Here is a 109734-nt window from a genome sequence, read left to right on the forward strand (position 1 = left end):
GTGATTGATGATCAGAACCGTTGCCACCACGCCCTATGACGACCAGAAGCCCGGCACATCGGGACTGCGCAAGAAAGTGCCCGTCTTCCAGCAGCCCAACTACGCCGAGAACTTCATCCAGTCGGTCTTCGACAGCCTCGAAGGCTTCAAGGGCAAGACGCTCGTGATCGGCGGCGACGGGCGCTACTACAACCGGGAGGTCATCCAGACCGCGATCCGCATGGCCGCCGCGAACGGCTTCGGCCGCGCGATCGTCGGCAAAGGTGGCATCCTGTCCACGCCTGCTGCCTCCAACGTGATCCGCAAGCACGGCGCCTTCGGCGGGCTCGTGCTTTCGGCCAGCCACAATCCGGGCGGCCCGAACGAGGATTTCGGCATCAAGTACAATGTCGGCAATGGCGGCCCGGCGCCGGAGCGCATCACCGAAGCGGTGTTCGCCCGCTCGAAGGAGATCGACCGCTACCTGATCAGCGACGGCGCCGACATCGACATCGACGAGGTCGGCGAGGGTTCCGTGGACGGAATGACGGTCGAGATCATCGATCCCGTCGCCGACTATGCCGCGCTGATGGAGACGCTGTTCGATTTCGCGGCGATCAGGGCCATGTTCCAGGGCGGGTTCCGCATGGCCTTCGACGCCATGCATGCCGTCACCGGACCCTACGCGAAGGACATTCTCGAGCGGCGTCTCGGCGCGCCAGGGGGCAGCGTCCGCAACTTCGTTCCGCTGCCGGATTTCGGCGGGCATCATCCGGACCCGAACCTCGTCCATGCGAAGGAACTCTACGACCTGATGATGTCGGCCGGCGCGCCCGATTTCGGCGCGGCCTCGGATGGCGACGGCGACCGCAACCTGATCATCGGCAAGGGCATCTTCGTCACGCCGTCGGACTCGCTCGCCATGCTCGCCGCCAACGCGCATCTGGCGCCGGGCTATGCAGGCGGCCTGGCCGGCATCGCGCGCTCGATGCCCACGAGTGCCGCCGCTGACCGCGTCGCGGAAAAACTCGGGATCGGCCTCTACGAGACGCCGACCGGCTGGAAGTTCTTCGGCAACCTGCTCGACGCCGGCAAGGTGACGATCTGCGGCGAGGAAAGTGCCGGAACCGGTTCCGACCACGTCCGGGAAAAGGACGGGCTGTGGGCCGTGCTGCTGTGGCTCAACATCCTTGCCGTGCGCCGGCAGAGCGTGAAGGAGATCGCCGCCGCCCACTGGGCGGAGTATGGCCGCAACTACTATGCCCGCCACGACTACGAGGCGGTGGACACGGACGCGGCGAACCGGCTGATGGCCGAACTGCGCGGCAAGCTTGCCGACCTGCCGGGCATGGAGGTGAACGGCCTGACGATCGCCTTCGCCGACGACTTCGAATACCGCGACCCCGTCGACCAGTCGGTCAGCCGGCACCAGGGTGTGCGCATCGGCTTCGAAGGGGGATCGCGCGTGGTCTTCCGGCTTTCGGGGACCGGCACGTCGGGGGCCACGCTGCGCGTCTACCTGGAGCGCTATGAGAGCGGCCCCGGCCGTCTCGACCTCGCCACCTCCGACGCGCTCGCCGAACTCGTCGCCGCGGCTGACGAAATCGCCGGGATCGCGCGCCACACTGGCCGGACCGAACCGGACGTCGTCACCTGAGCGCCATGGCCGACCCGTTGACCGACGGACGCGGAGCGGTAGCCGAGGCAGGCGGCGTACGTTTTTCAACCTGGTCGAGCTGCGCCGAGCGCATGTGGGTCTGCCTCTTCGACGAAAGCGGCGACCGCGAGACGCAACGCATCGAGATGCGGCGCGCCGAACACGGGGTGTTCGAGGCTTTTGTCGACGGCATCGGCCCCGGCGCGCGATACGGCTTGCGGACGGACGGCCGCTATGATCCCGAAAACGGCTTCTGGCACGATCCCGACAAGCTCCTGATGGATCCCTATGCGCTGGAAATCGACCGGCCCTACAGGCTCGATCCGCGCCTTTGTGCGAGAAGGGGGCAGGGCGGCGACACCGCCGGGCTCATGCCCAAGGCCACGGTTCCCGAACCCATGGCTCCCCTGGCCAGGACAGCCCCGCTGTTCCGCAACGGCGGGCTGATCTACGAGGCGTCGGTGCGCGGCCTGACCATGCTCCATCCGGACATCCCGCCGGAAATCCGTGGCACCGTCGCAGCCCTCGGTCATCCGGTGATCGTCGAACACCTGAAGAAGCTCGGCGTCGACGCGATCGAGCTGATGCCGGTCACGGCCTGGATAGACGACCTCCATCTCCCCGCCCTCGGTCTCTCCAACGTCTGGGGCTACAACCCGGTCTCCCTGATGGCGCTCGATCCGAGGCTGGCGCCCGGCGGCGTAGCGGAGCTTCGGCGTTCAGTGAAGACGCTGCGCGAGGCCGGCATCGGCGTCATCCTCGATCTCGTCTTCAACCACACCGGCGAGAGCGACGTGAACGGTCCGACGCTCTGCTTCCGCGGCCTCGACAACCTCGCCTACTACCGGCACCTGCCCGGCGATCCGGTCGTGCTTGCCAACGACACCGGCTGCGGAAACACGATCGCGACGCAGCACCCGGAAGTGCACCGGATGATCCTCGACACGCTGCGGCACTTCGTGACGAACTGCGGCGTCGACGGCTTCCGCTTCGACCTCGCCCCGGTCCTCGGACGCGACCACCGGGGCTTCGATCCCGCGGCCTTGTTCTTCCGCGAGATCGAGCAGGACGCGGTGCTGTCGGACCGGGTGCTGATCGCGGAACCGTGGGACATCGGCCCGGGCGGCTACCACCTCGGCAATTTCCCCTCGCATTTCCTGGAGTGGAACGACCGGTTCCGCGACGACGTCAGGCGCTTCTGGCGCGGCGACGAGGCGACGCTGCCCGCCCTCGCGACCCGACTGGCGGGATCGTCGGACGTCTTCGGGCGCAACGGTCACGGCTACACGCGCAGCGTCAACTTCATCGCCGCGCACGACGGCATGACGCTCGCCGACCTCACTGCCTACGAGCACAAACACAACGAGGCGAATGGCGAACAAAACCGCGACGGGCATGACGAGAACCTGTCGTGGAACAACGGCATGGAAGGCGAGACCCGCGACGAAAAGGTGATCGCGGCGCGGGAGCGCGACGTTCGCGCGCTGCTCGCCACGCTGTTCATGTCGCGCGGGACCATCATGCTCACCGCCGGCGACGAGTTTGGGCGGACCCAGAAGGGCAACAACAACGCCTATGCCCAGGACAACGGCAACACCTGGCTGGACTGGAAGAACTGCAACCGCGACCTGGCGGCCTACGCCGCCGCCCTTGCGGGATTCCGCAAGACGTCGCGGATTTTGCACGAAACCGGCCTTCTTGCCGGCAAGCGCATCGAAGGTGCTTCGCACCCCGACGTGGAATGGCTGGACCCGCGGGGAAGGCCCATGGAGGAGGCAAGCTGGAACGACGCGCGGAACCGTCGCCTGACGATGCTGCTTTCGGCCGGGGAGGCAGGCCGCGTCGCGATACTCGTCAACGGCGACAGGCGCCAGACCGTCTTCAACTTGCCCGCCGCGAACTGGCGGATCGTCGCCGCATCGTCGGGACAGGAACTGCGTCTTGAGGAAGAGACAGTCGCAATCGTGCCCGGCCGTTCCGTAATGGTTCTGGCCGAGCGCTGAACTGCGGAATTCAGGCGCGCGCGCTTTCCAGATGCCGCTGGAGCATCCGAACGTTGCGGTTGTTCGCCTTGTAGAACACGTCGAACACCGAACCGAGGATCGGCACGCTGCCGACGACCGTGTCGAGCGCCACGTTCGCGATCATCCGTCCCACGACGTGCGACGGCGCGCCGATCCGTACCGCGTGGTAGACGATGTGGGCCGATACGAGGCCCGAGGCGACGTCGCCGACGCCGGGGAGGAGCCCGGCGACGGCGTCGAGACCGAAGCGGATGCCGGTGCCCGGTATCCGCCAGCGCGAATCGAGGTTTCGGGCGAGGTCGCCGAGTTCTGCGATGCGCCGGTCGACGTCGGATGCCGGTATGGCCATCAATCGGCGACCAGCGCGATGCGGGATTCCGTCGCCGCGTAGAGGAACATCCGACGCGCGATATGGACGGACGCCTTGCCCTCTCCGGCGGCACGGCACGCCTCGCGCGCCGCGAAATACCACTTGCCCCTCAGGGGCGGCCACCGGTTTTCCAGTGTCTCGGCGGCCTCGATCGCCGTTCGCAGTTCCATGAGGCGCGCGGGCGTTCCGAGGACGATGCGGACGGGTTCGTGGAAATGGTCCATGCTGTTCCTGCCGGGATGCAATGTGGCAGCGCAGCAACGGCCGACGGCCTGAAATGTTCCATGGCGCAGGAAACATCGGCCGGGACGAGGGCCGCCGGGACATAGCGCTTCTGCCGTTCCCGTCAGCGATCCCCGTACTCGGGCTCCCGCTTCGCCTTGAACGCGGTAAGGCCCTCGGCCAGGTCTCGGCCCTCGACATGGCGCGCAAAGTGTTCGATCTCGGCGCGCAGCCGACGCCGGCGCTCGTCGCTCCTTTTCGGCTGCCCAGTGAGTTGCTTGACGTGCCGCAGCACTTCCGGGCTCGCGCGGCAAATTTCGCGCGCGATCTCCTGTGCCCGCTCCATAAGCCGGTCGCCTGCCACGATCTCGGCGACCAGGCCCCATCGAGCCGCCGTCGGAGCGTCGATCAGGGAGGCAGTGTAGAAGAGCTGCGCCGCGCGCGCGCGACCGATCTTCTCTTCCAGCCGCACCGTCGCCCCTCCCGCTGGCACGATGCCGAATCTCGCGTGGCCGTCGCCCATCCTGGCATCGTCGGCGGCGATGACGATATCGCAGGCGAGCAGCAGTTCGAGCCCGCCCGCCACGGCCGTGCCGTTTGCGGCGCCGATGACCGGCACCGGCAGGTCCTCGATCATCTGGATGACGTCCTGATTGTAGCGCAGCACGTCGACGAGCTTCGTGCCGCCGGCTCTAAGCGCCGCCTCGAATTCGATCAGGTCGCCGCCGGCACAGAAGGCCCGTCCGGATCCGGTCAGGATGACCGCCCGCAGCCCCGGCAGGCCTGCCACCCTACGAAGCCGGCGCTCCATGGATTGCATCATCGCTTCGGAGGCGGCGTTCAGGTTCTTCGGGCGGCCGAGCGTCAGCGTAGCGATACCGTTCTCGTAATGGAGCCGCACCGGCTCCTCTGCCGCATCGCGCAACAGATAGGACTGAGGCAGCGGCTTCAGCGCGGCCTCGAGCGCCGCGATCTGCTCCGACGTGGCGTCCGAAAGTTCGATTTCGACCAGCGTGCGCTTCTGCGCGTCCATCGAAACCTCGACGAAGGCCGCGGCGTCGACGCCGCAGATGCGCTCCACCTCCAGCCGCACCTTCTCCTTGATCGCCATGTCGCGCAGGGCCGGTTTGAAAATCTTTCCGACCGCCGTCACCGGCAGGGCATCGATGACGAGCACGCTCTTTGGCCGCGCGGGCGGCTCGTGCACGGTCTTCTCCAGATGGTCCTTCAGGGCCTCGACATCGATGGCGGCGCCAGGCGCTGGCACGACGAACAGCGCCGGAACCTCGCCGGCATATTGGTCCGGCATGCCGACGGCCGCGCTGATCTGCACGCCGGTGAACCGGTTGGCGACGTCCTCGATCGCGGCGGGATCGATGTTGTGGCCGCCGCGTACGATCAGGTCTTTCTCGCGGCCGGTCAGCACCAGCCGCTCCTGCGCCGTCATGTAGCCGACGTCGCCCGTCGTCAGCCAGCCGTCGGCGCCCAGCGTTCCGACGTTGTGTGCCGGGTCGACATAGCCTGGAAAGACCTGCGGACCCTTGACCTGCACCAGACCGCTCTCGCCCGGTCCGCAGGTTTCGTCCTCCTTGCCAAGCCGCACGATGCGCGTCCGCGAGAACGGCGCGCGAAAGCCGACGCTGCCGGCGACCGGTTCGCCGCGGCCGGGGTTGAAGGCGATGGCGGCTGCTGTCTCCGTCATGCCGTAGGTCTCGAACAGGCGGATGCCGGTGGTCGCCTCGAAACGGCTCCCCACCGCCTCCGGCAGCACCGCGCCGCCGGTGACGGCCATGCACACGGTCGAGACGTTTGTCCCCTGCCGAAAACTGTTGGTGAGTGCCGCGATCGAGGTCGGCACCCCGCTGACAACCGTGGCGCCGAAGGCTTCGACCAAACCCCAATAGCTCTCGACGACGGCGGCCGGCCGCAGCGCGTAGGGCGAGGGGACGACGACATGGCCGCCGGCCGCGAGCACCGACATTCCCACTGTCATCGTCCCGCCGACATGGAAGAAGGGGAAGCCGTTGATGACGACGTCGTTCTCGTCGTAGCCGTACACCTGCGCGAAGCCGAAGGCGGCGTGGATCTGGTTGCCATGGGTGAGCTGCACCAGCTTCGGCCGACCCGTCGTGCCGCCGGTGTGGAACAGCGCGCAGACCGTGTCGCGATCATCCGTCGGCTCGAAATCGAGCCGGTCCGCCCGGTGACCGGCCAGCGCCGCGTCCAGGGCCACATGCCCGGCCGGCAGATTGGCGCCGCCACCGATGACGATGACCTGCGTCAGCGTCGGCACGGCGTCGAGCATCCCCTGCGCCTTGTCCCAGCAGGTCGCGTCGCGTTGCTGCGCCGACACGACCAGCAGCGTCGCCTTCTCGGCGTTCAGGAGGTCGACGATCGCCTCTCGGCTGAGCAGGTAGTTCAGCGAACTCGCCACGCCGGCCACCTGCGCGCCCAGCAGCAGCGCCGGCAGTTCGGGCAGGGTGGGGGCGAGGAAGGCGGCGACGCCGCGCCCCGGTGCGAGACCCATTCCGCGAAAGAGGTTCGCCGCGCGGGTCACCTCGCCCAGCAGTTCGGCATGGGTGAGCGCCGCGCCGACGTCCGCCGGATCGGGCGAACGCAGCACGGTCAGCGCCTTCTGTCCGCCGACGTGCTGCGCCGTGGCGAGGAACAGGTCGTACAGGTTGTGCGCGGTGACCAGTTCGTCATAGGGCCGGCTCTCGATGGCGGCCACGTCCTCGATGGTCCGCACCTCCAGGACCGGGCGCGTGGTCTTCAACCGACGGGTCATCAATGCACCGCCGCGTACATGATCGTCTCCTCGTCGGCCGTGCGGCTGTCGAACTCCTCGACGATGCGCCCCTGGCGGCAGACCAGGATGCGGTCGGAGAGCTGGAGGATTTCCGGCAGGTAGGAGGAGATCACCATGACCGCGATGCCGTCGTCGGCGAGGCGGTTGATGAACTGGTGGATCTCGGCGATGGCGCCGACGTCGACGCCGCGCGTCGGTTCGTCGAAAATGACGAGTTTCGGCTTCTGCACCAGAGCCTTGGCCACGACCACCTTCTGTTGGTTGCCGCCCGACAGTTCGATGACGCGCGCATCGGCGTTGATCGCCTTGACGTTGAGCGCGGCGATCCATTCCTTCGCGATCGTCTGCATCTCGTTCATCGATACGGTCGCGGACTTCGTCTGCCCGCCCGCCATGGCGCCCAGATGGATGTTTTCCGCGATCGACATCGTCTCGAAGAAGCCTTCGACCTTTCGGTCCTCGGTGACGTAGATGATGCCGTCGCGCACCGCCGGGCGCGGCACCCGGTAGCGCACCGCCCGACCGCCGAGCCGCACCTGCCCGCCGTGGAAGAGGTCGCGCTTGAGCACGCCGGCGACGACCTTGGCGGCCTCGGTGCGGCCCGAGCCGATCAGGCCGAAGACGCCGGCGATCTGTCCGGCGAAGATCGAGAACGAGGTGTTGCGCACCACGCTGCCCATCGACAGGTTCTGTACGCTCAGCACCTTCTCCCGCGCGGGCCGCGGCTTCCTGTCCTTGTGCGAGCCGTAGAGTTCGCTGGACAGCGTGCGGCCCACCATGGCGCGCACGATCTTCTCGCGGTCGAAGGCCGATGCGGCGTCGGTGACGACGTGCTCGCCGTCGCGCATCACCGTGATGCGGTCGGCGATGGCGAGCGCCTCCTCCAGCGCGTGGCTGATGAAGATGATCGACACGCCGCGCTGCTTCAGCCGCGCCACGAGCGAGAAGAACTGGTGCTTCTCCTCCGGCGTCAGCGTCGCCGTCGGTTCGTCGAAGATGATCACCTGCGCGTTGTGGTGCACGGCGCGGGCGATCTCGACCATCTGCTTCTGGCCGGCGCCCAGCGCCGAGACCATGGCAGTCGGATCGACCTGGAAGTTCAGCGACTGGAGGAACTGCTGGCCGGCGATGTAGATGCCGCGCAGCCGGTGGAACCGCTTGTCGTCGGTCAGGTAGATGTTCTGCGCCACCGTCAGCGACGGCACCAGGCTGGTCTCCTGGTAGACCATCGCGATGCCGCGCTTCAGCGCCTCGGAAGGCGAACCGACCTCGGCCCGCGCGCCGTCGATCCAGATCTCGCCGGACGTCGGCTCGACCACCCCGGCGATCATCTTGGTCAGGGTGGACTTGCCCGCGCCGTTCTCGCCCAGCAGCGCATGCACCTCGCCGCGCTCGAGCGTGAAGGTGACGTCCTTTACCGCCGGTACGCCGCGATACTCCTTGGTGGCGCTGCGCACCTCGACGATCGGGTTCATGCGACGTCTCCCTCGTGCATGCCGACCGCCTCGCGCGGGAGCGTCACGACGACGCCGTCGCCGCGGGCGGCGACAACGATCCGCCCATCGTGCTCGACCACGCTGGTCACGCCGTGCGTGCTGCCGTCGGCGCGGCTCTGCAGGCTGGCGCGCGGCTGGAAGTCCCGATCGAGCCTGACGCACAGGCCGAACGACATGGTCGGGGCCCACGGCTTCAAAAGGCCCAGATGCTTCACCCCGCCGCCCTGCAGCGGCTCGTAGTAGCTGCGCCCGGACTTCAGCTTCGGCGCCACCCAGTAGGGGCGCGGCACCTCGGCGATCATCCTGTGCCTGTAGGCCGGCTCCCGCAGTACGAACTCCACCAGCTGGCTGCGCGGCGCGAACACGGCGAGCCACCAGCCGCCGACGGCTGCCGAGAGCCGTCCCGGATAGCCCGGCAGGTCGGCGTGGAGCACGCGCGTGCCGCCGCCTTTCGCAAGGTCGATGCGCACCAGCCGGTGCTTCCATGCCTCGGAGAAGACGATGCCGCCCGCGTCCACGGCGAGCCCGGCGGGCCAGGCGAGACGGTCGGCGAGGCGCGTCGCCTGGCCGCTCTCGAGATCGATGCGCCAGATGCTGCCAGTCGCGCCGCGTTCGAGCAGGTCGCGCTGCCACGCCTCCGCGCCGTAGGCCGTGGAGCCGTTCGCCAGATAGAGCTGGCCTTCATGGACGGCGATCGCCGTGATGCAGGAAACGCTCGCGTCTGCCCGGTACCGCTTCCCGTCGAAGCGGCCGCCCTCGATGACCACGTAGCCGCTGTCCAGCGCGATCGCGAGACCGTCCGCGCCCACCGGCGCGATGCAGGCGACGGCCGAACCATAGGCCCGCCGCCGCGTCCAGTTCCCGTCGGAATCGAGCATGAAGACGCCGTCCTCGGCCGACGCGACGAGGACACCGTCATGGACGGCGAGGCAGTCGACCTCCGCGAGCGGGGTCCGCGAACCGGCCTCGTCCAGCATGCGGTTTGGCCTCAGCGCCCCGTCCAGCGGCGGCACGGTGACGGCCGCCTCGCCGCGGCCGAAGAGGTTGTCGAAGGCCCGCGAGAAGGCGCCGATCATCTCCGCCCCCAGTAGGAGGCAGGACCGGTCCAGGACGGGTCCGCTTCGTCGAGCTTCAGCCGGCCTATGCGGTTGTTGAGGATGCCGCCGATGTAGAGGTGGCCCCTGTGCTCGCGCATGGAGGTGATCATCGGATGGTTCTCGCCGCCGAAGTCCCACAGCGTCTCGACGATGCGGCCGGCCTCGTCGAAGCGCACGACGCAGCCGGTGTTGATGTTGGGATAGAGCCATTCGTCGGGCGCGATGCGACGCGCCATGCGCTTGCGGAAGCCGGGCATCTTCAGCGCCAGGTCGAGCGATGGAGTGCGGATGCCGACCAGCGCCAGCCAATAGGTTCCGTCGGAGGCGCGGTTGATGTTGTCCGGGTAGCCCGGCAGGTCGGCGATGACCGGCTCGACCTGGCCCTTCTTCGGCCCGTCGAACCAGTAGCGGCTGACACGGCACGCCCAGGTCTCGGCGAACAGGAAGGACTGGCCGTCATGCGTCATGCAGATGCCGTTCGGGAAGACCAGGTTCTTCAGGACGGTTCGTGTCGAGCCCGTCTTCGGGTCGAAGCAGATGATGCGTCCGTTGCCGCGCGATTCCAGGCAGTCCACGGGCCAGTCGTGCATTTCGTATCGCACGGTCGCCTCGCTGAAGAAGACGCGTCCGTCCGGCGCGATGTCGAGGTCGTCGGCGAGCCTCAGGCGCGAATCGTCGATGACGGAGAACCAGGAACGGTTGGTCTCGTCGGTCAGCTTCTCGATGCTGCGGTCGCGGCCGATCCGGTAGAGGCCCATGCCGCCGATGCAGCACAGCAGCGAACCGTCCCTGGCGAAGGCCATGCCGAGCGGCCGCCCGCCGGTATGGGCGAAGATTTCCTGCCGCTCGTAGTCGGGCGCCAGGAAGCGCACGATGTCGCCGGTGCGGTTGCCGACATAGATGTTGTCGTCCTCGTCGAGGATGACGTCCTCCGGCCCGTCGATGCGGCCGAGCCCGATGCGCTCGACCGGGCGCAGCCGGTCGTTGAGCGCGTAGGGCGAGGCGCCGTCGGTGGCCGGCGCCGGCGGCAGTTCCGAATAGGTCGGCGACACGTAGACCTTCGACAGGAATTTGTGCCGGTTCTTCAGCCAGCGCACGTCGATGGCCACGGCCGCCAGCAGCACCATGCCGAGAAGCAGCGAGTTGGCGCCGCTCGTGACCCCGAGGCGGACGAGGCTGTTGACCATGATCATGACGGTGACCGAGCCGATGATGGCCTTCGCCGCCGACCCGCGACCGCCGCCGAGGCTGTTGCCGCCCAGCACCGCCGCCGTCAGCGCGGCGATCTCGAGCCCGATACCGGTGTCGGCGCCCGCGCCGCCCAGACGCGAGGCGAACAGCAGGCCGGCGAGGGCCGCCAGCGTGCCGGAGACGACGTAGGTCAGGCAGATAACCCGGCGCACCGGAATGCCGACATTGTGCGCCGAGCGCCGCGAACCGCCGACCGCCAGCACGTGCCAGCCGGCGCGGCTGCGCGACAGGACGAGATGCAGCACCAGCGCCAGGGCGAGCGTGACGGTCACGCTGAACGGCACGCCCAGCACGTAGCCCTCGCCGAAATAGTACCAGAGGTCGGAATCGGGGAAGGCGGCCGCGATGGCCACCGAATAGTTGAGCAGCAGCATGTCGACCACCGCGCGCACGATGATCAGCGTGACCAGCGTGGTGAGGAAGGCGCGCAGCCGCAGGTAGCCGACCAGGAGGCCGTTGATCAGTCCGACGGCCGCCCCGCAGGCGAGCGTCGCCGCGACGACCGCCGGCACCGGCCATTCGGCGACGCTGAGCAGTCCGAGCGCGACGATGTTGCCGAGCGCGAAGACCGATCCGACGCTGAGATCGATGCCGCCGGCCACCATGACGATCATCAGCGCCAGCGCGACCAAGCCGAACTCGCCCCACTGCCGCATCAGGTTGGACACGCTGGCTGCGCCGAAGAAGTCGGGAATCAGCGAGCCGAAAACCGCCACGACGAGGAACAGGATGAGGAGCGGGATGACGTTGTCGATCCAGCGCTTGCTCAGGATCTCGCCCAAAAGGTGGTCGGGCACGGCACGGTAGCGCCAGCGCGCGATCGTGTCAGACACGGTCATGGCGGTTTGCTCGGTTCAATGAGGCATTGCCGGCGCGGACGACCTTGCGTCGCCCGCGCCGCGTTCGATCAGTTCTGGCCCGGCAGCGACCAGCAGGACGACGGCGTCATGTTTTCCTTCGTCAGGAAGGTGAGCGGCGTGAACAGCGTCGTCTTCGTCGTGCCCGGCGCCTGCTTGAGCTGCAGCATCTGCTTGATCATGGTCGCCATGTCGCGCGCCTGGCCGGGCACGAAGTAGACCACCACTTCCGAGTAGGTGCCGTTGTTCAGCCCGTCGCAGGCCATCTTGTTGCCGCCGCCCTGGGTGAGCAGGTAGACGTCCTTGCCGGATTCCTTGATGGCGGCGGCGGTGCCGACGTCCATCACGTCCCAGAAGCCGGTGATGGCGCACAGGTCCGGGTGCTGCTGGATCACCGTGGCCGCGATGTTCTTGGCCTTCGTGGCGTCCCAGTCGGCCGCCTGGTTCGACACCAGCTGGATTTCCGGATGCTTGGACAGCACGTTGTCGATGCCCTGCATCTGGTAGACGCTGGCGGCCGCGGTCAGCACGCCCTGCGTGATCGCGACCTTGCCGCTGCCGCCGTTGGCCGGCGAGCATTTCTCGACCAGGCGTTCGCCGATCTGTTCGCCCATGCCGACATAGTCGGCGCCGATGAAGGCGTCGGTCGAATAGCTCGAGCGCATGTTGACCTGCACGACGTAGATGCCGGCCTCCTCGGCCTTCTTGAGCAGACGGGCATAGGACTGGACGTCGGGATTGTGCACGACGATCACGTCGGGCTTTTCCGCGATGAGCGAGGTGATCGCCTGCGCGCCCGCATCCGTGCTCCAGTTCGGGTCGCGGATGTCGAAGGTGACGCCGAGCGGTTCCAGCGCCTCCTTGAGGCCGATCGCCCAGCCCTCGGTCAGGTCGAAGCCCATGGCCACGGGCACGTAGGCGACGCGCTTGCCCTGGAACGACGAATAGTACGGCTCGCGCGTCGGGTCATCGATGCCCTGCGCCAGCGCGGAGCCGGCGGTGAGGGCGAGGGTGGCGGCAACGATGCTGGTCTTCAGAAGTCTCATGTCTTTCTCCTCCCTTAGAGAACGTGCCTAGATGTCCCCTTGCTGAGCGGTCTGCTCGTCTCGGGGGTTGAGGATCGTGTCGATCACGATCGCGGTGAGAAGGATGATGCCCTTGATGACGCTCTGGACGGTGTACTGGATGTCCATGATCGTCATGCCGTTGAGCAGCACGCCGATGAGCAGCGTGCCGACAATGACGTTGCGGATGCCGCCCTTGCCGCCCGACAGGCCGATGCCGCCGAGCACCACGACGAGGATGACGTCGTAGACATAGGTCGAGATGGCGACGCGGGTGTTCATGCTGGCGACGGAAGCAGCGGTGACGATGCCGGCCGTGTAGCCGATCAGCGCCGACAGCACGTATTGCAGGACGATGATCGGCCGGGCCGGAATGCCTGTGATGCGCGCGGCATGCAGATTGTCGCCGACGGCGCGAAGGTAGCGGCCAGACTTGGCGTAGCGCAGGAAAAGGTGTGCGCCAAGGCACACCCCCGCGAACATGTAGATCGGCACCGGTATGCCGAAAAGGGTGCCTTGTCCGTACCACAGCAGCGCCTGCGCTGCCTCGGGCATGTAGACGACGTCGAGGCCGAAAAGGAAGTAGCGGCCGAAACCGTAGATGAGCGTGCCCATGGCGAGCGTCGCGAAGATCGCAGGGATCTCGACATAGGCGACCAGCCAGCCGCTGACCGCGCCGGTGACGAGGCTGAAGGCGAGCCCGATCGCCAGTGCCTGGAGGAGCGGCATGCCCCCCGCGACGAGGTGCAGCGTCCAGGCCACCGACACCGCCATCAGCGCCACCAGCGACAGGTCGATGCCGCGGCCGATGACGACGAGCCCCATCGCGACGCCGAGGATGCCCAGGATCGAAACGCTGCGGACGAGGTTCAGGAGGTTGTTGGTCGTCAGGAAGCCAGGCAGGGCGGCGGCGAAGGCGAGGCACAGGAGCATGGCGAGACCGAAGACGATCTGTTCCTGGCTAAGCCGCCCGAATATCTGCATGCCGGCCCTCCCGCCCGTGCCGTCGACGACCGTGGTCATCGATGCCGGGGGACACTACCGAGGCGGACGCGGCCGTTCTTTCGCGGCAATGCAGATTTCTTGCTTGAGAGTGCACAGTCCGGGGGGCTGGCTGGACGCCGCAACGACCCCGGGGTAAGGTTCCTTTGCCGGCGCGGTCGTGTGGAGGATGAACGGCCACAGGGGCCGCGGGACCCGCGAGACGGCATGGCCAGGGGTGGAGGGACCCATGGACCTGATCTTTTCGACCGAGGACTACGAGCAGTCGGCGCGTTATGCCGCCTGGCGGGACGCCATTTGCGACGTCTACGTTCACGTCGACGTCAAGGCCACCGATCCCGAGCGCTATCGCGGCTTCATCCGCGAGGCGAAGTTCGGCGAGATCGCGATGACCGACATCCTGCTTTCCGAGCAGCGCATCCGCCGCAACAAGCAGCACATCTCCCGGCTCGACAAGGACTGCTACTACCTGCAGCTGATCCACCGCGGAAATCTGAGCGTCGTCCAGCAGGATTCCACGCATCGCTCGAACGCGGCGCGCGGAGCGCTGTTCTGCGCCACCGAGCAGTACGAACTCCATTGCCACGGCGAGGTGCGGTCCTTCTACCTCGAGATCCCGCGCGACGAGTTCGCGCAGCGATTTCCGCGCGAACGAATACCGGTCTCGGCTTCGATCAACACGACGCAGGGGCTGGGCCGCATCGCGACGGAATTCTGCGCGACGCTGGCGACCGAAGGCTCGAAGCTGGGGGACAACATCCGCGCCGGGCTGGGCAACCAGCTGATGGACATGCTGGCCTTCACGCTGCTGTCGTCAGAGGGCGACATGCCCGCGGCCGAGGGATCGGTGAAGAAGGCCCGCCTCATGTCGGTGCAGCAGTGGATCGAGGCGCATATCGCCGATCCGACGCTGTCGCTGGACAAGATCGCCGCGGCCAACGGCATGTCGCTGCGCTACCTGCACGTCCTGTTCGAGCCGTGCGAGATGTCGGCCTCGGAATGGATATGGAACCGCCGCCTGCAACTCGCCTACGACTGCCTGGCCAAGGGCGGTGGACGCACGATCACCGCGGTCGCCTACGACCACGGCTTCAACAGCTCCGCCCATTTTTCAACCATGTTCAGGCGCAAGTACGGCATCTCCCCGCGTGATGTCGGCGCCAGGTCCGGCGGCGGGTAGGGCGGCAGGGTCGGCGTCTTCTGGCGCGAACGGTCCGCTCCGATCAACGCGAGGGTTCGCCGGGGCGTTCGAAGCGGAAGACCCCGTTTGGCCTTTCGACGATCCGGCCGCCTTCCCCGAAATCCGCTCCGGGGTATTCGGCCACGAGGCGAAGCCGATCGCGTGGCAGGTGAGCGCGAAAGGGATCGCCGATCAGGATGTCGATCTTCTCGTCGAGGCATCGCTCGAGGAAACTCGTGACGCGCCGCGCGAGATGCGGGTCGTAGAAGAGGTCCCCGACCAGCACGAGGTCGACCGCCGGCGGCGAACCATCCAGCAGGTCGCCGTGCAGCGGCGCGATCGAGACCCCGTTTGCGGCCGCGTTGAGACGGATCGCGGCCATCGCATGGGGATCGGTATCGGCGGCGACGACCTGTCTCGCTCCCGCCAGGGCCGCAGCTATGCCGACGATCCCGGAACCGGCCCCGAGATCGAGTACCCTCAGTCCGGCCACCGTTTCCGGCCGATCGAGGACGTGGCGGGCGAGCGCGAGGCCGCCGCCCCACACATAGGCCCAGTAAGGCGAACCGAACGCGCCGTCGATCCCGGCAAGGCGCCACAAGCCGCTCCTAGGGCCGGCCCTGTGCAGCCGTATTTCGGGCACGGTCGGCACCGGAGCGATCGGCAGGTTTGCCAGGATGAACTTTTCGATTGCGGGCGATGACGGGTCGATGTTCGTACTCGCAGGATCGAGAGCCGATATCGCTTCGCCTTATGCCTGTCCCGCCGTCCGGTTGCGGGGATTTTCGGTGGCCCCGAGACGCGGTGCTCCTGTCGATCACAGGCTGGCGTCTGGCGTTCCGGGAAACGGCAAACCTCTGTAAACAGTGGTTTTTCTGGTCGGAGTGGCAGGATTCGAACCTGCGACCCCATCGTCCCGAACGATGTGCGCTACCAGGCTGCGCTACACTCCGTGACCAGTGGGGCGCTCTATAGCGTCCGCCAAAGCGGACTGCAAGCGCGACATGGGCAGATTCGCGCGCCATCCGATATGCGAAGGAACCCGCCAGGGGAACGGCATGGCGACGGACCCGGTGGTCCGCTCCGTGCTGCCCCGAAAGCCCTGCGGCTTAATCAGGCGGTAAACCGGTGCTGCTAGGCTCGTCCGCAACGAACACGATCAGACGCGACAGGCGCAGCCGGGGGACGGGCGGAACGGCAATGACAGACCGGATCATCAGTTTCGTCATGAGCGGGGGCGTGGGCTCACGCCTGTGGCCGCTCTCGCGCGAGGACAATCCCAAGCAGTTCCACGATTTTTCCGGCGACGGCTCCATGCTCGCCAGGACGCTGCGGCGGCTGAAGGCCGGGGGCTCCGGCGAATGGCCGGTCTACACGATCGCCTCGGAGCGCCATGCCGGCCGCGTGCATGCCGACATCGCCGGGGTCGAACTGTCAGGCGGGCGGGCCGTTTTCGAACCCGTCGGTCGCAACACGGCGGCGGCAGTGGCGCTGGCGACGCTGCTGACGCTGGATGAGCATGGCGACGACCTCGTGCTGGTCGTGCCCTCCGATCACGAGATCTCCACCGACAAGCAGTTCTGGGAGACGATCGCCAAAGGCGCGGACGCCGCGCGCGCCGGCAGCCTCGTCGTCTTCGGCATCCGGCCGAGCCAGCCGGAGACCGGATACGGCTACATCGAAGCCGACGCGCATCTGTCCGGCGGCGTGCGCAAGGTGCGCCGCTTCGTCGAGAAGCCGGACCTCGACAGGGCGAGGCAGTATCTGGCAGCCGGCAATTTCTTCTGGAATGCCGGCATCTTCCTGTTCCGGGCGAGCGCGATGCGCGAGGCCTTCCTCGCCCACCAGCCGGAGATCTGGAGCGGCGTCGAAAGAGCGGTCGCGGCGGCCCGCACCGACCTTCTCGGCACCTTCATCCCGCTGGAGGCCTACCAGGACGTCCCGTCCAATTCCGTCGACTACGCCATCATGGAAAAGGCCGCCGACATCGCCATGGTCGAGGCGAGCTTCCGCTGGAACGATCTCGGCTCCTGGCAGTCGCTGCTCGACGTCGGCGGAGCGGACGAAGACGGCAACGTCGTCATCGGCGACGTGGTCGCCATCGACACCAGGCATTCCTATCTGCGCAGCCAGGGGCGGCTTTTGTCGGTCATCGGCATGAAGGACGTCGCCATCGTGGCGACCGCCGACGCGACCTTCGTGGCGCCGGTCGCAGAGAGCCAAAACGTCAAGAAGATCGTCGAGCAGCTCGAAAAGAGCGGCCGGTTGGAGACGCGGTTCACGCCCAGCCATGATCGCGTTCTTGAAAGCGGGGCGCACCGGCGCCGGGTCGGCCACTGGCTCTTCGAGGAGACGCTGCCGCTCTGGTCGACGGCCGGCGTCGACGAGATCAATGGCGGCTTCTTCGAGGCGCTCGGCTTCGACGGCCGCCCGGTCCTGAAGCCGAAGCGCATGCGCACCATGGCGCGACAGATCTACGCATTCGCCGTGGCGAGCGAGCGCGGCTGGTCCGGACCGGCGGAACGGATCATCGCGCACGGCATCGACTTCATCGCAGAGAAGGGCAGAAGCGATCGAGGCGGCTGGGTGCGGGTGCTCGAGGTCGACGGCTCGGTTGCCGATCCGGTGGAGGACGCCTACGACCATGCCTGCGTGCTCCTGGCGCTCGCGCATGCGAAGAAGTGCGGCAATCCGCGCGCCGGCGATCTCGGCGCCGAGACCTTCGATTTCCTCGACGCGCATCTGGAGGACGAGCGCCTGACGGGCTTCCTGGAAACGGCGTCGGGGGAGGGGCTTCGCCGTTCCAATCCGCACATGCACCTCTTGGAAGCGTTCCTCGCCTGGTACGACGCCACCGGCGAGCGCGTCCATCTGCGCCGCGCCTCGCGCATCATCGATCTCTTCCGCAGCCGCTTCTTCGACGCCGACACCTGGACGCTCGGCGAGTACTTCGCCGACGACTGGTCCGCCGCGCCGGGCCCCGAAGGCCAGCGCACGGAGCCCGGCCACCATTTCGAATGGGCTTCGCTGCTGGTCGATTTCGCCGCCAAGACCGGCCAGGCAGATCTCGTCCAGTTCGCCCGAAAACTCTATGCGTCGGCCGTGGCGAGCGGGCTCAACCGCGCGACGGGGCTGGCCTACGGCGCCGTTTCTCGGCATGGCATTCCGCTCGATCCGGTCTCGCGCTCCTGGCCGCAGGCGGAGGTCATCAAGGCGGCGATCGCGCTGGACTCGGCCACCGGGCCGGATCTGAAGCCCGAGATCGAGGCGCGTGTCGGCCGGCTGTTCCGCTGGCACATCGATCCGGCGCCTACCGGGCTCTGGATCGACCGCATCGACGAGAACGGACGCTCGCTTGCCAACGAGGTCCCGGCCAGCATCTTCTACCACCTCGTCTTCGCGCTGGCGCGGTATCTCGACTGGACGGAAGCTGCGGCTGGCACCAACGCCTGACCGTCCCGGAGCCCGCCGTCAGTACGGGCTGACGACGTCCCCCGTTTCCACGTAGACCGTCTTGAGCTGCGAGTAATGGTGCAGCGCGGCGACGGAATTCTCCCGTCCCATCCCCGACTGCTTGACGCCGCCGAAGGGGATTTCGGCCGGCGACAAATTGTAGTGGTTGATCCAGCAGGTGCCGGCCTGCAGTTCCGCGATGACACGGTGGGCGCGCGGCAGGTCGCGCGTGAAAACGCCCGCCGAGAGGCCGAATTCGGTGTCGTTGGCGCGCTCGATCGCCTCTTCCTCGCTGGAGAATCCGAAGACGCTCATCACCGGCCCGAAGATCTCCTCGCGCGCGATGCGCATGTCGTCCTCGACCTCCGAGAAGATCGTCGGCTCGATGAAGAACCCGCCCTCCAGTCCCTGGAGCCGGGGCACGCCGCCGCCGCAGAGCAGCGTCGCGCCTTCGGTCTTGCCGATCTCCACGTATCCCAGCACCTTCTCGTGCTGCAGCTTGTTGATCAGCGGCCCCATCTGTGTGTCGGGGTCGAGCGGGTCGCCGATGCGGATGGCCTTGGTGCGTTCCACCAGCCGCTCGAGAAAGCGCTGGCGCAGCCCGTCCTGCACGAAGACTCGCGTGCCGTTGGAGCACACCTGGCCGGTCGAATAGAAGTTCGCCAGCATGGCGCCGCCGACGGCGTTCTCGAGGTCGGCATCGTCGAAGACGATCAGCGGCGACTTGCCGCCGAGTTCCATCGTCGCGTGCTTCATGTGCGAGCCGGCGAGCGCCAGCACCTTGCGTCCCGTCGGCACCGAGCCGGTGAGGGACACCTTGGCCACGACCGGATGCGAGGCCAGCGCCGCGCCGACCTCGCCGTAGCCCTGCACGACGTTGAACAGCCCGTCCGGCAGGCCCGCCTCGGTGTATATTTCGGCCAGCGCTAACGCGGAGAGCGGCGTGTTTTCCGACGGCTTGAACACCATGGCGTTGCCCATGGCGAGCGCCGGCGCCGATTTCCATCCTGCCCCCTGGATCGGGTAGTTCCAGGCGCCGATGCCCACGCAGACCCCGAGCGGTTCTCTCCGCGTATAGGCGAACGGCCCGCCGAGATCGAAATACTCGCCGTTGACGGCGGCGATCGCCCCGCCGAAGAACTCCAGCGCGTCGGCCGCCGAGGCCGGGTCGGCCACCAGCGTCTCCTGGATCGCCTTGCCGGTGTCGAGCGTCTCCAGCCGGGCGAGCACTGCGTTGCGTTCGCGCAGGATGTCGGCCGCCCGCCGCAGCACGCGCCCGCGCTCCACCGGCTTCATCCGCGCCCATGCGCCCTGCGCGGCGCGCGCGGCTTCGAGCGCCAGTTCGATGACGTTCGGCGTCGCCGCATGCACCCGCGCGATCGCCTCGCCCGTCGCCGGATAGATCACATCCATCGGCTTCCCGCCCACGTCCTCGACGAAGCGGCCGTTGATGTAGTGGGAGGCTTTTGGCTGAGCGTCCATGTCATTCCCTGGCTGTCGGTTCGCATGCTTGCGAAATCGTACCGTATGTGGTACACATGTATCGATGAAGCGGATCGTTGCCCGATTCTACCGGACCGACACAGGAAGGGAACCGGTCCGGGACTGGCTTTTTTCGCTCGACGCCGAAGATCGCAAGATCGTCGGCAAGGACATCGCGACCGTGGAATTCGGGTGGCCCGTGGGCATGCCCATCTGCCGACCGCTGCATGGCGGAGTATTCGAGGTGCGGTCCACTATCCGCTCCGGCAAGGTCGAGGCGCGAACCTATTTCGCGATCGAGCGGGATACCCTGGTGCTTCTGCACGGGGTCGAGGGAAAGCAGCGGCAGGACGATGCCATCGCGTTGGCGCGCGAACGACTGCGGGATTACCGGCGGCGCATGGCCGCGAGACAGTGAAGTGGATACCTGGACATGACCACGAACACGATCGACAATTCGGCCGATCCCCTCGGCGGCACGCTCGAAGGCCTGCTGGATGAAACGGGGGAACGCGAGGAGGTCTATGGCGAAGCGCTGAAGCGCGTGCTTGCCTGGCAGATCGAAGAGGCGCGCCGGCAGCAGGACGTTTCCAAGAGCGAAGTGGCTTCGCGTATGGGTACGAGCCGATCGCAGCTGGATCGCATTCTCGATCCCGGCAACGTGTCGGTCTCGCTGCAAACGCTCGAGAAGGCCGCGCGCGCCGTCGGAAAACGTCTCCGTGTCGAGATCGTCGATCCCTGAGCCGAGCCCGTTGCGCGCCGCGGCCCGTCTCACCGGTCGCTCGCCCGCCAGCGCGGATTGATCCACGGTTCCTGGTTCGACGGCGGCAGCGGCGCCTTGCCCAGGATGTGGTCGGCGGCCTTCTCCCCCGTCATGATCGAAGGCCCGTTGAGGTTGCCGTTGGTGATGCGCGGGAAGATGGAGGAGTCCGCCACCCGCAGCCCCTCAACGCCGATCACCCGGCACTCGGGGTCGATCACGCTCATCGGGTCGTCGGCCCGCCCCATCCGGCAGGTGCCGCAGGGATGGTAGGCGCTCTCCACGTGCGCGCGGATGAAGTCGTCGAGCTCGGCGTCCGACTGCACCTCGGCCCCCGGCGACAGTTCCCTGCCGCGGAAGGGGTCGAACGCCGCCTGTCCGAAGATCTCGCGCGTCAGCCTTATGCAGTGCCGGAAGTCGCTCCAGTCGTCGGGATGCGACATGTAGTTGAAGCGGATCTCGGGCTTTTCCCGCGGGTCCGCGGAGCGCAGCGTGACCGTCCCGCGTGACTTCGAGCGCATCGGGCCGACATGCGCCTGGAACCCGTGCGACTTCGCCGCCGCCTTGCCGTCGTAGCGGATCGCGGCCGGCAGGAAATGATACTGGATGTCGGGATACTCCACGCCCGCCTTCGAGCGCACGAAGGCGGCGGCCTCGAAATGATTGGTCGCGCCGAGCCCCGACTTGAACAGCAGCCACTGCAGGCCGATCCTCGCCTTGGAGAAAGGATTGAGCACCGAGTAGAGCGTGATCGGCTGGATGGACTCCTGCTGGATGTAGAGCTCCAGATGGTCCTGCAAATTCTGCCCGACGCCCGGACGGTCGGCAACTACGTCGATCCCGTGCTGCTTAAGGTGTGCGGCCGGTCCGATGCCCGACAGCATCAGGAGCTTCGGCGAATTGATCGACGAGGCGGCGAGGATCACTTCGCGCTTTGCCTTAACGACCTGAATCTTTCCGCGAGCTTCCATCTCGACCCCGGTGGCGCGGTGATTCTCGATCACCACCTTTCGCGCCAAGCCACTGACGAGACTGACGTTCTTCCGCTTCAGCGCTGGCCTCAGATAAGCGTTTGCCGCCGACCAGCGCCGGCCCATGTGGATCGTCTGCTCCATCGGCCCGAAGCCTTCCTGCTTGGCGCCGTTGTAGTCCTCCGTCACCTCGAATCCCGCCTCGCGGCCGGCCTCCACGAAGATCTGGTAGAGCGGGTTCTCGCGGGTACCGCGGCGCACGTGCAGCGGGCCGTCGGTGCCGCGCCAGCCTTCCTCGCCTCCGTGCGAATTCTCCATGCGCTTGAAGTAGGGGAGCACGTCGGCGTAGCTCCAGCCGGCAGCACCCGCCTCGGCCCAATGGTCGAAATCGTGGGCGTGGCCGCGCACGTAGACCATGCCGTTGATCGACGAAGAGCCCCCGAGCACCTTGCCGCGCGGGGTGGCGAGCACCCGGCCGCCGAGATGCGGCTCCGGCTCGCTGGAAAAGCCCCAGTCGTAGAGGCTCATGTTCATGGGGAAGGAAAGGGCCGACGGCATTTGGATGAACGGCCCAATGTCCGTCCCGCCATATTCGATCACGATGACGGAGTGCTTGCCGTCTTCCGAGAGGCGGTAGGCCAGCGCGCAGCCGGCCGAGCCGGATCCGACGATGACGTAGTCCGCCTCAAGCATTGCCGACATGCCTCATGAAATCGCCGAGAGAGACGTTGCCCCCGGAGCAGATGACCAGCACGGTCTTGCCCGCGACGTCCATGCGGCCGCAGAGCAGCGCCGCCAGCGAGGCGGCACCCGAAGGCTCCAGCACCAGCTTGAGCTTCTCGAAGGCGAGCTTCATCGCGGCGCGCACCTCGGCGTCGGATACGGACAGTCCCTCGACACCCGACGCGCGGACGGCCTCGAACGGCGCCTCGCCCGGCCGGCGCGCCATCAGCCCGTCGCAGATGGTGCTCGGACCCATCGGCGTCGCCTCGATCGCGCCGCGGGCGAGCGAGCGGCCCATGCCGTCGAACCCTTCCGGCTCGACCGCGACGATGCGGGTCTTCGGCGAGAGATGGTGGAACGCGAGCGCCACGCCGCCGATCAGCCCGCCGCCGCCGACCGGGCAAAGCAGGATGTCCGCGGCCTTGCCCCGGGCGTCCAGCTGCTCCAGCGCCTCCAGTCCCGCACCTGCCTGGCCGGCGACGATCTCGCGATCGTCGAAGGGATGCAGCAGCGTCAGTCCTTCTTCCCCGGCGATCGACCGCGCCTTCTCCGCCGCGACCTCTTCGCGCGCCCGCGCGCCGTGCTCGGTCAGCACGACGCGAGCCCCATAGCCCGCCGTCGCCTCGCGCTTGGCCGCCGGGGCGTCCACCGGCATGACGATGGTGACGGGAATGCCCAGCGCCTCGCCGGCCGCGGCCAGCCCCTGCGCGAAGTTGCCGGACGAGTAGGCGACGACGCCGCGTTTCGCCTCTTCGGGAGAAAGCTGCTTCAGCCGCCAGTAGGCGCCGCGCGCCTTGAAGGAACCGGCCCATTGCAGCGATTCCGGCTTGACGAACACGCGCGCCGCCCCGGACGCTTTCGCGAGCGCGGCGGATTCCAGGAGCGGCGTGACCTGCGTTGCAACCCGCGTGACGGCGTAGGCACGCTGGAGATGCTCGAGCGACGGGATCATTTCGCCCTCAGGCTCTCGTAGGAGACCATGACGCGCTTTGCATAGGCGGGGCGCTGGGTCAGGCGGTCGTAGTAGGCGCGCAAGTGCGGCGTGTCGGCACGGTCGAAGTCGAGCGTGAAGTAGCGGTAGAGGGGCATTCCGACGATCATGTCGGCAAAGCACGGCGTCTCGCCCCCCAGGAAAGGCGTCGTCATCTGCCCCAGCCGCTCGTCCAGCATCCCTGCCAGCCGTTTCACCTTGGCCTGGCTCGCCGCGAAGGCCTCCGCGTCGCGCTCACCCGGCTTCTGCCCGATCAGCGGCCAGAAGATGCCGGGCAGGAAAGCCGGTCCGAACGTGGTCTTGATCCATTCCGCCCAGACGTCGAGCGGCGCCCGCCGCGCCGGGTCGGTCGGCCAGAAGGCTTCCGATCCATAGCGCGCGCCGAGATAGCGCACGATGGCCGCGCTCTCGAACAGGGTCAGGTCGCCGTCCTGCAGGACGGGCACCAGCCCGTTCGGGTTCATGCGGCGGTACTCCTGCGTGTCGGTGCCGCCGAACGCTCCGCCGACATCCACCCGGTCGCAGTCGAGGCCGATTTCCGCCAGCGCCCACATGACCGCCTGGACGTTCGAGGATGTGGCGCGACCCCAGACCTTGATCATCTCATTCTCCTCTCGGAAACCGCTTCGATTCTTCCAGGATGTTGAGGTCCATGTGGTTGCGCATGTACCTCTCGGATGCCTTTTGCAGCGGCTGGAAGTCCCAGGGATAATAGGCCCCGTTGCGCAGCGCGGGATAGACCACCCAGCGCCGTGCCTGGCTCTCGCGCACCTCGGCGTCGAAGCGCGCCATATCCCAGCGCGCCCGCACCTTTTCCATGAACGCCGCCACGGTTCCCGCATGGGCCGGATCGGCCGCGAGGTTCCGCAGCTCCTGCGGGTCGGCCTCCAGGTCGAAGAGCTGCGGTGGGTCGATCTCGCAATGGACGAACTTCCAGCGCCCCTCGCGGATCGCGACCAGCGGCGCGTTGGAGCCTTCCGCGGCATATTCCATCAGCACCGGCGCCCTCCGCGTTTGCCCCGCAAGCATCGGCACCAGCGACTGCCCGTCGGTCCACGGCATGATCGCGCCCATGTCGATGCCGGCCAGCTCGCAGAGCGTCGGGCAGATGTCGAGGTTGGACACCGGCGTGGTGTGCAGCCCCGGCGCGATGCCCTGTCCCGCGATCATCAGCGGCACGCGCGACGACCCCTCGTAGAAGCTCATCTTGAACCACAGGCCTCGCTCGCCCAGCATGTCGCCGTGGTCCGAGCAGAACAGGATCAGCGTGTCGTCCAGCATGCGCGTGCGCTTGAGCACGTCCACGAGCTCGCCCACCTTGTCGTCGAGATAGGAGATGTTGGCGAAGTATCCGCGTCGCGAGCGCCGCACCATCTCCGGCGTGATGTCGTAGGCGGGATAGTCGCTCGCCACGTAGAGCCGCCGCGAATGCGGATCCTGTTCCTCGAAGGGAATGAAGCCCACCTCCGGCTCCAGCGCGGCGCAGTCCTCATAGAGGTCCCAGTACTTGCGCCGCGCCACGTAGGGATCGTGCGGATGCGTGAAGGAGACCGTGAGACACCACGGCCGCCGGTTCGGGTCGGTCGAGCCGCGGGCGAAATCGTAAAGCTTCTGGCCGGCATGGAAGCAGACCTCGTCGTCATATTCCATCTGGTTGGAGATCTCGGCGACCCCCGCGCCGGTCACCGAGCCCAGATTGTGGTACCACCAGTCGATCCGCTCGCCCGGCTTGCGGTAGTCCGGCGTCCAGCCGAAATCGGCCGGATAGATGTCCGTCGTCAGCCGCTCCTCCAGCCCGTGCAGCTGGTCCGGCCCGACGAAATGCATCTTGCCCGAGAGCACGGTGTGGTAGCCCGCCGTGCGCAAATGATGCGCATAGGTGGGGATGGCGGAGGGAAACTCGGCCGCATTGTCGTAGACCCGCGTGCGCGACGGCAACTGCCCGCTCATGAAGGCGGCGCGTCCCGGCGCGCAGAGCGGCGAGGCGGTATAATTGTTGGCAAACCGCGCCGATCGCGCCGCCAGCGCCTTCATATTCGGCGCATGCAGGAAGTCCGCCGGCCCGTCGGGAAACAGCGTCCCGTTCAGCTGGTCCACCATGACGATCAGGATGTTCGGCTTGCTCACGATCTTCTCCCCTGCGCCGGCGCGGCCAACACCCCCCTCTGTCGGCTTCGTCGACATCTCCCCCTCAAGGGGGAAGGAACTCGAATCCGAGAGCCGAAAGCAGTTGGCCTCATCTCCCCCCCAACTGCATCCCGACATAGTCCTCCACCAGCGCCACCGCGCTCCCGGCGTTCGGCGCGCCGTCCTTCAGCGCGCGGCGGATGTAGAGCCCGTCGATCAGCGCAGCGACCCCCTCCGCCACCCGTTCGGCGCGGTAGCGCGGCAGGAGCGGGGAAAGCCCGCTCATCAGGTTCGCGTTGAGCCGCCGCGCATAGACCCGCAATAGCCGCCGCAGCGCCGGCGTGCGCTGCGCCTCGACATAGAAGGCGAGCCACGCCGAGATGATCTCCGGGCGGAACTGCTTCTCGGAAAAATTCACCCCGATCACCGCCGACACCCGTTCGCGAGGCGTCGCGGCGGCCGAAAGGGCCGCCCGGCAGTCCGCCCCGAGTTCGGACAGCAGATGCCGCATGGTCGCCTCGAGCAGGTCGCTCTTGGCCCCGAAGTAATGATGCGCCAGCGCCGAAGACACCCCGGCGAGCCCCGCGATCTCCGACATGGTCACGTCGAGCGAGCCCCGCTCCCCGATCGCGGCAATCGCGGCGTCGATCAGCGCCTGACGGCGCACCGGCTGCATTCCGACCTTGGGCATGCGGGCTCCTGAATGGGAGGGAGCGTAGTTTTGATTGACGCGTCAATCAAGAAAAAACCGCGCTGCTGATGTATGGTTCCCCTGAACGGCGGTTCCGGGGCCGGTTGCCGATAGTCCGTTCATGGGTACGAGGAGCAGCTATCTGCCTTTGGCTGTGAGCCCCGGGCAGTGTTTGACGCCATAGCAGCCGGCAGGAGGGAGAAGCCCATGAGGCGCGGCAGACTTGCCGCCGCTGAACTCCTGTCGTTTGTCCTGCATCAAGCCGTTTCGGCTAGGAAGTTGTAAGCGAACCACCGTGGGCCCGCGCGGCATGGGCATCTAGGATCTCTAGTACTCGCATTCTCAGTCGTCTGTCATAGAGCTGCTTAGAAGGAACAGACATGGCCACAACTCCCGAGAGCGATCTGCCGCTGAACCTCGATCTTGCAGATGGCAATTCGCCCCGCGGGCGCCGATGGTTCCATAAGCGGTATCTGCTCGTCCTGTTGATCCCGGTCTTCATGTTCCTGGGCGGCGTGTTGGGAATGTATTTCCAGCCGGTCCCCATCCAGAAATTCTATGCGCTGACCGGACTACAGCCTGGCGGGGGCTCCGATTCGCCGATCGCGCTCCCTCCAAATGTCGAGCTTCCGGCGCAGATGGCCGAGACGATGCTGCCGTCCGACGTGGTCGGGCTCGCCCGCGTGATGCCGCGTGGCGACGTTTCGGTCGTTGCGGCACCCTATGGGGCCGGCGATGCGCGTCTTTCGGAACTGCTGGTCAGCGTCGGCGACCGGGTCGAACGCGGCGCGCCGGTGGCTCGCCTCGACAATCAGGCTGCTCTCGAAGGCGCCGTCCTCCTGGCAGAAGCGAATCTGGCCGTTCGCCAGGCCACGCTCCTCCAGACCCGAAGCGCGGTCGAGTCCAGTCGCGACGAGGCGCAGGCGACGCTCGACCAGGCGCGCGCCAATCTCCGCGAGGCCAGAGCCAATCTCGAGCGGACCGAAAAGCTCGCCGCCAGTGGCGTGGCGACCGGCGCAACACTCGATACGGCGCGCGCCGCCGCCCAGGACGCTACGCTGAGCGTAACGCGGGCAGAGGCAACGCTTGCTCGGTTCTCCTCGGTCGATCTGGACGCGCAGCCCGACGTGCTTGTCGCCAGCCGCAACGTCGCCGCAGCCGAGGCCGATCTTGCCCGCGTGAAGCTCGATACGCAGCGCGCTCTCGTGGTCGCACCGATAGCCGGGACAATCCTCGATATCAAAGCGACGCCGGGACAGCGTCCCCCGGCTGAAGGCATCATGGAAATGGGCGATACCAGTCAGATGATGGCGGAGGTCGAGATCTACCAGGACCGTATCGGCAGCGTAAAGCCGGGTCAGCCCGTCGAACTGGTTGCCGCCGCGCTGGGGCGGACGCTGCGCGGCACGGTCGAAAGCATCGGGCTGACGGTCGGCCGGCAGGGCCTCATCTCCGACGATGCGGCAGCGAACACGGATGCGAGGGTCATCCGCATTCTGGTGGCGCTTGACACCGCGTCGACAGAGATCGCGTCCGGCTACACGAACCTGGAGGTGATCGCCCGCATCGACACGTCGGCCGAGGCACGGACCGTGCGATGAGCCGTTTGCTGCAATGGCTGTTCGGACGTTTGCCAATCGGCTGGCTGCAACTGACCCATAACCGCACGCGCTTCGCCGCTGCGATCGCCGGCGTCGCCTTCGCCAACGTGCTCGTCTTCGTCCAGCTCGGCATCATGAATTCGATGGCAGTGGCGACGCTCAGGCCCTACGAGTTCTTCCGTGCCGACATCATCATCTCCGCTGCCGACGCCAATGCGCTCGCCGACGGGGGAAACGTCGCCCGCCAGTGGATGCTGCAGGCGCTGGCCGACGCGGACGTCACCGACGGCATGGGTCTCTTCCTCGCCAACGTGCCTTGGGATCGGGGACAGACGGACATCAGCCTGACAACCTTCGGGATCGATCCGTTCAAGCCGGACTTCATCGCCCCCGAGATCGCAGCCGACCTGAACCTTCTCCAGGTGAAGGATGCGGCGATCCTCGACCGGCGCGCACGCGGATTCAGCCGCGAGGAGGCCGTGGCCATCCGACCGCAGACGCCGCTTTCGTTCGAGACGGAGGGTCGCACCGTCACGGCCTACACGACCTTTTCCGGCGGCGGAGGGTTCGGCGGCGATGGCTACATGCTGGTCTCGGACCAGACCTTTCTGTCGCTGTTCCCCGCAAGAAGCTCGGCCGCTCCCGATCACGTCCTGCTACGCATCAGACCCGGAGCGCAGGCGGACCAGGTGTCGGAGCGCCTGCGCGGCCTCATCTCCGATTCCTCGCTGCGCATCCGCAGCTATGCGGACGCCATGGCCGAGGATCTGCGCTACCAGCAGACGCGCCGTCCCACCGGCGTGATCTTCGGCTTCGGCGTCTTCATTGGCGTGCTGGTCGGGCTGATCATCGTCTACCAGGTTCTTTCCACCGATGTTGCGGACCACTTGCGCGAATACGCGACGTTCAAGGCCATGGGCTACGGCCAGGGCTTCTTCCTCGGGATCGTCTTCGAGGAAGCCCTGGTGCTCGGCGTTCTCGGTTTCGTTCCGGGCCTGATCATCGGCACGACGATCCTGACGGTTATGGGCAAGGTGACGACGCTGCCGCTGTCGATGACCTCCATGATGGCGGTGTCCGTCTTCGTCGGCACGATCGTCGTCTCGTCGCTGTCGGGCGCGATCGCGACCCGGCGCGTCGCGGCGGCCGACCCCGCGGACCTGTTTTGATCATGGCCATGGAGGATCGCAACGTCATCGAAGTGCGCGGCCTGAATCACTGGTTCGGCACGGGCGACGCCCGCAAGCAGGCGCTCTACGATCTCGACCTGACGATCGAGGCCGGGAGCTTCACGGTCCTCATGGGACCATCCGGCTCCGGCAAGACGACCGTGCTCACCTTGCTGGGCTGTCTGCGCAGCGTGCAGGATGGCTCCGTTCGCCTGCTCGGGCAGGAGCTGAATGGCGCGAGTGAACCCACCCTGATAGCGCTCAGGCGGCGCCTCGGCTTCATCTTCCAGGCGCACAACCTGCATGAAAGCCTGACCGCGCTGCAGAACGTGATGATGGGCCTGCAGGTCCACGGCGGCATCCCGCATCGCCTCGCAGTCAGGGCGGCGACCCATGCGCTTGGCCTTGTCGGCTTGTCCGACCGTGTCGACTATCTGCCTGCCAACCTCTCGGGGGGCCAAAAGCAGCGGGTGGCGGTGGCACGCGCCCTCATCGGGAACCCTGCGCTCGTGCTGGCCGACGAGCCGACCGCAGCGCTCGACGCCGACAGTGCCGCCGAGGTGGTCGGTCTCCTCAAGCGGCTCGGCAGCGTCCGCGGCACGACCACCCTCCTCGTCACCCACGACAACCGGATACTCGAACGCGCGGATCGTATCCTCGTGCTCGAGGATGGTCGAATTGTCTCGGACACGATCGCATAAGCGCCCAACGTGAAAGCACAAACTGCGGCGAGAATCACCGCCACGCCTGCTGGACAGTGCTGCGATCAGACCGGCCAAGGAAAGACTGGTTTCCGGGTCCGCTCGCGGGTCACTGAAAGACCGGCCTGGGGGCGCGTTGCCACCGTGGTTTGTTGTGGCTCAGACCTTCACGGGTGTGCGAGTGTGCATGGCTTCCAGTCCCACCTCCAGCAAAATCAATCCCTTCCCACAACTCCGATCCCAATCCATCCCCGCCCCGGAAAGCTCGCTGACAATGGCCGCAGGTTACGGAAAGGGCCGGACATGGAATTTGCACGGCAGGACGATCGGACGCTGAGGCGCATTGCGGCGCTGCTCGTCGCGATGGCCGTGCTCGCCGAGCGCGCCGCGGGGCGGTCCTTTCTCGTCCGCTGGGTGGTTCTGTCCCTCCTGCGGCTCGCGGCGTCCGTGGCGGAGACGTTCGTCGTCGAGGTGACGCAGCTGGAGTGGCCGTGCCCCGACTGCGCGTGGGATTTCCGCGGCGACGCGCTCGATGCCGCGTGGCTCGCCCTGCGCTTGCGCGCGCTCGCGTCGGTGATCGAGGCCCTTGCGGGCCTGCCGTACGGGGTCGACGCATGGATTTCCCGCACCGTCCGCGAGTCGCGCGATCCCGCGCCGCGCGCGTATCTGGTTCTCGTGACGAACGCCGGGCGGAGGCTGGCGCCGGACACTTCCTGAGGCGAGGCGCTCTCTGGAAGAAATCGAATGGTCGATCGGGTTGGCCGCGCGGAAAAATCTCCGCGCGGCGCGGCGGGCGTTGCGTCGTTCGCCATCGTGATTGCTGGCGCGGGCGCGGAGCGGACGGCGGGGACCGAGGCCGCGGCGCATGTCACCTCCAAGGGTGATGCCGGATCGTCCAATACATGCTTTCTCCTTCTGAAAGCTGGGAACGATTTGACCGATGCCCTTCCTGGAACCCGTGATCGCGAGGCGGCGTGCCAGGCGCCCGCCTGCCGCGCGCGCGTCGGGGACGGCACCGTTCAAACAGTTCAATCTTGAACTGTTCCTTGTCCGGTGCCACATTTCGGGTAGACTAGGCCCGAACCTTTCCAGGGAGAGAAGTCCATGACTGCTGCCATCGTCGGCTGGGCGCATTCGCGCTTCGGCAAGCTCGAGGACGAGACGCTCGAGAGCATGATCGTCAAGGTCGCGACCGATGCGCTCGACCATGCCGGTATTGGTCCCGACGACGTCGACGAGATCGTGCTCGGCCACTTCAACGCCGGCTTCTCTCCCCAGGACTTTACCGCGAGCCTCGTGCTCCAGGCCGACGACCGTTTCCGCTTCAAGCCGGCGACGCGCGTGGAAAACGCCTGCGCCACGGGATCGGCCGCCGTCCGCCAGGGCATCCGCGCCATCGAGGCGGACGCCGCCCGCATCGTGCTGGTCGTCGGCGCCGAACAGATGACGAAGACCCCCGGCCCGGAGATTGGCAAGAACCTGCTCAAGGCCTCCTACCTGCCGGAGGACGGCGACACGCCGGCCGGCTTTGCCGGCGTCTTCGGCAAGATCGCCGCTGCCTATTTCCAGCGCCACGGCGACCAGTCCGACGCGCTGGCGAAGATCGCCGCCAAGAACCACAAGAACGGTGTCGACAATCCCTACGCCCAGATGCGCAAGGATTTCGGTTACGATTTCTGCCGCGCCGAGAGCGAGAAGAACCCCTATGTCGCCGGCCCGCTGAAGCGCACCGACTGCTCGCTCGTCTCCGACGGCGCGGCGGCGATCGTGCTCGCCGACATCCCCACCGCGCTCTCCATGCGCCGCGCGGTCGCATTCCGGGCCAACGAGCACGTCCAGGACTTTTTGCCGATGTCCAAGCGCGACATCCTCCTGTTCGAAGGCGGGGCGGAGGCCTGGAAGCGGGCGCTCGACAGGGCTCGGCTGACACTCGACGACCTCTCCTTCGTCGAGACGCACGACTGCTTCACCATCGCCGAGTTGATCGAATACGAAGCGATGGGGCTGGCGAAGCCGGGGCAGGGTGCCCGCGTGGTGGAAGAAGGTCTCACGGAGAAGAACGGCAAGCTTCCGGTCAACCCGTCCGGCGGCCTCAAGGCGAAGGGCCACCCGATCGGCGCCACCGGCGTTTCCATGCACGCCCTGACGGCCGCCCAGCTCACCGGCGAGGCGGGCGGCATCCAGGTGAAGAACGCCAAGCTCGGCGGCATCTTCAACATGGGCGGTGCAGCGGTTGCGAACTACGTGTCGATCCTCGAACGCATCAAATGAGGCCGGCCGCCGTCGTCACCGGCGGCGCCTCCGGTATCGGCCGCGCCGTGGTCGAGCGCCTGCTCGAAGACGGCTGGCCGGTAGCGGTACTTGATTCCGACCGCGCCGCCCTTGCAAACGCCGAGGGCGAACTCGACGGCGAGGAGGCCGTCTTCCTCAAGGCTGACATCACCGACGAGGAGGATGTCGCCGATGCCTTCGACGCCGTCGTCGACCGGATCGGGCCGGTCGGCGGGCTAGTCAACTCGGCCGGCATCGCTCGCGACCTGCCGCTGCGCGACACCAGTGCCGAACTCTTCCGCCGCATCCTCGACGTCAACCTCGTCGGCTCCTTCATCTGCGCCAGGGCGGCCTTGGAGCGGCGGGCCGACACGCTCTCGATCGTCAACATCGCATCGGTGTCGGGCCTGCGGGCCAATGCCGGCCGCGTCGCCTACGGCGCCTCGAAGGCGGGCGTGAAGCTGATGAGCGAAGTTATGGCGGTCGAACTCGGCGGCGAGGGCGTCCGCGTCAACTGCGTCGCCCCTGGTCCGATCGACACGCCCATGGTGGCGCAACTGCATCGCGCCGAGGACCGGGCCGACTGGCTTGCCCGCGTCCCGCAGGCGCGTTACGGCGAACCGGAGGAAGTCGCCGCCGCCATCGCCTTCCTGCTGTCGGCGGAGGCGAGCTACGTCAACGGCCAGACGCTGGCCGTCGATGGCGGCTTCCTGGCAGCCGGCATCATCCGCCGCGACCGCTGAACACCAATCGGAGAGACTTTTCATGCGCTTGATCGCCGCCACCTTCGGGATTGCCCTGCTGACGCAGGGGACCGCATTCGCCCAGGACGACGTCACCGTGCCCTACGTGCAGGCGTTTTGCAGCCTCGGCACCGTCGATGGCGGATCCGGCAGGGCCTATCTGGCGACGCCGGAACTGGGCGAGGCCATCAGGACGGCAATGGCCGAGAACGCAAGGCTTCAGGAGGCCGACCCGCAAGAGAAGCCCCCGCTCGGCGACGGGGTTCCCTGGCAGAGCTTCCAGGACGTGGCGCCCGCCTGCGAACCCGGCGCCGTCACGACCGAAGGCGAAAGGCTCGTCGCGGAAGTGAAGTATGGCTTCCCCGACTCCCCCGGCTCCGGCTGGGTCGACCGGCTCGTGCTCGTGAAGGCGCCCGACGGCGTGCTTTATGTCGACGATGTCCTTTACGGCGATACCGGCGAAGACCAGACGCTGCGCAAGACCCTCGCGGAAGCGTTCTCGCAGTAGGGCGGATCAGTTGTTCGGCAGGAGCTCCACCCGCCCGTAGGCCGGTATCTTCAGCGCCGGCCGCGAAAGGTCCAGACCCGCGACCAGGCCGAGGAAATGGATCTCCAACCCGCTGCGGACGCCCGCGGCGAAGCCGACAAGGCCGCCGAGGGTCGCGTGCACGTCGCGCCCGTCCGGCGCGATGTCGAACGAGGCGAAGCCGGGGGCGAAGTCGCGCCCCGTCGCGTTGGGTGGCAGGACCGCGCCGAGTTCCGGTGTCTCGCGCAGCACGTGGGCGACGAAGCTGTTCGAGTTCGGTCCCGGCCAGAGTCGGTAGTCGCCGTGCTGCGAGTAGGGATAGCCGGCGATCGCCCGCTCAACCTTCGGGATCAGCCTTTCGGCCTCCTCGCCGCTGACCGAGCGGACGACCCACGGAACGTTGGAATACCACCGCGCGTCGGCCGCATAGGCGTTGCGGCGGATCGGCGAGCCCCAGCCCACCTTGTCGTAACGCTCGTAGACGGCCGTGCCCGGCCGCTTGACGACCAGCCAGCTGTGCACGGCTAGCGCTCCCTTGAGGCCCCCGGTACGCGCCGCCATCACGTAGATTGCGGCCCCGTCACGGGCGGGCGGCGGCAGAACCCCGCTGGACGACCAGTCGGCCGATCGCCACGATCCGGGGCGGTCGAGCATCGACCACCATCCGGCCGTGGCGAAGGTCGGCGCGACGAACACGGCGAGCACGAACACGATCATCAGTCTGATCCGGCGCATCCGGAAAGCCTTTGCGTCTCGATCCCGAAAGGAATAGGTGCGGTTCTCCTCGTGGAACACTGACATCTTGGTGATGCTATGGCCAATCCCGTCCTGGTCGAAGTCCTGCGCGGCGCGGCCGTCGAAAGTTTCCATCGCGGATCGGTCGCCGTGGTCGACGCCGACGGCGCGACGGTCATCTCGCTCGGCGACATCGAACGGCCGGTCTTCCCGCGCTCGGCGGTGAAGGCGATCCAGGCGCTGCCGCTCCTCGAGAGCGGCGCGGCCGACGCCTATGGCTTCGGCGACCGCGAGATCGCGCTTGCCTGCGCCTCTCATTCGGGTGAACCCGAACATGCGAAACTTGCCGCCGGAATGCTAGATCGGGCCGGGCTCGACCGCGATGCGCTCGAATGCGGCACGCACTGGCCGCTCGGCGAGGCAGCCACGATCGACCTCGCCCGCAGCGGCGCCGAGCCCTTGCAGCTCCACAACAACTGTTCCGGCAAGCATTCCGGCTTCCTGTGCACCTGCCGGCACGCCGGCATCGATCATCGCGGTTATGTCGACTATGGCCACCGCATGCAGGCGATGCTGCGCGCTACGATGGAAGAGGTCACCGGCGCCATCCACGGCGAGGCCAACGTCGCGACAGACGGCTGCTCGATCCCCACATACGCCGTGCCGCTTCGCTCGCTGGCGCTCGGCTTCGCCCGCATGGCCACCGGCGTCGGCATGGGGTTGGAGCGGATCAAGGCGGCGAAGCGCATCTTCGCCGCCTGCATGGCCGAGCCGTTCTACGTGTCCGGCACCGGGCGGATGGACATGCTCTTGATGCAAGCGGGGCAGGGGCGCATCTTCGCCAAGACCGGGGCGGAAGCGGTCTACTGCGCGGCGCTCCCCGAACAAGGGCTGGGCATCGCGGTGAAGTGCGACGACGGCGCGACGCGGGCGGCCGAGACGATCGTAGCCTCCGTGCTCGCCGGGCTTCTTGCCTCGGATGACGGCCTGCGGACACGGCTGTCGGAACTGGCCGCTCCCGCCATCCGCAGCCGGCGCGGGGCCGTGGTGGGTCAGGTGCGGCCGGCAGAAGCGCTCACCGCGGCGCCAGACTGACAGCCGTGCCGAATGCTTTCGCTCAGCCGACGTGATTGCGCTCGACGGTGAGGTGGGCGTGGCCGTCATTGCCGATCCGCGCGAGGTCGCCTGTGGTCGCGTCCGCCCAGCGATAGCCGACGATCGCGCCGCGCCTCGCTTCCGATATGACGTTGTCCGAAATCACCACGGCGCCGGCGCCCTCGACCACCGAGACCGCGATGCCCGTACCGGCTTTGCGGATGACGTTTCCGGTCGCCGTCACGTTGCGCAGGTACGGCCCCCAGCCGAGATGCATGCCGTAGAGCGGCGCGTTCTCGATGATGTTGCCGGTGATTGCCGTATCCGCCTCCGCCGTGATGCCGACGCCGAAGCCCGGGGAGTCGGCGGGGTAGGGGCCCTCTTCGGAGAGGTTACGCACGACATTGCCGGAGCAGACGCCCAGGCGACCGCCTTCGTTGAAATTGACCATCGAAATGCCGTTCGCCGCGCCGTCGACGATGTTGTTCGAGATCACCGCGCCCTCGAACGCGAACTCCGAATAGATCGCCGTCTCTCCCGAGCGCAGGCAGGTGTTGCCCGATACCTGGATGTTGCCGCCACTGTTGGATCGGATGGCCGAGAAGGCACAGTCCGAGATGGAATTGCCCGAGACGATGACGCCGGCGCCGCGGAAGACGTTGATGCCGTTGCCGAACTGGCCGGTGCCGCCGTTGCGGGCGGCGATGCGCCGGATGCGGTTGCCGGTCACGATCGTGCCGTCGTCGCCGGTCTGCCACCGATGGACGAGGATGCCGCCATTGCCGCAGTCGTCGATCTCGTTGCCGGAGATCGTCATGCCCTGGGCCTCGACGCTGTAGATCCCGCTGTCGGCGGCGCCCGAAATGGCCGAGCGCTCGACGCGGCCGCCGACCCGCTCCAGCGCGACGGCGTTCTTGCTGCTGCCGATGAAACTGCAATTGTCGATGACGAGATGGCGCAAACGGCGCGCGTCGACCGTGCCCTGGACGTGGTCGCCGAGCCAGCGGTTGGCACCGTCGATCACGAGGCCGGAGAGCTCGATATGGTCGGCGCCCTCGGCGGCAAAGAGATGGCCGTCGCCGCCGTAGACAATGCGCGTCGCGCCCGGCGTGCCGCTGAGGACGACGCGGCGGGGCAGGGTGACGTTGGAGACGACGTAGTCGCCCGCGGGCAAGGCGATGGGGATGTCGCGGTCGGCTGCGGCCTGGAGCATGCGGCCGAAGGCCTTGCTCTGGTCGTCGTAGGTGCCGGGATAGACGCCGAGTTCGGTGGCGTCGATGGAGCCGCGGATCGACGCCGTCTCGAAGCCGGCCACACCGGCGGCCCGGCCCGCGACGGGGCCGACGAACAGGGCGCCTGCCGTGCCGGCCAAGCCGGCGAGAATGCGGCGCCTGTTCAGGATCGGTACGGTTCCGGTCTTCATGGACCGGCCCGTGCAGGAAGCGTGCCATCTCACCGCGCGGGTTGTATGCGGGTCCCGGAAGGTCTAGCCTTCGTTGATGAGCAGGGCATTCACCAGCAACGACGACAGTCTATCGGGCCTGAACGACATCGGCGAGCGGCCGGTCAGTACGCATCGCAACCTCGTCACGGCGCAGGGACTGGCCCATATCGACGCGCAGCTCGCAGAACTGCACGAGCTTTTCGCCCGGGCCGAGGCGGAAGGCGACCGCGAAAAGATTGCGCTCGTCTCGCGCGACTTGCGCTACTGGACGGCGCGCCGCGAGAGCGCGGAACTCTCGGTGCCGGAGCCCGGCAGCGACACCGTCCGGTTCGGGATGACGGTGACGATAGAGGACGAGGACGGCACAAGCCGCGTCTGGACGATCGTCGGCGAGGACGAGTCCGACGCCTCGCATGGCAAGATCAGCCATGCGTCGCCGATGGCGCAGGCGCTGTTCGGCAAGAAGGTCGGAGACGTGGCGACGGTGAGTGGCAAGGACTGGGAGATCGTGGCGCTCGCCTGACGGCGCCGGGACCCCAGGCAACGCGATCCGGCAGACGGCAAAGGACCGAGCGCCCGCGCGCTCGGCAAGGCCCACCATTCCCTATGCTGGAATGTCTCCCTCGGGTAGAAGGTGCCGTCGAACGAGACTTCCGGCGGCACCGGAAGACCCATCAGTCGGCTTCGGCCGGTGCGACGTCAACTTTCGGGGCTTCGATATTGGGCGTCTCGATGGTGACCTTTTCCGGTACATTGACGTCGATGCTGGCGGTACCCGTGCCGTCCAGCATTCCGCCTCCGAAGAGCCAGACGCCAAGAAGCAGGAGGACGACGAGTCCCCCGACGATAAACCATCCTGCGCCACTGCCGCCGCCGGTATGAACGACGGTTGTCCGTTCTTCCGGCACGATCGTAGTCCGTTCAATCCGTTCACCGGGTGTTGTGGTGGTAGTGTGTTCCTCTGTCTCGCGTATCATCTGCGGATCCTTCCTAGCCAGCCGTTCGCCGGCGTTTCGCCCTGACGCATCAACAACTTCGTCAACATCGTTCGGTTCCGGCTTATCCTTTTCGGGCTGAACTGAACCTATCCAAGAGGGAGTGGATCGATGGGGCGGAACCGAAGGAGACACACACTGTTGTAGTGGCCAGACTGTTGTAGTGGCCAGACCGGTTTGAAGGGCTCCGTTCTGATCAAGCAGTAGGGGCAGACCGAGATGCAAGCCACCCTTCCCCCCAAGCCATTGGGCAGCAGAAGTTTCGCGGGCAAGCGAAAAGCTCCATGGCGTAGAACGCGGTTCCCATTTGCGAGGAGACAGAAGCGCTCATCTCCCGTGCGAGATCTTCGCGACCGCTGGAACGAACAGTCATTAGCCCGGCAGTTCTTTTTTACAGGCGGCGTCGTTGCGATCACGGCCATGATCACGGTGGGAACAATCGTGACGGGCCTCATCGAAGAGGCAGTGACGAGAAACTCCGCGGCTTCCACCGCCCTCTACGTCGACAGCGTCATAGCACCCCTCCTGCCTGATATGCGTTCGACCGAAGGTCTTGGGGAGATGGAGAGCCGGGCACTCGATGAGACACTCGGCCAAGGCGCATTGGGTACCCGGCTGATGGCCTTCAGGTTGTGGCGTCCCGACGGCACGATCCTTTATTCGAAAGACAAGGAACTCATCGGCAAGACCCTTGATACGGACGAGACCCTCCGAGCCGCCTTCGCCGGCCGCATGGCCGCTCAGTTTGATCATCCGGGAGAAAGCGGAGGCATCGGCGGCGGCCACGGTGGCCTGCCTCTTCTGAAGATTTACAATCCTGTGCTGCAACCCTGGTCTGGCGAAGTCGTCGCGGTCCTCGAATTTCATGAACTTGCGACCGATTTCGCGCACGGACTTAGGCGGGCCCGGATCTACAGCTGGATTTCCGTGGCCACTGTGACGCTTGGCTTCTTCCTGACCCTGTCACTGGTCGTCTATCGCGGGAGTGTCACCATCGACCGGCAACGCCTGGCACTGCGCCGACGTGTCGGGGAACTGTCGCGGTTGTTGAACCAGAACAAGACATTGCACGAAAGGGTTCAGGGAGCCTCAAGGCGGGCAACCGCGCTGAATGAGACGCACCTGCGGCGGATAGGCTCCGATCTGCACGACGGCCCGGCGCAGCTTATCGCATTGGCGGCCTTGAGGCTCGACAGCGAAACGGTGCTTCGCGAAGACTTGCCCGCGGATGAACGGATGAGAGAGACGCATGCGGTCAAGTCCTATCTCGACGAGGCAATGAGGGAAATCCGCTCCATCTGCACCGGCCTCGTGCTCCCGCACATCGAGACGGCTGACCTCTCGAGCATTCTGAAGCGGGCCGTCCACAGCCATGAGAACCGCACGGGCACAAAGGTAGACCTTTGCATGTCCGGGCATGCGGTTGCTCTCGCCCCCTCGGAGAAGATCTGCATCTATCGCTTCGTCCAAGAGACGCTGAACAACAGCTACAAGCATGCTGGCGGCCTCAAACAGGAGGTGAGGCAAACATTGGAGGGGTCAAGTCTCAAGGTGGAGGTTGGGGATGCGGGGAGGGGGTTTGATCCCGCTACCGTTCTGCCCGAGAGCCTCGGGCTGGCCGGTCTGCGCGATCGTGTGGAAAGCCTTGGCGGCACGTTCCAGATCGCATCGTCGAGTGAAGGGACATGCGTAAAGATGGTTCTCAGTATCCAGGCAATGGAGCCGGAATGATGGCCGCCAACATCCGGGTTGCAGTGGTCGATGATCACCCGCTCCTCAGGGAGGGAGTCACCCGCAGTCTAAGGGAGATGAACGGCTTCGAGATTGTGGCAGAGGGTGCCAGCGGAGCAGACGCACGTCGTATCGTGGCGGAAGTCCAGCCGGATATCCTGATAATGGACATCTCGATGCCAGAGGGAGGGCTCGTCACCCTCCCGGTCGTTCTGGAAATCCGGCCATCGCAGAAAATCGTCATCCTCACGGTTTCTGAAGACAGCGATGACGTCTCGGCTGCGCTAAACAGCGGGGCGAATGGGTATGTGCTCAAGGGTGTCGGTACTCGGGGATTGGCCGAGGTCCTGCAGGCTGTATCGAGGGGCGAGACCTATGTTTCCCCCACGCTGTCGGCACGCCTGTTGTCTGATTTGAAATCGCGCCGAAGTGATGATCGAGAAACAACAGTATTGGCAGACTTGACTGAGCGCGAGCGCGAAGTCCTTGACCTAGTAGCCGCAGGCCTGAGCAACAAACGCGTGGCGCTCCGTCTCGATTTGCACGAGAAGACGGTAAAGCATCATATGACGCGCATTCTTTCGAAGCTGAATGTCAGCAACCGCACTGAAGCGGCGCTCTGGGTACATCGCAGAAGCGTGGAAGGATGAGTTTGGGTTATTCTCCGGCAAGGGATCGAAGCCTTTCCCGATCAGCGGTTTGGGCCGCCCGGTTTATTATCGTTCGCCCCCGGGCATCACGCATCTCATAGCGCCCACCAGAGAGCCGCTCCTGCATCCCGCTCGGATGTTGCACCTCGATCGACGTAGCGCTGACGCTGACGGTGGCGCCGGTCGAAATGCTGAAAGACCGAGGGCCGACATCCTTGGAGCTTGACGAGCCGGTCGAGGACTGACCACCTCCCTTGCCGTTGCCACCGCCCTTGCCTCCACCGCCCCCGCCGCCACCACTACCACCGCCGCCCCCGCCGCCGCCGCCTCCGCCGCCGCCGCCCCCGCCTCCGCCGCCGCCGCCGCCGCCGCCTTTTGCGTGCGCTGCCATACCCGACGCATCAAGGGAACCGGTGAACGCAAGTCTCTCGATCGGAGCAGCTATGAGCAAAGATATGGTGACGAGCGGCAGAAGCTTTCTTCTCACGGCCATATGCAACCTCCTCACGCACTGATTGATCCGCCCGGCATTCCGGCGACCGCTGCACGGTGGAAAAGCTATGAGGCGACGTAAGGTTCAATGTCTTCGAAGCGTGGCCGCACCGAAGGGCAGATCAGTCTGCATTTCCCGAGCGTTGAGGGCCCCGACAACAGAATGAGCCCACCGGTTCGCACAGCGAAAAGTTCCGGTGGGCTCGCTTGCGCGGGACAGGGCGGGGACGCGCAAGAAATCGTGTACTCGTGCAAAAGCCGTAGAGACGGCGGCGATGGCTAGCTGACCAGCATTCCCAGAACCATGAAGCCAAAGCTAATTCCAAACATCGGGAACAGCAGCCATCTGGCTTGGTAGACGCTCTTTTCCATGGGAACCTCCTGAAATCAGTTTGGCCGTAAAGAACGCTCCGGGAACATGGTTCCGGCACCGGCGCCCCATCGGACCTTTGAGTTTGATGCATAGGACCAAAGCCCTATGCATGTTTTCCAATGGTCCCAGTTCCCCATGGCCTGAGGTCTGAGTCCGGAACTGCCCATTCATCTCCCCGTTCTCGACCAGCTTCTGGCGCTTGCATCGAGCTCCCGAAGCACAAGCGCACGCATCATCCTGAGCAGCCCATGTCGAGCCGACGGATTCGCAATTCACGCCGCGACCTCGCCTACGGGCGGGCAAGTTCGAAGCTCTCTGTTCAATGAAGTGCAGCCGGTGAACCGGGGCCAGAACGTACGCCCTTCCAACCCAAGGAGAACCAATATGAAGACTCTCGTGCTCAAAAACATCGCCGTGGCATTGATGGCAGGCTCGGCACTCGTTGCCCTGCCGGCTTTCGCAGGGGACAAGGCCGGCGCTGACGCAGGCGCCAAGCTCATGCAGGAGGGCAAGGTTTTTAACGACGGCGCCGCCAAAACGAACGCGACCGCGAAGGCCCCCCGGATCAACGGCGCCGATGCGGATGCCCCTGCCGATGCAGATTCGACAGCTGGTGCGGCCTCGACGGACGAAGTGCTCAAGCCGAACGAACAATCGGCAAGCGAATATGCGCCCGGTCAGAAGCAGAAGGCCGGCGCGGCAGACAGCGCCTTTGATGCGGCACCCGGTCAGATGGAGAAGGACGGTGACGTCGACACGGCCTCTGAGGCCGCTCCCGGCCAGATGAAGAAGGAGGAAGGAGTATCTTCCGAAACCACGGCCAGCATCGATGTCTCCACCGAGCAAAAGACGGAGATCCGAGAGATCATCGTTGAAAGCGACATCGAGCCCGTCGAGGCCGACTTCCAGGTCGAACTCGGTGTATCGATCCCGTCCACCATCACCTTGCATACTTTGCCGCCACGGGTCGTGGAGATCGTCCCCGTTTATGAGGACTACCGGTACTTCGTCCTGGCAGATGGCCGCATCGTGATTGTCGAGCCCGCGACGCTCGAGATCGTCTACGTCCTCGCTGTGTGAGGACCTGAACCCGAGCCGGTGCGGTTTCTCCGGCACAATCGACAGAGACATGAGTAGGAAAGAATTATGGAACGTTTCAGAGCAAGCGTGGCACTTGGAGGACTACTCGCCTTTGCGGGGCCGGCACTCGCCCAGTTCGATGCTACGGCAACGACGGACCTGAATATCCGCAGTGGACCCGGGCCTCAGTACGAGGTTGTTGGTGCCATTGGCGCGTCCGAGGCGGCCACGGTGAACGGCTGCCTGCAGGGAAGCAAATGGTGTCAGGTCACGCACAATGGCATCATCGGCTGGGCGTACTCGGAGTACCTGGCCGGCGATTTCGGCGGCGAACGGGTCGTGATCTCGGCGGCGCCCGCGACGGCGCAAGTTCCTGTGGTCGATTATGATCAGACGGCGAGCACCAATGCCACGGTCGGTGCCGCCGGCGGTGCGATCGCCGGTGCGCTCATCGGTGGACCGGTCGGAGCTGCAATCGGTGGTGTCGCCGGTGCTGCCACGGGTGCCGCTGTAACCCCGCCCGACACCGTGCGCACCTACGTGGTCGAGAATCGGCCCGATCCAGTTTATCTCGAAGGCGAAGTGGTCGTCGGCGCTGGTCTGCCGGATACGGTGGAACTGCGTGAGATCCCCGACTACGAGTATCGCTATCACTATGTGAACAGTCAGCCGGTACTGGTCGATCCCCGGACCCGTCGGATCGTCTACGTGTATCGCTGACGAGGCCGGTTTCGTGGCGCCCGGAAACTCCCGGGCGGCACGAAGCTTTCGCACCTATGCGAAGCCTCTGCAAAGCCGGGCTCCGCCATACTGGGGCGCGTTGCCTCCGAATTAGGCATTGCCACAAACGGGCAGTTTCGCGGCGTAGCGCCCGAAACCCGCCGGTCCGTTCCCTTCCCCGTCCCGGACGTTCGGAACTGAAACGGATTAGGGGTACTCCGCTCACCCTTCCGCCCCCGTCGCACAATCCCCGGAGAATGCAGGCGCGCCCGGTCTGGCCTTCTCGACAACCGATGGCGAAAATGGTTTTGTGCCGGTGCTCCGGGACTGCCCGAGCGACCCGCCCCGATTCTTGCCGCAATCTTCCGCAGATGCAGAGCATGACCGAGTTCCGACCAGAGATTCAAGGGCTGCGGGCGGTCGCCGTCGTTCTCGTGGTGCTGTTCCACGTCAAGGCGGTTTTCGTCGCAGGCGGTTTCGTCGGAGTCGACGTATTCTTCGTGATCAGCGGTTTCCTGATCACGCGCAAGCTCGTCGGCGAGATAGACGCGCGTGGGTCGATCGACATCCCGCTCTTCCTCGCCGGGCGGATGCGCAGGCTGTTCCCCGCCCTCTTCGCCACGCTTGCGGCAACCTTCGCCGCCTCCTACTACCTTCTCTCTCCCGACGGTTTGCAGAGGTATGCCGCCGGCGCCTTTCACGCCCTTCTCTATGTCTCGAACGTCTTCTACTGGAACGAGAGCGGATATTTCGACGCGGCGGCCTATTCGAAGCCGGATCTGCACACATGGTCGCTGAGCGTCGAGGAGCAGTTCTACTGGTTCTGGCCGCTGCTGCTCCTGCTCGTCAGGAAGCGAAGCCGGCTCGGTCTGCTCGTCCTGGTCTCTCTCGTGTTCTGGGCGAGCCTGCTCCTGAACTACGTCTTCTCCTGGGTGCCTCCCCGGTTGATCGGAACCTGGACGCCCCTTCTCTGGCCGCTCGTGGTGAAGGGGGATACCGCGATCTTCTTCCTCATGCCGTTCCGCATGTTCGAATTCGCGATCGGGGCCCTGTGCTTCCTCGCGAGCGAGCGGTACGCGCCGAGACCCGGCGCAGCGACGGCGCTGCAGGCGGCCGGGCTCGTCATGATCGGCGCGGCCGCGGTGTTCCTGACGGAGGAGACCCGGTTCCCGGGCGCCGCCGCGTTGCTGCCCTGCGTGGGAACGGCGCTGGTCATTCTGGGCGGTGAGAAGAGCCGCGCGAGCTTCCTGTTGACCAATCGGGTGACCGACTGGATCGGCCGGTCGAGCTACTCGATCTATCTCGTCCACTGGCCGGTCATCGTTCTCTATCTCGCGTTCAGACTCAAGACGGGGATCGACGTGCTCGAGGCGACATTGCTTTTCGTCGCGTCGCTTCTCCTCGGCTACGTCCTTTACGCCGCGGTCGAGTTTCCGTTCTGGAAACGCCGCTATCTGCGCGACATGGCACCGGCGCCGTTTACGATGCTCTCCCTGCTCTGCGCCCTGGTCCTGGTGCTTCCACTCGCGCATGCGTGGGCGAACGGCGGCTGGGGATGGCGCTTCGGGCCTTATGGAGACCGCTTCAACCTGGAGGCCTTGCAGCAGGAAACCGTCCGCTACGAGCAGATGCACGTCTCGTACGGCCGGTTCGACCGGGGCCGGAAGGTCCTGGTCATTGGCGACAGCCACGGGCGGGATGTCGCCAACGGTCTGCACCAGGTGCTTCCCGAGGACAGGTACGACGTGAAGTGGCTCCCTTTGCTCGCAATTTGTATTCAGCCCACGGCACTCGATCGGCCGCTCACCGAAACCTGCCCCCAGCGTTGGAAAGCGGTTCGCACCTCGCATCTGGTAGCTCAGGCAGACGTAATAGTGTTTTCGTTCCGATGGTGGGTCGAGGGAGCGAAGCAGGCCCACACCATGCTACTGGAACTTAAGCGGCTTTCCAAAGTGCCGACGGTTCGGCTGCTGGTTACCGGCCGCGTAATCGAGCCGGCGGGTTTCCCGGAAAGCGCTGTCTGGAAGATCAAAGCGGGTTTGTCCCCCAGCGCCATCAACAACCAGTTTTCCGTTTCGTTCTCGTACGTGGATCTCGTGGACAAGACACTCATGGACGCTGTCAGTAGGGCGAACATCCCTGGCGCCATGTTCTGGCGCAAGCTACCGAGCCAGTGCCCCAACCAAAAGTGCCGCTTCATCGATGAGGGAAGAAACCTTCTGATGTGGGACAATCAACATTTCACACTGACGGGCGCGCGGGATCTGGCGCAGGATCTCGTCCGCACGTTTCCCGGGATGTTTCCGCAGTGACGCGGGCCGAGCGAAAACGGAGCTACCCGTATCCGATCATTGAAGACGAGAAGCAGATCTGCGGCGGCCGGTGCCGTCTGATATTTTCCGTCAACGAATGGCTGGTCCTTCGCAGAGGTCTACCCCTCCAGTAGCCTGTCCATCAGCTTCTCCGCCGCTTCCGGGATCACCGTGCCGGGCGGGAAGATGGCCGTTGCGCCGGCTTCGAGCACGGCGTCGAAATCGTCGGGCGGGATGACGCCGCCGGCGACGATCATGATGTCTTGTCGGCCGAGGCGGGCGAGGGCCTCCTTCAGTTCGGGTATGAGCGTCAGGTGGCCGGCGGCGAGCGAGGAGGCGCCGACGATGTGGACGTCGTGTTCGGCTGCGAGTTTCGCGATCTCCTCCGGCGTCTGGAACATGGCACCGACGGTGACGTCGAAGCCGAGATCGGCAAACGCGGTAGCGATGACCTTCTGGCCGCGGTCGTGGCCGTCCTGGCCCATCTTGGCCACCAGGATGCGCGGCGCGGCCCCGGTCTTCTTGCGGAACTCCTCGACCTTTTCCTGGACGCGCGGGATCGCCGGGATCTCGCCTGCTTCCTTCCGGTAGACGCCGCTGATGGTCTGCACCTTGGCGACGTGGCGACCGAACACCTTTTCCAACGCCAGCGAAATCTCGCCGACCGTCGCCTTGGCGCGCGCCGCCTTGATGGCGAATTCGAGCAGGTTGCCACCCCCGCCCGCCGCTTGGGTCAGCGCCGCGAGCGCTGTCTCGACGGCGGCCACGTCGCGCGTGCCTTTCAATTCCTGAAGCTTGGAAAGCTGTCGGGCCCTTACCTGCGCATTGTCGACCTTGAGAACGTCGACCTCGATCTCCTCCGATGGCTGGAAGGCGTTGACGCCGATCAGGCTCTGCCGGCCGGAATCGATGCGCGCCTGGGTCCGCGCCGCGGCCTCCTCGATGCGCATCTTTGGAATGCCCTTCTCGATCGCTGACGCCATCCCGCCGAGGCTCTCGACCTCCTCGATGTGGGCGAGCGCGCGGGCAGCGAGATCGTGCGTCAGCTTCTCCATGAAGGCGGAGCCGCCCCATGGATCGATGATGCGCGTGGTGCCGGTCTCCTTCTGCAGGATCAGCTGCGTGTTGCGGGCGATGCGGGCGGAATGGTCGGTCGGCAACGCCAGCGCCTCGTCGAACGCATTGGTGTGGAGCGACTGCGTGCCGCCTTGCGTGGCGGCCATCGCCTCGATCATGGTGCGCACGATGTTGTTGTAGGGGTCTTGCGCCGTCAGCGACCAGCCGGACGTCTGCGTGTGCGCGCGAAGCGCGAGGGACTTCTCGCTTTTCGGCGAAAAGTTCTTCTGCATCAGCGTCGCCCAGATGAGGCGGCCGGCGCGCTGCTTGGCGACCTCCATGAAGAAGTTCATGCCGGCGTTCCAGAAGAACGACAGGCGCGGGGCGAAGTCGTCGACGTCGAGCCCGGCGGCGACGCCGGCGCGGACGTATTCGATCCCGTCGGCGATTGTGTAGGCGAGTTCGAGGTCGAGCGTCGCGCCCGCCTCCTGGATGTGATAGCCGGAGATCGAGATCGAGTTGAACTTCGGCATCTCCCTCGATGTATATGAAAAGATGTCGGAGATGATCCGCATCGAGGGCTTCGGCGGATAGATGTAGGTGTTGCGGACCATGAACTCCTTGAGGATGTCGTTCTGGATGGTCCCGGCGAGATCCTTGTGGGCGACACCCTGTTCCTCGGCCGCCACGACGTAGAGCGCCATGATCGGCAGCACCGCGCCGTTCATGGTCATCGACACCGTCATCTGGTCGAGCGGGATGCCGTCGAACAATTGCCGCATGTCGAGGATCGAATCGATCGCCACGCCCGCCATGCCGACGTCGCCCGCAACGCGCGGGTGGTCAGAATCGTAGCCGCGGTGGGTGGCGAGGTCGAAGGCGACCGAGAGGCCCTTCTGCCCGCCCGCGAGGTTGCGGCGGTAGAAGGCATTGGATTCTTCCGCCGTCGAAAAGCCCGCATACTGCCGAATCGTCCATGGCTGCTGGACGTACATGGTCGGATAGGGGCCGCGCAGGTAGGGCGCCATCCCGGGCCAGGTGTCGAGGAACGGCAGTCCCGCGAGATCCTCCTCGCCGTAGATCCGCTTGATCGGAATGCCTTCCGGCGTGTTCCAGACGTCGTCCTGCGACGCCGCGCCGCGGGCCGGCTTTTCCCAGTCGATGGTGGAGAAATCGGGGATCATGCGCCTGCTCCCAGCGTCTCGTCGATGCGGATCGGCGCCAGCCTCTCGCAATGGACGACGCCATCCTCGACCGGCGTGGGCGCCTCCGAGGGGAGGGTGCGGACCGGACGGTCCCTGTCCGGCGGAAACAGCGTCGTTCCGACGATGGCGCGGCTGCCATCCTCGTATCGGCGCGTCTGCGCCTCGCGAGCAGCGGCGACGCGCGACTGGAATTTTCCGGCGGCGAGGCTGTCGAGGATGCCGCCCTCCTCCTCGATCCTGCGGAACTCGTTCCAGGCCTCCTCGCAGAGTGCCTCTGTCAGATGGGCGATCCCGCCCGACCCGGAGGCCGGATCATTGACGAATCCGACATTCGACTCTTCCGCCAGGACGAGTTGCGTGTTCCGCGCCACACGGCGCGCGAACCTGTCGGGCAGACCGTGGGCGAGGGTGTGCGGCAGGACGCTAATCGAATCCGCCCCGCCGACGGCGGCGGAAAACACCGCGATCGTGGAACGCAGGATGTTGGTCTCGGGATCCTTGCGCGTCAGCATGCGCCAGGACGTCTCGGCATGGATCGTGCCGGCGGAGGGCTCGATCGAGCAGACTTCCTGGATGCGCGACCACAAGCGCCGCGCGGCGCGCAGCTTGGCGATCGTGAGGTACTGGTCCTGGTTTGCCGCAACCGCAAACCCGACATGCGGGGCCGCGTAGACGAGCGGCTGGCGTGCCGCCTCGAACATGCGCATGTGCGAGACCGCCGAAGCGATGACGAAGCCCAGTTCTTGGGCTTCGGTGGCCCCGGCATTGTGGCAGACCCGGCCGTCGGCTTCGAGAAGCACGCTGGGGATGCCGAGCGCGAAGAAGTGCGAGAGTGACTGGGGCATGGAGGCCTTGAGTGCCTCGACCGACATGCGCAGCCTGCCGGTTCCGGCAAAACTCGCCGCCGGATCGATGCCGAAGCAGAGGTTGATCCTGGCGGGATCGGCGTGACGCTTGCCGAGATAGGCGACGAGCCATTCGGCCGAGACCCTGCTGAGGGAATGGGTATCGATCCTGAGGTCGAGCCGGTTCAAAGGGACGTTGTCGAGCGCGCGTGCCAGTGCGTCCGCAGAGGCGGGGAGCCCGTGGCCGAAGGCATTCGGCGCGCCCTCGAAGACGATGGACAGGCCCGTTGCGCCGCCGGCGAGGTCCTCGAGCGCCTGACGGTTGGCACGCGCGGGATCGGTGTCGTCGACGCGCTGGACGATCTTCCAGGTTCCGGCCTTGTCGTGGCGCGAGATCGGCATCGGCTGCGGCGAGCGGGCATAGATCGGCTCGATCCGGATGCCGTCGCCGGTCCGAGAGACCAGCGTGCGGTCGTAGTCGGCGCCCTTCAGCGCCTTGGCGGCCAGCGCGCGCCATTTCGTCTCGTCGCCCGGCGGGAACGCCGCCTCACGGAGCAAATCGGGGATCATCTGTCTTCCGTATCAATTCTGGCCGCCGCACGTCGTCCGGGCGCCAGAGTAAGGCGCATGAGGGATGGCTGCAACAAAGGTTGCGGCGCAAATCGCATGTTAGGCATCCCCCCGGATCGGCCGACGCCGGTCAGTATCCATCGACCGCGTGCCGGATGCAGCGCGGTCTTCTCCGATTACAATCGGCGGCACATGATGCGCAACAGGACTCTGGCGAGAGAAGCGCAATGCCGTTGTGAGGCCGGCGGCGCGTGTCTATACCTTGGGCAGGGCCGCCTGCCGCGGCACGCATGGAGGGGATTGCCGGATGGCGGAAGAAGAGAGCCTCTTTCTGGGGGCGAGCAGAAGGCCGGACGATTCCTACCAGAGGCCGGAAACGCTGCTCCTGCGCTATGCCAACAGGCACGGGCTCGTCACCGGCGCGACGGGAACGGGCAAGACGGTCACACTGCAGATCCTGGCCGAAAGTTTCTCGAATGCCGGGGTTCCCGTCTTCTGCGCCGACATCAAGGGAGATCTCTCCGGCATCGCCGCCATCGGCGAGGCAAAGGATTTCCTCGTCAAGCGGGCAGGGCAGGTGAAGCTCGACCCCTATGAGTTCCAGGAATTCCCGGTGATCTTCTGGGACCTCTTCGGGGAGAAGGGGCATCCGATCCGGGCCACCATCTCCGAGATGGGGCCGCTGCTTCTGTCGCGCCTGATGAACCTTTCCGACGCGCAGGAGGGCGTGATGAACATCGCCTTCCGCATCGCCGACGAGGAGGGGCTCCTGCTCCTCGACCTGAAGGACCTCCAGGCGATGCTCGCCCATATCGCCGATCGCGCCGACGAGATCGGCCGCAAGTACGGCAACGTCTCGAAGGCCTCGGTGGGCGCTATCCAGCGGTCGCTCCTGGTGCTGGAACAGCAGGGCGGGGAAAATTTCTTCGGCGAGCCGGCGCTGCGCATCGAGGACCTGATGCGCACGACCCGCGACGGGCGCGGCGCGATCAACGTGCTCGCCGCCGACAAGCTGATGATGAACCCGCGGCTCTACGCGACCTTTCTTCTCTGGCTGATGTCGGAACTCTTCGAAGCGCTTCCCGAGATCGGCGATCCCGACCGTCCGCGCCTGGTTTTCTTCTTCGACGAAGCGCACCTCCTCTTCGACGAGGCGCCGAAGATCCTCATCGACAGGGTGGAGCAGGTGGTGCGGTTGATCCGCTCGAAAGGCGTGGGCGTCTATTTCGTTACTCAGAACCCGCTGGACGTGCCCGAGACGGTGCTGGCGCAGCTCGGAAACCGCATCCAGCACGCGCTGCGGGCCTATACGCCGCGTGAACAGAAGGCGGTGCGGGCTTCGGCGGAGACGTTCCGGCCCAACCCGGATTTCGACTGCGCGGAAGCGATCACCCAGCTCGGCGTCGGCGAGGCGCTGGTCTCGACGCTGGAAGCCAAAGGCATTCCCTCGATGGTGCAGCGGACACTGATACGGCCGCCGTCGTCGCGGCTGGGACCGCTGACCGACCCGGAGCGCGAGAAGCTACAGGCGCTGAGCCCGGTGGCGGGGCAGTATGACAAGCCCGTCGACCGCGAATCGGCTTTCGAGATGCTGGAGAAGAAGGCGGCCGAGGCGGCGCGCGCGGAACAGGAAGCGCAGGAGAGCGAGGAGGCAGCCCCGGCCGATTCCGGACGGGGGAGAACGCGCTGGACCCTGCCCGATTTCGAAGGCGGAGGTGGGTCAAGAGACCGCGACGACGACGATTTCGAGGAGGATTATCGCCGCCGCCGGTCGTCCCGGACGCGGTCGGCGCCCAAGCCGCGGACGTCGAACCGGCAGACGGTGGCGGAGGCGGCGATCAAGTCGGTGGTGCGATCGGTGGGAAGCTCGCTGGGGCGGGCGCTGGTGCGCGGCGTGCTGGGGAGCTTGAAGAGAGGTCGGTGAGCCGAGGGCCGGACAAGCTCCGGCGTAGAGTGGGTATGCGGATTGAAGCCACCGGGTGGCGCTCATGCAGAGCGTGAGCCCGGAGCCGATGGTCGGCGCACCGCCCCCGGTCGCGCTCTGACGGCTACCTCCGTGAGCACCGGGAGTTTGCCCGTTTTCGCGACCGCGCGGGCCCACTGAACTTTTACCCGTGGTCGCGTCGACGGCCGGCGCAACCGAATTGCCATCCTGGGGTTCTATGGATGGCATGGGGACGACAATGGCGCCGCGTACAACTTCTCTTCTGGTACTGTTCGGCGGGCTTGCGGCTCTGTTGCTGCTGGCACCCGACGTCCTGTTGATCGTCTTCGCAGGCGTTCTCCTGGCAGTCCTGCTCCGCGGCGGCGGTCACTGGATCGCGCAGAAGCTCGGGATTGCAGACGGTGTGGGAATAGGTCTGTTCCTGCTCGGCGTGATCGCAGCTTTCGCGGTATTCGGTCTGGCCGTCGCGCCCTCGATCGCCGATCAGATCGATGAACTGTCACATCGGCTTCCCGAAGCTTTCGACACCGTCAGGCAGAGGATCGAGGAATACTCCTGGGGGCCAGGCCTGCTCGACCACCTGATACCGGAGAGCTTGGCATCATCCGAGGGGCGGACGGCAGCCGTGTCGGCCGTTTCCTCGACATTCGGCGCGCTCGGCAATGCAGTCGTCATCCTGTTCATCGGTCTCTATGGGGCATTGGACCCCGGGGTCTATCGACGCGGTTTCGTCAAGCTGATCGCTCCCTCGATCCGGGACCGGGGCGACGAGGTGTTGTCCAAAGTCGCCGCAACCCTGCGCAACTGGCTCACGGCCCAACTAATGGCCATGGCGGTAGTAGGAGTACTGACCGGAACCGGCCTGTGGATCGCCGGCGTGCCGCTCGCCTTCGCGCTTGGGTTGATCGCCGGACTTCTTGCCTTCATTCCGAATATCGGGCCGGTGTTAGCCATCGCGCCGGCGCTGCTGCTCGCCTTGCCCGAAGGCCAGAAAACGGTGCTAATCGTGCTGGGTATCTACATCGGGGTTCAGGCTCTGGAAAGTTATGTCGTGACCCCACTCCTCCAGCAGGAGAAGGTATCCCTGCCGCCGGCGCTCGTCATCGCCGTGCAGCTTCTGTTCGGCGTGCTCTTCGGCATTCTGGGCCTCGCCCTGGCCACGCCGATCACGGCCGCCGCCATGACGATCATCGGTCTTGTCTATGTGAGCGCCTATCTCGACCGGGAAAATGACCCGCAGCAGGGGGGCGGGGACCGATGAGCCGGCGGATCGTCGGAGTGGCTGGCGAGCTACGCGTGCCAGGACAATCAAAACGCCTCCGCGTCGCCGCGACTCGTCGAAGAATCGATCCCTGACGTCATCGCCCCTGCTCCGGGAAACCGATCAGGTGCTGGAGCGTTCGTAGAAGTGACAAAGGAGATTTTCATGCTCAAATTCATCGGTGGAACAATCGGCTTTATCTTTCTGATCGGCCTGCTGGTCGTGATCGGCATTCTGATGTTAATCTTTTGATCCCGACATCCCGACGTTCAAAGGCCCGGTCGGAGACTTCAAGCAACCAAGAACCCGCCGGACAGGTTTCGGCTTAATCCAGGCGGACATTCAGGTGCACCGAAGCGTCGGCTTTGGGCACCTTTAGAGGGTGAGCTCAATTCCCGCTGCGGCACCACACTGAGATGGTGCCGCGGGGATAGGGATGGCGGGACTGGCTACACCGTTCCGACACCGCTCGTGACCAGGATCGGCGAACCGTCGGCCACGCGGCTGTAGAGATCGATGACGTCCTGGTTGATCATCCTGACGCAGCCGGACGAGACGGACTTGCCGATCGACCACCATTCCGGGGAGCCGTGGACGCGGTAGAGCGTGTCAGCGCCATCCTGGAAGATATAGAGCGCACGCGCGCCGAGCGGGTTGTCGAGGCCGGGCGGCATGCCGCCATTGTCGGCGCTGTATTTCGCCAATTCCGGCTGGCGCGCGATCATCTCCTCTGGCGGCGTCCAGGTGGGCCATGCCTGCTTCCACTGGATGACGGCGCGGCCGGACCATGCGAATCCGTCGCGTCCCAGGCCGACGCCGTAGCGCAGCGCCCGGCCGCCGGGCTCCACAAGATAGAGATAGTGCTGCGAGGTATCGACCACGATGGTGCCGGGGGCCTCGCCCGTCGGGTCGGCCACGTACTGGCGCAGCAGGCGGGAATCGATCTCGCGGTACGGTACGGCGGGAATCTCGTACCCCGCGTCGACCCGCGCGGCGTAAATCTGCGGATAGTCGAAGTCGGAAGCGTATTCGGGTTCGGGGCGGATCGAACTGACGACGCGGGGGCTGCGGGGGCCCATGCTCGTACACGCCGAAAGCGCGACCTGCGATGCCGCGAGTGCACCGGCGGAAAGGAGGAAGCGCCTCGACATCAGGGGCGGGGTGATAGTTTTTACGGTCATGGGTGCGAACGATCCTGGTTGACGCACGACAACGCCGCACAGGGCGAAGGGTTTCCTGACCGGATGCAGCTGGTGCCGGAAAGGGTTTCAGCCGATCTGCCGCAGGCTTTCCAGCGAGGGCAAGATGATCGCCGGCGGATGGTCGAGGTACTCGTCTGGTTGATTACTACGGTTGATCCAGACCGTGCGGAAGCCGAAGCGCGTGGCGCCGGCGATGTCCCACCGGTTCGAGGACTGAAAGGACACGGCGTCGGGGTAGAGGCGCCACGCCGTGGTGACCATGTCGTAGACGCCTGGATCGGTCTTGAAGCGCTTGACGTCGTCAACCGAGAACACATCGTCGAGCACCAGGTCGAGGCCGGCCGATCTGACAGCCGCGTCGAGCATAGCGCGCGAGCCGTTTGAAAGGATGGCGAGACGGGCGCCGTCTTCCTTCAATCCCTTCAGCACGGCGGGCACTTCCGGATAACAGTCGAGTTTCCAGTAGGCATCGAGGAGGTTCTGTCGCTGTGCGGTGTCGGCAGACGGGACCTTCGCATAGGCGAAGTCGAGCGCCTGCTCGGTCAGTTGCCAGAAATCCGCAAAGTCGCCCATCAGGGTGCGGACCCAGGAATATTCGAGCTGCTTGGCGCGCCAGATCTCCGACAGAAGCTGCGCGTCCGGCCCGACCGCATCGGCATGGCGCCGCACCGCGGCGTGGACGTCGAAAAGCGTGCCATAGGCATCGAAGACGAAGGCTGTGTGTCGCATGAGGAGGAGCCGTTCCGGTTCGGTCGACTTGACCCGATGGGCCCGTGCCGGTCAAGACCCCGCTGGTGCAAGAGAATTGAGGAGAAGGGCGATTGACGCCCGAAGCGCAGCCGCTATCCATAGGCCGCAAAACCGGAAGGTGGAAACACATGGCGGTCGATACCAAAGCACAGAGCCTCACCTGGACCTTCGTCGACGGCGACTGGCACGAAGGCAACGTGGCTCTGATCGGGCCACGCAGCCACGCGATGTGGCTCGGCACCAGCGTCTTCGACGGCGCCCGCTGGTTCGAGGACGTGGCGCCGGACCTCGACCGGCATGCCGCTCGCGTGAACGCATCGGCGCTGGCGCTCGGGCTCAAGCCGACCATGACCGCCGACGCGATCGTCGAGCTCACCTGGGAAGGCCTGAAGAAGTTCGACGGCAAGACCGCCGTCTACATCCGCCCGATGTACTGGGCCGAGCATGGCGGCTACATGGGCGTTCCGGCCGATCCCCAGTCGACCCGGTTCTGCCTCTGCCTCTACGAGGCGCCGATGATTTCGCCGTCCGGCTTTTCCGTCACCGTGTCGCCCTTCCGGCGCCCGACGATCGAGACGATGCCGACTAACGCCAAGGCCGGCTGCCTCTATCCCAACAACGGCCGCGCCATCGTGGAAGCGAAGTCGCGCGGTTTCGACAATGCGCTGGTGCTCGACATGCTGGGCAACGTGGCCGAGACGGGCACGTCGAACATCTTCATGGTCCGCGACGGCGTCGTGTTCACGCCGGTCGAGAACGGCACGTTCCTGTCGGGCATCACCCGCGCGCGCGCCATCGAACTGCTTTCCGATGCGGGAACGCGCGTGGTGGAAAAGACCCTGAAGCTAGCCGACTTCCTGAACGCCGACGAGATATTCTCGACCGGCAACCACTCGAAGGTGGTCCCGATCATCCGAATCGAGGACCGCCAGTTGCAGCCTGGGCCGGTGGCCAAGAAGGCGCGCGACCTCTATTGGGAGTGGGCGCACTCGGTTTGAGACGGAAAGGCCCCTTCCCGAGGGGGCAGCACGGTTGTCTGGCGCCGGCGAAAACCTATTCTTATGTCCGGCACGTCATTTCATTCATAGAGGAGATCGATCATGGCTTTTGAACTTCCCGCACTGCCTTACGACTACGAGGCACTCCAGCCCTACATGTCGCGCGAGACCCTCGAGTATCATCACGACAAGCACCACAAGGCGTATGTCGACAAGGGCAACGAACTCGCCGCGGCGGCCGGCATGGAGAACCTGTCGCTGGAGGAGATCGTCAAGCAGTCCTTCGGCAAGAACCAGCCGCTCTTCAACAATGCCGGCCAGCACTACAACCACATCCATTTCTGGAAGTGGATGAAGAAGGGCGGCGGCGGCAAGAGCCTGCCCGGAGCGCTCCAGAAGGCCTTCGACAGCGACCTCGGAGGTTACGACAAGTTCAAGTCCGACTTCGTGGCGGCGGGCGTGGGGCAGTTCGGTTCGGGCTGGGCCTGGGTGGCGGTCAAGAACGGCAAGCTCGAGATCATGAAGACGCCGAACGGCGAGAACCCGCTCGTCCACGGCGCCACGCCGATCCTGGGCGTCGATGTCTGGGAGCATTCCTATTACATCGACTACCGCAACGCGCGGCCGAAGTATCTCGAGGCCTTTGTCGACAACCTCATCAACTGGGACCACGTTCTGGACTGCTACGAAAAGGCCAGCTGAACCCGAGAACGAACCGAACGCCCCGGATCATGTCCGGGGCGATTTCGTTGACAGTCTGTCGACCAAGCCGATACCACCGCTCACGCGAGCGTGAACGCGCGTGAACGCAAAACCGGACATTATCCCCTTGGGATACCTCACGTTTCCCCAGCAAGGCTGAGCTCAGCAAGGTACCGGAGGATTTCGCATGAAGACGTTTCTACTCGCCGTCACCACCTTCACCCTCGTATCGGGCGCATCGTTCGCCGATCCGCACGAGGATCGGGTGGCGCTGATGAAGTCCTTCGGCCAGCAACTCGGGCAACTGGCTCCCATGGCAAAGGGTGAGAAGCCGTTCGATGCGGCCGCGACGGCCGCCGCGCTCACGGAGCTACAGGCGCGAACCGAGAAGTTCGATGCGGCTGTGCTCTTCCCGGAAGGAAGCACGGGCGGAGACAAAAACCGTGCCCTGCCGGTCATCTGGACGGCCTGGGACGACTTCACCGCGCGGGCAGACAAGCTGAAGGCGGACGTGGCGGAGGTCGCAGCGACCCCGCCGGCCGACCAGGCGGCCCTTGGAGCCGCGCTCGGAAAGATCGGCAGCAATTGCGGCGGCTGCCACGAGGTGTATCGCGCACCGGAAGGCTGATCGGCAGCCGTCTACCCATGAATCTCCTGGGCAAGCTCGCCGTCGCGGCGGCCATTGTGGCTGCAGCGGGCGGGCTTGTCTTCTGGTTTGCGACCGCGCCGGAGCCGCTCTCGGAACAGTCCCTTGCGGCATTGCCGCAAGGCGACGCCGCGCGCGGCGAGCGCATCTTCTGGGCGGGCGGGTGCACGTCGTGCCATGCGCGTCCCGGGTCCCAGGGCGATGCGGTGCTCGAACTGTCCGGCGGGCTGGAACTGAGGACGCCGTTCGGCACTTTTGTTGCCCCGAATATTTCCCAGCATCCGGACGACGGCATCGGCAGCTGGACGGCAGGTGACCTCGCCAACGCCATGCTGCGGGGCGTGTCGCCGAGGGGTAGCCACTACTATCCGGCGTTCCCGTATGGTTCCTATGCGCGCATGGACCCAGCAGACGTGGCAGACCTTTATGCATTCATGAAGACCTTGCCTGTTGTCGAGGGGCGTGCCGCGGCGAACGCGCTGAAGTTCCCGTTCAGCATCCGGCGCGGCATCGGGGTTTGGAAGTTCGTTCACCTGAGCCCCGATCCGGTGCTTGAGATCCCGGACGCGTCAGAACAGGTGGCGCGCGGGCAGTATCTGGTCGAGGGCCCCGGCCATTGCGGCGAGTGCCACACGCCGCGCGACGTCTCGGGCGGACTGAAGAAGGACGAATGGCTGGCCGGCGCTGTCGCCGCCGAAGGCGAAGGGGTCGTCCCCAACATCACACCCGGCGGTCTCGACTGGTCGGCGGGCGAGATCGCCTATTTCCTCGAATCGGGCTTCACGCCGGATTTCGATTCCGTCGGCGGATCGATGGTCGCAGTCCAGAAGAACATGGCCCGCCTGCCTACCGAGGACCGTGAGGCTGTTGCCGCCTATCTCAAGGCGGTGCCGGCGCGGGAGAACGGGTACCCGGCAAGGCAGTGAGGGGGACATGCCTTGACCGTTGACGTCGTCATCGTCGGGGCCGGCGCCGCCGGTATTGGCGCGGGCCTCGAACTCCGCGATCGTGGCATCTCCTGTGTCATCCTGGAGGCCGCGGAGCGGGTAGGGGGCAGGGCCTTCACAGACAAGACCTCCCTGCCGTACCTCTGGGATCAGGGCTGCCACTGGCTGCATTGCGCCGACGTCAATCCGCTCGTCGCCTGGGCCGACCGGCTCGGCGCTTCGTATCGCAACGAAATCCGCACCAATCATTTTGCCATCTGGTCGGGCGAGGGGTGGCTGGACGACGAAACAGCGACGCTGGCTCGGTCGCACACCGTGGCGGCTTTTGCGGCGGTGGAGGCGTTCGGGGCGAGCGAGGTCGATCGCCCGATATCCGGGGTGATACCGGACGCCGGGCGATGGTCGGCGCCCGTGCGCCACATCCTGACGCTGATGGCCAGCGAAGATCCCGAGCGCGTGTCGGCAAAAGGCTATGCCGACTACGAGGACACGGGCGTCAACTGGCCGGTCGTGTCCGGATACGGCGATCTCGTCGCTCGAATGGCGGCCGGTCTGCCGGTCCGGCTCGGCGTCGCAGTGACCGGCATCGATCAGATGGCCGGACGCGTCCGCGTCGAGACTCCTCAGGGAACGTTGGAAGCCCGCGCGGCGATCGTGACCGCCTCCACGAACGTGCTGCTCTCCGGCGCGATCCGCTTCGGCCCGGGGCCGGCGCGGCAAGTCCTAATGGACTTCGTCAGCGACGTGCCGTGCGGTGCCTACGAAAAGGTGGCGATTGCCTTGCGGCGCAAGATCGTGGCCGACGAGCGCAAGCTCTTCTGCATGATCGACCCCGGCGACGGCTCCTCGCCGGTCGATTTCCAGATCATGTCTTCCGGCGAGCCGGTGATGATCGCGCACATGGCCGGCGATCTGGCTCGCGGCGTGTCCGCGGAGGGGGAAGCCGCGATGACCGCCTTCGCGGTCGAACGGCTGGCGCTGGCGTTCGGACACGATGTCCGCAAGGAAATCGTCGCGTGCGGCGTGTCCGGCTGGGACGCCAACCCGTTCGTGCGCGGCGGTTACTCCTACGCCAGGCCTGGCACCGCCCGCAGGCGGCACGACCTCATCGCGGCCGACACCGGCAACGTCGCCTTCGCGGGCGAGGCGCTGTCGCGGCAATGGCAGGCGACCGCCCATGGCGCCTACCAGAGCGGGCGCGACGTGGCTGCACGGCTGGCCGCGCAGGTCCTTCAACCGGTCTGACCCGAGCAGATCCGCGCCGGCGCCGAAAGCCGGTCGTGCGGATCAGGCGTCGGCCTTGCCCGTCACTTTCAACGCGAAGGCATAGGTCAGGGCGATCTCCTCCAGGCGGGAGAACCGGCCGGATGCGCCGGCGTGGCCGGCTTCCATGTTGATGCGGAAGAGAACGGGGTTGTCGGACGTCTTGCGGTCGCGCAGCCGCGCCACCCATTTCGCCGGCTCCCAGTAGGTAACGCGCGGGTCGGTGAGGCCGGCGACCGCGAGGATCGGCGGGTAGGCGCGCGAGCCGACATTGTCGTAGGGCGAGTAGGCGGCGATCGTGCGGTAGTCCGTCTCCGATTCGATCGGATTGCCCCATTCGGGCCATTCCGGGGGGGTGAGCGGGAGGGATGCGTCGAGCATCGTCGTGAGCACGTCCACGAACGGCACTTCGGCCACGATGGCGCCGAATGCCTCGGGCGCCATGTTGGCGACCGCGCCCATGAGCAGCCCGCCGGCCGAGCCGCCCTGCGCCACGATGCGGTCGTGCCTGGTGAAGCGTTCGGCGACGAGGTGGCGGGCGACCGCGATATAGTCGAGGAAGGTGTTCATCTTCCTGTCGCGCTTTCCGTCCTCGTACCAAGAGAAGCCCTTGTCCTTGCCGCCACGGACATGCGCGATGGCGTAGACGAATCCGCGGTCGACGAGCGACAGGCAGTTGGTGTTGAAGGCCGCGGGGATGGCGATGCCGTAGGAGCCGTAGCCGTAGAGCAGGCAGGGCGCGCTGCCGTCGAGGGGCGTGTCGCGGTGGTAGAGGATCGAGACCGGGACGAGTTCGCCGTCGTGCGACGGCGCCATGAGGCGGCGCGTGACATAGTGGTCCGCGTCGTGGCCGGAGGGAACCTCCTGCGTCTTCAGGAGCACGCGTTCGCGGGTCCGCATGTCATAGTCGAAGACCTGCGAAGGCGTCGTCATCGAAGAATAGGAGAAGCGGAAGACGTCGGTGTCGTATTCGAGAGACCCGACGAGGCCGAGCGAATAGGCTTCTTCCTCGAAGAAGATGGAATGTTCCTCGCCGGAGGTCCGCTCCCGCACGACGATGCGCGGCAGGCCATCCTTGCGCTCCAGCCGGATCAGGAAATCCCTGAAGGCCATGACGCCGAGGATCAGGCGGCCGGGCTCGTGCGGGACGATTTCGGTCCAGTTCTCCTGGCGCGGGTCGGCGGCGGGCGCCGACATGACCTTGAAATCCTTGGCGCCGTCGATATTCGTCAGAATGAAGAAGACGTCGCCGCCTTCCTCCATGTCGTACTGGACGCCGGCTTCGCGCGGCCGGACGAGCTTCGGCTCCGCCGTCGGGTCGCTCGCGGCGATGATGCGGTATTCCGACGTCTCGTGATCGTTGATCGCCACGAAGATCCAGTCGTTCGTGCGGGTGCCGCCGACATTCATGAAGAAGCCGGGGTCCTGTTCCTCGTAGACCAGCCGGTCCTGCTTCGGATCGGTCCCGAGCACGTGGTGCAATATCTTCGAGGGGCGATGGTTGCTGTCGAGGCGCGTGTAGAGGAAGCCGTCGTTGGCCGCGGTCCATACGCCGCCGCCCCCCGTGTCGGGCACGGTCTCGGCCATGTCCGCGCCGGACACGAGATCGCGGACCTTGAGGCTGTAGAACTCGGAACCCTTGTCGTCGTAGGCCCAGAGCAGCCTGGCATGGTCGGCCGAATGGTCGGTGCCGCCGAGCCGGAAATAGGCCTTTCCTTCCGCCTCGACGTCGCCGTCGAGCAGCATCTCCTCGGCTCCGCCATCGCGCGGAACGCGGAAGTAGCGCGGCTGCTCTCCACCCGTCCTGAAGGAGGATCCGTAGGCGAAGGGTCCGTCCTTCATCGGCACGGAGGAATCGTCCTCCTTGATGCGGCCCTTCATCTCCGCAAACAGCCTCTTCCGCAATTCCTCGGTGTCGGCCAGCATCCTTGACTGGTAGTCGTTTTCCGCCTCCAGGTGCGCGCGGATCGCCGGATCGAGCAGGGAGGGATCGCGGAACATCTCCTGCCAATTCTCCGCCCGCAGCCAGGCATAGTCGTCCGTCCGCGTGACGCCGTGGTGCGTGTCGGAGACGGGCTTCCTGGCCGCGGCGGGAGGATCGATCTCGGGGAAGGGGAACGGTTTCGTCATGCGCAGGGAATCGTCTCGCTGAACGGAAATGGGATGGAAGTCCGGGCGGCCCACCGGAGCTATGCCATTCGTGGCACGACTTCAAACGATTCGACGTGGAACATCAGCAAAAAAAGTTGCGTACGCACGCGGGTTGACCCACTCCGTGCCGCTTCCTGCCGGGCGGCTTCGGAATGCTGAGTATAAATGCCACACAGGGCCGCATCTGCTTGCCGGGCGGAGGCCGACCCGCTATGTGTCCCGCGGCAAAACGAAGAAGAACACAAAGAACGGCGGGGAGCTCGGGCAACTGAATGGCGGACGGATTGCAGTCGCTGACCTTTCTGGCGCTGATCTTGCCGTTTCTGGCCGCCGCCGTTGCACCATGGCTGACGAAGGCGCTGAAGCACAACGCCGCCTGGGTTCTGGCGCTGGCGCCGGCCTTCATGTTCGTCCATTTCCTGGGCTACCTCGGGGATGTCGCGGGCGGACAGACGATCACCGGCGGCTATGCCTGGATACCGAGCCTCGGGGTCGATTTCTCGTGGTACCTGGACGGCTTGTCCCTCGTCTTCGCGCTGCTCATATCCGGCATCGGCACGCTGATCGTTCTCTATTCGGGCGGATACCTGAAGGGGCACGAACATCAGGGGCGGTTCTTCTCGTTCATACTGATGTTCATGGGCGCCATGCAGGGACTGGTGGTGTCGGACTCGTTCCTGACGCTGTTCGTCTTCTGGGAGCTGACCTCGATCACGTCGTTCCTGCTGATCGGCTTCGACCATGCCCGCGGCGCCTCGCGCCGCGCCGCGCTCCAGGCGCTTGTGGTGACGGGGCTCGGCGGATTGTCCATGCTGGCAGGTCTGATCGTCATCCAGGTCGCAACCGGCGCCGGCAGCATGTCGGAACTTCTCGGGTCCGGCGACCTGCTGCGCCAGAGCCCGTTCTACCTGATTGCGCTGGTCCTGATCCTCGGCGGCGCCTTCACCAAGTCGGCGCAGTTCCCGTTCCACTTCTGGCTTCCGAACGCGATGGAGGCTCCGACGCCCGTCTCGGCCTACCTGCACTCCGCGACCATGGTGAAGGCTGGTGTCTACCTCCTCATGCGGCTGAACCCGGCGCTCGGCGACACGGTGTACTGGGAGACGATCCTGCCCGTCTTCGGCGGGACGACGCTGCTGGTCGGAACCCTGCTCGCCGTCCGCCAGACCGACCTGAAGCTGATGCTGGCCTATACCACCGTCGCATCGCTCGGCCTGCTCGTCATGCTGACCGGCTTCGGCTCCGAGATCGCGGTGGAAGCGGCGGTGCTCTACCTGATCGCGCACTCCATGTTCAAGGGCGCGCTGTTCATGGTCGCGGGCCTGATCGACCACGAGAGCGGCACCCGCGACGTCACCCGGCTCGGCGGGCTTCGCGGGGCGATGCCGATCACCTTTGCCGCCGCCATGCTGGCGGCCCTCTCGATGGGCGGGCTGCCGCCCTTCTTCGGCTTCCTGGCCAAGGAGGAGATCTACGCGGCGCTGAACTTTTCCGGCGGTTGGAATTCCGTGTTCACGCTGGTCGCCATCGCCGGCAACGCGCTGATGTTCGTCATCGGCTTCGCAGTCGCCATCAAGCCCTTCTTCGGAGAGTTGCGCGAGACGCCGAAGCACCCGCACGAGGGGCCGGTCCTGCTCTGGCTGGGGCCCCTGACGCTGGCGGTCGTAGGCCTCGCTACCGCGATCTTCTCCGGCGTATCGCACCAGTATCTCTCGAGCCCCATGGCGTCCGCCGTCGCTGGTGCGCCGGTGGAGGTCTACATCTCCGTGGTTCCGCATGTCGGACTGCCGCTCGTTCTCTCCGTGGTGACGGTGCTTCTCGGGGTGGCGATCTACCTCTTCCTCGACCGCGCGAGGGCCGCGATGGCCGGCATCCTGCGGGCGATCGGCTGGGGACCGGATCGCGGTTTCGACCAGTTCATGCGCGGGCTCGTGCGGTTTTCGGCCGGGGTCACGGCCATCGTCCAGAACGGCCGGCTCGAGGTCTACATGACCGTGACCTTCATCATGATCGCGCTGGCGCTCTGGGTGCCGATGATCGCGTCCGGCGAATTGCCGGCCTGGCCAGCGTTCCCGGATCTCGCTTTCTACGAATGGACCATCATCCTGATCGCGGTGATCGGGCTCGGCGCCGTCGCCTACGCCGCGGACCGGCTGACGGCGATTGTCTCGCTCGGCATACAGGGTTTCGCCGTGGCGCTGCTTTTCATGCTGTTCGGAGCGCCCGACCTCTCCTTCACGCAGTTCATGGTGGAAACCCTGTCGGTCGTCATCCTGGCTCTCGTCATGACGCGACTGCGCCTGCACCCGAGCGATCACCGTCCGACGCCGGAGAAACTTCTGGACGTGGCCGTATCTGGCGCTTGCGGGGCGGGGTTCGCGATGCTGCTGCTCAAGGTGACCCAAGTCCCGTTCGACGCCACGCTTACGGAATTCTTCAACACCTACTCCTACGTGGTCGCCCATGGGCGTAACGTCGTGAACGTCATCATCGTCGATTTCCGCGGCCTCGACACGCTGGGCGAGATCGCCGTGGTCATGATCGCCGGGCTGGCGATCCTGGCGCTGATCCGCATCCGCGTGCCGCGGTCCGAACCCGCCGCGGAGGCGAAGGGCTGACATGCGCACGGTGATCTTCCGCACGACGGCGCCCTATCTCACCAGCCTTATGGTGCTGTTTTCCGTGTTCGTGCTCCTGCGCGGCCACAACGAACCGGGCGGCGGCTTCATCGGCGGCCTGATCGCCGCGTCCGCCTTCGCCATCTACGGCATCGCCTGCGGCGTGGCGCCGGTGCGCCGGGCGCTCTACTTCCATCCAATGGGCCTGGCCGGCTTCGGGCTGTTCCTCTCGGCGATGTCGGGGTTCGTTTCGCTCGCCAAGGGCGTCCCCTTCCTCACGGGGATCTGGACGTCGGTGAACCTGTTCGGTGTATCGCTCGACCTCTCCACCATCCTTTTCTTCGACATCGGGGTCTATTTCGTCGTGGTAGGATCGATCACCTCGATCGCTTTGGCGCTCGAGGAAAGGGAGCGGGACTGATGGAAACCGCGCTCGCCGGCCTCGTCGGACTGTTCTACGCCGTCGCGATCTACCTGATGCTGTCGAAGCACATCATCCGGGTTCTGCTCGGCATCGTCATCTTCGGCAATGCCGTCAACATGACGATCTTCACCGCGGGCCGCATTGTGCGTGAAGTGCCGCCGATCATTCCTGCCGGTGCGGAGCGCATCGAGAGCGTCGTCGCGAACCCGCTGCCGCAGGCCCTGATCCTGACCGCGATCGTGATCTCCTTCTCGTTCTTCGCCTTCCTGCTGGTCCTGGCCTATCGCGCCTACCAGGAACTCGGCACGGACGACACGGACGAGATGCGCGTCGCCGAACCCGAAGGCGAGAGCCTTCCTCCTCTGGGCTACTGAGACAGACATGGCGGCTCCAGGAGCGACGTCCATCGATACGGCTGCGGCGCACATCGCCGGCGCGACGGCGCTCGCCGACTGGCTGGTGATCGCGCCCGTCGCCCTGCCGATACTCGGCGGGGCGCTGCTCCTGATGGTCCGCCACCGGACGCGGGTTCACGCCGTCCTGGCGTTCCTCTTTCTCTTTGCGAGCTTCCTGTCCTCGGCTTTCCTGCTGGCGCGCGTGGTCTCAGAAGGGCCGCTCGTGATGACCATGGGACGATGGCTGCCGCCGTTCGGCATCACCTTCAACGCCGACGTGCTGGGTGCCACGTTTGCCACAGCCGCAACCTTCGTGGCGACCGTCGCCGCCGTCTTCGCCCTGCGCGACATCAACGTGACCGGCCGGCGCTACGGCTTCTACTCGTTCCTCCTCCTAATGGTGGCGGGCGTCGACGGCGCCTTCCTGACGGGGGACATCTTCAACCTCTACGTCTGGTTCGAGGTCTTCGTCATCTCGTCCTTTGGGCTCCTGGTCCTCGGGTCGGAGCGGCGGCAGATCGACGGCGCGACCAAGTACGCGGTGCTCAACCTCGTCGCCACGACCGTCTTCCTGATCACGACCGGCATGCTCTACGGGACCTTCGGGACCCTCAATATGGCCGACATCGCGCGCAAGGCGGAGGGATTGCGCGAGACGGGTCCGCTGATGACGATCGCGACGCTCTACCTGCTGGCGTTCGGGATGAAGGCCGCCGCGTTTCCCCTTAACTACTGGCTGCCCGCCTCCTACCACACGCCGCGCATCGTGACGTCCGCGCTCTTCGGCGGACTGCTGACCAAGGTCGGGATCTATGCGCTGCTGCGCACGATGATGACCCTGTTCCCGGTCGAGCGGGAAGTCCTTTCCGGCCTGATCGGCTGGATCGCGGTCGCCACCATGCTGCTTGGCATCCTCGGCGCGCTCGCCCAGTCCGACGTGCGCAGGATCATCGGCTTCGTCGTCATTTCCGGTATCGGAGTGATGCTTTCCGGCCTGGCGCTGGGGACGCCGCTTGGCGTGACCGGCACCATTCTCTACGCAGTCCATTCGATCCTCGTGATGACCGCGCTCTATCTCCTTGCCGGGCTCATGCACGAGGCCGGCGGAAGCTACTCCCTGCACGAGACCGCGGGGCTCTATCGCAGCCATCCGCTGCTGGCCGCCATGGCGCTGCTTCTTGTGCTGGCCGCTGCCGGCCTTCCGCCGCTTTCCGGGCTCTGGCCGAAGGTCATGCTCGTCAAGGCCTCGATCGAGAGCGGGGCCTGGTGGCTGGCTTCCGCCATCCTCGTGAGCAGCATCCTGACGGTCATCGCGCTCGGACGCGTCTTTGCACTTTCGTTCTGGCGGATGGATGCCGGCGAGACGGTCGAGCGCACCGATGCCGAGCGGGCGATCAGCCCCGGGGCGGGATACGGCGTCCTTGCCGCGCTGATCGTTCCCGCAATCGCGATCGGCGTCTATCCCGAGCCGTTCCTCCGGCTCGCCGCCGCCGCGGCCGCCGGCCTTGCCGATCCCGCTTCCTATCTCGATGCGGTGTTCCCGCCCGGAGGAGGATCATGACGATCTATCTGATCAACATCCTGCTTGCGCTCGCATGGGTGGCCGTCACTGGTTCGGCAACCATCTCGAACTTCCTCTTCGGGTTCGTTCTCGGCGCCGGCGCGCTCTATCTGATCCGCGAGCAGGCCGGCTCTCTCGGCTACTTCCGGCGGACGCGCCGCGTCGTGTCGCTTTTCGCCCTGTTCCTCTACGAACTGGTCCTGTCCTCCTGGCGCGTCGCCGTGCTGGTCGTGCAGCCGCGGATGGACCTGAAGCCCGGCATCTTCGCCTATCCGTTGAAGGTCGACCGCGAGTTCGAGATCACGCTGCTGGCGAACCTCATCACACTGACCCCGGGAACGCTCTCGGTGGACGTTTCGGAAGATCGGCGCTTCCTTTACGTGCATGCGCTGGACTGCTCGGACCCGGACCAGACGCGGCTCGACATCGCGAACGGTTTCGAGCGCAAGATCATGGAGGCGTTTCGATGAACGCCAGCGAAGCGTTCCTGACCGGCGCGGTATACTTGGCGCTGGCGCTGCTCAGCCTATCGTTTCTCGTGACGGTGTTGCGCGTCGTGCGCGGGCCGACCTTGCCGGATCGCATCGTCGGGCTCGACATGCTCGTGGCGGTCGCGATCGGCTTCATCGCCGTCATCGGCATCAAGACGGGGGTGACTCTCTACGTCGATGTTGCGATCGCGCTGGGTCTCGTCGGGTTCCTGGCTACCGTCGCCTTCGCGCGCTTCGTGATGAACCGTGGGCGCGATCGCGAGGTCGACGGGGAGCTGCAATCCGGGAGCGAACCGCTGGAACACCGACGGCCGGAGGCGAGTTCATGATCGACATCATCCAGAACTATCTGGCCGGCATCCTGATCATCGTGGGATCGGGGTTCGCGCTGGTTGCCTCGATCGGCCTGCTCAGGTTGCCGGAATTCTACACCCGGATGCATGCCGCGTCGAAGGCGGGAACGCTTGGTTCGGGCGTGATGCTGATCGCCCTGGCTGTCTATACGGACGAAACCACGATCGCCACGCGCGCGCTGGCCGGCTTCGTCTTCTTTCTGCTGACGGCCCCGATTTCGGCGCATCTCCTGGCAAAGGCGGCCTATGCGGCCGGCTATCCTCTCTGGGAAGGATCCGTCCACGACGAGATGCCGCAACAATCCAGGGACCCCGATGCCTGAGAATTGGTCAATGTTACAACTTTGTAATGTATCCCTATCACCGATCTTACCAAGCGCCCCGGAAAACGCGCAGAGGTTGTATTCCGCAGGGTCAATCTCGAACAATACACTAGTAACCAGACAGATTTTTTTCTTAACTGCTGTATTGAATTGACTTGAAACTTTGATTGCTTCAATTATCTAGCCGATATGCGAATCGTAGAATTCCTATTTCGCACATCGCCGTTGATCGGCGCGTAAGAACGCCGAACGCAATCGACCATCCTCGAACTGGGGCCTGAAAACCATGGAACTACCCGAATCCAGTGCTATGAGCGGTAACATGCTCATCGAACTTACTGCCGACGTCGTCGCCGCCTACGTGAGCAACAATCCAGTTCCTGCCGGGGAACTCCCGAACCTGATCGCCGACATCCACAGCGCGCTCGGCCGCGTCGGCTCTGGCACGGAACAGGTGCCCACCGAGAAGCCCAAGCCGGCGGTGAACCCGAAAAAGTCGATACACGACGACTACATCGTCTGCCTCGAAGACGGGAAGAAGTTCAAGTCGCTGAAGCGTCATCTCATGACCCACTACGGACTTACGCCCGACCAGTACCGCGAGAAGTGGGGCCTCGATGCCAACTATCCGATGGTCGCACCGAACTATGCGGCTGCCCGTTCGCAGCTCGCCAAGAAGATGGGTCTCGGCCGCAAGCGCAAGACGCGCTGATCAAGCGGTCATCGTGCCAAGTGTCAAGACGGCGTCTTCGGGCGCCGTTTTTGCTTTCGTGCATTCGCCGGCGGGCAAACCAAGATCGATGAATGCGAGCGCCTGCTTCAGGGCGATGTGACGGTTGAGGTCGTAGCTCCAGTGCCGGGCTCCGCCGCGGAGCCTTTCGCGTTCGAGCAGGCGCTGAACCCTTCTCCGGATCGCCGCCTTGTGTTCCCCCTCCGCGCCCATCGCGGTTGCAAGGTCGATGCCCGTGGCGAGGAAGAACGCCGCCGATGCCCGAGCGAACGCGATCTCGCGCGCCCGGGCGGCTTCGAACAACTGAGCTTCTCTGGCGATTGCCGGCATCCGCCTGCTCCATTCCGGTTGAATATGGTTGCAAGCATGCCCGCCGCCGGCGGAGCGGGGAGAGATTCCGCCGCGTTGCCGAAAGTCTTTTCGAAAACACACAGGAAGATCAACGAGTTCGCGGCAAGGCGGGCCTTTTTCCGTTGCTATTTTGTTCACACCATCCTTCCGTCTCGATATAAGAGGAACATATTCCTATAACGAGGGGGAAGCGCCGTGCCGTCCAGTACCGCCTGCCAGATCGTCAGAGAGCAACGGCAACCGTCATCTGCCGACAGCGACCGGGACCGGACCGGGTGCGGTTCCACGAAGGGCGTATCGGAATGTTCATCCTCCGCGCTCGAACGCAATGTCGGCATCTGCGACTGCATGATCGATATTGCGGCCGCTCTCTTCAACGTCAGCGGGCGCGAACTCCGGCAGCCCGGCAGGACATGCACCAGCGTCGCGCGGGTTCGGCAGATCGCCATGTACGTCACCCACGTCGTCATGGGCTTGACGATGAGCGAGGTGGGCCGCGGTTTCGGCCGCGACCGGACGACCGTCCTGCACGCGTGCCATCTCATCGAAGACATGCGCGACGATGCCGATTTCGACGCGCTCGTCCTGATGACGGAAAGGGTGGCGCGCGCGGCGCTCAGGGGAATGGAGCGCATCTGAATGACCGGCCAGAGCGAAAAGGAGGATCTCCGCATCCTCCGGCTTCTTTCATTCGGCCCGGCCTGCGTGGAAGACTGCGCCCGCGCCGACCGGATCAGGCTCACGTCGCAGCGGCTCGGAACGATTTCGGCCAGCCGGATTTCGTTCGACGGGCTTTTGCGCCGGTCGCTCGTGACGGTCTCGGACCGTGTCGCGTGCCTAACTCCGACGGGCGTGTCGGCGTTTGCCCGCATGCGTGACGAAAACTGCCTGGGGCAACACGTGGAGATCGGCTCCGCTTCGGTCGAGCTTCCGGAGGGGCGCCGGAACGCACTTGCGAACCTGTCGGAATCGCCGCTCGGTCAGCTCGCCCGGCGCAAGGCGAAGGACGGCAAGCCTTTCCTGGAGGCCAGGGAGTTCCGGGCGGGCGAACGCCTGCGCGCGGACTACACGCGGGGGCAGCTTCTTCCCCGGCTGGGCGCCAACTGGAGCGCGGCCGGAACCTCCGGCCGGCCGATGGGCACGCCGGGCGCGAGCGCGGAACTGACGGACGGCGCGGTCGCCGCCCGGCAACGCGTCAACGCCGCGCTGACGGGCGTTGGGCCCGAACTCGCCGGTCTCCTCGTGGATGTCTGCTGCTTTCTGAAAGGGCTGGAGACGGTGGAGATCGAGCGGGCCTGGCCGGCACGGTCGGCAAAGGTGGTTCTCAAGACCGCGCTCGCCGCGCTTGCGCGCCACTACGAGCCGGAGCGGAAAAAGGTATCCGGAGGAAGCATCCTTCATTGGGGCGCGGAGGACTACCGCCCCGAAATGAGCGAGCGCTGACCGTCAGGCGCTTTCGCTGAGGGCCGCCTGTGCATCGCGGCGGATGCGCTTGACCATCGAACGCAGGCCGTTCGAGCGCTGGGGAGTGAGATGCTCGTCCAGCCCGAGCTTCGCCAGGACCGCATCGGCATCCGTGGCCACGATCTCGCTCGCCGGCCGTCCCGAATAGAGCGCAAGCATCAGGGCCACGAGACCGCGGACGATGTGCGCGTCCGAATCGCCGGCGAACTGGATGACCGGATCGTCGCCGGGGCCGATCTTCGTGGTCAGCCAGACCTGGCTGACGCAACCGGGCACGCGATTGACGTCGTTCTTGTCGGCCTCGGCGAAAGGCGGCAGGTCGCGGCCGAGGTCGATGACATAGCGGTACCGATCTTCCCAATCGTCGAGGAAAGAAAAGTCGTCGATGATGGAATCGATGTCGGCAGTCATTCGATGGCGCCTCTCTGGAGTCCCATATAGGGGCTGGATGCGCCAGAGTCACCGCCTGGGGCCCGTCACGTCGCGGGGCGGGCTCGCGGTATCGAACGGGACGGCGATGACCGCCCCGGAGTCTCCGTCACTCGACCGGGACGCCGCCGGTCGTGATCGTCCCGTCAGGCTCTTCAACCTGGGTGTCGAGGAATTCGTAGGCGATGCGGGCGCCTTCGCGGGCGCGGACGCCGATTGTGTGGAACGCCGCCCGCCCGGTCTCGCAGATTTCCGGCCTGCGCTCGCACATTCCGCTCAGATCCCCGACCGCTTCGCGCGCGGCGTTGATCGCCTCGAAGGCGCCGACGGGGTCGGCGGCGCCGCTGGAGTCCTCTGGCGACAGCGGCAGGACCAGCAGCACCAGCGAGAACCAGAAGATTGTCCGGATCAGAAATCCCATGTCGATGCCCTGTCGTCCGATCTCCGATGAGATGGCGGATTAGCCATTGCGCTCTTCTCGCACAGCCGGCCCAACACCGGATTGCGGCCGGCGGTCAAGATTTCATAAAATTGGAAATGGTTTTGAATGGCTCGGGTTCGAATCGAATTCGAGACGACTTCTAGCTAAGCAGGACATTTCCGGGTAACCACCTATATCGCTGATCCGTAACGGTTTGTCGCCGCGCGGGCCGGAGATCGTGCCGTGGAAGCGGCCGGAGCGGACATGATTTCCGCTAATCGCGCATTAACCATCCCTTGAAGCTACCCCCCTCCCAACCCCCGCTGAAGGTCATTTCGGCTCCCCGGGCGCTCCCTGACGCTCCCGCCTTATTCATTCATTAAACCGGCAATGAGAGTTTCGGCGAGAATAAAGATCCGCTGAACGGACGTCAGTGAGTGCGTGATTTGAGTAGGCTCCCAACAGCAGCAAGCGAAGGATTTTCCGGTCTCGCCGACGCCTGCGGGAGACTGGTCCATCCTTCCGTGACGGACGAGATCGAGCGCGGCAGGCAACGCCGCCTGCTCGGCGTGGCGCTTGCCGGCCCCTTCCTGGTCTCGGCAGCCCTGGCCCAGGCTCTGGCGCCTGTCGGGGGTGTTTCCGTCGCGCTCGCCGCGATCTGCATGTGTTTCGTCATCGGATGGACGGCCGCGGTCGCGGTCGCCCATAGCGGGTCGCGCAGCGTGGCAGGGCCCGCCTTGCTCGCCGGCGCGGTCCCGCCCCTGGCGTTGCTCGTCCCCCTGGCCGGCGGACCTTCCTCGCCCTTCTTCCTGTCCTTCGTGCCGTTGCTCCTGGAACCGATTTTCGTCGCGCGCACCCGGTACGCACTCGTCGGCGGGGCGGTCGCCGCGGTCACCGCGATCGTGCTGGGATCATCGATCTCGTGGACCTACGGCATGGCCGTCGATGCGCCCGCGGCCTGGTTCTGGCTCGTTCCCCTGGTCTACGCCGCTACGCTGTGGCTGAGGCGCGAGGCGCTCTTCCCCGCGGCCGAGGTACCCTTGCCCAGAAGCGGCCCATTCCTCGCGGAGTGCTATCCGGCGGTAACGATGCGCCTGTCGGCGAACGCGGACGTCGTGGAATGCTCGCCGCAAGCGCATTCCATGCTGAAGCTCGATCCGCAGTTCCTGCTCGGTACCGGTCTCCTGGACCGGGTCCATGTCGCGGACCGCATCGCCTACCTAGCGGCGGTCGCCGACATTCGCGAGGGCGGGATGTACCGGATGGTCGAACTCCGCCTGCGGCTGCCGACGGACGCCACGAGCCAGCCGGGGCACATCTATCGGCCGTTCGTGCTCGAGTTCGTTCGCGAGCAGACCGACGGGGGCGATTTCGTCGCGATCCTGCGGGAAAACTCCGCGGTCGCGCGCCTTCGCGAGGAACTCGATGCGGCACGCGGCTGCGCGGAGACGGAAAAGATTCGATTCCTGGCGACGGTCAGCCACGAACTCCGCACGCCGCTGAACACGATCATCGGCTTTTCCGACATGCTCCTGTGCGGGATGGCGGGTCCGTTCGGCAACGAACGCCAGCGCGAGTACACCGCCCTTGTCCGCGAATCGGGCGAGCACCTGCTGACGGTCGTGAATGCCATCCTCGACGCCGCCAAGCTCGAATCGGGGACCTATCCGATCGTGCGCGAAAATTTCCGCATGCAGGACGCTGTCGAGACCAGCAAGGCGATCATGAGCTACCAGGCGGCGGCAAAGGGGGTCGAACTGGAATCCCGGGTCGACGAGACCGTCGGCGAGGTCCATGCCGACAAGCGGGCGCTGCAGCAGATCCTGATCAACCTTCTTTCGAACGCGGTGAAGTTTACGCCGGCGGGAGGGAACGTGACTGTTCAGGCAGAACGGCATGCCGACGGCATAAAGCTGTCGGTGAGCGATACCGGCATCGGCATCGCCGAGGAAGATCTGCCGAGGATCGGCAAGCCGTTCGTACAGGTTCTCAATGACTATACGAGGCAGTATGAGGGGACGGGGCTCGGGCTGTCGCTCGTGCGGGGCCTAGTGGAACTCCACGGCGGCTCGATGGCCGTCGAGAGCGCGCCGGGACTGGGGACGTCCGTAGAGATCACCATACCTTTCGAAGACTGCACAGGGTCCAAAGACAGACACGATGCCGAAATCCTCACCATCTCGCCGTCCGGCAAAACGCGGAGGAAAGCAAATGAAGCATTCCGTCAGTCGGCCTGAAATCGACCGCCGCCCGCCCGGCCTGATCGGGACGGTGGCGGCCGCGTCGGGAACCGCCATCGTCGAGAATCCGGTCCTCGTCGGAAGTTCGACGGCGTTCCTGGTGGTGTTGTTCTACGTTTCCGCGAACGCTCTCTGGTACCAGCCGTTCCCGCATCCGGAGCCGCTCCTCCAGACCCGGATCCTCGTGGAGCACCGGGTCGCGGAGCCGGTTCGGGAGGCCGCGGTCGCACGTCCCGTGCCGCGTCCGGACGTGACCAACTCGGTTCAGCCGCAACCGGTAGAAACCATCGCCGTCCAACCTCCCACCGCGCCGACCGCAGATGAAAAAACGCTCGCCCGGGTCCAGTCGGCGTTGAAGGAGCTTGGACTCTATTCCGGCGAAGTCGACGGGCTTTCGGGCCCGAAGACGCGACAGGCGATCTCCAACTATCAGAAGACGATCGGTATTGCCGTGACCGGCGAGGTCAGTGCCGAGCTTCTGGACGCGCTGGATCCGGGCGTGAAACGCTCCGCCGAGGCGGTGCCGATCCCGGACGGCGTTCCCGTTCCCGCGCCGCGCCAGGACGTGGTCGCCTCGATCGGCTCGAACGAACCGGGCGCTGCCCTCGATCAGACGCAGATCGTCAAGATCCAGGCCGGCCTGCGAGCGTTCGGCAACGAGGGCATAGAGATCGATGGCGTCATGGGAGAAAGGACCCGAAGCGCCGTGCGCGAATTCCAGACGCTGTTCGGGCTGCCCGTCACGGGACAGCCGGACGCCAGGCTCCTGGAGAAGATGACGGAAATCGGATTGACGAACTGAGGTCCGGCATGAGGGTCACCTCGGACTTCTTCGTCTCCGCTCTCATGCGGCGCGTCTTCGGCGATGGCGGGTTCGCCGCCGTGATGCGCAAGGGCGCCGCGGAAGCGGGGGCGGTCTTCATCGTCATCCGGGGGAGGGAAGGGGATTCGACCCTGCTCGGCCCGGCACCGCAGAGCGGCTACGACGAGGAGCGGCCCGGCGGGCGGCAATTCGTTGTGATCGCGGAGAAACTCGAGGAAGATGGTCTGGCGGCCCGGATTGCACGCGAGGCGCGGTTCGACCCGGATGTCTGGTTCGTGGAACTCGACACGCCGCGGCCACCCGAAGACCTCCTGGACGTCATGACGCCTTGAGGTCGCGGTCGCCGCCGGCAACGCGGACGAAGGGTACAACCTCGCCTTCGGATGACGCACGGCCGTCGGCTGCTGCCGGCTTCCACTCGCCGACCTTCCGGTCCGCCGCCCGGATGCGTAGCGACCGGTAGCGGTCGGCGAAGGCACGGATCTCCTCGACGCTCTGGAACCGGTCCGGACAGGCCGCGCACACGAGGAGGAAGGCTTCCTCCTCGGATAGGCCGATGTGCCGGAACGCCGCGATCAGGTCGTCGTAGTCCCGGGATGCCACGATCGCCTGCGCGGTCGCATAGTCGATGCCGAGCGTATCGGCCAAGGCGCTCTGGAAGAATGCGCGGTTGCCCGAGAGCACGTTGGCTTTCAGTCGCTCATAGTCGCGGTTGGCCATGGCGAACCCCCGGTTGACGGGGCTGAGCTTCGATGCGCTTCCACCTGCGGATGATCCGGCCATGATCTGGCGAAGACGCTTGCGGACTTCCTCTTCGGCGTCTTCCCGGAAGGACGTGCGACGTTCGGGTTCGACGACGGCCGATGACGGTTCCTCGGCCGGCGGTTTGCCTTGCGTCTGGATTGCCGTCGAGGGTCGTTCCACTTCGGCATCGCCCAGCTTCGTTGCCAGAGCCGCGATTGCCGGGTGGAGGCGCTGCCGGCGCAACATGGCGGCCGCATGGTGCGGGCCCATTCTTCCGATGATGCGCACGAGATCGCCATTGCCGAGGAGAGGCGAACGGATGAGCAGCGGCGCGCAGATGTCGACGGGCTCCTCGCAGAGGCGCAGGACGAGTTCGTGAGGCGCGTAGCGGGAATCGGACAGGGCGGCAGAGACGAACCGTCTTGAATCGACAGGCACGCGGTTGAGGAGGGGCAGGACGAGCTGGGCGAGCTGATTGATCTCGCGCCGGGTCGGTCGGGTCAGGGAACAGAAGGCCGATACGGCCGCCCGGACGAGACGTTCTGACTTGCCGCTTCCGTTGCGGTTCGCAACATGTCGGAATTCCGCTGACATACTCTGCGCACGCTCGACTCGTTACCTGGGCGCACCGCGATCACGCACGAAATTCCCGGATCGCGCGGGAGTTTGCCTGGCGCCCTTCCAACTGGGGACGCTAACAGCAATTCGTTGACGAGCTGTTAACCTTAAGCCGTGCAGAGTTCACATCAGAGCGTTTACGCAAGCGTGCTCGAGTGCATCGACGGAGATTGCCGGAGCCATGACCCACGTAGTGCCATTCATACAGCGCAGCATCACAGCGCCCGTCCGGCGACCGGCCGCGGGCCCTGCCACGATCATCATCTTTCCCGGCGTTCGCTACGAACGGGAGGAGCCGGGCGACCGGCCGGAAGACAATTCGCCCCGCAAGGGCGGCTCGCCCGCCGAAACGTCGAGCCAAACCGCCACCTGACCGGAGGAGAGCCGCCGTCCGGCGTATCTCAGACGAAAAGGCCGCCTTTACTCTTCGTGCTCATCGCGGTTGCCCTTCAAGGAGGAGAGCTTGGCGAAGACCTTGCTCGCGTCGAGTTCCTTGTCGTGGTCCGCCTCTTCCCGCTCGACGGACCTGGTTTCCGTCATCGAGGCCGGCAGCAAGGTATCCCCGGTCGGAGCCTGGGGCTGAGTGCCGCGCGAGGCGCGCTGGACTTCAAGGTCCAGGTCGATCTGCGAACACAGGCCGAGCGTGACGGGATCCATCGGCTGGAGATTCGTCGCGTTCCAGTGAGTTCGGTTGCGGATCTGCTCGATGGTCGACTTGGTCGTGCCCACGAGCCGTGAGATCTGTGCATCCTTCAATTCCGGGTGGTTGCGCACCAGCCACAGAATGGCGTTCGGACGGTCCTGGCGCTTGGACAGCGGCGTGTAGCGGGGTCCCTTGCGCTTCGTCTCCGGGATGCGGACCTTCGGCTCGGAGAGCTTCGGGCGGTAGTTCGGGTCGGCTTCCGACTTCGCTATCTCCTCGCGCGTCAGCTGCCCGGTCATGACCGGGTCCATGCCCTTGATGCCCTGGGCCGATTCGCCATCGGCGATCGCGCGCACTTCCAACGGGTGCAGATGGCAGAAGAAGGCGATCTGGTCGAAGGACATAGCCGTGTTGTCGACCAGCCAGACGGCGGTCGCCTTTGGCATCAGGAGTTGATTGGCCATCGTAGAGTAAACTCCTCTCGTTCGCCCGCGTCCCTTGCGCGGGCGGTGGTACTAGCCACCAAGTTGGGAAATCACGGGCTCTATAACGCTTCCGGCTCCCTTCCGCAACGATTAACCGGCTTCCCGGAAAGGGAGCGCGCGAGGGCTCGACGGCAGGACCGGTCGCGTCAGAGGTCAGCTCGCGCGGCAGGAAGCGGAGGTGAAAAAGCCCTCGACCGCCGGTTCGAACGTCTCGTCCGGAACGAAGGCGCGGATGACCACGATCCCGGCGGGCTGGGCGAATTCCACGAAAAGGGATTTCGCAAACTCGTCGGGGAGGCTCTTTCGCAGTTCCAGCATCTGTGTCGGCGAAACGATGGCCAGATCCAGCGCCTTGGCCGTGGCCGTGCGGTCGTTGAAGCTGTACACGTTGTGACCGCGTCGGTCGTAGATCGACACCGACCAGAACGGAACGTCGGACTGCGCGGTTATCCGGGCAATCCCCTGCGTCAGGTCGAAGCGGCAGGCGCTCGCCCGGATGAAGGGATCCGTCATGGTGACGACGGGGGCCGGCGCCGCCTTGCTGGACAACGATACCATCTCGAAAGTCTCGCCTTCGGCGGCCAGCCGGGACCAGGCATCCTTGTCGGTGATGAAAGGGAGAAGCAGAAGGATCACGATGTGGACGATCGCGGCTCCCAGCAGACCGAGGAGAAGGGCGTAGAGGACCCTAAGCATCGCAGCCCGCCCGGTAGATGCGGGGCAGTTCCAGTTCGATCGAGCCCGCATCGTTCAGAGCCGAAGCGTCGTAGAGCGTGAGGACGAGCGACATGGGACCTTCACCCGTTAGCGGGAGCCAGTTGCCGGGAGCGGGATGCGGCCCGGCGGCGATCTCGAACGAATTGTCCGGTTGCCTCAGGATCTGCAGCGACTGGAGGCCAGGGCGGCGGTTTTCGTGCCGGATCGGGGAAAGACCGTTCGCGGCGGCATAGAGCGTCCAGAAGCGGGAAACGGGTACGGTTCCTTCGATGCGGTAGGTGCAGCGACGGCGAAGCTCCAGGCCGGAGGAATCCTTCGCAGCGACGAAGGAAATGCCTTCCGCCCGCCCGAGCGGCAATTCGGCATCGCGCGCGAAACGCGCTTTCGAATAGGGGTCCGCGTCCGGCGTCCCGCGCTCGGGATAGGCCGTCCAGCTGCCCACATGAAGCGCGCCGAACCCGCCGATCTCGTTGACGGCGTACCACACCGAGGCCGCTCCCCCACCGATCGAGAGGGCGAGCACCAGCGCGACAGAAAGGAGGACCCGCGTCATGGGGCTACCGTGGCCATGCGGATCACCACGGCGTCCGTCATGCGAAGGCACGGCGCGAAAGGCGCGGGAAATCGCTGTTCGCGAGAAGCCACGGATCAGACATTTCGGCTACAGCGCGGAAAGGGTTTCGATGTCGCCGTCAGGGCGCAGGCGGGGGGCGTCGCGGAAGCGGTCTGCCATGGCGCGCAGGAGAACGGTCGTGGCCGCCGACATGACCGGCGGCCGGTCGGGCGTGGGCTCCTCCCCGTTCTCACCGGCGTCGTCCGCAGCGGCGACCTTCTCTTCTTCCGGAGCCTCGATGAACGGATTGTCGATGCCGGGAATGGGTTTCAGTTCGACGTTCTGGTGGGCGTAGGTCATCAGCCGCTGCCATGTCATGGCGGGCAGCGAACCCCCGGTCATGTTGCGCGTCGAGGTCGACTCGTCGTTGCCGAACCAGACCGCCGCCGTGTAGTTGCCCGTGTAGCCGACGTACCACGCATCCTTGTAGGCCTGGGTGGTTCCGGTCTTTCCCGCGCTTCGGATCCCCTCAAGAGCGGCCCGGCGGCCGGTGCCGATCTCCGGAATCTGGACCATGATCGAGTTCATGGAGCGAACCGCCTGTTCGGAGAGCACCCGCTTCGGCTCGGGCTTGTCGCGGCGCCAGTCGTAGACGACCTCTCCCGAATGGGTTGCAAGCTGGGTGATGCCGTGGCGCGTGCCGGCGAAGCCGCCATTGGCGAAGACGTTGTAGCCCGTCGCCTGGTCGAGGACCGTCAGACCGGAGGTGCCGAGAACCATGGTCTTGTCGGAAAACACCGGTGATTCGACGCCGAAAGATTCGGTCAGCGCCTTGATGGGCGGAATCGACAGATGTTCCTTGGCCAGACGCACCGGAACCGTGTTGATAGACTTGATGAGGGCGGTCGAAAGAGTCATCCGGCCCGAAAATCCACGCGTGTAGTTCTTCGGCGTCCAGCGGTTCCAGGTGATCGGCGCGTCCGAGATGATCGAATCTGGCGTGAAGCCGTGCTCCATCGCGGTTGCATAGACGTAGGGCTTGAACGACGACCCGACCTGGCGCTGCGCGCTGGTGGCGCGGTTGAACTGCGACGTTCCATAGTCTCGCCCACCCACGATGGCGCGTACCGAGCCGTCATTGTCGAGCACCACGATGGCGCCCTGCTTCACGCCGTAGTCCTCGCCGAATTGGCGCAGGTGGAACTCGAGGGACTCCTCCGCCGCCTGCTGGATGTTGAGGTCGATCGTGGTGCGCGCGACCAGCGAGTGGGAGGGCATGGTCGCGGCGAGGCGCTTCACCTCCTCGAAGGCCCAGTCGAGGAAGTAGTCCGGATGTTTCTGGTTGTCGCGGTCCACCACGTCGGCCGGGGCGCGGCGCGCCGCTATCACCTGGCCTTCGGTCATGAAGCCGGCCTGAACCATGTTGGTGAGCACTTCGTTGGCGCGCGCGCGCGCGGCCGGCAGGTCGACATGCGGGGCGTATCGGGCCGGCGCCTTGAACAGTCCGGCGAGCATCGCCGCTTCGGCAAGAGTGACGTCCTTGATGTTCTTGCCGAAATAGAAATCGGTCGCCGCCGTGATGCCGAACGTGCCGCCGCCCATGTAGGCGCGGTCGAGGTAGAGCTGCAGGATCTCCTTCTTGGAGAGGTTCATCTCCAGCCACAGCGCCAGGAAGGCTTCCTTGACCTTGCGCTCGATGGTGCGTTCGTTGGACAGGAACAGGTTCTTCGCAAGCTGCTGGGTGATCGTGGAGCCGCCCTGAACGACCGAATTGGCGCGGACGTTCTCCGACAATGCGCGCGCGAGCCCCAGGAAATCGATGCCGTAGTGTTCGAAAAAGCGCCGGTCCTCGGTTGCCAGCACCGCCTTGACGACCTGGTCCGGCATCTCGTCGATGGGCACGCTGTCGCGCTGGATGATGCCGCGCTGGCCGATCTCGTTGCCGTACCGGTCCAGGAAGGTCACGGCGAAGTCCGCCTGCGCGCGCCAGTTGCCGGCCGTCTCCTCGAATGCCGGCATGGCGAGGGCGAGCAGGAGGACGCAGCCCGCGGCCCCGAGCGTCATGCCCTCGCCGAGGAGCTCGAAGATCGCGCGCTTCCAACCGTAGACGCGGAAGCGCCGGAAGAAGATGGTGATGCGCTCCCAGCGCTCGCCGGCCGAGAAGCCCGCTTCATAGAGGGTGGAATCGATCCAGGCATCGAGTTCGAGAAGCTTCGACGCCCGTGGTGCCTTCGATTTCCGGGATTCGAACGGGTTTTCCATTGGCTGACGGGCTTCGAAATCCTCGCGGACCGATACTGTTCCCCCATATGGGCAACTTCGTGGCGCTTGGCATCAGTCTTTGCACCGGAAGTGGCGGACGGGACAAGGAAAATCGGGAAGGGCGGCGGCGGTTTCAGGCAACAGGGTGAAGACCGCGGCATCTCCTTCGCCTGCCGCGCCGCGACTCCTGGCGCGTCAGGGAGGCGTCTTTAAAAGAGGCGCGGCGGCGGGGGAGTGACGTTCGGGGACAGGTGGAGGATGCAACCTGGACAAGATTCGTCGTCGAAAAACCCACAGCGCGATGGCGGCGGGATTGTCACGTCGAAAGAGCCGTGCAAATACCGATTCCGCAAGGGAAGGGGCATTTTCTTCGGGGCAGGTTTCGCCTGAAAGCGCGCCGCGAGCGCAACACCGCCGCCCGGTGGTGTCGGGGATCCGCCGCGAAGTTCAACGGGGGTTACCATGTCGACAAGAAAGCTTCTCGCCGCGGGCATTTTCCTTTTGTCCGCGGCATCGGCCGCGTGTGCGCAAACCTATCCGGACGAACGGGAATACGCCGATCTCGGCCGCTGGCGCGTCATCTCGGTGACGACGAACGGCGCTTTCCATTATTGCGCCGCCGATTCGGATAACGGGCGCGCGCAACTGCGCCTCGCCACCGACGGCAACCGGTGGCAGATGGGGAACCCCTATTATGGTGCCAACGGTCCAGTGCGGGGCCATATCGGCTTCGGGCAGTATCTGCAGCCGGTAACCTTCATGGCCGACGGCGACGGATGGGCGAGCCTGGACGCGGACGCGTTCGCCGACGATCTGCGCAACGGCAGCCAGGTTCGCATGGTGCTCGACCGCGGCGAGCAGGCGTTCAGCCTCTCCGGCTCTTCCGCCGCCATGGCGAAGGCGCGGGAATGCGCCGTGAACCAGGGCCGGCCGCCGGCGCGGCGGCAGACCCCGGTCGTGCGCGAGGTTCCGCCGCCCTCGGCGGGCGGCACCAACGCCTATGGCGGCTATGACATCGCTGGCATGCCGGGCGCCTCGGAGCGGTTCTACGGCGAGACGCGCGGCTGGACCGTGCTCAGCGGCACAGTCAACGGTCGCTTCGGATACTGCGTCGCGGAGCGCAGCGACAATGGCGGCGTCTGGCGTCTGGGGCGGGACCTGACCGTGGATGGCTCCACGCAGTGGCAGCTCGCCGTGCCTTACCAGGCTATGCCCGACTGGAGCGGGCAGATCGAGGTCGACGGCGATGTCCGCCCCACGGGTGGTTCGGCCGCAGGTCCGTGGACCTTCGTCTGGCTGCAGATGTCAGACCTGGACCGGATCCGCAATGGCAATACGATGATCCTGGACATCCACCGGGCGTCCCTCGATTTCCAGCTGCGCGGCACCGCGGCCGCCATCACCAAGATCGAGGAATGCGTGACGCAGGGCAGGCGCGGCGGCATGTACGCCACGAACCGGCCTGCGCCGATGCCTCCACTGCCGGGAGGCAAGCAAAGCAGCCGCGCGGGCTTGCCCGTGCCGAACTGCCCGGACGGCGGACCGACGTTGCCCGTCACCGGCATCTGCCAGGGACAGGCGTCGGACTATCTGCTGAACACCAGCAATCCGAACGACTATCTCCTGCCGGACCCGAGTTGCGACTGGGTCGTCAACGAAGCGCAGATGATCGACGGCGTGCTGCTCTACAAGGCGTTGCGCTGCAAGGGCATCACCACGCAGCTCGAATATGGCGGGGGCGCGCATTATGCCACGCTCGACATCACGCGCTCGGCGCTCTGGGCCGACAATGGCGGGACGCCGCAGGGCGAGACGCGGGTGGTGTGGATCACGCATGTCGATCCGTCCAATCCCATACCCAACCTGCTGCGGGCCTCGCGGGACGGCATGGACCAACCGATGCCGGGCGTGAAATGCGTCCTGAAGCGGAAGGATAATGGCGATGGATGGGTCTACGCACCCGATGCTGCGACGATGGCGGCCCAGGACGGCCCTACGCCGCCGATGTGCGGCTCCTTCAGCGAGGGCGATGGGGTCGACCGTTGGTGGCGGGTGGTGGCCGATTTCGGGATGCTGATCGACCTGCCGGGAGAGGCGTACCAGGACTTCGATCCGTCGTCCCTGACGCTGTTGCGCAAGTCGCCCGCGGGCGACTGGCAGGTGGCGTACTGAAGGGGGAAGTCTTTGCGTGTCAGGTAGCAGCCTCTCCCCCAGGCAGGGGAGAGGCCGGGCGCCGTTGCGGCGCCGGCAGAAAGGTCAGCCCGCGTTGGCGGCCTTGACCTGTGCGCAGAGGCTGAGCGTGCCGCGCGAGAACGTCGAGTCGTTCATGTCCGGAGACTCGCAAGCGGCCTGCAGACGGGTGCGGTCTTCATCCGACATGCCGTCCCACGCAGCCTTGAACTCGTCTTCGCCGCGCAGTTCGCTCATGGTGTCGTCGGTGAAGAACGAGGCCATGCCGGGGTTCTCGTCCATCATCGACTGTTCCATGTCGCTCATGATGTTGGGGCCGGAGCCGTTCTGACCGGAAGCGGTCGAGCCGGTGCTCTGCGCGAGGGCCGAGCCGGCGAACATGGAAGCGGCGGCGAAGGCGGCGATGATTGCGGTTTTCATTGGGTGTTTCCTTCTTTTGTTGTGGTCCCCCGGCAAAACGACGACGGCGCGAGGCGGTTCCCTCACCAGGTCGTGATGAGGCGGGAGCCGGGATCGACGCCGTCCCCGCTCCCGCCGGTGCGGCCTCAGTTGTTGGCCGGATCGGTTTCGGCCTCGTACGCGAGGCGTGCGATGACCGCGACGCCCCAGAGCGTGAGCCCTGCGAAGATCACGCCGATGACCGTGGCGATGCCGTCCGGGATATGGAACAGCACGACCAGCGAGTAGAGGAAGGCGGCGGTGACGGTGGCCAGCTGGCTGCCGATGAGCGCCGTGACGACGGCAATGCCGATGAGGCTGCCGGGCGTGACGACGCGGTCTGCGCGCGTGACGCCTAACATGGTGGTGTCGAGGGTAGACATCGAAGATTTTCCTGGTTGGGTGGCGAGCGGGAGCCGGCGGACGGGCCGCCGGAATGCGCGCGAAGGTTCAAAAGGAAAGCGGGTTCAGACCGGTGCGACGCCGGCACCGATGCCCAGCGCCCAGAAGACGACGAGCAGGATGCCGAGGCCGGCGAACACTGTGAACAGGAGGGCGGCGGCGGTGGCCACGCCCCAGAGCTGCATGATCGACGGCGCGATGCCTTCGGCATCGGGTTTGGCGTAGCGCATCAGAAGGAAGCACAGTCCAAGCAGGGCGAGGCCCATGGCGGCTTGCATGAGGATTTCTCCAGACCGGATAGGTGGACAATCGGCACACATCGCCGGCCGCCGTTTCGCGGTCGCGGGCCGATGCTGCCGGGCTATGTCAGGTGGTGCGGAGGAGGACGGGGGGCGCGCGCTGGCCGGGCGAAAAGATCGCCGCGCGCACGAAGCCGGCTTCGGCCGGCGCGGGATCGAGGGCCGGTCTGCCGGCGCGGGAGAGGAACGTGGCGTCCGAGGGGACGCTCGCGCCGGACGGCTCGGCATCGGCGAAGCGCTTCGGCTCGTGAAGGCGCATGCGCGCCTCCGCCTGGGGCGCTTTGCTGGTCAGCGCGGGGGCATGGAGTTCGCCATTGGCGAGCGAGAGCTGGCCGGCGCGGACCGGGAGCGGCGCCGCTGTTGCGAACGCGGCCAGATGCGCCATGGCCGCGAGCGCGACCAGAAGGCCGAGGAAGGGGCGGTGCGAAAAAATCCGGAACAAGCGGATCGGGTCCATCAACGGCGGCGGCGCCGCGCGAGGAGGGGAGTATTAGCAGGTTTGAAGGGAGGGGGGTAGAGGGTGGGAGGGGAGTTCGCGGGACGGCGCCCTCTCTGCTCTGTCGGACATCTCCGCTATAAGGGGGGAGATCGGCCGTCATCGACATCTCGCCTGTCTGGTCAAGCGCGGCGGGGATCTGTTGTAGTGATCGCCTGCAGATAATAGGAAAAAAATCCTTGACACCGTGACGGTGGTTTGGTAGGTTTTGGTCATCGTCGAAACTGTGCCGATGAGAGCGGGCGGGCTTTCTGGGCTCCTCCGGATCGCGCGTCTGACTCAACGCCGCTGTGCGTGCGGCGGGACGGATAAATTCCAAGTTATTCTTCGTATCCAGGCAGCCAGGTCTCGGGCCAGCGCGAGCCGCTGGTTTGTCCGGGCCACCTCGCCTGCTGAAATGGCGGGGAGGGGCGCCAGACGCCTGAGATCGTCAACAGCCGGAAGGAAAGCAGCCGATGGGCAAGCCTACACTGGCCCGGACGACGGCGCTCGCGATCGGGGAAGGCGGCCTGGGCGGTGAGCCGTTCGCGGCGGCGGAGACGGGCGGCGAGGGCGGTGTCCCGGCTTCGATCGGGTCTGCGCAAAACGTCGCCGGCGAGGATGCTTCGGCGCGTCCGATTCTGGCACAGCCGGCGCCGGACGAGTATCCCGTCGCGCTATTGGCGCGGGGGACGCGGTTCGTGTCGCGGCAGATTGCGCGGCTGATGGAGGCAGCCGAACGCGGCGTGACGCTCGACAAGAAGGAGATCGACGGGCTCGCCGCGCTGGCAAGCATGATGGAACGCTGGGAAACGCTCGCACGAGAACGGGCGAAGGAAGAAGAAGCAAGGAGCGATGAAGAACTCGCCGAAGCATTCCGCATCATCGACGAACGCATCATCGAACTCGCCCGAGCGGAAGCAGCCCGGCTCGTGGCGGAAGGTGCTGGCACCGGAACTGGCTGACAGAACGATTCGGGAATGGTTCGCCCGCGCGCGGCACGAACAATATCCGCTGTGGCGGCACTATGATGGCGCGCCCGACAACTGGATGGTGGTGGGCGGGCGCGGGGCAGGCAAGACGCGGCTGGGCTCGGAATGGGTCAACGCGCTGGTGCGCGGGTTCCCTCCGTTCTCGCTGACGGGCCGATACCATCAGATCGCGCTGGTGGGCGAGACGTTTTCGGACGTGCGCGAGGTGATGATCGAGGGACCGTCCGGCATCCGCACGATCGCGCGCGGGGAACCGCCGCGCTTCGAGGCGAGCCGGCGCAGGCTGGTGTGGGACGCTTCGGGCGCCGTGGCGTATGCGTTCTCGGCCGAAGATCCCGAGAGCCTGCGCGGGCCGCAATTCGAAGCCGCGTGGTGCGACGAACTCGCCAAGTGGAAGCACATGGAGGCGACCTTCGACATGCTGCAGTTCGGCCTGCGGCTGGGAGAGCGGCCGCTGCAGCTGATCACCACGACGCCGAGGCCGGCGCCGCTGGTGCGCCGTCTGATGGCCGATCCGCGCTTCTGGCAGACGCGCATGACGACGCGCGACAATGCGGAGAATCTTGCCGCCGGCTTCATCGCAGCGGTCGAGGCGCGGTATGCCGGCACGCGGCTCGGGCGCCAGGAACTGGAGGGCGAGCTGATCGCCGACCGCGAGGACGCGCTGTGGTCGCGGCGCATGGTCGAGGCGGCGTTCGCGCCGGAGTTTTCCGGCGAACCGCAGCGGGTGGTGGTGGCGGTCGACCCGCCGGCGGGCTCGCGCCGGACGTCGGACGCCTGCGGCATCGTGGTCGCCGGGTCGCTGGGCGACGGACGAGCCGTCGTCCTTTTCGACGGGACGGTGCGCCAGGCAAAGCCCGCCGAATGGGCGGGGCAGGCGGTGCGGCTGTTCCACGAATTCGAGGCGGACACGATCGTGGCGGAGGTCAACCAGGGCGGCGAGATGGTCGCCGCGGTGATCCGCTCGGTGGACGCTTCCGTGCCGGTCAAGAGCGTGCGGGCGAGCCGGGGAAAATGGCTGCGCGCCGAGCCGGTGGCGGCACTCTACGAACAGGGCCGCGTGCGGCACGCTGCGCGGTTTGCCACGCTGGAGGACGAGATGTGCGATTTCGGCCCGGATGGGCTGTCGGATGGACGCTCGCCCGACCGCATGGATGCGCTGGTCTGGGCCCTGACGGAGCTCCTGCTGCGCGGGACGGCTGAGCCGCGGGTGCGGGGCGTCTAGGCAAAGAACCCACCCGGACCTGCGGTCCGACCTTCCCGCGAGGGGGAGGTGAAAGACCCGCCGCCACGACATCAATCGAGGATGGACGAGATGACATGGAATTGGCCGTGGGCGAGGAGCCCGGAGGCAATGGCGGCGCATGGCCGCGCGGCGGAGCGCAAGGATGCCGGCGGCATGGGCTTCGTCGCCCTGCACCTGCAGGCGGAAGCGAACTGGACGCGGCGGGATTTTTCGGGGCTGGCGCGTGAGGGTTACATGCGCAATCCGGTCGCGCACCGCTGCGTGCGGCTGATCACGGAGGCCGCGGCCGTGGTGCCGCTGCTCGCCTTCGAGGGCGGGGAAGAGCGCGCCGGCCATCCGGCCCTGGCGCTGCTCGACCGGCCGAACCCGCGCCAGGCCGGCGGGGCCTTCCTGGAGGCGCTCTACGGGCACCTCATGCTGTCGGGCAACGCCTATGTCGAACTGGTGACGACCGCGGGGGGCGGGCGGGAACTGCATCTCCTGCGGCCCGACAGGGTGAGCGTCGCCTGCGACGGGCAGGGCTGGCCGGTCGCGCTGGAGTATCGCGGGGGCACTGGCAAGCGGCGGGTCGCCCTCGGGGCGGGCGGGAGCGCGCTGCACCTTTCGCTGTTCCACCCGCTCGACGACCACTACGGTTTCGCGCCGCTGGAGGCGGCCCTCATGGCGCTCGACACGCACAATGCCGCCGGGCGCTGGAACAAGGCACTGCTCGACAATTCGGCCCGGCCTTCCGGCGCGCTGGTCTATGCGCCCAAGGACGGCGCCAACCTGACGGAGGAACAGTTCGACCGGCTCAAGGCCGAGCTGGAGCAGGGTTACACCGGCGTGACGCGGGCCGGGCGACCGCTGCTGCTGGAAGGCGGGCTCGATTGGAAGGCGATGGGCCTGACGCCCAAGGACATGGATTTTGTCGAGGCGCGCAACGGGGCGGCGCGCGACATCGCGCTCGCCTTCGGCGTGCCGCCGATGCTGCTCGGCATCCCGGGCGACAACACCTATGCCAACTACGCCGAGGCGAACCGCGCCTTCTACAGGCTGACCGTACTGCCGATGATCGGCCGCACCGCGGGCGAACTCTCCGGCTTCCTCGGCGATGCCTTCGGCGCGCCGCTGCGGCTCTGGTACGACGCGGATTCCATCGAGGGCCTGTCGGTCGAGCGCGAGGCGCTGTGGCGGCGGGTCAACGCGGCGGGATTTTTGAGCGAGGACGAGAAGCGGGGAGCGGTGGGGTATGGCAGGAGGGAGTAGGGAGTTTGATGGCCTGGGGCCTTGAGCAACGTTGAGACCCTTGAGGCCAATGCCTCAGCGAGCGCGAGCACAGCGGCACTGTCCGAGAACAACGCAGAGAGCGCGAAGGAGGATGCCGAGCAGGGATTCGCGGACTTCCACGCAGGACTTGACGGCGTTCCAAGCCTCAGTGGCGAGAACACTCGGCCGGAAGTGCACGCCTCCGGTTCATTCCCTGTGACACCTGAGGCTACCCCCACGGAAGATTACCAAACAAGCAACAAGAAATACGTAGAAGAGGAGATTTGGCTTCAATGGCATACACTGACGAAGAAGCACAAGATGCCGTAGGCACCATTCTGACCGATACCGCCAATATCAAGTTCACTTACGACGATGCTACCCCCGAGATTTCGGCGGACTTGAGCACGTCCGCTCAGGCATCGCTCGCGTCGGCTGACAGCGCTCTACAGAACGGAGACCACTGGACACTTTCTGGTGGCGACCTGTCCTACGAAGTTGGAGACATCTATGTAGGGGACAGTGGTAATACCAGCGGTACCTCCCGGGCCGGGTTCAACGGGTCGAGGGCTGCTGTTGGATATAACGGAAGTGGAGCGTACAAGTATGGATACTTGGCCGGCGGTCCCGGCAAGAGTGCTCGTCTCATCACAGATGGAGACCAAACGAGGCTCGATATCCTAAGCAATGGTGAGATGGTATTTAGCACCGGAGCGGGGAATGACGAGCGTATGCGGATTGCGGCCTCAGATGGGGCGGTATCTATCGCGGAGTCCCTGTCGGTCGGAGGTCAGGCTCTTGGTTCTGCGGCGTTCGCTGACGTGGGGACCGCTCAGGACGACCTCAAGGCACTGAACAGCACAGGTGCTTTCTTGTTCGACCTCACGGCTAATCCCGCTGAAACCATCCCAAATCCTTGGGAAGGGGGAGCAGGAGGCGCGTACTCGAACTGGAGCATCAAGAAATACTCGAATGGAAACCATGTCGGTAACTCTTGGTGGGCCGCTGCAATCTCAAACGAGGTTGTCGGCTCTGGCGGTACGTCCACGAGTAGCCTTGATGGCGCTCTGTGGCTCAACTGCTGGAAGGATGGATGGCGTGACGGCCATACTCCCGGTAACGGTGTTAAGGGTCCGATCACCACTCTCATGGTTGTCGCCAACAACAACGAGTGGGATGACACCGGTGCTATCGTCACAAGCGCGGCGCGGACCTACGGCACGGAAGCCCTTACGAACACGAACGGCTCTCTTATGCAATACGAGGGTGGAAGTGTCGTCTGGAACTCTGCGGGAGACACTGTGCTGCGGGAACTCCACGTTCTCATCGGGTGGGATCACAACCCGCAACATGCGACGTTTCAAGCACTCCACCCCGGCGAGAACAGCGGCATCACTGTTGAGCCTAACACGGGGTCATCCTTTGCTGCCTATGTGGCTCAGGACGGAGGAGTTTTCGGTACTGGACGAGGTTTCAAGTACCTTCTCGTCCACGCCACGCACCGCAATGCTTCCACCATTCAGGTCCACCTGACTGGCACAGAACACGCGGATGGAAACGGGCTTCTTAGAGCCGGGGCGGGCACTGCCGCGCACCCCTCACTGTCCACTTACACTGACCCCGAGACGGGTTTCTATAGTGGCGGTAACGGTGTCATGAACTTCGCCACGAATGGTACGAGGACCATGGTCCTAGGCAACGGTCTCCGTCTAGGAAACCCGGCTGGCGGCGACATGGGCGTCGGCACCCTCAATGCTGCTGCGGCGATCTACGTCTGGGGAAGCAAGGTCGTTGACGACCGGCGAACCGGCTGGACTACGGCAACCGGCACGGCGACGAGGACTAGCTTTGCCACCAACACCGTGACGCTACCCCAACTGGCAGAACGTGTGAAGGCTCTCATTGACGACCTCCACGCTGACGCTGGTCACGGCCTTATCGGAAGCTGATAGGGCCACACTCTTGCTCCTCTCGCAATTCGGCGGGAGGGGCATCCCTTCGAACTAAACACACACAGGAAAGGAACACACATATGAAGATCAATTTCTCTCAGACTGTCATGGCCCCTAACGGCGAGGAACTCGACGTGAACCTTGGCCAGATTTCGGTGATGGCACTCAACGCACCCGAGAAGGAACCTCTTGGGCTGGACGAAAGCATTCGACGCGGCTCCCTTGCTCTCAAGGTAAAGGACGGCGGCGAGATTGAGATTAAGCCTGAGGATGCGGCGATGATCCGCAAGAACCTCCCCAAGGCATGGGCACCGTTCATCGTCGCTCAGGCAGCACAGATGCTGGACGGATAATCCCCATTGATAGACGACAAGAGCCTGACACAGGAACTCTTGGTCACGCTGGGCAGGATCGACGGTCAGAACAATCTGATCCTCTACCGCCTAGACAGACAGGTAGAATGGCAGGACGAGATTACCAAAGAGGTATCTGAGACCAAGGAGCGCGTGACGAAAGTCGAACGCCGCCTTAACTGGTACCCTGCCTACGCGGCTGGGGCTGCGGCTACAGTCGGCGCGGCTGTCTACGCCCTCAAGGGCTGGATCGCGGGGTTCCTCCCCAATGGCTAAGAGAACCACTGAACAAACTCTCGATGGGCTGTTTGATGCCTTCGTCGAGCATTTCGGGAGTGTCCGATTGATTGGGTGCGGGGCGGCCGTGGCGGGTCATCAGCGGATCACGGCCGGCAAGCGTTCCGGGAAGAGTACAGCGAACTGAGGGTAGTCTGCACGCCATTCGATGGCCGGCTTCCAGTGGACGCCGACATTGCGCAAGGCGAGGAAGATCAGCTTGAGAGTGGAGCAGAGGCGCCGCGACGCAACCAGGAAATATCGAGATGAGTGACCTCTCCCAGGCCGCGTGGCTGTGGGCGGCGAAGGGCGTGGGCGCGGTGGCGGGATCGGCGATCTCGCTGGTCTACGTCCTGCCGCGCGACCGCCGCGAGGCGGCGATCCGCTTCGCCGTCGGCACCGCCTGCGGCCTCGTCTTCGGCGGCGTGGCCGGGCTGAAGATCGCGACCGAACTCGGCATCGACGAGGAGATCGGCGCGGCCGAGACCATGCTGATGGGATCGGCGGCCGCGAGCCTCTGCGCCTGGTGGGCGCTGGGCTACGCGATGCGGGCGTTCCGGAAGGATGGGCGGGGCACCTCCGCCGATGACGAACGCGTGACGAAATAGCGGCGTCCGGTAGGGTGCCGGGATCGACGCCGGTGCTGGAACGCGCCTGCCGATGGCGGATCCTCGGGATAGGCCAAGGATGACGCCGCGCGGCGAATATGACGCCTCGTCAGGGTTCTAGTTCGGGTCCACGGACGGCGGGCTGCTGGAAGCACCCCCTTACCGTCTCGCCTCGCGAGCCACCGTTCCGGGGCGAGCCGCTTGTCTCGCGCGTCCTTCGGACACCCCCGATGGGGGGCGAGGAAGGGCGGTGCCGACCGCTCGGCGGCTTGGCCCACGCACAACTATCGCAACCGGAGCAAGATCATGACGAACGGGACCACTGGTTCCTGGGCGCGGAAGCGCGCGCCTGGGGGGCTGCGGCGAATGGCGTATGCCGGGGACGACCGGGTGGCGGGGAATCGCGGCGCCGGCGGGCTGCCGGTGGGGAGTGCCCGGCTCGCGGCCGGGGAGGGACGCTTTTCCGGTTATGCGAGCCTCTTCGGCGTCGCCGATCTCAGCCGCGACCGGGTGGAGCGCGGCGCTTTCGCGCGGTCGCTGCGGGACAAGGGATCCGCCGGCATCCGCATGCTGTTCCAGCACGATCCGGCGGAGCCGATCGGGCGCTGGACGGCGATCCGGGAGGACGGGCGCGGCCTCTTCGTGGAAGGGATCCTGGCGCCCGGCGTGCAGAAGGCGCGCGAGGTGCTCGAACTGATGCGGGCCGGCGCCATCGACGGACTGTCGATCGGATTTCGGACGATACGCGCCGCGCCAGAGGCGCGAAGCCGCGTGCGGCGGATCCTCGAGGCAGACCTGTGGGAAATATCCGTCGTGACATTCCCGATGCTGCCGGGCGCGCGCATCGGCGAGGTAAAACGCGCGGCACAGGAGGTCGCGACGGACGGAATGGCCCGCCAGCTGCGCGCCGCGACGAACATGATCAACCGCCAAACGATCCAGCGAAAGGACAAGGCATGACCGACCCCATGGCAGCACCCGAACACAAGGCCGGGATGAAGCCGCCGGAGGACGCCAGCGGCGCCTTCGGCGAATTCATGAACGCCTTCGAGGCTTTCAGGGAAGCCAACGACCAGCGGCTCGCCGAGATCGAGGCGAAGGCGACGTCCGACGTCGTCACCGTCGAGAAGGTCGACCGCATCAGCCAGGCGCTTGACGCGCAGAAGAAGGCGCTGGACGGCATCCTGCTGCGCCAGGCGCGGCCGGCGCTCGGCCGGCCCGAGGCGCTGACGGTGAAATCCGAACATGCCTCGGCCTTCGAGGCCTATGTCCGGTCCGGCGACGACCGCATGCTGCGCTCGATGGAGCAGAAGGCGATGTCCTACGGCTCCGGCCAGGACGGCGGCTACCTCGTTCCGGAGGAACTGGAGACGGAGATCGGCAAGCGGCTCGCCGCGATCTCGCCGATCCGCTCCATCGCCTCGGTGCGGCAGGTCTCCAGCGCGGTGCTGAAGAAGCCCTTCGCGGTGAGCGGTCCGGCCGTCGGCTGGGTCGGCGAGACGGCGGCGCGTCCCGAGACGGCGAGTTCGACGCTGGCGGAACTGCAGTTCCCGACGGCGGAACTCTACGCCATGCCGGCGGCGACCGCGTCGCTGCTCGAGGATTCGGCCGTCGATCTCGACCGCTGGATCTCGGCGGAGATCGAGACCGCCTTCGCCGAACAGGAGGGCACCGCCTTCGTCACCGGCAACGGGACGAACAAGCCCAAGGGCTTCCTCGACTACACGCTCGTGGCGGAGGCGAGCTGGGAGTGGGCCAAGATCGGCTACATCGCCACCGGCGTGGACGGAGCGTTGCCGGCGGCCGACCCGTCGGACATCCTGATCGACCTCGTCTACGCGCTGAAATCCGGCTACCGGCAGAATGCCAACTGGGTGATGAACCGCAAGACCCAGGCGGCGATCCGCAAGCTGAAGGACGACGACGGCAACTATCTCTGGCAGCCGCCGGCAATGCCCGGCGCGCGCGCCATGCTGATGGGTTTCCCGCTGGTCGAGGCGGAGGACATGCCCGACATCGCCAGCGACGAGACGCCGATCGCCTTCGGCGACTTCGCCCGCGGCTATCTGGTCGTCGACCGGACCGGGGTGCGCGTGCTGCGCGATCCCTATTCCGCCAAGCCCTACGTGCTCTTCTACACGACCAAGCGCGTGGGCGGCGGCGTGCAGGACTTCGACGCCATCAAGCTCCTGAAGTTCGGCGTGAGCTGATCGCCGAAGAAACTCTGGCGGCGCCCCTTCCGCCGGAGCGCGCGGCGGCAACGCCGCGCAAGGACGGCCCCGGTTTCCTCCCGCCGGGGCCGTTTTCGTTTCCGTAAAACCCCGAGCCGAAGAAGACACCCATGGCGCTTTTCCGAACCAGCGGGCCCGACGCGGAACCGCTGACGACAACCGAATGCAAGGCTCATCTGCGCGTGAGCCATTCGAGCGACGACGACCTCATCGCCGGGCTGATCCGCGCGGCGCGCGAGGAGGTGGAGCGGCACACGGGGCTCGCGCTGATCGACCAGGACTGGCGGCTGGCGCTGGATTGCTGGCCGCGGAGCGATCACGTGACGATCCCGCGCCATCCGGTGAAGCAGATTCTCTCGGTGACCACCTACGGGTCGGAGGGCGAAGCCTCGGAGCTCGACCCGGCAAGCTACCAGCTGGATCCGCTGTCGCGGCCGGCGCGGCTGCATTTCGAAACCCGGCCGTCGCCCGGCATCGCCATGAACGGCATCGAGATCGATTTCCGCGCCGGTTTCGGCGAGGCCGGGACGGACGTGCCGGACCTCCTGAAGCAGGCGATGATGCTTCTGGTCGCGCACTGGTACGAGTTCCGCGCCGAATATGGCGCCGCAGACCAGCCGGTCTCGCTGCCCGAGGGATACCAGCGCCTGGTCGCGGGGTTCCGGGCGAGGAGGCTGCTGTGAGGAGGCGCGGGATCGACCCAGGCGCGTTGCGCACGCTGTTCTCCCTCCGGGAGGCGGCGCCGGTGCCCGACGGCGCGGGCGGTCATACGCTGGAGTGGAGCGAAGTCGCAACCGTCTTCGGCCGGCTCGAGCCGGTTTCGGCGCAAAGCCGATTCGGCGCCGACCAGGCGATCGAGACCGTCTCGCACGACGTGACGATGCGCCGCCGGGACGACGTCCGGAGCGGCATGCGGCTCGTTTTTGGTGCGCGCGTGCTTACCATCGTGATGGTGCACGACCCCGACGGGACGGGCCGCTATACGCTCTGCCGGACACGTGAGGAGGGGCAATGAAGATCGCGATGAAGCTGACGCTGGACGGACTGGTGCGAGCGCTGAGGACGCGCGCGCACGATATCGCCGACGGACATGAAATCGGCCATAGTGCGCGGGTCGCCGGCCCGAATCGCGAGGTTACGAAACGGATGCGACGTCCCCGAAAGGGGCCAGCGACAGGAGGGGGAGATGAGCGCACCCGCGCTTGATCTGCAGAAGGCGGTGCTCGCCGCCCTGGCGGACGACGAAGACCTGACATCGGCCCTCGGCGGGTCGCGCATCTACGATCACGTGCCCGCCGACACGCCGTTTCCGTACCTGACCTTCGGCAGGACGAGCGTCTTCGACTGGAGCACGTCGACCGAGGCCGGCTTCGAGCAGCTTCTTACCCTGCATGCGTGGTCGAAGGCGCAGGGCAAGACCGAGGCGCTTGAGATCATGGACCTGGTTGCCGCGCGCCTGAACGACCAGCCGCTTACCCTCGAGAGCCACAGGCTGGTGTCGATCCGGCAGGAATTTTCGGAAGTGCGCTACGATGAAGACCTCGCCGTCTATCACGGGCTCCTGCGCTTCCGGGTGCTGATCGAGGAAAACGCGTAGGCGCACGGCGGCTCTTCGAGCGCAAATCTCTTTCGTGGATCCCGAGGTGTCGGCCAAGCACCCCCTCACCGTCTTGGGCTTCGCCCGATCCACCTCTCCCCCTGCCCGGGGGAGAGGAAACGCAGCTTCGGCTTCGCGCCAATACTATGGTGCACGAGCGAGATCGGCCGGGCTGTCCTTTCCTCCCCCCCGGGCAGGGGGAGAGGTGGCTTGCGAAGCAAGTCGGTGAGGGGGTGCTTCCTCCAGGCTGCCGGCTGGCGGCTATTCCCATTTACGATCAATCTTTGACAAAGGAGTTCGCGCATGAGCGCGCAGAAGGGCAAGGACCTGCTGTTGAAGCTGGACAGCGGCGGCGGCAGCTTCGTCACCGTGGCGGGGCTGCGATCGAAGCGGCTTTCCTTCAACAGCGAGACCGTCGACATCACCGATTCCGATTCGGCGGGACGCTGGCGCGAACTGCTGGCCGGGAGCGGCGTGCAGCGGGCGAGCATCAGCGGCGCCGGCATCTTCAGGGATGCCCAGTCCGACGCCGAGATCCGCTCGCGCTTCTTCGCCGGCACGATTTCGGACTGGCAGTTCGCCGTGCCGGACTTCGGGACGGTGGAGGGGCCGTTCCAGATCACGGCGCTCGAACTCTCCGGTTCGCATGACGGCGAGGTGACGTTCGACATCGCGCTGGAATCGGCGGGCGCCGTTAGCTTCGCGGCCGCCGCATGAACGCGAATGCGAGACGCGGCGAGATCGTCGCCGAACTCTCGGGCAAGCGTCACCGGCTGTGCCTGACGCTGGGCGCGCTCGCGGAGCTCGAATCGGCCTTCGCGGTCGACGATCTGTCGGCGCTGGTCGCGCGGTTCTCCTCCGGAAAGCTTTCGGCGCGCGACATGGCCCGCGTCATCGGCGCAGGTCTCCGAGGCGCGGGGGCCGCGATCTCGGACGAGGAGGTCATGGCGCTGGAGACGCCGGGCGGGGCGGCCGGCTACGCGCGCATCGTCGCCGGGCTTCTGACCGCAACCTTCGGAGCAACCGGCAGCGGGACGGAGACTTCCGAAAACCCTTGAGTGCCGCATCCGGCCCGACCGCGCCGGCCGCGTTCCCCTGGGACGCGGTGATGGCGCTCGGCCTGGGTTCGATGCGGCTCCACCCTGAAGCATTCTGGGCGATGACGCCGCGCGAGTTCGCCTTTGCGGCGGGGCTGGCCGGCATGGCCTCGCCGTATCCGGATCGCGCGAGCCTGGCCGAACTGATGCGGCGCTATCCCGACGGCGGGAAGAGCCCGGCGCGGGCCTAGCGCGGATCGTAGTGGAGAGAGAACGATGGACGAGCCGCAGCAGGTGAGTTTCGAATTCGATACGGGCGGAATGGAAAAGGCGCTCGCCAACCTCGGCGAACTCGCCGACGATTTCGGACGGCAGATGACCCGCGCATTCGCGAGCGCGGTGATCCACGGCCGCTCGTTCGAGGACGTATTGCGCCGGCTGGGGCTGAGCCTCGCCGGATTGGCGTTGCAGCAGGGTCTCCAGCCGCTGCAGCAGCTTGCCGGGTCGTGGACCTCCGGCCTGTTCCAACTGCTGCGCGGCATCCTGCAGTTCGAGAAGGGCGGCGTGCCGGGCAGCGTCGTTCCCTTCGCGGAAGGAGGCGTGGTGTCGAGCCCGACCTTCTTTCCAGCGGGGCGAAACATCGGCCTGATGGGCGAGGCGGGCGCGGAGGCGATCATGCCGCTGGCGCGCGGACCCGACGGGCGGCTGGGCGTCAGCGCTTCCGGCGCCGCCGCTCCCGTCAGCGTCGTCTTCAACGTCACAACCCCCGACGCCGCCTCCTTCCGCAAGTCGGAAGCGCAGGTCACCGGCATGATCGCCCGCGCCGCGGCGCGTGGCGCAAGAACCCTGTGAGGGAGACATGACCGACCTGCAGTCATTCCATGAGGTTCGATTTCCCGTGGCGGTGTCCTTCGGCGCGACGGGCGGACCGGTGCGCCGCAACGAGATCGTGCTCCTGACCTCGGGCCACGAGCGGCGCAACGCGCGTTTCGCCGATTCCCGCCGCACCTACGACGCCGGCACCGGGCTGCGCTCGCTGGAGGACGCGTACGAGGTGCTCGATTTCTTCGAGGCACGGCGCGGATCCCTGCACGGGTTCCGCTTCCGCGATCCGTTCGACATGAAATCCTGCCGGCCCGACCTCGCCCCGCAGCCGGACGACCAGGGGATCGGGACCGGCGACGGCGCGATGGAAGAATTCCAGCTGACCAAGGCATATGGCTCGGGCGCGGACGCCTATGCACGGCAGATCGCAAAGCCGGTCGAGGGAACCGTGCGCGTTGCGGTGGACGGGACGGAATTGGAGGAGGGGACCGGGTTCTCGGTCGATCCGACCAGCGGCATGGTGACGTTTCTGGCCGGGCACATACCGGCGGCGGATGCCGTGGTGACGGCCGGTTTCGAGTTCGACGTGCCGGTGCGCTTCGACACGGACCAGCTGAGCCTGAGCCTCGCCGGTTTCCGGGCGGGACAGATCCCGACAATCCCGCTGACGGAGATCCGGCCATGAGCGGCTTTCCCGAGGCGTTCCTGGCGCATCTGGGTAACGGGGCGACGACCGTCTGCCATTGCTGGCGCCTGACGCGCAAGGACGGCGACGTCATCGGCTTCACCGACCATGACCGTCCGGTCGCGGCCGACGGGACCGCGTTCCTGCCGCAGACCGGATTCACGGCGAGCGAGGCGCGCGACACGCTGGGGCTCGCCTCGGACGCGGTGGACGTGGAGGGGGCGATTTCGTCCGACGTGCTGCGCAGCGAGGACATCGCGTTCGGCCGGTATGACGGCGCGCGCGTGGAGACGCTGCTGGTCAACTGGCGCGAGCCGGATCAGTTCGCGATCATCCGCACCGGGCGGATCGGCAGGATCAGGCTCGAGGACGGCCGCTTCATCGCCGAACTGGAAAGCCCCAAGCTCGACCTCGACAAGCCGCGCGGGCGCTACTTCAGGCGCGGCTGCGACGCGGAACTCGGCGACGCGCGCTGCGGGGTGGACCTTTCGGCAGGGGGATTCAACGGATCGGGGACCGTCTCGGCCAAGGTCACGGAAGACACGATCCGGGTGAGCGGCCTGGGCAGCTTCGAAGCCGGCTGGTTCTCGCATGGCCTCCTGGCCTGCACGACGGGCGTTTCGGCGGGCATCATTTTTCGCATCATCGTTCACCGGCTGGCCGGTGGCGAAGCGGAGCTGACCTTGTGGTGCGACACCGCGCCGGCGCCGGCGGCCGGCGACGCGTTCACCGTGAAGGCGGGCTGCGACAAGGCGTTCTCCACCTGCAAGGCGAAGTTCGCCAACGACCTCAACTTCCAGGGCTTCCCACACCTGCCCGGCAACGACGCGGCCTACGGGTACGCGACCGAGGAGCAGATCTTCGACGGAAGCCCGCTGGTTCCCTGAGGAGCATGACGATGACGTCCCCGATCAACAAGCGGATCGTCGCCGAGGCGACGGACTGGCTCGGCACGCCTTTCCGGCATCAGGGCTCGCGAAAAGGTGTCGGTTGCGATTGCCTGGGGCTGGTACGGGGTGTCTGGCGCGCGGTCTACGGCTGCGAGCCGGAACTGCCCGGGGCCTATGCGATGGACTGGAACGAGACCGCCGCGGGCGATCCGCTGATCGAGGCGGCGCGGCGCCATTGCGCGGAGAAGCCGGCGACCGACATGCGGCCCGGCGACTTGCTGCTCTTTCGGTGGAAACCGCGATACGCGGCCAAGCACGCCGGCATCCTCGTCTCGGCGGACCGCTTCATCCACGCCTATGACGGCAATTCCGTCGTGGTGTCGCCGCTGGTGCGGCAATGGCGCGCGCGCATCGCGGGCGTCTTCGAATTTCCTGAAACCTTGCAGGGCTGACCGGACGTGGCGACCATCATCCTCCAGGCCGCGGGCGCCTATCTCGGCGGGCTCATCGGCGCGACCGCGGCCACCATCGGCACCGCGGCGGGCGCGGTCGCCGGCTATCTGCTCGATCAGGCGCTCCTCAACAGCGCGACCCGGATCGAGGGGCCGCGCCTCGCCTCGGCGCCGCCGCTCACGGCGGAGGACGGCTCGCCGGTTCCGCGGCTCTACGGTACCGCGCGCCTCGGCGCTACGCTGATCTGGGCGACGCGCTTCGAGGAGGTGCGGACCACCGAGAGGCGCGGCGCCAAGGGCGGTCCGAAGGTGACCACCTATGCCTACTACGCCAACGCCGCCTTCGCGCTCTGCGAGGGCGAGATCGCCGGGATCAGGCGCGTGTGGGCCGACGGACGCGAACTCGATCTCGACGGGATCGACATGCGTGTCCATCGCGGAACCGCCGACCAGTTGCCGGATCCGCTGATCGAGGCGAAGCAGGGGGAGGGTAACACGCCGGCCTACCGGGGCATCGCCTATGTCGTGTTCGAGCGTCTTGCCCTCGACGATTACGGCAACCGCCTTCCGCAATTGCAGTTCGAGGTGATCCGGCCGGTCGGAGGCCTGACCCGTGCCGTGAAGGCCGTGGCGCTCATCCCCGGCTCGACCGAGTTCGGCTACGCGCCGCTTGGAGCCACGCAGGCGATCGCCGAGGGGCAGGCGGGGGCGCTGAACCGGCACGTGCTGTTCGGCGCGTCCGATTTCGCCGCCTCGGTCGACGAATTGCAGGCGGTCTGCCCCAACTTGAAGCACGTTGCGCTGGTGGTGGCCTGGTTCGGCGACGATCTGCGCGCCGGGACCTGCACGGTGCGTCCGAAGGTGGTGGGCGGTGGCGCGGCCGCCACCGGCACCGCCTGGCGGGTGTCCGATCTCGAGGGGGCAGACGCGGACACGGTCTCGGAGGACGGCGGGAGGGCAGCCTTCGGCGGGACACCGTCCGACGCCAGCGTCATCGACGCGATCCAAGACCTGAAGGCGCGCGGTCTCTCGGTGACGCTTTACCCCTTCGTCATGATGGACGTCCCGGCCGACAACGCGCTCCCGGATCCCTATGGCGGCGCCGGTCAGGCCGCCTATCCCTGGCGCGGTCGGATCACCTGCCATCCGGCCGCGGGCCAGACGGACAGCGCCGACGGGACGGCCGCGGCGCGGACACAGGCGGCCGCCTTCTTCGGCGAGGCGTTGGCGGCGGATTTCTCGTCGGGTGGCGGTCAGGTGCATTTTTCCGGTCCGGCGGACGAATGGGGATATCGCCGGATGATCCTGCATTACGCGCGGCTCGCACAGGAGGCCGGCGGCGTCGACGCCTTTCTGATCGGCTCGGAACTGCGGGGTCTGACGACGATCCGCGACGAGGCCGACGCCTTTCCGGCGGTGGAGGCGCTCTGCGCACTCGCCGCCGACGTGCGCGCGATGCTCGGAACCGGGCCGAAACTTACCTACGCAGCCGACTGGTCGGAGTATTTCGGACATCAACCCGGTGATGGATCGGGTGACGTCTTCTTCCACCTCGACGCGCTATGGGCGCATTCGGCGATCGACGCGGTGGGCATCGACAACTACATGCCGCTTTCCGACTGGCGCGACGGCGACTACGCGGGGGACGGCCCCGACGGGGCGGCGGGACCATACGATCTCTCCGCGCTGCGGGCCGCGATCGCGGGCGGAGAGGGCTACGACTGGTTCTATGCCGATGAAGAGGCCCGCAACGACCGCATGCGCAGCCCGATCGCGGACAGCGCGCACGGCAAGCCCTGGGTGTTCCGCTACAAGGACCTGGTGAACTGGTGGTCGAACGCGCATTTCAACCGTCCCGGCGGCGTAGAATCATCGACCCCTACAGCCTGGGAGCCGAGGTCGAAGCCCATCTGGTTCACGGAACTGGGCTGCCCGGCCTGCGACAAGGGGCCGAACCAGCCCAACGCCTTCCATGACCCGAAATCGGCCGAGAGCGCACTGCCGCGCTTTTCCAACGGCGGGCGGTCCGACATCGCGCAGCACCGGTTTATCGAGGCGCACCTCGGCTACTGGGAGGAGGATGCGGACGGGTTCGAGGATGCGTCGAACCCCGTCTCGGGCGAGTACGAGGGGCGGATGCTCGATGCGGAGCGGTGTTATCTCTGGGCATGGGACGCGCGGCCGTTTCCCGCCTTTCCGCTCGCGACCGACGTCTGGGGCGACGGCGAGAACTGGCCGCTCGGGCACTGGCTGAACGGGCGGCTGGCCAGTCCCGCGGTCGGCGACCTGATCAACGCAATCATCGCGGACCACGGGCTGGAGCGCGCCGACGTGGAGGCCGCCGACGGCAAGGTGACGGGTTACGTCGTTTCCGAACCCTCGACCGCGCGCGCGGCGCTGGAGCAGATCGCGGAGGTCTTCGGCCTCGTCGCCTGCGTTGACGGCGACCGGCTGATCTTCCGGTCGCAAAGCGCGGTGGCGGGGGCGGCGCTCGAAATCGGCGAACTCGCAGCAATCGACGCGAGGCCGGTCATCACTTCGGCTCGCGAGGCTGTGCATCTTTTGCCCGACGAGGCGCTGCTGTCCTTCCGCGACCCGCTGCGCGATTACCAGGCCGGCTCGACCCGGCACGTGCATCCGAATTCGCTCGCCGGCCGGCAGCAGTCCCTCGCCCTGTCCGGCTGCCTGGAAGAGCCGGTCGCGCAGTCCCTCGTCGCCGACTGGCTGAAACGCCGCTGGCGGGCGCGCGAGCAGATCAGCTTCGCGATCCCCGCCGCCGACCGCCGCGTCGTGCCCGGATCGATCGTGCGCCTGCCAGACAAGCTTGCGGGGCAGGACTATCTCGTTACCGGGATCGAGGAAGGCCTCGTGCGGGAGACCAGCGCGCTTCGAATCGATCGGCTGCCGCCGACGCCGGCCGCCGCGACGCTCGGCGGTGCCTCGGCGAAGAAGGTGGAGCCGCCGGCAAAGCCTCTCGTCCACTTCCTCGACCTGCCGTCGGCCGGCGGCACCGACCAGCCCTGGAACGAGCTGAGGATCGCGGCTTGGTGCCGCCCCTGGCGCAACCAGATCGTCTATGCGTCGCCGGAAGCCGCGGGGTTCGAGCAGCGCTCCGCGCTGGTCGAGGCGAGCAAGATCGGGAAGCTCGAGGAAGCGGCGGTAGCCGGAAATGCCGGACGCATCGACGCGGGGCGGTCCCTGCTGGTCCGGATGTTCGGTGGCGCCCTTTCGAGCGTCTCCACGATCCAGATGATGAACGGGGCCAACGCGGCAGCACTTCGATCCGCCAGCGGCGCCTGGGAAGTGCTCCAGTTCATGGTGGCGGAGGAGATCGCCTCGGGGCTGTGGCGGCTGTCGAAGCTCCTGCGCGGCCAGCTCGGCACGGAGGACGCGATGCTGGCCGGTGCGCCGCTGGGATCGGCCTTCGTCATGCTCGACCAGGCGGTTCCTTCCGCAGGTCTCAGGCCTTCGGAAGCGGGACTTCCGCTGACATGGCGGGTCGGTCCCGCGAAGGGCGACCTCGCGAGCGCGCTGTTCGACGTCCAGACGGTGACGGGCGGGGTCCGCGCGGCGCTGCCGCTCTCGCCCGTCCACATCCGCGCGAGCAAGGCCGCAAGCGGCGACGTCTCGCTGCGCTGGATACGGCGCGGTCGCATCGCCGCCGACGGATGGGACGCGGGCGACATACCGCTTGGCGAGGAAACGGAAGCGTACGCCATCGAGGTCCGCACAGAAGACGACGTGCTCCTGCGCGGCGCGGAAACGACGAGCCCCGAATGGACGTACGGCGCGGGCGACATCGCAGAGGATTTCGACGGCGACCCGGGGCCGGCGGTCTTCCACGTCTTTCAGAAGAAGGGCGCCGCCGGAACCGCCGGGCTGCCGGGCCGGCTCAGTTTCAACCTGGCCTGAGGGAACTGCCCCTCAGGCTGTTCATAGAAGGAGACGATTCAATGACCGAAAGCAAACCTTGGTACCTGTCGCGCACCATCTGGGCCTCGATCATCACCATCGCCACCGCGTCCGGCAGCCTGTTCGGGCTCCCCGGCTCCGGGATCGACGATGCGGCGCTCACCGATGCCGTCCTGCAACTGGTCACGGCGGTCTCCGGCGTGGTGGCGATCTTGGGGAGGGTGTCGGCGACGACCAGGATCGGGGGCTAGAGGGGACACGGTTGTTTACCGCCGCGGTCGGAGTGTGATGGCGGATGAAGCAGCCCCGGCTTGCAGGCACCCGGCCGCTTCCTAGGTCTAGCAAAGGCGATCCTCGTTCCCTCCCAGGGATCGCCTGACATGGAACCGGCGGCGCGAATTGCCCCCAGGCCCAGGCGCCGCCGGCTTCCTTTTGCCACAGCGATGTCTGCCGGAGGCAGCCGTCGATGCGAAGGCGAGGAATGAATTTCTTCGCGCTGTCAAAATCGGAAATCCAAGCTACATTGACCGGTGCGCCTTGGCACGCAAATCGCCAAGGGCTTCGCAGTGAATCCGAAACGGCGTTCATGTCGCGTTCAGCGGCGGCGGGGTATCAGTAGCGCATGAAAGTTCGTAACCCCATGATCCGTCTCCTGACGCTCCTGCTCGTCGCAGGCTCCTTGGCCGCGCCGGCGCGTGCCGCGGACTGCAACACCCTCGGCCAGGCAATTGCCGCCCAGGACGGCGGTACCCTGCAGGTTGCGACCGAGCAGAGCCGCGGCGGCCAGACGATCTGCGTCGTGGTCTACACCGTACCGGGCAGCAACGGTCAGCCGCCGCGCCGGGTCGAGAGACAGGTACCCGCCAACTAGCCTTCCTGTCCTGCGTGGCGCAGCGGTCGAGGGCCGGGCGAAGCGAGAGCCCGTCAATCCGAGGAAAACATGAGAATATTGGTCGTAGAGGATGACAAGAACCTCAACCGTCAGATCGCCGATGCGCTGACGGAAGCGGGTTACGTGGTGGACCAGGCCTATGACGGCGAGGAAGGACATTTCCTGGGGGACACCGAGCCCTACGATGCCGTCGTTCTGGACATAGGCCTGCCCGAAATGGATGGGATCAGCGTGCTGGAGAGATGGCGCGCGGACGGCAAGAAGATGCCCGTGCTGATGCTGACGGCGCGCGACCGCTGGAGCGACAAGGTGGCCGGCATCGACGCCGGTGCCGACGACTACGTAGCCAAACCCTTCCACATCGAGGAAGTGCTGGCGCGCGTGCGCGCGCTGATCCGCCGGGCGGCGGGGCACGCCTCGTCCGAACTGGTCTGCGGGCCGCTGCGGGTCGACACCAAGGCATCCAAGGCCGATGTTGGCGGGATGCCGCTGAAGCTGACCTCGCACGAGTTCCGTCTGCTCGCCTATCTCATGCACCATATGGGAGAGGTCGTGTCGCGAACGGAACTGGTGGAACACCTTTACGACCAGGATTTCGACCGCGATTCCAACACGGTCGAGGTGTTCGTCGGGCGCTTGCGCAAGAAGATGGGCATGGACCTGATCGAGACGGTGCGCGGCATGGGCTACCGGATCCGAGAGCCGCAGGAGTGAGCACGCAGGTGCCGCAACAAGCGCGGCCCGCAAGGCGAAACGCCCTGAGGATCGGGCTTCGCTCGCTGTCCTTCCGCGTCGTCACCTTTTCCACCGTCTGGGCCGTCGTCGCCCTGGTGGTGATCGCCACCCTGATTTCCGCACTCTACCGCGTCTCGGCCGAACGCAGCTTCCGCAGCCTGCTCGTGGCACATCTCTACAGCCTGGTCGCCGCCGTGAGCGTTTCCGACGAGGGAGAACTGCAGGGGACGCCGGCCCTCTACGACGTCAAGTTCTCGCAGCCCGGCTCCGGCTGGTACTGGGCCGTGGAGCCGGTCTCTCCCGGCCTCGACGGTGGCATCCGCTCCGCCTCCATGACCAATCCGATCCCGGCGCCGGCGATCGCGGAAGTGCCCTTCGACAGCCAGTTCCAGCGCGTCTACGAGACCGTCGGGCTGTCCGGCGAACGCATCGACGTGGTCGAGAACGACTTCATCCTGGACGCCGACAACCGGATCGCGCGCTTCCGCGTGATGGGCAACAGAAGCGAACTGGAACTGGACATCGCCGATTTCTCGCGGCAGCTCTATACCTATCTGGCGTTGTTCGGCGTCGGCATGATCGCCATCAACGCCATCGTCATTCTTCTGGGTCTGCGTCCTTTGGACCAGGTGCGCAACGCGCTTGCCCAGGTGCGGGAAGGCACCGCCAAGAAACTCGACGGCAGGTTTCCCTCCGAGATCGAACCGCTTGCCAGCGAGACGAACGCGCTGATCGAGAACAACCGACGAATCGTCGAACGGTCGCGCACGCAGGTCGGCAATCTCGCCCATTCCCTGAAGACGCCCGTGGCCGTTCTCCTCAACGAAGGCCGTGCGATGGGCGGCGAGAAGGGCAGGCTGATCGTCGAACAGGCGGCCGCGCTCCAACAGCAGGTGGAGCACTACCTGCAGCGCGCGCGCATCGCCGCCCAGCGCGACAGCGTCGTCTTCCGCACGCCCATGAAGGAGCCGCTGGAACGGCTCATGCGTGTTTTTCGTAAGCTCGACCGGAAGGTCGATATCGTCTTCGAGGCCCCGGAGCGCGAACTCGTCTTCGCCGGAGAGCGGGAGGATCTCGAGGAAATCGCCGGCAATCTCCTAGAAAACGCCGTCAAATGGGCGCGGCGCACGGTACGTGTGCGGCTTTCGGCGGAGGTGGGAGCCGTCCTGCTCACGATCGAGGACGACGGGCCGGGGATCCCCGAGGAACAGGCGCGCGAGGCGCTGAAGCGGGGGACCCGACTCGACGAGACGAAGCCCGGCACCGGGCTCGGACTGGCTATCGTGCACGACCTCGTGCGCGAATATGGCGGCGAACTGGCGCTCGAGCGGTCGGAGCTCGGGGGGCTGAAAGCGGTCATCCGCCTGCCGTCTGTGGGCTGATGTTCGACGGAACGGTCCCGGCGGGGCAATGGCGGTTCCGGTAGGAAAAACGGCGGGCGCGGGTTTCAGGCAAGCCCAATTTCGGTCATACATCGTCGCTACCGCCGGGTGCTTCGGTCGCAGTCACGCAAGGGAACAATCGAGCGATGCCCACAGCCGCGAAAGCTATAACGCTTTTGGCAGCCTGCCTTTCGCTCGGCGCGTGCACGACCACGTCGCTGACGAGCGGAGTGGCCGCCCCGACGACGAAGGATACCATCATCGCCCAGATGAACGGCGGCCTGATCGGCGGCGACCTGGGCAAGAAACTGCCCGAGCGCGAGCGGCGCAAGGCGCTGGAAGCGGAATACCGGGCGCTCGAATACACCCCCGCGCGGATGCCGGTCACCTGGAAGGCAGATAACGGTCGAATGGGTGGTGAGGTGGTGGCGGCCCAGCCCTATCGCGTCGGCTCCCAGGACTGCCGCCAGTACAGCCACAAGCTCAGCGACGGCGTGCGCGAATCGGAGGCGCGCGGTACGGCCTGCCGCAATCCCGACGGCAGCTGGACGCCTCTGACCTGAATGGCAGGTCCGCCACCCGGTCTGCTGCCGCCAAATAGCCGCATGTCCGGCCGATTGGAATGCACTCCAACCATCGCTATTTGAGGTCGCATGGTTTTCTGGATCGTGCTCGGACTGCTGACGGTGATCGCCAGCCTCGCCGTGATCCTGCCTCTTGCGGGCAGGCGCGAGGAGGCCGCGTCTGCGTCCGTGCATGACATCGAGGTGTACCGGGACCAGCTGGCCGAGGTGGAACGCGACGCCGAGCGCGGACTGATCGGCAAGCAGGAAGCCGAACAGGCGCGGGCCGAGATCGGCCGGCGGATCCTGAAACTCGACGGCGCCGACAAGAATTCAAGCGAACAACGCCGGGGCGAGTCCGCCTTCGCGCGCGGGCTCGCGATGGCGGGCGTGCTGGCCGTGCCGCTGCTGAGCTGGGGCATCTACAATTCCATCGGATCACCGGAGCTTCCCGGCCAGCCTCTCGCCGAGAGGTTGGCGAAGAATCCCGGCGAGAGCAGCATCGACGAACTGGTCGCTCGGGCGGAGGCGCACCTTCGGGCCAATCCCGAGGACGGGCGCGGCTGGGACGTCCTGGCGCCGATCTATGCGCGGCTGGAAAGACCGGCCGAAGCGGCGACCGCCTACCGCAACGCCATCCGCCTGCTCGGGCCGAGCGCGGCGCGCGAGACAGGCCTCGGCGAGGCTCTGATGATGTCGGCCGGCGGTGTGGTGCCCGCCGACGCCGTCGATGCCTTCCAGCGCGCGCTGGACATCGATGGAAAGGATCCGAAGGCGCGGTTCTATCTCGCTACCGCCCTGGCGCAGGAGGGAAGGATCGCGGAAGCAGCCGACGCTCTTCGCGCGATGCTCGCCGACCTGCCGGAGACCTCTCCCTGGCGCGGCGTCGTCGAGCAGACGATCGCCCGGGCCGAGGAAGAGGCGAGCCGCAGCAGCACGGCTCAGGCCGGACCGACCCGCGAAGACGTCGAGGCCGCGAGCGGGATGAGCGCCGAGGATCGCAGCGCAATGATCGAGATCATGGTTGCCCAGCTCGACGAGAGGCTAAGGGAGAACCCGGACGATCCGGAAGGATGGCAACGCCTGGTGCGCTCCTACATGGTGCTCGGCAAGGCGGAGGAGGCGCGCGACGCCCTCACTCGCGGCGTCGCTGCACTTGGCGAGGACAGTGGCGCTGCGCGCGAACTGGTGGCCTTCGCGGCGGAGCAGGGCGTGAAGGGCATGGAAGAACGATGACGCGGAAGCAGAAAAGACTGTCGATCATATTGGGTGCGCTGGCGTTTCTCGGCACAGCGACCGGTCTCACCTTCTATGCGCTCGGGCAGAAGACCTCCTACTTCTACATGCCGGCGGACCTCACCACCGCCAGCATCGCGCCGGGACAGCGCATACGGCTGGGCGGACTGGTCGAGGACGGATCGATCGTTCGAGACCAGGGCACGCGCGTCTCGTTCGGCGTCTCCGATGGTGGCGGCCACGTCGAAGTCGTCTATGATGGCATCCTGCCCGACCTGTTCCGCGAGGGGCAGGGCGTGGTGACGGAAGGCACGTTCGATCCGAGCGGAACCTTCGTCGCCGACAGCGTGCTCGCCAAGCACGACGAGAACTACATGCCCAAGGAAGTCGCCGACAGCCTTAAGGCGCAGGGCGTCTGGCAGGAAGACTGAGGGAGGCCGCAGGCATTGGTCGAAACCGGACATTTCGCGCTCGTTCTGGCGTTTGCGCTGTCACTGGTCCAGTTCGTCCTGCCGCTGGTCGGCTCGCGCACGGGCGACGCACGCCTGATGGCGACCGCCGGGCCGGTTGCGGCCACCGGATTTGCGATGACCGCCATCTCGTTCGCGGCGCTGACCGCCGCCTACGTGCTGTCGGATTTCTCGGTCCTCAACGTCTTCGAGAATTCGCACTCGCAGAAGCCGCTGCTTTACAAGTTCTCGGGCACCTGGGGAAACCACGAGGGCTCGATGCTGCTCTGGGTGCTGATCCTCACCTTCTTCGGCGCCCTGGTGGCGGCGTTCGGCCGCAATCTGCCCGCAACGCTGCGCGCCAACGTGCTCTCGATCCAGGGATTGATCGGCTCGGCCTTCTTCCTTTTCATCCTCGCCACCTCCAACCCCTTCGCCCGGCTCAACCCGGCGCCGATCGAAGGGCAGGACCTGAACCCGGTGCTCCAGGACGTCGGCCTCGCCATCCATCCGCCGCTCCTCTATCTCGGCTACGTCGGATTCTCCGTCTGCTTCTCCTTCGCGGTGGCCGCGCTGATCGAGGGGCGAATCGACGCCGCCTGGGCGCGCTGGGTGCGGCCGTGGACGCTGGCCGCCTGGGTGTTCCTCACCGGCGGTATCGCGATGGGCTCGTTCTGGGCCTATTACGAGCTCGGCTGGGGCGGTTTCTGGTTCTGGGACCCGGTGGAGAACGCCTCCTTCATGCCGTGGCTTGCCGGAACCGCACTGCTGCATTCCGCGATCGTCATGGAGAAGCGCTCGGCGCTGAAGATCTGGACGATCCTTCTGGCCATCCTCACCTTTTCTCTGTCGCTGCTCGGAACGTTCCTCGTCCGGTCCGGCGTGCTCACATCCGTACATGCCTTCGCGACCGATCCCGCCCGCGGCGTTTTCATCCTCGCCATCCTCACGCTCTTCATCGGCGGCGCGCTGGCGCTATTTGCCTGGCGGGCGCAATCGCTCGCGCCGGGCGGCATCTTCCATCCGATCTCGCGCGAGGGCGCGCTGGTGCTCAACAACCTGTTCCTGAGCACCGCGGTCGCCACCGTGCTCGTCGGCACGCTCTACCCGTTGGCGCTCGAAGCCGTGACGGGGGAGAAGATCTCCGTCGGCGCGCCCTTCTTTGACCTGACCTTCGGGCCGCTGATGGTGCCGTTGCTCATCGCCGTGCCCTTCGGCCCACTGCTCGCTTGGAAGCGCGCCGATCTCTGGGCCGCATCGCAGCGCCTGGCCCTTGCGGCGGGCGGGGCGCTCGTGGTCATTCTCTTCGTCGCGCTCTTCATCGACCGCGCCTCGGTCTTCGCCGCGCTCGGCATCGGGCTCGCAGTCTGGCTGATCCTCGGCGCGCTGACGGATCTCGCACTCAAATCCGGCATCGGCAGCGTCTCGACCTCCGTGGCGCTACGGCGCTTCGCAGGGCTGCCGCGCTCGGCCTATGGCACCTCGCTGGCGCATCTCGGGCTCGGGCTGACGACGCTCGGTATCGTCTCGGTCACGACGCTCCAGACGGAACACATCCTGACAATGAAGCCCGGCGATACCGTCGAGGTCGCCGGCTACCAGTTGCGGTTCGACGGCCTGCAGCCGTTCCAGGGCCAGAATTTCACCGAGGATCGCGGCTTGTTTCCGCTCCTCGACTCGGATGGCGACGTCCTGACGACCATCATGTCTGCGAAGCGGTTCTATCCGGCGCGCCAGATGCCGACCACGGAAGCCGGCATCTCCACCCGCGGCCTCAGCCAGATGTACGTCTCGCTCGGCGATCCCGTCGATGGCGGCGGCATCGTCGTGCGCATCTGGTGGAAGCCGTTCGTGACGCTGATCTGGCTGGGAGCGGTCGTCATGATGGGTGGCGGCATCCTGTCGCTCCTCGACCGGCGCCTGAGGGTCGGCGCGCCGGCACGGCGCGCGAGAAAGACCGGTGAAGCGACCGGAGCGGCGCACTGACCGCCATGGCGCTGCTGCGCACCCTCCTGATGGTCCTCGCCATCGCATTCTCAGCCACGGTCACGCGCGCCGTGCTTCCGGACGAAGTGCTGGAGGATCCGGTTCTGGAGTCTCGCGCCCGCGCTCTGTCGGCGGAACTGCGCTGCCTCGTGTGCCAGAACCAGTCGATCGACGATTCCAACGCCGAACTCGCGCGCGACCTGCGCATCCTCGTGCGCGAGCGGCTCGTGGCCGGCGACACGAACGAGGAAGTGATGGCCTTCATCGTCTCGCGCTACGGCGAGTTCGTGCTTTTGAAGCCAAAATTCAGCATCCAGAACCTGGCGCTCTGGGGAACGCCTCTGGTCGTGATTCTTGCGGGCGCAGGCTTCCTCCTCCTGCGCGGGCGCGGCGCTCGCACGCAGCCCGGCCGTCTTTCCGCCGATGAGGAGGAGAGGCTCGGTGAGATTCTGCGGGAGCGGGATCGCCCGAACTGATAGGCTACTCCGACAATTACCGAGGGGAGGCTGTCGCCCGTGGATCCGATCATCCGTCGCTTGGAATTTCCCGGACATTCCGGCGCGCAGCTTGCCGCACGCCTCGACATGCCGAATGGGCCCATCCGGGCCTATGCGCTGTTCGCGCACTGCTTCACCTGCTCCAAGGACCTTCTGGCCGTAAGGCGGATCGCGGCGGAGCTGGCGCGCGCCGGCATCGCCGTACTTCGCTTCGATTTCACCGGGCTCGGATCGAGCGAGGGTGAATTCGCCTCGACCGACTTTTCCTCGAACGTGGGCGACCTAGTCGCCGCCGCGGAATTCCTTAGCGATAATTTCGAAGCCCCCGCGCTGCTGATCGGCCATTCGCTCGGCGGTGCCGCGGTCCTGGCCGCGGCCCGGGATATTCCGGAAGCACGTGCGGTCGTCACGATCGGCGCTCCGGCCGATACGGGCCACGTGCTGAAGAATTTCGGTGCGAGCCTTCCCGAGATCGAGCGCGATGGAGAGGCCGCGGTGAAGCTCGGCGGGCGAAGCTTCCGGATCGGCCGCCAGTTCGTCGACGACGTGCGCGCCACCAGGCTCGCCGAGTGTATCGCTGCCATGCGCAAGCCGCTGCTCATCCTGCATTCGCCGATCGACCGGATCGTCGGCATCGAGAACGCGACCACGATCTTCACGGCGGCCAAACACCCGAAGAGCTTCGTGTCGCTGGACAAGGCCGACCATCTGCTCTCCGACCCTGACAATGCCGCGTTCGTCGCCTCGGTGATCACCGGCTGGTCGTCGCGCTATCTCAAGGGCGACAGGCCGCAGGGAGAGGAGGCGGTCGAGCACGTCCGGGTCATGGAGACAGGCGAGGGCAGGTTCCAGAACG

The 109734-nt window shown here is 66.1% G+C and carries 111 protein-coding genes and 1 tRNA gene (2 of these 112 running past the window's edge); 75 read left to right on the forward strand and 37 right to left on the reverse strand.

Annotated features, from left to right (window positions below):
• The 3 genes in view from glgA to glgX are tightly spaced (at most 5 nt apart) and all read left to right on the forward strand, a layout consistent with a single transcriptional unit that may run on beyond the window.
• Positions 1-4: the final stretch of a glycogen synthase GlgA gene (gene glgA, locus ABGN05_RS20690; RefSeq protein ID WP_367955952.1), read on the forward strand. The gene continues 1430 nt to the left of window position 1, outside the view; only the last 4 of its 1434 coding nucleotides appear in the window; its start codon lies beyond the left edge, outside the window; the stop codon is at positions 2-4.
• A gap of 3 nt (positions 5-7) precedes the next feature.
• Positions 8-1636 (forward strand): alpha-D-glucose phosphate-specific phosphoglucomutase, encoded by a 1629-nt coding sequence (locus ABGN05_RS20695; protein WP_373695965.1) that lies wholly within the window; start codon positions 8-10, stop codon positions 1634-1636.
• A 5-nt stretch (positions 1637-1641) separates the two neighbouring features.
• Positions 1642-3639, forward strand: coding sequence for a glycogen debranching protein GlgX (glgX, locus tag ABGN05_RS20700; RefSeq protein WP_367955954.1), 1998 nt, complete (start codon positions 1642-1644; stop codon positions 3637-3639).
• 10 nt (positions 3640-3649) lie between these two features.
• Here the strand turns inward: glgX and ABGN05_RS20705 are convergent, their stop codons facing one another.
• From ABGN05_RS20705 to ABGN05_RS20740, 8 genes are all read right to left on the reverse strand, one after another.
• Complete coding sequence (locus ABGN05_RS20705) at positions 3650-4009, reverse strand: DUF4112 domain-containing protein (RefSeq protein WP_367955955.1); 360 nt, start codon at positions 4007-4009, stop codon at positions 3650-3652.
• On the reverse strand, positions 4009-4254 hold the full coding sequence (locus tag ABGN05_RS20710) for a DUF982 domain-containing protein (protein WP_367955956.1): 246 nt from the start codon (positions 4252-4254) through the stop codon (positions 4009-4011). Before ABGN05_RS20710 ends, ABGN05_RS20705 begins: the two co-directional genes overlap by 1 nt.
• A 122-nt stretch (positions 4255-4376) precedes the next feature.
• Complete coding sequence (locus tag ABGN05_RS20715; RefSeq protein WP_367955957.1) at positions 4377-7040, reverse strand: AMP-binding protein; 2664 nt, start codon at positions 7038-7040, stop codon at positions 4377-4379.
• Positions 7040-8536 (reverse strand): sugar ABC transporter ATP-binding protein, encoded by a 1497-nt coding sequence (locus ABGN05_RS20720; protein WP_367955958.1) that lies wholly within the window; start codon positions 8534-8536, stop codon positions 7040-7042. Before ABGN05_RS20720 ends, ABGN05_RS20715 begins: the two co-directional genes overlap by 1 nt.
• Positions 8533-9633: a hypothetical protein gene (locus ABGN05_RS20725; RefSeq protein ID WP_367955959.1), complete on the reverse strand. Its 1101-nt coding sequence runs from the start codon at positions 9631-9633 to the stop codon at positions 8533-8535. The genes ABGN05_RS20720 and ABGN05_RS20725 overlap by 4 nt, the downstream gene beginning before the upstream one ends.
• A complete protein-coding gene (locus tag ABGN05_RS20730) occupies positions 9630-11744 on the reverse strand; it encodes an ABC transporter permease (RefSeq protein WP_367955960.1) in 2115 nt (704 codons plus the stop codon). Before ABGN05_RS20730 ends, ABGN05_RS20725 begins: the two co-directional genes overlap by 4 nt.
• A gap of 68 nt (positions 11745-11812) precedes the next feature.
• The gene (locus tag ABGN05_RS20735) at positions 11813-12808 is read right to left on the reverse strand and encodes a sugar ABC transporter substrate-binding protein (protein WP_367955961.1); all 996 of its coding nucleotides are present in this window, start codon (positions 12806-12808) and stop codon (positions 11813-11815) included.
• A gap of 27 nt (positions 12809-12835) precedes the next feature.
• Complete coding sequence (locus ABGN05_RS20740; RefSeq protein ID WP_373695966.1) at positions 12836-13849, reverse strand: ABC transporter permease; 1014 nt, start codon at positions 13847-13849, stop codon at positions 12836-12838.
• Positions 13850-14057: 208 nt separating this feature from the next.
• On the opposite strand from ABGN05_RS20740, the gene ABGN05_RS20745 reads away from it, so the two are divergent.
• A complete protein-coding gene (locus tag ABGN05_RS20745) occupies positions 14058-15008 on the forward strand; it encodes an AraC-like ligand-binding domain-containing protein (RefSeq protein ID WP_367955962.1) in 951 nt (316 codons plus the stop codon).
• Positions 15009-15051: 43 nt separating this feature from the next.
• Here the strand turns inward: ABGN05_RS20745 and ABGN05_RS20750 are convergent, their stop codons facing one another.
• Both ABGN05_RS20750 and ABGN05_RS20755 read right to left on the reverse strand, forming a co-directional pair.
• Positions 15052-15720: a class I SAM-dependent methyltransferase gene (locus tag ABGN05_RS20750; protein WP_367956448.1), complete on the reverse strand. Its 669-nt coding sequence runs from the start codon at positions 15718-15720 to the stop codon at positions 15052-15054.
• Between the two features lie 164 nt (positions 15721-15884).
• Positions 15885-15961: transfer RNA gene (locus ABGN05_RS20755), tRNA-Pro, on the reverse strand.
• Between the two features lie 247 nt (positions 15962-16208).
• Between ABGN05_RS20755 and ABGN05_RS20760 the strand changes: the two genes are divergently transcribed.
• Complete coding sequence (locus ABGN05_RS20760) at positions 16209-18461, forward strand: mannose-1-phosphate guanylyltransferase/mannose-6-phosphate isomerase (RefSeq protein WP_367955963.1); 2253 nt, start codon at positions 16209-16211, stop codon at positions 18459-18461.
• Between the two features lie 18 nt (positions 18462-18479).
• Here ABGN05_RS20760 and betB read toward each other — a convergent pair whose 3' ends face one another.
• Positions 18480-19943 carry a betaine-aldehyde dehydrogenase gene (gene betB / locus ABGN05_RS20765; protein WP_367955964.1) on the reverse strand — a complete coding sequence of 488 codons (1464 nt, stop codon included), beginning with the start codon at positions 19941-19943 and terminating at the stop codon, positions 18480-18482.
• 64 nt (positions 19944-20007) lie between these two features.
• Between betB and ABGN05_RS20770 the strand changes: the two genes are divergently transcribed.
• Positions 20008-20361: a type II toxin-antitoxin system RelE/ParE family toxin gene (locus ABGN05_RS20770; RefSeq protein ID WP_367955965.1), complete on the forward strand. Its 354-nt coding sequence runs from the start codon at positions 20008-20010 to the stop codon at positions 20359-20361.
• A gap of 15 nt (positions 20362-20376) precedes the next feature.
• The gene (locus ABGN05_RS20775; protein WP_367955966.1) at positions 20377-20685 is read left to right on the forward strand and encodes a helix-turn-helix domain-containing protein; all 309 of its coding nucleotides are present in this window, start codon (positions 20377-20379) and stop codon (positions 20683-20685) included.
• A 29-nt stretch (positions 20686-20714) separates the two neighbouring features.
• On the opposite strand, the gene betA is transcribed toward ABGN05_RS20775, so the two are convergent.
• Genes betA through betI form a run of 5 tightly spaced genes read right to left on the reverse strand, consistent with a single transcriptional unit; the run spans position 20715 to position 26206 of the window.
• The gene (betA, locus tag ABGN05_RS20780; protein WP_367956449.1) at positions 20715-22367 is read right to left on the reverse strand and encodes a choline dehydrogenase; all 1653 of its coding nucleotides are present in this window, start codon (positions 22365-22367) and stop codon (positions 20715-20717) included.
• Entirely contained in the window at positions 22360-23349 is a 990-nt protein-coding gene (locus ABGN05_RS20785) for a threonine/serine dehydratase family protein (RefSeq protein ID WP_367955967.1), read from the reverse strand. The genes betA and ABGN05_RS20785 overlap by 8 nt, the downstream gene beginning before the upstream one ends.
• Positions 23346-23990 (reverse strand): glutathione S-transferase family protein, encoded by a 645-nt coding sequence (locus ABGN05_RS20790; RefSeq protein WP_367955968.1) that lies wholly within the window; start codon positions 23988-23990, stop codon positions 23346-23348. The genes ABGN05_RS20785 and ABGN05_RS20790 overlap by 4 nt, the downstream gene beginning before the upstream one ends.
• A 1-nt stretch (position 23991) precedes the next feature.
• The gene (gene betC / locus ABGN05_RS20795; protein ID WP_373695967.1) at positions 23992-25572 is read right to left on the reverse strand and encodes a choline-sulfatase; all 1581 of its coding nucleotides are present in this window, start codon (positions 25570-25572) and stop codon (positions 23992-23994) included.
• A gap of 52 nt (positions 25573-25624) precedes the next feature.
• Positions 25625-26206, reverse strand: coding sequence for a transcriptional regulator BetI (gene betI, locus ABGN05_RS20800; RefSeq protein ID WP_367955970.1), 582 nt, complete (start codon positions 26204-26206; stop codon positions 25625-25627).
• Between the two features lie 380 nt (positions 26207-26586).
• Between betI and ABGN05_RS20805 the strand changes: the two genes are divergently transcribed.
• The 8 genes from ABGN05_RS20805 to ABGN05_RS20840 all read left to right on the forward strand — a co-directional run bounded on the left by ABGN05_RS20805 (position 26587) and on the right by ABGN05_RS20840 (position 33199).
• Positions 26587-27807 carry an HlyD family efflux transporter periplasmic adaptor subunit gene (locus ABGN05_RS20805; RefSeq protein WP_367955971.1) on the forward strand — a complete coding sequence of 407 codons (1221 nt, stop codon included), beginning with the start codon at positions 26587-26589 and terminating at the stop codon, positions 27805-27807.
• Positions 27804-28976: an FtsX-like permease family protein gene (locus ABGN05_RS20810; RefSeq protein ID WP_367955972.1), complete on the forward strand. Its 1173-nt coding sequence runs from the start codon at positions 27804-27806 to the stop codon at positions 28974-28976. Before ABGN05_RS20805 ends, ABGN05_RS20810 begins: the two co-directional genes overlap by 4 nt.
• A gap of 2 nt (positions 28977-28978) precedes the next feature.
• Complete coding sequence (locus tag ABGN05_RS20815; protein WP_367955973.1) at positions 28979-29677, forward strand: ATP-binding cassette domain-containing protein; 699 nt, start codon at positions 28979-28981, stop codon at positions 29675-29677.
• Between the two features lie 303 nt (positions 29678-29980).
• The gene (locus ABGN05_RS20820; protein ID WP_367955974.1) at positions 29981-30394 is read left to right on the forward strand and encodes a hypothetical protein; all 414 of its coding nucleotides are present in this window, start codon (positions 29981-29983) and stop codon (positions 30392-30394) included.
• Positions 30395-30421: 27 nt separating this feature from the next.
• On the forward strand, positions 30422-30715 hold the full coding sequence (locus ABGN05_RS20825; RefSeq protein WP_367955975.1) for a hypothetical protein: 294 nt from the start codon (positions 30422-30424) through the stop codon (positions 30713-30715).
• Between the two features lie 66 nt (positions 30716-30781).
• On the forward strand, positions 30782-31948 hold the full coding sequence (locus ABGN05_RS20830; RefSeq protein ID WP_367955976.1) for an acetyl-CoA acetyltransferase: 1167 nt from the start codon (positions 30782-30784) through the stop codon (positions 31946-31948).
• Positions 31945-32691, forward strand: coding sequence for an SDR family NAD(P)-dependent oxidoreductase (locus ABGN05_RS20835; protein ID WP_367955977.1), 747 nt, complete (start codon positions 31945-31947; stop codon positions 32689-32691). The genes ABGN05_RS20830 and ABGN05_RS20835 overlap by 4 nt, the downstream gene beginning before the upstream one ends.
• Positions 32692-32713: 22 nt before the next feature.
• Positions 32714-33199 carry a hypothetical protein gene (locus ABGN05_RS20840; RefSeq protein ID WP_367955978.1) on the forward strand — a complete coding sequence of 162 codons (486 nt, stop codon included), beginning with the start codon at positions 32714-32716 and terminating at the stop codon, positions 33197-33199.
• 6 nt (positions 33200-33205) lie between these two features.
• On the opposite strand, the gene ABGN05_RS20845 is transcribed toward ABGN05_RS20840, so the two are convergent.
• On the reverse strand, positions 33206-33952 hold the full coding sequence (locus tag ABGN05_RS20845) for a DUF3750 domain-containing protein (RefSeq protein WP_367956450.1): 747 nt from the start codon (positions 33950-33952) through the stop codon (positions 33206-33208).
• Positions 33953-34030: 78 nt separating this feature from the next.
• On the opposite strand from ABGN05_RS20845, the gene ABGN05_RS20850 reads away from it, so the two are divergent.
• A complete protein-coding gene (locus tag ABGN05_RS20850) occupies positions 34031-35047 on the forward strand; it encodes an asparaginase (RefSeq protein ID WP_367955979.1) in 1017 nt (338 codons plus the stop codon).
• 22 nt (positions 35048-35069) lie between these two features.
• Here the strand turns inward: ABGN05_RS20850 and ABGN05_RS20855 are convergent, their stop codons facing one another.
• Positions 35070-36449: a TIGR03808 family TAT-translocated repetitive protein gene (locus ABGN05_RS20855; RefSeq protein ID WP_367956451.1), complete on the reverse strand. Its 1380-nt coding sequence runs from the start codon at positions 36447-36449 to the stop codon at positions 35070-35072.
• Positions 36450-36546: 97 nt separating this feature from the next.
• Here ABGN05_RS20855 and ABGN05_RS20860 point away from each other — a divergent pair, with 97 nt between their 5' ends.
• Entirely contained in the window at positions 36547-37014 is a 468-nt protein-coding gene (locus tag ABGN05_RS20860) for a GreA/GreB family elongation factor (protein WP_367955980.1), read from the forward strand.
• A 151-nt stretch (positions 37015-37165) separates the two neighbouring features.
• Here the strand turns inward: ABGN05_RS20860 and ABGN05_RS20865 are convergent, their stop codons facing one another.
• Positions 37166-37468 (reverse strand): hypothetical protein, encoded by a 303-nt coding sequence (locus ABGN05_RS20865; protein WP_367955981.1) that lies wholly within the window; start codon positions 37466-37468, stop codon positions 37166-37168.
• A gap of 354 nt (positions 37469-37822) precedes the next feature.
• On the opposite strand from ABGN05_RS20865, the gene ABGN05_RS20870 reads away from it, so the two are divergent.
• Positions 37823-39217 carry a sensor histidine kinase gene (locus ABGN05_RS20870; protein ID WP_367955982.1) on the forward strand — a complete coding sequence of 465 codons (1395 nt, stop codon included), beginning with the start codon at positions 37823-37825 and terminating at the stop codon, positions 39215-39217.
• Positions 39217-39867: a response regulator gene (locus ABGN05_RS20875; protein ID WP_367956452.1), complete on the forward strand. Its 651-nt coding sequence runs from the start codon at positions 39217-39219 to the stop codon at positions 39865-39867. Before ABGN05_RS20870 ends, ABGN05_RS20875 begins: the two co-directional genes overlap by 1 nt.
• A 7-nt stretch (positions 39868-39874) precedes the next feature.
• On the opposite strand, the gene ABGN05_RS20880 is transcribed toward ABGN05_RS20875, so the two are convergent.
• Positions 39875-40360 carry a hypothetical protein gene (locus ABGN05_RS20880; protein ID WP_367955983.1) on the reverse strand — a complete coding sequence of 162 codons (486 nt, stop codon included), beginning with the start codon at positions 40358-40360 and terminating at the stop codon, positions 39875-39877.
• 756 nt (positions 40361-41116) lie between these two features.
• Between ABGN05_RS20880 and ABGN05_RS20885 the strand changes: the two genes are divergently transcribed.
• The 3 genes from ABGN05_RS20885 to ABGN05_RS20895 all read left to right on the forward strand — a co-directional run bounded on the left by ABGN05_RS20885 (position 41117) and on the right by ABGN05_RS20895 (position 44844).
• A complete protein-coding gene (locus tag ABGN05_RS20885; RefSeq protein ID WP_367955984.1) occupies positions 41117-41812 on the forward strand; it encodes a DUF1236 domain-containing protein in 696 nt (231 codons plus the stop codon).
• 66 nt (positions 41813-41878) lie between these two features.
• Positions 41879-42532 carry a DUF1236 domain-containing protein gene (locus ABGN05_RS20890; RefSeq protein ID WP_367955985.1) on the forward strand — a complete coding sequence of 218 codons (654 nt, stop codon included), beginning with the start codon at positions 41879-41881 and terminating at the stop codon, positions 42530-42532.
• A 380-nt stretch (positions 42533-42912) separates the two neighbouring features.
• Complete coding sequence (locus ABGN05_RS20895) at positions 42913-44844, forward strand: acyltransferase family protein (RefSeq protein ID WP_367955986.1); 1932 nt, start codon at positions 42913-42915, stop codon at positions 44842-44844.
• A gap of 119 nt (positions 44845-44963) precedes the next feature.
• On the opposite strand, the gene scpA is transcribed toward ABGN05_RS20895, so the two are convergent.
• Entirely contained in the window at positions 44964-47084 is a 2121-nt protein-coding gene (gene scpA / locus ABGN05_RS20900; protein WP_367955987.1) for a methylmalonyl-CoA mutase, read from the reverse strand.
• Positions 47081-48520, reverse strand: coding sequence for a methylmalonyl-CoA mutase subunit beta (locus tag ABGN05_RS20905; RefSeq protein WP_367955988.1), 1440 nt, complete (start codon positions 48518-48520; stop codon positions 47081-47083). The genes scpA and ABGN05_RS20905 overlap by 4 nt, the downstream gene beginning before the upstream one ends.
• A 307-nt stretch (positions 48521-48827) precedes the next feature.
• Here ABGN05_RS20905 and ABGN05_RS20910 point away from each other — a divergent pair, with 307 nt between their 5' ends.
• The 3 genes from ABGN05_RS20910 to ABGN05_RS30255 all read left to right on the forward strand — a co-directional run bounded on the left by ABGN05_RS20910 (position 48828) and on the right by ABGN05_RS30255 (position 51978).
• The gene (locus ABGN05_RS20910) at positions 48828-50444 is read left to right on the forward strand and encodes a helicase HerA-like C-terminal domain-containing protein (protein ID WP_367955989.1); all 1617 of its coding nucleotides are present in this window, start codon (positions 48828-48830) and stop codon (positions 50442-50444) included.
• Positions 50445-50703: 259 nt separating this feature from the next.
• Positions 50704-51726 (forward strand): AI-2E family transporter, encoded by a 1023-nt coding sequence (locus ABGN05_RS20915; protein WP_367955990.1) that lies wholly within the window; start codon positions 50704-50706, stop codon positions 51724-51726.
• 147 nt (positions 51727-51873) lie between these two features.
• On the forward strand, positions 51874-51978 hold the full coding sequence (locus tag ABGN05_RS30255; RefSeq protein ID WP_444876175.1) for a small membrane protein YohP: 105 nt from the start codon (positions 51874-51876) through the stop codon (positions 51976-51978).
• A 197-nt stretch (positions 51979-52175) separates the two neighbouring features.
• Here the strand turns inward: ABGN05_RS30255 and ABGN05_RS20920 are convergent, their stop codons facing one another.
• Complete coding sequence (locus ABGN05_RS20920) at positions 52176-52907, reverse strand: L,D-transpeptidase (RefSeq protein WP_367955991.1); 732 nt, start codon at positions 52905-52907, stop codon at positions 52176-52178.
• Between the two features lie 87 nt (positions 52908-52994).
• The gene (locus ABGN05_RS20925; protein WP_367955992.1) at positions 52995-53657 is read right to left on the reverse strand and encodes a haloacid dehalogenase type II; all 663 of its coding nucleotides are present in this window, start codon (positions 53655-53657) and stop codon (positions 52995-52997) included.
• Positions 53658-53806: 149 nt separating this feature from the next.
• Between ABGN05_RS20925 and ABGN05_RS20930 the strand changes: the two genes are divergently transcribed.
• From ABGN05_RS20930 to ABGN05_RS20950, 5 genes are all read left to right on the forward strand, one after another.
• Positions 53807-54676: a branched-chain amino acid aminotransferase gene (locus ABGN05_RS20930; RefSeq protein ID WP_367955993.1), complete on the forward strand. Its 870-nt coding sequence runs from the start codon at positions 53807-53809 to the stop codon at positions 54674-54676.
• 102 nt (positions 54677-54778) lie between these two features.
• Entirely contained in the window at positions 54779-55378 is a 600-nt protein-coding gene (locus ABGN05_RS20935; protein ID WP_367955994.1) for a superoxide dismutase, read from the forward strand.
• Between the two features lie 187 nt (positions 55379-55565).
• Positions 55566-56006 carry a c-type cytochrome gene (locus tag ABGN05_RS20940; protein WP_367955995.1) on the forward strand — a complete coding sequence of 147 codons (441 nt, stop codon included), beginning with the start codon at positions 55566-55568 and terminating at the stop codon, positions 56004-56006.
• A 17-nt stretch (positions 56007-56023) separates the two neighbouring features.
• Positions 56024-56950, forward strand: coding sequence for a cytochrome c (locus ABGN05_RS20945; RefSeq protein WP_367955996.1), 927 nt, complete (start codon positions 56024-56026; stop codon positions 56948-56950).
• Positions 56951-56962: 12 nt separating this feature from the next.
• Complete coding sequence (locus ABGN05_RS20950) at positions 56963-58216, forward strand: flavin monoamine oxidase family protein (RefSeq protein ID WP_367955997.1); 1254 nt, start codon at positions 56963-56965, stop codon at positions 58214-58216.
• Between the two features lie 42 nt (positions 58217-58258).
• Here ABGN05_RS20950 and ABGN05_RS20955 read toward each other — a convergent pair whose 3' ends face one another.
• Positions 58259-60364 carry a S9 family peptidase gene (locus ABGN05_RS20955; RefSeq protein WP_367955998.1) on the reverse strand — a complete coding sequence of 702 codons (2106 nt, stop codon included), beginning with the start codon at positions 60362-60364 and terminating at the stop codon, positions 58259-58261.
• A gap of 293 nt (positions 60365-60657) precedes the next feature.
• Here ABGN05_RS20955 and ABGN05_RS20960 point away from each other — a divergent pair, with 293 nt between their 5' ends.
• The 8 genes from ABGN05_RS20960 to ABGN05_RS20995 all read left to right on the forward strand — a co-directional run bounded on the left by ABGN05_RS20960 (position 60658) and on the right by ABGN05_RS20995 (position 67262).
• A complete protein-coding gene (locus ABGN05_RS20960; protein ID WP_367955999.1) occupies positions 60658-63003 on the forward strand; it encodes a putative monovalent cation/H+ antiporter subunit A in 2346 nt (781 codons plus the stop codon).
• A 1-nt stretch (position 63004) separates the two neighbouring features.
• Positions 63005-63424: a Na+/H+ antiporter subunit B gene (locus tag ABGN05_RS20965; protein WP_367956000.1), complete on the forward strand. Its 420-nt coding sequence runs from the start codon at positions 63005-63007 to the stop codon at positions 63422-63424.
• Complete coding sequence (locus ABGN05_RS20970; RefSeq protein WP_367956001.1) at positions 63424-63801, forward strand: Na+/H+ antiporter subunit C; 378 nt, start codon at positions 63424-63426, stop codon at positions 63799-63801. Before ABGN05_RS20965 ends, ABGN05_RS20970 begins: the two co-directional genes overlap by 1 nt.
• A 7-nt stretch (positions 63802-63808) precedes the next feature.
• The gene (locus tag ABGN05_RS20975) at positions 63809-65383 is read left to right on the forward strand and encodes a Na+/H+ antiporter subunit D (RefSeq protein ID WP_367956002.1); all 1575 of its coding nucleotides are present in this window, start codon (positions 63809-63811) and stop codon (positions 65381-65383) included.
• Positions 65380-65853 (forward strand): Na+/H+ antiporter subunit E, encoded by a 474-nt coding sequence (locus tag ABGN05_RS20980; RefSeq protein WP_367956003.1) that lies wholly within the window; start codon positions 65380-65382, stop codon positions 65851-65853. The genes ABGN05_RS20975 and ABGN05_RS20980 overlap by 4 nt, the downstream gene beginning before the upstream one ends.
• Positions 65850-66203 carry a cation:proton antiporter gene (locus ABGN05_RS20985; protein ID WP_367956004.1) on the forward strand — a complete coding sequence of 118 codons (354 nt, stop codon included), beginning with the start codon at positions 65850-65852 and terminating at the stop codon, positions 66201-66203. The genes ABGN05_RS20980 and ABGN05_RS20985 overlap by 4 nt, the downstream gene beginning before the upstream one ends.
• Entirely contained in the window at positions 66200-66550 is a 351-nt protein-coding gene (gene mnhG, locus ABGN05_RS20990) for a monovalent cation/H(+) antiporter subunit G (RefSeq protein WP_367956005.1), read from the forward strand. Before ABGN05_RS20985 ends, mnhG begins: the two co-directional genes overlap by 4 nt.
• 322 nt (positions 66551-66872) lie before the next feature.
• Positions 66873-67262: a Ros/MucR family transcriptional regulator gene (locus ABGN05_RS20995; protein ID WP_373695968.1), complete on the forward strand. Its 390-nt coding sequence runs from the start codon at positions 66873-66875 to the stop codon at positions 67260-67262.
• Here the strand turns inward: ABGN05_RS20995 and ABGN05_RS21000 are convergent, their stop codons facing one another.
• Positions 67263-67610, reverse strand: coding sequence for a cytoplasmic protein (locus ABGN05_RS21000; protein WP_367956007.1), 348 nt, complete (start codon positions 67608-67610; stop codon positions 67263-67265). It abuts the gene before it with no gap.
• Positions 67611-67826: 216 nt separating this feature from the next.
• On the opposite strand from ABGN05_RS21000, the gene ABGN05_RS21005 reads away from it, so the two are divergent.
• Positions 67827-68270, forward strand: coding sequence for a helix-turn-helix domain-containing protein (locus ABGN05_RS21005; RefSeq protein WP_367956008.1), 444 nt, complete (start codon positions 67827-67829; stop codon positions 68268-68270).
• Positions 68271-69074, forward strand: coding sequence for a DUF6456 domain-containing protein (locus tag ABGN05_RS21010; RefSeq protein WP_367956009.1), 804 nt, complete (start codon positions 68271-68273; stop codon positions 69072-69074).
• 3 nt (positions 69075-69077) lie between these two features.
• On the opposite strand, the gene ABGN05_RS21015 is transcribed toward ABGN05_RS21010, so the two are convergent.
• Together ABGN05_RS21015 and ABGN05_RS21020 are read right to left on the reverse strand one after the other, a co-directional pair.
• Entirely contained in the window at positions 69078-69506 is a 429-nt protein-coding gene (locus ABGN05_RS21015) for a SufE family protein (protein WP_367956010.1), read from the reverse strand.
• 127 nt (positions 69507-69633) lie between these two features.
• Positions 69634-69945, reverse strand: a complete 312-nt coding sequence (locus ABGN05_RS21020) for a DUF5330 domain-containing protein (RefSeq protein WP_367956011.1) — start codon at positions 69943-69945, stop codon at positions 69634-69636.
• A gap of 437 nt (positions 69946-70382) precedes the next feature.
• Here ABGN05_RS21020 and ABGN05_RS21025 point away from each other — a divergent pair, with 437 nt between their 5' ends.
• Genes ABGN05_RS21025 through ABGN05_RS21035 form a run of 3 tightly spaced genes read left to right on the forward strand, consistent with a single transcriptional unit; the run spans position 70383 to position 73340 of the window.
• Positions 70383-72182, forward strand: a complete 1800-nt coding sequence (locus ABGN05_RS21025; protein WP_367956012.1) for a sensor histidine kinase — start codon at positions 70383-70385, stop codon at positions 72180-72182.
• The gene (locus ABGN05_RS21030) at positions 72157-72987 is read left to right on the forward strand and encodes a peptidoglycan-binding domain-containing protein (protein WP_367956013.1); all 831 of its coding nucleotides are present in this window, start codon (positions 72157-72159) and stop codon (positions 72985-72987) included. The genes ABGN05_RS21025 and ABGN05_RS21030 overlap by 26 nt, the downstream gene beginning before the upstream one ends.
• An 8-nt stretch (positions 72988-72995) precedes the next feature.
• Complete coding sequence (locus tag ABGN05_RS21035) at positions 72996-73340, forward strand: DUF1491 family protein (protein ID WP_367956014.1); 345 nt, start codon at positions 72996-72998, stop codon at positions 73338-73340.
• Here the strand turns inward: ABGN05_RS21035 and ABGN05_RS21040 are convergent.
• Positions 73327-74346 carry a DUF2336 domain-containing protein gene (locus ABGN05_RS21040; protein WP_367956015.1) on the reverse strand — a complete coding sequence of 340 codons (1020 nt, stop codon included), beginning with the start codon at positions 74344-74346 and terminating at the stop codon, positions 73327-73329. The two genes, ABGN05_RS21035 and ABGN05_RS21040, sit on opposite strands and share 14 nt — an antisense overlap.
• Positions 74347-74551: 205 nt before the next feature.
• Between ABGN05_RS21040 and ABGN05_RS21045 the strand changes: the two genes are divergently transcribed.
• Positions 74552-74743 carry a hypothetical protein gene (locus ABGN05_RS21045; RefSeq protein WP_367956016.1) on the forward strand — a complete coding sequence of 64 codons (192 nt, stop codon included), beginning with the start codon at positions 74552-74554 and terminating at the stop codon, positions 74741-74743.
• Positions 74744-74790: 47 nt separating this feature from the next.
• Here the strand turns inward: ABGN05_RS21045 and ABGN05_RS21050 are convergent, their stop codons facing one another.
• From ABGN05_RS21050 to ABGN05_RS21065, 4 genes are all read right to left on the reverse strand, one after another.
• The gene (locus ABGN05_RS21050; protein WP_367956017.1) at positions 74791-75477 is read right to left on the reverse strand and encodes a DUF1013 domain-containing protein; all 687 of its coding nucleotides are present in this window, start codon (positions 75475-75477) and stop codon (positions 74791-74793) included.
• Positions 75478-75651: 174 nt separating this feature from the next.
• Positions 75652-76194, reverse strand: coding sequence for a DUF1254 domain-containing protein (locus ABGN05_RS21055; protein WP_367956018.1), 543 nt, complete (start codon positions 76192-76194; stop codon positions 75652-75654).
• Positions 76187-76768, reverse strand: coding sequence for a DUF1214 domain-containing protein (locus ABGN05_RS21060; protein ID WP_367956019.1), 582 nt, complete (start codon positions 76766-76768; stop codon positions 76187-76189). The genes ABGN05_RS21055 and ABGN05_RS21060 overlap by 8 nt, the downstream gene beginning before the upstream one ends.
• A gap of 108 nt (positions 76769-76876) precedes the next feature.
• Positions 76877-79030, reverse strand: a complete 2154-nt coding sequence (locus tag ABGN05_RS21065; RefSeq protein WP_367956020.1) for a transglycosylase domain-containing protein — start codon at positions 79028-79030, stop codon at positions 76877-76879.
• A 462-nt stretch (positions 79031-79492) separates the two neighbouring features.
• Between ABGN05_RS21065 and ABGN05_RS21070 the strand changes: the two genes are divergently transcribed.
• Positions 79493-81202, forward strand: a complete 1710-nt coding sequence (locus tag ABGN05_RS21070) for a DUF1176 domain-containing protein (protein ID WP_367956021.1) — start codon at positions 79493-79495, stop codon at positions 81200-81202.
• A gap of 84 nt (positions 81203-81286) precedes the next feature.
• On the opposite strand, the gene ABGN05_RS21075 is transcribed toward ABGN05_RS21070, so the two are convergent.
• The 4 genes from ABGN05_RS21075 to ABGN05_RS21090 all read right to left on the reverse strand — a co-directional run bounded on the left by ABGN05_RS21075 (position 81287) and on the right by ABGN05_RS21090 (position 82819).
• Entirely contained in the window at positions 81287-81640 is a 354-nt protein-coding gene (locus ABGN05_RS21075; RefSeq protein ID WP_367956022.1) for a hypothetical protein, read from the reverse strand.
• 125 nt (positions 81641-81765) lie between these two features.
• Entirely contained in the window at positions 81766-82041 is a 276-nt protein-coding gene (locus ABGN05_RS21080; RefSeq protein ID WP_367956023.1) for a hypothetical protein, read from the reverse strand.
• Positions 82042-82125: 84 nt separating this feature from the next.
• Positions 82126-82338 (reverse strand): hypothetical protein, encoded by a 213-nt coding sequence (locus ABGN05_RS21085; protein ID WP_367956024.1) that lies wholly within the window; start codon positions 82336-82338, stop codon positions 82126-82128.
• A gap of 88 nt (positions 82339-82426) precedes the next feature.
• The gene (locus ABGN05_RS21090; protein ID WP_367956025.1) at positions 82427-82819 is read right to left on the reverse strand and encodes a hypothetical protein; all 393 of its coding nucleotides are present in this window, start codon (positions 82817-82819) and stop codon (positions 82427-82429) included.
• Positions 82820-83310: 491 nt separating this feature from the next.
• Here ABGN05_RS21090 and ABGN05_RS21095 point away from each other — a divergent pair, with 491 nt between their 5' ends.
• The 30 genes from ABGN05_RS21095 to ABGN05_RS21240 all read left to right on the forward strand — a co-directional run.
• The gene (locus tag ABGN05_RS21095; RefSeq protein ID WP_367956026.1) at positions 83311-83799 is read left to right on the forward strand and encodes a hypothetical protein; all 489 of its coding nucleotides are present in this window, start codon (positions 83311-83313) and stop codon (positions 83797-83799) included.
• Positions 83690-85051, forward strand: coding sequence for a DNA-packaging protein (locus tag ABGN05_RS21100; protein ID WP_373695969.1), 1362 nt, complete (start codon positions 83690-83692; stop codon positions 85049-85051). Before ABGN05_RS21095 ends, ABGN05_RS21100 begins: the two co-directional genes overlap by 110 nt.
• Positions 85052-85141: 90 nt before the next feature.
• The gene (locus ABGN05_RS21105) at positions 85142-86320 is read left to right on the forward strand and encodes a phage portal protein (RefSeq protein WP_373695970.1); all 1179 of its coding nucleotides are present in this window, start codon (positions 85142-85144) and stop codon (positions 86318-86320) included.
• Positions 86321-86613: 293 nt separating this feature from the next.
• A complete protein-coding gene (locus tag ABGN05_RS21110) occupies positions 86614-88269 on the forward strand; it encodes an autotransporter outer membrane beta-barrel domain-containing protein (protein WP_367956028.1) in 1656 nt (551 codons plus the stop codon).
• An 83-nt stretch (positions 88270-88352) separates the two neighbouring features.
• On the forward strand, positions 88353-88625 hold the full coding sequence (locus tag ABGN05_RS21115; RefSeq protein WP_367956029.1) for a hypothetical protein: 273 nt from the start codon (positions 88353-88355) through the stop codon (positions 88623-88625).
• Positions 88626-88631: 6 nt separating this feature from the next.
• Positions 88632-88901 carry a hypothetical protein gene (locus ABGN05_RS21120; RefSeq protein WP_367956030.1) on the forward strand — a complete coding sequence of 90 codons (270 nt, stop codon included), beginning with the start codon at positions 88632-88634 and terminating at the stop codon, positions 88899-88901.
• Positions 88902-89167: 266 nt separating this feature from the next.
• Positions 89168-89509, forward strand: coding sequence for a DUF6107 family protein (locus ABGN05_RS21125; RefSeq protein ID WP_367956031.1), 342 nt, complete (start codon positions 89168-89170; stop codon positions 89507-89509).
• A 306-nt stretch (positions 89510-89815) separates the two neighbouring features.
• Positions 89816-90469: an HK97 family phage prohead protease gene (locus ABGN05_RS21130; protein ID WP_367956032.1), complete on the forward strand. Its 654-nt coding sequence runs from the start codon at positions 89816-89818 to the stop codon at positions 90467-90469.
• A complete protein-coding gene (locus tag ABGN05_RS21135) occupies positions 90466-91719 on the forward strand; it encodes a phage major capsid protein (protein ID WP_373695971.1) in 1254 nt (417 codons plus the stop codon). Before ABGN05_RS21130 ends, ABGN05_RS21135 begins: the two co-directional genes overlap by 4 nt.
• A 131-nt stretch (positions 91720-91850) precedes the next feature.
• Positions 91851-92423: a head-tail connector protein gene (locus tag ABGN05_RS21140; protein WP_367956033.1), complete on the forward strand. Its 573-nt coding sequence runs from the start codon at positions 91851-91853 to the stop codon at positions 92421-92423.
• Positions 92420-92755: a phage head closure protein gene (locus tag ABGN05_RS21145; protein WP_367956034.1), complete on the forward strand. Its 336-nt coding sequence runs from the start codon at positions 92420-92422 to the stop codon at positions 92753-92755. Before ABGN05_RS21140 ends, ABGN05_RS21145 begins: the two co-directional genes overlap by 4 nt.
• A gap of 171 nt (positions 92756-92926) precedes the next feature.
• Complete coding sequence (locus tag ABGN05_RS21150) at positions 92927-93337, forward strand: DUF3168 domain-containing protein (RefSeq protein WP_367956035.1); 411 nt, start codon at positions 92927-92929, stop codon at positions 93335-93337.
• A 303-nt stretch (positions 93338-93640) separates the two neighbouring features.
• On the forward strand, positions 93641-94054 hold the full coding sequence (locus ABGN05_RS21155) for a phage major tail protein, TP901-1 family (protein WP_367956036.1): 414 nt from the start codon (positions 93641-93643) through the stop codon (positions 94052-94054).
• Positions 94051-94395, forward strand: a complete 345-nt coding sequence (locus tag ABGN05_RS21160; RefSeq protein ID WP_367956037.1) for a gene transfer agent family protein — start codon at positions 94051-94053, stop codon at positions 94393-94395. The genes ABGN05_RS21155 and ABGN05_RS21160 overlap by 4 nt, the downstream gene beginning before the upstream one ends.
• Positions 94392-94625, forward strand: a complete 234-nt coding sequence (locus ABGN05_RS21165) for a rcc01693 family protein (RefSeq protein WP_367956038.1) — start codon at positions 94392-94394, stop codon at positions 94623-94625. The genes ABGN05_RS21160 and ABGN05_RS21165 overlap by 4 nt, the downstream gene beginning before the upstream one ends.
• Positions 94626-94650: 25 nt before the next feature.
• Entirely contained in the window at positions 94651-95226 is a 576-nt protein-coding gene (locus ABGN05_RS21170; RefSeq protein WP_367956039.1) for a phage tail tape measure protein, read from the forward strand.
• A 7-nt stretch (positions 95227-95233) separates the two neighbouring features.
• A complete protein-coding gene (locus tag ABGN05_RS21175) occupies positions 95234-95884 on the forward strand; it encodes a phage distal tail protein, Rcc01695 family (RefSeq protein WP_367956040.1) in 651 nt (216 codons plus the stop codon).
• Positions 95881-96771 carry a phage/gene transfer agent baseplate hub protein gene (locus ABGN05_RS21180; RefSeq protein ID WP_367956041.1) on the forward strand — a complete coding sequence of 297 codons (891 nt, stop codon included), beginning with the start codon at positions 95881-95883 and terminating at the stop codon, positions 96769-96771. Before ABGN05_RS21175 ends, ABGN05_RS21180 begins: the two co-directional genes overlap by 4 nt.
• 11 nt (positions 96772-96782) lie before the next feature.
• The gene (locus ABGN05_RS21185; protein WP_367956042.1) at positions 96783-97226 is read left to right on the forward strand and encodes an NlpC/P60 family protein; all 444 of its coding nucleotides are present in this window, start codon (positions 96783-96785) and stop codon (positions 97224-97226) included.
• Positions 97227-97232: 6 nt separating this feature from the next.
• A complete protein-coding gene (locus ABGN05_RS21190; RefSeq protein ID WP_367956043.1) occupies positions 97233-101138 on the forward strand; it encodes a baseplate multidomain protein megatron in 3906 nt (1301 codons plus the stop codon).
• A gap of 41 nt (positions 101139-101179) precedes the next feature.
• Entirely contained in the window at positions 101180-101389 is a 210-nt protein-coding gene (locus tag ABGN05_RS21195; RefSeq protein ID WP_367956044.1) for a hypothetical protein, read from the forward strand.
• 389 nt (positions 101390-101778) lie between these two features.
• Entirely contained in the window at positions 101779-102009 is a 231-nt protein-coding gene (locus ABGN05_RS21200; RefSeq protein WP_373695972.1) for a hypothetical protein, read from the forward strand.
• A gap of 69 nt (positions 102010-102078) precedes the next feature.
• A complete protein-coding gene (locus ABGN05_RS21205; RefSeq protein WP_367956046.1) occupies positions 102079-102744 on the forward strand; it encodes a response regulator transcription factor in 666 nt (221 codons plus the stop codon).
• An 8-nt stretch (positions 102745-102752) separates the two neighbouring features.
• Positions 102753-104147 carry an ATP-binding protein gene (locus tag ABGN05_RS21210; RefSeq protein WP_367956047.1) on the forward strand — a complete coding sequence of 465 codons (1395 nt, stop codon included), beginning with the start codon at positions 102753-102755 and terminating at the stop codon, positions 104145-104147.
• A 146-nt stretch (positions 104148-104293) separates the two neighbouring features.
• Positions 104294-104710, forward strand: a complete 417-nt coding sequence (locus ABGN05_RS21215; protein WP_367956048.1) for an RT0821/Lpp0805 family surface protein — start codon at positions 104294-104296, stop codon at positions 104708-104710.
• Positions 104711-104800: 90 nt separating this feature from the next.
• Positions 104801-105946 carry a c-type cytochrome biogenesis protein CcmI gene (ccmI, locus tag ABGN05_RS21220; RefSeq protein ID WP_367956049.1) on the forward strand — a complete coding sequence of 382 codons (1146 nt, stop codon included), beginning with the start codon at positions 104801-104803 and terminating at the stop codon, positions 105944-105946.
• Positions 105943-106377 carry a cytochrome c maturation protein CcmE gene (gene ccmE / locus ABGN05_RS21225; RefSeq protein ID WP_367956050.1) on the forward strand — a complete coding sequence of 145 codons (435 nt, stop codon included), beginning with the start codon at positions 105943-105945 and terminating at the stop codon, positions 106375-106377. The genes ccmI and ccmE overlap by 4 nt, the downstream gene beginning before the upstream one ends.
• Positions 106378-106392: 15 nt before the next feature.
• Positions 106393-108381: a heme lyase CcmF/NrfE family subunit gene (locus ABGN05_RS21230; protein ID WP_367956051.1), complete on the forward strand. Its 1989-nt coding sequence runs from the start codon at positions 106393-106395 to the stop codon at positions 108379-108381.
• Positions 108382-108386: 5 nt separating this feature from the next.
• Positions 108387-108857, forward strand: coding sequence for a cytochrome c-type biogenesis protein (locus ABGN05_RS21235; RefSeq protein WP_367956052.1), 471 nt, complete (start codon positions 108387-108389; stop codon positions 108855-108857).
• 39 nt (positions 108858-108896) lie between these two features.
• Positions 108897-109734: the 5' portion of a bifunctional alpha/beta hydrolase/OsmC family protein gene (locus ABGN05_RS21240; protein ID WP_367956053.1), read on the forward strand. Its footprint extends 413 nt past the window's final position; only the first 838 of its 1251 coding nucleotides appear in the window; its start codon is at positions 108897-108899; its stop codon lies off the right edge, out of view.

Origin of the sequence: Aquibium pacificum (assembly GCF_040839445.1) — a bacterium.
Lineage (GTDB): Bacteria > Pseudomonadota > Alphaproteobacteria > Rhizobiales > Rhizobiaceae > Aquibium > Aquibium pacificus.

What these genes read in the sequence shown, in the direction of transcription:
- ABGN05_RS20695 (WP_373695965.1), top strand. Translation starts at nt 8, where the DNA reads ATGATCAGAACCGTTGCCACCACGCCCTATGACGACCAGAAGCCCGGC.
- ABGN05_RS21075 (WP_367956022.1), bottom strand. Translation starts at nt 81,640, where the DNA reads ATGAAAACCGCAATCATCGCCGCCTTCGCCGCCGCTTCCATGTTCGCC.
- ABGN05_RS20805 (WP_367955971.1), top strand. Translation starts at nt 26,587, where the DNA reads ATGGCCACAACTCCCGAGAGCGATCTGCCGCTGAACCTCGATCTTGCA.
- glgX (WP_367955954.1), top strand. Translation starts at nt 1,642, where the DNA reads ATGGCCGACCCGTTGACCGACGGACGCGGAGCGGTAGCCGAGGCAGGC.
- ABGN05_RS20715 (WP_367955957.1), bottom strand. Translation starts at nt 7,040, where the DNA reads ATGACCCGTCGGTTGAAGACCACGCGCCCGGTCCTGGAGGTGCGGACC.
- ABGN05_RS20890 (WP_367955985.1), top strand. Translation starts at nt 41,879, where the DNA reads ATGGAACGTTTCAGAGCAAGCGTGGCACTTGGAGGACTACTCGCCTTT.
- ABGN05_RS20995 (WP_373695968.1), top strand. Translation starts at nt 66,873, where the DNA reads ATGCTCATCGAACTTACTGCCGACGTCGTCGCCGCCTACGTGAGCAAC.
- ABGN05_RS21115 (WP_367956029.1), top strand. Translation starts at nt 88,353, where the DNA reads ATGAAGATCAATTTCTCTCAGACTGTCATGGCCCCTAACGGCGAGGAA.
- ABGN05_RS20735 (WP_367955961.1), bottom strand. Translation starts at nt 12,808, where the DNA reads ATGAGACTTCTGAAGACCAGCATCGTTGCCGCCACCCTCGCCCTCACC.
- ABGN05_RS20915 (WP_367955990.1), top strand. Translation starts at nt 50,704, where the DNA reads ATGGCGCCGCGTACAACTTCTCTTCTGGTACTGTTCGGCGGGCTTGCG.
- ABGN05_RS21235 (WP_367956052.1), top strand. Translation starts at nt 108,387, where the DNA reads ATGGCGCTGCTGCGCACCCTCCTGATGGTCCTCGCCATCGCATTCTCA.
- ABGN05_RS20895 (WP_367955986.1), top strand. Translation starts at nt 42,913, where the DNA reads ATGACCGAGTTCCGACCAGAGATTCAAGGGCTGCGGGCGGTCGCCGTC.
- betC (WP_373695967.1), bottom strand. Translation starts at nt 25,572, where the DNA reads ATGTCGACGAAGCCGACAGAGGGGGGTGTTGGCCGCGCCGGCGCAGGG.
- ccmE (WP_367956050.1), top strand. Translation starts at nt 105,943, where the DNA reads ATGACGCGGAAGCAGAAAAGACTGTCGATCATATTGGGTGCGCTGGCG.
- betI (WP_367955970.1), bottom strand. Translation starts at nt 26,206, where the DNA reads ATGCCCAAGGTCGGAATGCAGCCGGTGCGCCGTCAGGCGCTGATCGAC.
- ABGN05_RS21155 (WP_367956036.1), top strand. Translation starts at nt 93,641, where the DNA reads ATGAGCGCGCAGAAGGGCAAGGACCTGCTGTTGAAGCTGGACAGCGGC.
- ABGN05_RS20865 (WP_367955981.1), bottom strand. Translation starts at nt 37,468, where the DNA reads ATGATACGCGAGACAGAGGAACACACTACCACCACAACACCCGGTGAA.
- ABGN05_RS20955 (WP_367955998.1), bottom strand. Translation starts at nt 60,364, where the DNA reads ATGACGAAACCGTTCCCCTTCCCCGAGATCGATCCTCCCGCCGCGGCC.
- ABGN05_RS21135 (WP_373695971.1), top strand. Translation starts at nt 90,466, where the DNA reads ATGACCGACCCCATGGCAGCACCCGAACACAAGGCCGGGATGAAGCCG.
- ABGN05_RS20880 (WP_367955983.1), bottom strand. Translation starts at nt 40,360, where the DNA reads ATGGCCGTGAGAAGAAAGCTTCTGCCGCTCGTCACCATATCTTTGCTC.
- ABGN05_RS21045 (WP_367956016.1), top strand. Translation starts at nt 74,552, where the DNA reads ATGACCCACGTAGTGCCATTCATACAGCGCAGCATCACAGCGCCCGTC.
- ABGN05_RS21085 (WP_367956024.1), bottom strand. Translation starts at nt 82,338, where the DNA reads ATGCAAGCCGCCATGGGCCTCGCCCTGCTTGGACTGTGCTTCCTTCTG.
- ABGN05_RS21185 (WP_367956042.1), top strand. Translation starts at nt 96,783, where the DNA reads ATGACGTCCCCGATCAACAAGCGGATCGTCGCCGAGGCGACGGACTGG.
- ABGN05_RS21050 (WP_367956017.1), bottom strand. Translation starts at nt 75,477, where the DNA reads ATGGCCAATCAACTCCTGATGCCAAAGGCGACCGCCGTCTGGCTGGTC.
- ABGN05_RS20945 (WP_367955996.1), top strand. Translation starts at nt 56,024, where the DNA reads ATGAATCTCCTGGGCAAGCTCGCCGTCGCGGCGGCCATTGTGGCTGCA.
- ABGN05_RS21105 (WP_373695970.1), top strand. Translation starts at nt 85,142, where the DNA reads ATGACATGGAATTGGCCGTGGGCGAGGAGCCCGGAGGCAATGGCGGCG.
- ABGN05_RS20820 (WP_367955974.1), top strand. Translation starts at nt 29,981, where the DNA reads ATGGAATTTGCACGGCAGGACGATCGGACGCTGAGGCGCATTGCGGCG.
- ABGN05_RS20840 (WP_367955978.1), top strand. Translation starts at nt 32,714, where the DNA reads ATGCGCTTGATCGCCGCCACCTTCGGGATTGCCCTGCTGACGCAGGGG.
- ABGN05_RS21000 (WP_367956007.1), bottom strand. Translation starts at nt 67,610, where the DNA reads ATGCCGGCAATCGCCAGAGAAGCTCAGTTGTTCGAAGCCGCCCGGGCG.
- ccmI (WP_367956049.1), top strand. Translation starts at nt 104,801, where the DNA reads ATGGTTTTCTGGATCGTGCTCGGACTGCTGACGGTGATCGCCAGCCTC.
- ABGN05_RS20905 (WP_367955988.1), bottom strand. Translation starts at nt 48,520, where the DNA reads ATGATCCCCGATTTGCTCCGTGAGGCGGCGTTCCCGCCGGGCGACGAG.
- ABGN05_RS20775 (WP_367955966.1), top strand. Translation starts at nt 20,377, where the DNA reads ATGACCACGAACACGATCGACAATTCGGCCGATCCCCTCGGCGGCACG.
- ABGN05_RS20815 (WP_367955973.1), top strand. Translation starts at nt 28,979, where the DNA reads ATGGCCATGGAGGATCGCAACGTCATCGAAGTGCGCGGCCTGAATCAC.
- ABGN05_RS20975 (WP_367956002.1), top strand. Translation starts at nt 63,809, where the DNA reads ATGGCGGCTCCAGGAGCGACGTCCATCGATACGGCTGCGGCGCACATC.
- ABGN05_RS20885 (WP_367955984.1), top strand. Translation starts at nt 41,117, where the DNA reads ATGAAGACTCTCGTGCTCAAAAACATCGCCGTGGCATTGATGGCAGGC.
- ABGN05_RS20725 (WP_367955959.1), bottom strand. Translation starts at nt 9,633, where the DNA reads ATGATCGGCGCCTTCTCGCGGGCCTTCGACAACCTCTTCGGCCGCGGC.
- ABGN05_RS21035 (WP_367956014.1), top strand. Translation starts at nt 72,996, where the DNA reads ATGAGGGTCACCTCGGACTTCTTCGTCTCCGCTCTCATGCGGCGCGTC.
- ABGN05_RS20960 (WP_367955999.1), top strand. Translation starts at nt 60,658, where the DNA reads ATGGCGGACGGATTGCAGTCGCTGACCTTTCTGGCGCTGATCTTGCCG.
- ABGN05_RS21055 (WP_367956018.1), bottom strand. Translation starts at nt 76,194, where the DNA reads ATGCTTAGGGTCCTCTACGCCCTTCTCCTCGGTCTGCTGGGAGCCGCG.
- ABGN05_RS21200 (WP_373695972.1), top strand. Translation starts at nt 101,779, where the DNA reads ATGATCCGTCTCCTGACGCTCCTGCTCGTCGCAGGCTCCTTGGCCGCG.
- ABGN05_RS21110 (WP_367956028.1), top strand. Translation starts at nt 86,614, where the DNA reads ATGGCATACACTGACGAAGAAGCACAAGATGCCGTAGGCACCATTCTG.
- ABGN05_RS21160 (WP_367956037.1), top strand. Translation starts at nt 94,051, where the DNA reads ATGAACGCGAATGCGAGACGCGGCGAGATCGTCGCCGAACTCTCGGGC.
- betB (WP_367955964.1), bottom strand. Translation starts at nt 19,943, where the DNA reads ATGGACGCTCAGCCAAAAGCCTCCCACTACATCAACGGCCGCTTCGTC.
- ABGN05_RS21195 (WP_367956044.1), top strand. Translation starts at nt 101,180, where the DNA reads ATGACCGAAAGCAAACCTTGGTACCTGTCGCGCACCATCTGGGCCTCG.
- ABGN05_RS21010 (WP_367956009.1), top strand. Translation starts at nt 68,271, where the DNA reads ATGACCGGCCAGAGCGAAAAGGAGGATCTCCGCATCCTCCGGCTTCTT.
- ABGN05_RS21015 (WP_367956010.1), bottom strand. Translation starts at nt 69,506, where the DNA reads ATGACTGCCGACATCGATTCCATCATCGACGACTTTTCTTTCCTCGAC.
- ABGN05_RS21070 (WP_367956021.1), top strand. Translation starts at nt 79,493, where the DNA reads ATGTCGACAAGAAAGCTTCTCGCCGCGGGCATTTTCCTTTTGTCCGCG.
- ABGN05_RS20730 (WP_367955960.1), bottom strand. Translation starts at nt 11,744, where the DNA reads ATGACCGTGTCTGACACGATCGCGCGCTGGCGCTACCGTGCCGTGCCC.
- ABGN05_RS20970 (WP_367956001.1), top strand. Translation starts at nt 63,424, where the DNA reads ATGGAAACCGCGCTCGCCGGCCTCGTCGGACTGTTCTACGCCGTCGCG.
- ABGN05_RS20720 (WP_367955958.1), bottom strand. Translation starts at nt 8,536, where the DNA reads ATGAACCCGATCGTCGAGGTGCGCAGCGCCACCAAGGAGTATCGCGGC.
- ABGN05_RS20830 (WP_367955976.1), top strand. Translation starts at nt 30,782, where the DNA reads ATGACTGCTGCCATCGTCGGCTGGGCGCATTCGCGCTTCGGCAAGCTC.
- scpA (WP_367955987.1), bottom strand. Translation starts at nt 47,084, where the DNA reads ATGATCCCCGATTTCTCCACCATCGACTGGGAAAAGCCGGCCCGCGGC.
- ABGN05_RS20710 (WP_367955956.1), bottom strand. Translation starts at nt 4,254, where the DNA reads ATGGACCATTTCCACGAACCCGTCCGCATCGTCCTCGGAACGCCCGCG.
- ABGN05_RS20920 (WP_367955991.1), bottom strand. Translation starts at nt 52,907, where the DNA reads ATGACCGTAAAAACTATCACCCCGCCCCTGATGTCGAGGCGCTTCCTC.
- ABGN05_RS21100 (WP_373695969.1), top strand. Translation starts at nt 83,690, where the DNA reads ATGAAGAACTCGCCGAAGCATTCCGCATCATCGACGAACGCATCATCG.
- ABGN05_RS20770 (WP_367955965.1), top strand. Translation starts at nt 20,008, where the DNA reads ATGAAGCGGATCGTTGCCCGATTCTACCGGACCGACACAGGAAGGGAA.
- ABGN05_RS20985 (WP_367956004.1), top strand. Translation starts at nt 65,850, where the DNA reads ATGAACGCCAGCGAAGCGTTCCTGACCGGCGCGGTATACTTGGCGCTG.
- ABGN05_RS20845 (WP_367956450.1), bottom strand. Translation starts at nt 33,952, where the DNA reads ATGCGCCGGATCAGACTGATGATCGTGTTCGTGCTCGCCGTGTTCGTC.
- ABGN05_RS20980 (WP_367956003.1), top strand. Translation starts at nt 65,380, where the DNA reads ATGACGATCTATCTGATCAACATCCTGCTTGCGCTCGCATGGGTGGCC.
- ABGN05_RS21125 (WP_367956031.1), top strand. Translation starts at nt 89,168, where the DNA reads ATGAGTGACCTCTCCCAGGCCGCGTGGCTGTGGGCGGCGAAGGGCGTG.
- betA (WP_367956449.1), bottom strand. Translation starts at nt 22,367, where the DNA reads ATGCTTGAGGCGGACTACGTCATCGTCGGATCCGGCTCGGCCGGCTGC.
- ABGN05_RS20935 (WP_367955994.1), top strand. Translation starts at nt 54,779, where the DNA reads ATGGCTTTTGAACTTCCCGCACTGCCTTACGACTACGAGGCACTCCAG.
- ABGN05_RS21205 (WP_367956046.1), top strand. Translation starts at nt 102,079, where the DNA reads ATGAGAATATTGGTCGTAGAGGATGACAAGAACCTCAACCGTCAGATC.
- ABGN05_RS21215 (WP_367956048.1), top strand. Translation starts at nt 104,294, where the DNA reads ATGCCCACAGCCGCGAAAGCTATAACGCTTTTGGCAGCCTGCCTTTCG.
- ABGN05_RS20705 (WP_367955955.1), bottom strand. Translation starts at nt 4,009, where the DNA reads ATGGCCATACCGGCATCCGACGTCGACCGGCGCATCGCAGAACTCGGC.
- ABGN05_RS21095 (WP_367956026.1), top strand. Translation starts at nt 83,311, where the DNA reads ATGGGCAAGCCTACACTGGCCCGGACGACGGCGCTCGCGATCGGGGAA.
- ABGN05_RS20835 (WP_367955977.1), top strand. Translation starts at nt 31,945, where the DNA reads ATGAGGCCGGCCGCCGTCGTCACCGGCGGCGCCTCCGGTATCGGCCGC.
- ABGN05_RS20940 (WP_367955995.1), top strand. Translation starts at nt 55,566, where the DNA reads ATGAAGACGTTTCTACTCGCCGTCACCACCTTCACCCTCGTATCGGGC.
- ABGN05_RS20745 (WP_367955962.1), top strand. Translation starts at nt 14,058, where the DNA reads ATGGACCTGATCTTTTCGACCGAGGACTACGAGCAGTCGGCGCGTTAT.
- ABGN05_RS21080 (WP_367956023.1), bottom strand. Translation starts at nt 82,041, where the DNA reads ATGTCTACCCTCGACACCACCATGTTAGGCGTCACGCGCGCAGACCGC.
- ABGN05_RS20760 (WP_367955963.1), top strand. Translation starts at nt 16,209, where the DNA reads ATGACAGACCGGATCATCAGTTTCGTCATGAGCGGGGGCGTGGGCTCA.
- ABGN05_RS21065 (WP_367956020.1), bottom strand. Translation starts at nt 79,030, where the DNA reads ATGGAAAACCCGTTCGAATCCCGGAAATCGAAGGCACCACGGGCGTCG.
- ABGN05_RS21060 (WP_367956019.1), bottom strand. Translation starts at nt 76,768, where the DNA reads ATGACGCGGGTCCTCCTTTCTGTCGCGCTGGTGCTCGCCCTCTCGATC.
- ABGN05_RS20860 (WP_367955980.1), top strand. Translation starts at nt 36,547, where the DNA reads ATGAGCAGGGCATTCACCAGCAACGACGACAGTCTATCGGGCCTGAAC.
- ABGN05_RS20925 (WP_367955992.1), bottom strand. Translation starts at nt 53,657, where the DNA reads ATGCGACACACAGCCTTCGTCTTCGATGCCTATGGCACGCTTTTCGAC.
- ABGN05_RS21130 (WP_367956032.1), top strand. Translation starts at nt 89,816, where the DNA reads ATGACGAACGGGACCACTGGTTCCTGGGCGCGGAAGCGCGCGCCTGGG.
- ABGN05_RS21175 (WP_367956040.1), top strand. Translation starts at nt 95,234, where the DNA reads ATGACCGACCTGCAGTCATTCCATGAGGTTCGATTTCCCGTGGCGGTG.
- ABGN05_RS20740 (WP_373695966.1), bottom strand. Translation starts at nt 13,849, where the DNA reads ATGACCACGGTCGTCGACGGCACGGGCGGGAGGGCCGGCATGCAGATA.
- ABGN05_RS21030 (WP_367956013.1), top strand. Translation starts at nt 72,157, where the DNA reads ATGAAGCATTCCGTCAGTCGGCCTGAAATCGACCGCCGCCCGCCCGGC.
- ABGN05_RS21180 (WP_367956041.1), top strand. Translation starts at nt 95,881, where the DNA reads ATGAGCGGCTTTCCCGAGGCGTTCCTGGCGCATCTGGGTAACGGGGCG.
- ABGN05_RS20910 (WP_367955989.1), top strand. Translation starts at nt 48,828, where the DNA reads ATGGCGGAAGAAGAGAGCCTCTTTCTGGGGGCGAGCAGAAGGCCGGAC.
- ABGN05_RS20810 (WP_367955972.1), top strand. Translation starts at nt 27,804, where the DNA reads ATGAGCCGTTTGCTGCAATGGCTGTTCGGACGTTTGCCAATCGGCTGG.
- ABGN05_RS20850 (WP_367955979.1), top strand. Translation starts at nt 34,031, where the DNA reads ATGGCCAATCCCGTCCTGGTCGAAGTCCTGCGCGGCGCGGCCGTCGAA.
- ABGN05_RS20930 (WP_367955993.1), top strand. Translation starts at nt 53,807, where the DNA reads ATGGCGGTCGATACCAAAGCACAGAGCCTCACCTGGACCTTCGTCGAC.
- ABGN05_RS20875 (WP_367956452.1), top strand. Translation starts at nt 39,217, where the DNA reads ATGGCCGCCAACATCCGGGTTGCAGTGGTCGATGATCACCCGCTCCTC.
- ABGN05_RS20825 (WP_367955975.1), top strand. Translation starts at nt 30,422, where the DNA reads ATGGTCGATCGGGTTGGCCGCGCGGAAAAATCTCCGCGCGGCGCGGCG.
- mnhG (WP_367956005.1), top strand. Translation starts at nt 66,200, where the DNA reads ATGATCGACATCATCCAGAACTATCTGGCCGGCATCCTGATCATCGTG.
- ABGN05_RS21020 (WP_367956011.1), bottom strand. Translation starts at nt 69,945, where the DNA reads ATGGGATTTCTGATCCGGACAATCTTCTGGTTCTCGCTGGTGCTGCTG.
- ABGN05_RS21150 (WP_367956035.1), top strand. Translation starts at nt 92,927, where the DNA reads ATGAGCGCACCCGCGCTTGATCTGCAGAAGGCGGTGCTCGCCGCCCTG.
- ABGN05_RS20785 (WP_367955967.1), bottom strand. Translation starts at nt 23,349, where the DNA reads ATGATCCCGTCGCTCGAGCATCTCCAGCGTGCCTACGCCGTCACGCGG.
- ABGN05_RS20790 (WP_367955968.1), bottom strand. Translation starts at nt 23,990, where the DNA reads ATGATCAAGGTCTGGGGTCGCGCCACATCCTCGAACGTCCAGGCGGTC.
- ABGN05_RS21140 (WP_367956033.1), top strand. Translation starts at nt 91,851, where the DNA reads ATGGCGCTTTTCCGAACCAGCGGGCCCGACGCGGAACCGCTGACGACA.
- ABGN05_RS21170 (WP_367956039.1), top strand. Translation starts at nt 94,651, where the DNA reads ATGGACGAGCCGCAGCAGGTGAGTTTCGAATTCGATACGGGCGGAATG.
- ABGN05_RS21040 (WP_367956015.1), bottom strand. Translation starts at nt 74,346, where the DNA reads ATGTCAGCGGAATTCCGACATGTTGCGAACCGCAACGGAAGCGGCAAG.
- ABGN05_RS20965 (WP_367956000.1), top strand. Translation starts at nt 63,005, where the DNA reads ATGCGCACGGTGATCTTCCGCACGACGGCGCCCTATCTCACCAGCCTT.